Here is a 114812-nt window from a genome sequence, read left to right as displayed (position 1 = left end):
AAAGGAAGAATTGTAATGGATACAATTTGGCCGGATGTGTTGCCGAAAGCCAAGGGGCCAAAGTATACTCTGGTTGCCGACACAATACGAAAAGCAATTGAGAGCAAGGCGTTAGACATCGGAGCTAAGCTTCCGCCGGTGCGTGAACTGGCGTATCGATTGCAAATCACACCAGGGACGGTGGCACGGGCCTATACGATTTTGACGGATGAAGGCTTGCTAAAAGCTGAGGTCGGACGTGGTACATTCGTGGCTCCACCGAAATCGCCGATTCTGGATGATGTCTGGTCTCGTCAGCTGCATTTGGCCGAAGCACAGAGCGCCAATCACGTCAGCCTGTTCAGTCCAAGGCTGGCGGATATGGGGCAGGTGTCGTTGATACGGGAGTGTTTGCAGAAAGTTGCGCAGTCCGATCCGGCTTTGTTCATGAACTATCCAACCCGCGATGCCTATAAGCCCATGCGCCAGGCGGTGGTTGAGTGGCTGTCGGATTTGCCGTTGGGTCCGCTGACGGATGACGACATCGTTTTGACTCATGGCGGTCAGAACGGATTGTGTCTTGTGTTTCAAAGTATTCTTCAAGGTCCCAAACCGGTCGTTCTGGTCGAAGACCTGTCCTACGCGGGCTTTCGCCGCGCCGGTGAATTGATGCGGGCCGAAGTGGTCGGCATTCGGATGGACAAGTGGGGCATTGATCCCACGGCAATGGAGCATGTTTTGCGTCAAACACCCGCGCAGGCGATTTGCGTTTCGCCTGAGGTGCAGAACCCGACCGCGCTGCACACTCCGCTCGAACGGCGCAAAGAAGTGGTTGAAGTCGCGCGAAAATTCGATTTGCAGATCGTTGAAGATGATTGTTATCGAATGGGTGAGGCTAAAGAGCCCAGCTATCGTGCCTTGGCGCCCGAGCGGGGCTGGCATGTCTCGTCGATCTCAAAAGTGCTGACACCATCGCTGCGCGTCGGGTTTGCCATTGCGCCGAAAGAGCGAAGTGTGGATCTGAGGCGCTCGGCAGAGTACGGGTATTTTGGGCTGGCGCAGCCGTTGGCAGAGCTCACCCGATTGCTTTTGTCTGATCCCCGTACGCGGCAGATCGCCAAAGATGTGCGTTCTCGAATGGGAGAGTATGTGCGCGTCACGGTGAATGCGCTGGGTGGTTTTGACCTGACGTGGGCACCAGACGTACCGTTTGTCTGGCTGAACCTGCCATCTGGGTGGCGGGCAGCGGCCTTCAGCCGGGCGGCAGAGCGGGAAGGAATACAATTGCGTTCGGCGGACGAATTCGCGCTGCGCGATGGTCGAGCACCAAATGCGGTTCGCATTGCGATGAACGGGCATGTCTCGTTGCAACGGTTCGAGGATGCAATGCTTCGGCTGCGTGCGTTACTGGACAATCCACCCGAGCAAATCAGCGTTTAAATTGGGGTAAAATAATACCTATTTTTCAAGTCATTGGTTAAAAAGGATAAAATCTGATTTACTGTGCTTGACGTACGCGCAAGCACCCCATAGAACCCCTCCATCGAATTCGGGCCGCTCTGTCTTGGGGCGGTCTTTCACATCAAACAGGACTATCCTGCCATGAAAACCTTTTCTGCAACACCTGCAGACATCGACAAGAAATGGATCCTGATCGACGCCGAGGGCGTTGTTCTGGGCCGTCTTGCCTCGATCGTTGCTATGCGCCTGCGTGGCAAGCACAAAGCGTCGTTCACCCCGAACATGGACATGGGCGACAATGTCATCGTGATCAACGCTGACAAAATCCAGATGACCGGCAAGAAGCGCGAAGAAAACTTCTACTGGCACACTGGCCACCCGGGCGGCATCAAGTCGCGCACCAAACAGCAGATCCTCGAGGGCGCACACCCTGAGCGCGTTGTGACCCAGGCGGTCAAGCGCATGCTGCCGGGCAATCGCCTGTCGCGTCAGCAAATGACCAACCTGCGCGTTTATGCCGGTGCCGAGCACCCGCACGAAGCCCAGGCCCCCGAAGTTCTGGACGTCAAGTCCATGAACAAGAAAAACACCCGGAGCTAATGACCGATGGCTGATCAGATCAATACTCTCGAAGAGCTGAGCGCCGTCGCAGGCGTTGAAACCGTGGCCGAAGAAGTCATCGTGCGTGAACCCGTACGCGACGAGCTGGGCCGCTCCTACGCCACCGGTAAGCGTAAAGACGCTGTTGCCCGCGTTTGGATCAAGCCAGGTTCTGGTAAGGTCACCGTGAACGGCAAAGACCAGGACAAGTATTTTGCGCGTCCGGTTCTGCAGCTGATCCTGCGCCAGCCGTTCCAGGTTGCTGGTGTTGAAGGTGAATTCGACGTTGTCGCAACCGTAAAAGGCGGTGGCCTGACCGGTCAGGCCGGTGCGGTCAAGCACGGCATCTCGAAAGCGCTGCAACTGTACGATCCGAACCTGCGTGGCGCTCTGAAAGCCGCAGGCTTCCTGACCCGCGACAGCCGCGTTGTGGAACGTAAGAAATTCGGTAAGCGCAAAGCCCGCCGTTCGTTCCAGTTCTCGAAGCGTTAATCGCCGGGACGATCCAAAAACAAAGGGCTCGCGTCTGCGAGCCCTTTTTCGTTGCGTTTATGGTGTCTTATTCTTCGTAGACCAATTTCCACGCGCCGTCTTCAACGACGTTTACGAATACTGTGTCCGCGCCTTGATGATCATCCGGCCCATAGGTGATGTGGTTGCCGACCAGATCGTCCTGATAATCCAGCGACTCCATGGCTGCGATGAAACTGTCATGGGTCAGATCCGGACCTGCAGCCTCCAGCGCTTTGACCATCATCTCGGCGGCGGAATAGCCCAGCATTGCAAACCCAACCGGATCTTCACCCGTGGCGGCCTTGTACTCTTCAATGAACGCGGCGGGGGCGGGCTCATCGGCGCGGGCCCACAGGTCCTGCCACGAGGCGGCGGCATAGAAGCCGTCGGTCACGCCACCGGGAACCTGCGCGACAACAGTCAGGAAACTGGCCGAAGTGCCCAGGAATTTCATATCCGTCAGGCCCATCTTCTTGGCAGTACCCACCACAGTGATCGCCTGACGAACGCCCAGCGCCATCGTGACAATGTCACAGCCTTCTTCCTTGAGTTTGCTGAGCGAGCCCACGAAATCGGTCTCGTCTGGCTTATGCGTCGTCTCGGATCCAAATGCGATCCCGGCTTCTTCAGCCCCGGCCTTGCTGCCTTCCAGTATTTCCTCACCGAAATCGGTGGGCAGGTACATGCTGCAAACGGTTTGCGATCCGAATTCTCCGGCAAGGTATTTCACGCCAATGCGGGCTTGATCATAGTAGGTCGAGAATGATGTGAACTTGTTGCGCATCGGCTCTTGCAACATCTGCCGCGCGGCTGTCAGGGGGGCAACGTTGGGAATTCCCTTTGGATCCAGCAGTTTGAAGCCTGCCATGTTCATCGGCGTGCCCAGTGATTGCAGCATCGCAAACACTTTGTCCCGGTTCAGCAGTTTGTTGTAGCCCTGCATGGCCCGTGGCATCTGATAGCCATTGTCTTCGACCACATATCGAATTTGTCGCCCATGCACGCCACCGGCTGCATTGACGCGGTCAAACACGACATTTGCGCCTTTGGTGGCCGGAACGCCTACGGCTGCGAAGATACCACTCAGATCGTTGACCGATCCGATCACAATTTCATCGTCGGTTACGCCTTGGGTTTGCGCCAAACCTATGGTCGCCGAGGCGGTCAAGGCCGTGGCGACAGCCAATAGTTTGAATGACTTTCTCATTTCTCTCCTCCCGAAATTCCTTTGTCTAACTGTACATGTCTTCAATCAGATGTCCGTGTTTCTTTTCCACCAAACCCCGTTTCAGCTTCATCGTAGCGGTCAGTTCATCGTCTTCAGCCGTCAAAAGCACGTCGATCAGACGGAAATCCTTGATCTGTTCGACCCGTGCAAATTGGGTATTTACAGCTGCAACTTCGGCGCCGATCAGATCGCGGATCTCGGGCGCGGCACAGAGTGAGGCGAAATTCGAAAACGGAATTTTGCGGTCCTGTGCATATTTCTCGACATTCTCCTGATCGATCATGATCAGGGCCGTCAGGTATTTTCGCCGGTCACCAATCAGGATCGCGTCAGAAATATAGTGGCTGAACTTTAACTGGCTTTCGATTTCGGCCGGGGTGATGTTCTTACCACCTGCGGTGATGATGATGTCTTTCAGGCGGCCGGTGATGGTGACAAAGCCATCCTTGTCGATATGCCCCATATCCCCCGTGCGCAGCCAACCATCGGCAGTGAACGTCTCGGCCGTCTTGGCATTGTTGCGCCAATACCCCTGAAAGACGTTCATGCCTTTCAGCTGGATTTCACCATCTTCTGAGATACGGATGTCGCAGCCTTCTACGACTTGACCGATGGTGCCGATCCGGTTGCTTTCAACGGTGTTGAGCGTGGCCAACCCGGCGGTTTCAGTCATCCCAAAACCTTCGACCAAAGGTACTCCGATGGCCCAGTACCATTTCAGCAAGTCAGTCGAAATCGGTGCAGCTCCGGTGCCGCCGCGACGCAGTTTGTCCATGCCCAGCATACGGCGCAGGTTTTTCAGAACCAGTTGATCCCATATCCAGAATTGCACCGCGATACCGATCGGAACGTGTTTGCCTGTCGCCCTGTATTCGGCGCGGCGCGCGCCAGCTTTCAATGCCATCCCAAAGGCCGCCCGGCCCAACGGTGTGCCCTCCTGCGTCAGGATCTGCACATGCGCATAAATCTTTTCCCACACGCGCGGCACAGCCGTGAAGGTCGAGGGTGAGACCTCTTGCAGGTTCGCAAATACGGTTTCCGGGCTTTCCGCGAAATTCACAGTGCATCGGGCCGCAAGCGGGAAATAGACCGACACGTCCCGTTCCAGAATATGACACAGCGGCAGGAAGCAAAGCTGCTCATCACTGGCCAGAACCGGCAAGGCCCGCGCGCCGAATTCGATTGCGGCAAGGATATTCTCGTGGCTCAGCATCGCGCCCTTAGGCTGTCCCGTGGTGCCAGAGGTATAGACAAGCAGCGCTGTATCCTGCGGTTTCGCCAGCGCGATTTCGGCCTCAAACCGCCGGGGATCGGCTGCGTCTGCCTCTTGGCCAAGAGCGTAAAGGTCTTCGATCATCATGCAGCGCGGGTGTTTGAGGTCGTGCAGACCTTCGTGTTCCAGAATGATAACCTTGATCAGGTCCGGAACTTCGGATTCGATTTCCAGAAACTTGTCCAGATGCTCTTCGTCTTCGACAATCAGGAATTTGCTGCCACTGTCATTGATCAGGTATTGCAACTGACTGGCTGAATCGGTGGTGTAAACGCCCGAGGCTATGCCCCCGACGCCCTGAATACCCATGTCGAACCACGCCCATTCCTTGCGGTCTTCGGAGAGGATCGAGACCACATCGCCACGCTCCAGCCCCAGTTTCCGTAGCGCCAAACCAATCCATTTGGCGTGTTGCCAGTAATCTGCCCAGGAATAGGATCTCCAGATGCCTAGATCTTTTTCCCGATGCGCGGTGCGTTCGCCCAGCTCAGCGCAGCGGTGTTGAAACAGCTCACTGATGGTGATGCAGCCGTCCACCCGCAGCGGCCTTTGCCCTGTTGTTGCGTTAAAGCGCACGCCGTTGATTGTGGTCTGCGGGGGCAGGGGGCTGGCATCCATCCGTCTTACCTCCACGTCTTTTTCCGTTTCCAGCGCCGGTTTTCCCGCGCGCCGTCTTCGCGCACACCTAGATAGAAGTTCTGGATGTCCTCGGACTTCAACAGAGCCTCGGCGCTACCGTCCATGACGATGCGTCCAACCTCCATCACATAGCCATGATGGGCCAGATCCAGTGCCGCATGGGCGTTCTGTTCGACCAGCATCATGGTCATCTGCTGTTCTTGGTTGAGGCGTTTGAGGATCTCGAAAATCTCTTGCACCAGCATCGGCGACAGGCCCAGTGATGGCTCATCCAGCAACATGATGCGAGGACGGGCCATCAGCCCACGCCCGATGGCCAACATTTGCTGCTGACCGCCTGACAGGGTGCCAGCCTCTTGCCCGCGGCGGTCTTTGAGAACCGGGAAGTAACTGAAGACCAGCTCTCGATCCTGTTCGATCTGGCCTTTGTCCTTGCGGGAATAGGCACCAAGGCTGAGGTTTTCATCAACAGTCAGAAGGGGAAAGACCTCGCGCCCTTCGGGAATATGCACGATCCCGCGTTGCACGACCTTATGTGGTTCTGCCCCCTGAATGTCTTCACCATCAAAGGTAATTTGTCCCTTTTCCGGGTCCATCACACCCGAGACGGTTTTCATCAGCGTCGTCTTTCCCGCGCCATTGGCCCCGAGGATCGACACGATCTGCCCCTCGTGCACATCCAATGACACCCCGCGAATGGCCATGATGGGGCCATAAAAGCTTTCGACATTGCGTATTCTCAGGATCGGCTCAGTCATGAAGCTTTCCCCAGATACGCTTCGATAACGGCCGGGTGAGCCTGCACTTGTGCCGGAGAGCCCAGCGCCAGTTCAGCGCCGTCGGCCATGGCCAAAACCCGATCTGACACGCCCGAGACCAGGCCCATGTCATGTTCAACCATCAAAACCGTGATGCCCATCTGACGCCGGATGTCATCGATCCACCACCGCATGTCACTGGTTTCTTCAACCGACAGGCCCGAGGCGGGTTCGTCCAACAGCAGCAGTTTGGGATCAGTTGCCAAAGCGCGCGCGACCTCAACCACTTTTCGCACGCCGTAGGGCAGCCCTGCGATCATCTTGTCGCGATAGGCCTGAAGATCGAGGAAATCGATGATCTCTTCAACCTTCTCGCGGTTTTCGATTTCCTGCCGTCGGGCAGACGGAAGGAACAACAGTTCAGACAGCAGATTTGTTTGTCGATGCCGATGCCGCCCAACCAGAAGGTTTTGCAAAACGGTTGCATGCTCGAACAGTTCGATGTTCTGAAACGTCCGCGCCACGCCAAAAGCAGCAACGCCCGAGGGTTTGACACGCAGCAGATCATGGCCGTCGAATCGGATCGACCCGGCATAGGGCTCGTAGAACCGCGAGATCAGGTTGAATACGGTCGATTTGCCAGCACCATTGGGGCCGACGATGGCAAAAACCTCGCCCTCCAGCACTTCGAACGACAGGTTATCGACCGCAGTAAGGCCACCGAACTTCAGGGTAACGTTTTCAAACTCCAGTAGGCTCATCTTAGACGCTCCGTCTTCAGATAAGATTTTTGCCGTTTGAACATGTCCTTGCGGTAGAAGGGGAACAGCTCGAACCAGGTGCGGATCTTCAGCCAGCGGCCATAAAGCCCCATGGGTTCGAACAGGATGAAGGCGATCAGGATCATACCAAAAATGCCGAATTCAAGGCCCGGAATGGCGACGGTGTTGCCGCCGAACAAAGCTCCGGCATATTCTTTGGAGATTGACAGGAACTGAGGCAGGAACCCGATCACGATCGCGCCCAGAAATGCTCCGTGGATTGACCCGAGACCGCCGATCACGATCATCATCAGCAATTGGATTGAGATCAGAACACTGAATGTTTCATTGTTGAAGGCTCCGGCAAATAGCCCCATCAGTGCTCCGGCCCAGCCCGTCACGGCGCAGGACAAGGCGAATGAGATCATTTTGGTGCGCGCAATGTCGATGCCCATTGCCTGTGCCGACACCTCTGAGTCGCGAACTGCAATAAAGCTGCGCCCTAAAGGCGCGCGCAGCAGGTTGATATAGCCCAACGTCACAAGGACAGCAACGGTCAGAACCAACCAGAAGAACAGATCCGGCGTACCCCAGCGGTCTACCAAATGGCCAAAGATCTCGACCCCGCCGATATATTTCCCCGCGACGCCCCCGGTGATGGGTTCGGAGAGGACTATGATGTCATCCATCAGGATCGAAAGGGCCATGGTGAAGATGGCCAGATAGATACCGTGCAGCCGCAGGGCAGGGATGGCGACTGTCACACCCGCGACGCCCGTTAGAATTCCGGCCAGCGGGAAGGCGATTAGAAAGGGAACCCCTGCTTCGATCAGTGCAACGTTGGCATAGCAGCCAAAAGCCAGAAAAGCGGCATGTCCCAGACTGACTTGCCCGGTATGTCCGGTCAGGATCATCAGGCCCAGCCCAGCAATGGCCCAGATCAGAACGTTTGTCAGTTCGCCCAGATAGAATGCGTCCAGCCACCATGGGGCCGCTGCAACGACGGCCAGAAGGATCAGATAAAGACACAGTTGATACCGGTCTTTCCAAGGCCGGATGTCCTGCATGTAGTTGGTTTTGAACACAATCCGCATGAGTCAAACCTTTTTGACCCGAACCTGACTGAACAGCCCGTTGGGCCGGAAAATCAGCACGGCCAGCAGTAAAGCATAGGGGGCAACCTGGCTGTAACCCGCGGCAATATAGCGGCTGGCAAAGGGTTCAATCACACCGACGATCAGCCCTCCGGCCAATGCGCCCGGTAGACTGCCAAAGCCGCCAATGACCGCTGCTGCAAAGGCCTTGATGCCCAGCAAGCCTGTGGTTGGATCCACCGCGCCCTTGGCGGCAAACAGGATACCGGCGATCCCGGCAACGACCCCGGCCAGTGCCCAGATAAAGCCCTGAACGCGTTTGACCGGAATGCCCATGTAGTAGGCTGCCAATTGGTTTTGCGACGCGCCCTGCATCGCAAGGCCCAGTTTTGTGCGGCTGAAGAAGACATAGAGCGCCCCGGTCAGAAGGATCGTGACAACAATTACCGCCACATCCTCCATCCCCAGTACCAGACCGCCAAAACGGACCTCTTTACCGGCCAGCGGGTTTTGCAGCGTTTGCGGTTCATGCCCCCAGATCAACCCCGCAACAAAGCGGATCACGAACCCCAAAGCAATGGTCAGGATGACGACGGCGGTCTGGCTTTCACCGAACAATCGACGGATGATCAGTCGATCCAACAGATAGCCTAAGGCACCCATAATCCCCAGTGAGATCGGCAGGGCCATCCAGAAGGGCAGGCCCATATACTCGGTATTTGTCAGACCGATGGTCACAAAGGCCCCCAGCATCATGAAATCACCCTGCGCGAAATTCACCGCTTCGGTCGCCTTGTAGATCAGAACAAAGCCAAGTGCGATCAGGCCATAGACGCAGCCATTCGCCAGTCCGCTGATCAGCAGCTGTGCGTTATCCAAACTGTCCTCCCTCTAACGAGCAACAGGTGCCGTCAGCCTCACGCAAGTCTTCGGGGTGCGTGGGGTTCTTTTACTATGGCGTGATTATCACCTTTCCGTCACTCTTTTTCAGCGCATTGGCTAAATTTGGCACCAGATCTTTGAGTGTAAGGTGTTCAGAAACATCTGTTTTCCAGCGCCCGTCTGCAAAACGCGCCTGAACCTCGGCCACCACCCGCATCTGATCCGCTGGTGGCGTCGACATCATCCATTGCGTCAGCCAAAACCCTTCGATCCGCTTGCCCATAAAGATCAATTGGCCGGTTTGAGTGAGCGTCGGCGCTTCGGTCGAAAGCTTGCCATAGGTGATCCAGCGTGCACGGTTTGGCATGGTACAGAACAACTGCTCCGAAAGCTGGTCAGTCACGGCGTCAAGAAACACGCGTGGCTTCATGGACGTGCTCAGTCCGGCAAATTGCTCAACAACATCTGAATCCGTTGTCACCAGGACTTCGGCAGCGCCGAGGCTCTTCAACGTTTCAACAGTCTCAGCGCGCCGCACGAGCGCTATGGGTTTCAGCCCGAGATCGCGGCCAAGGCTGCACATAAGCTTACCCAGCTGGCTGGTTGCAGCAGACACAACAAACGCATCGCCTTCGGCCTTGGCCATGTCCACCATCGCCATCGCGGTCAGCGGATTGACGATTTGCGCGGCCCCGTCGTCGTCTGAAATATCCGGCCTCAGGGGGATACACATCTGCATCTGCGTAACGACATATTCAGCCCACGCCCCGGACCCGGCAGCGACAAAGGCCACGCGCTGATCTTGCAGGGCTTCGGCACCTTTGCCGGTGGCCACAACATCACCGCACCCTTCGAAACCGGCTGGGGATCCCTTTACTCGGGGTTGGCCATACTCACCCTTGATGAAATGCAGGTCGGATGGATTGACGGATGCGGTGCGCAGTTTGATCAGAACTTGTCCCGAACCGGGCTGTGGTACAGGCATTTCTGCTGGCTCAAGCCATTCGGCTGCATCCGCGATCACCGGTCCGCTGGATGTGCCGGAATATCCGTCATGCTTCAAAATGGTGGCAAACATGGTGTGCGGCAAATCTGTCATGTGGTCATCCTTGACTAAACTGGAGTGACACGCGCCGTATCGAAACAAATGTTCAAGAAGGCATGGCGCGGGTAGGGCGTCAGAATGAGCCAATCAAAAGCCGCTTTGGGCGTCAATTCAATGCCGAAGTAACGTGGGGGCATCCAAGATGCCCCCAATGGGTGGGACTTACCATAAGGGCGGCCCCAAGTATTTTACTGTTGGGTCAGCAGGTTGGTTAGTTCCTGGATTTTCTGAGCGATGGTTTCAGGTGATGCTTTGATGTCATTCACGATCTTGATCGCTTGTTCCTTCAGGTCCGCTGCCAATGTGCTTTCTTCCAGCGATGTCATGATGCCGTCATAGTCGAAATTGGCAGGGTTCAACTTGCCTTCCGCGATCCAGGAGTTCAGCAGCTCTTGCCCTTGTCCAGTCAGAGCAGCGACCTGATCGCTTGCTTGTTGCGCGGCTTCTGATGCCTGATCGGCAACAGAAGATGCCGCCTCGGATGCCTGTTCAGTCAAGGATGAAGCCGCTTCCGAGGCTTGCTCTGTGGCGGCGTCAACCGCATCGGAGGCGGCGTCTTGTGCCGCAGTGGCAGCATCGGCCAATGCGTCACTGGCGTCTTCGGCTGCTGACTGCAAACGTTCAGCCGGAGTTGGTTCCGGTTGGTTTAGGTAATAATATCCGCCAACGCCGATTGCGGCGAGGACAATGATCAAAATTAGAGTACGCGACATGTGAATCTCCTTTGGAATTTGTGTCGCTGGGATGATCCAAAACTAACGCAATGACAAAGGGGAAATCTTGTGAAGTCTCGGCAAAACAGAGGTTTGAGCCGGGCTGTGCTGATCGGGCGTATCGAACCCGGCAAGATCACGCTGCTTTCGGGACATACCCTTCAGGACTGCGCTGCGATCCGCCATTGATGTCGCGCGACAGGGCAAGTATTCGCTGCGCCCGGTTAATATAGCCAATTTGGATAATGGCGGAGAGACAGGGATTCGAACCCTGGGTGGGCTTGCACCCACAACGGTTTTCGAGACCGCCCCGTTCGACCACTCCGGCACCTCTCCGCGGGGGTCTGTGAGGGGGGGATTTAGTGAGGAACGGGCGGGGGTGCAAGCAGAAAATTCCAGAATTTGACAAAGCCGGGTTTTTCCATTGCCAGCGGACGGAAAACGCCTACTCTGAATACTATGACACAGCCTGCACACCGCTTTGCTTTTCTGTTTTTGGCGCCGCTATTGGCGTTTTTTATGGCTGCTGCTCCTTTGTTTGCGGCCAACCGGGAACGGATCGAAGCGTTTCTTACCACAACCGGATTTGATGTCGCGCTGGAAAGCATCGCGCTGAGTTCTCGGTCCGCACCGCAAATGCTGGGCATCGACCCGGACGGGTTCGGCTCGGACTGGGCGCGCCTGACGGATGAGGTATTTGACGTCGAAGCTATGCATCAAACGGCGGTTTCCATTCTTGAGGAAACGCTGAGCGAAGAAGCTTTAGCGCACGCAGTTGAGTTCTACGCGTCCGACCTGGGGCAGCGTTTGGTCGAAGTTGAAAATGCGTCTCATATGAACGCGGATAACGAAGCCAAGCAATTTGAAGGCCAGCAGATCATCTCGGATCTGATCAAAGAAGGGTCACAAAGGGTCGAAAGTTTCAAGCGAATGAGTGCGGCCATCGATTCGACCGATACAGCGCTTCGGGCTTGGCAGGAGATACAGTTTCGCTTCCTGCTGGCCGCCAGCGCATCCGGCGTCATCGAATTGCAAATGGATGCAGAAGATTTGCGAGAGCTTTTGAAAAGAAACGAGCCCGCTCTGCGTCAATCGCTTCAATTGTCCAGCCTTGCAGGCGCGGCTTACACGTACAAGGATTTCTCGGACGAGGACGTGAACGCCTATGTCGATGCGTTGGAACAGCCTTTGATGCAGGAAGTTTATGAACTTCTGAACGTTATACAATTCGAAATCATGGCCCGACGGTTCGAGGTTCTTGCCTCGCGGATGGCAGAATTGCATCCCGCACAGGATATTTGATGCAGCGGTTCGCTCAGGTTCTGGTCCTTGTACTTTTGGCGTCGCCCGCGTTGGCGAACGAAAAGATAGACCGGTTGGCTCAGGCCATGCACCTGCCCGACGTGATGGAGATACTGATTCAAGAAGGGCAAGAACACCGGAAAAACCTGGATGAAACCATGCTGAGCAACACTGGTGGGGCGCTCTTTGAAGCTCAGGTCAACGACATCTATGATCCCATGTGGATGCAAGATCACCTGACTGAAGCGTTCGAGACAGGTATGTCGGATGCGCAGCTTGATCAGGCCATTGTGTTTTTTGAGAGTGATCTGGGTCAAACGATCGTAACACTTGAAAACTCGGCCCGTCAGGCGATGTCGGATCCGACAATCGAAGATATGGCGCGCGACGCGTTTGAAGAAACCGCACGCACAACAACGCGATTTGCTTTGGTTGAGGAATATATCGAAGCGAACAATCTGGTTGAGAAGAACGTTCAGGGGTCCTTGACGTCAGATTATAACTTCTTTCGCGGCCTGGATGTGGATTCACGAGCAGACACTCAGGACTTACTGGCAGAGCTTTTGTCGCAGAAGGACAGCAGGACCGCGGACACCGAAGCGTGGCTTTATGCCTTTCTGCTGCTGGCATATCGCCCGTTGGACGAGGCGCAAATGCGAGAGAATATAGCTTTTTCCAGAACGGAGACCGGACAAGCGCTGAACGACGCGTTGTTTGATGGGTTTGATCGTATGTTCAACGATATTTCCTATCAGTTGGGACAAGCGGTTGCCCGTGCTCTCAGGGCGTCTGACCTTTGAGGCTGGTTTGGTGTTGACTTTCTTCTGCAATCTATGGATAAGCGCGCATCCCGGCCGGTCATCCGCGCCGGGTCTCGTTATTATTTGACCCTTAAGATACATCGAAAGGGTCTGTCACACAGCCCGAAAAGGGCGCGCTGTTCGAGGTGGCTTAAGCCAGAAACGCCCGAAAGGGGACCACAGAACGCGGGTATGAAAAGGAAAGACGCATGTTTGCGGTCCTCAAGACTGGCGGCAAGCAGTACAAGGTTCAGGCGGGCGATATCCTCCGCGTTGAAAAACTGGCTGCCGACGCAGGTGAAAAAGTTCAATTCAACGATGTTCTGATGCTGGGCGGTGACGCGCCGGTTGTTGGTGCACCTTTCGTTGAAGGCGCAGGCGTACAGGCCGAAGTGATCGAACAGATCAAAGGTGACAAGGTCATCAAATTCGTCAAGCGCCGTCGTAAGCACAGCTCGAAGCGTACCGTTGGCCACCGTCAGAAGCTGACACTGGTCAAGATCACCGACATCCTGTCGTCGGGCGCTGACAAGTCGGGCATCAAAGCTGCAACCGGATCAGCTCCGGCTGGCGAAGCAGCACCTGCTGCAAAGCCTGCCAAGAAAGCAGAAGCCAAAGCAGAGGCACCCGCCGCTGCTGCTGCCGCTGACGATCTGACCAAGCTGAACGGTGTCGGTCCTGCCGCTGCCAAAAAGCTGGTTGAAGCCGGTATCGAGAGCTTTGCCGCTCTGGCCGCCTTGTCGGACGAGCAGATTGCTGCTATCGACACCATCAAAGTGAAACCCGAATGGGTTGAGCAAGCCAAAGAGCTGGCTCAGGGCTAAGGAGAGAGAGAATGGCACATAAAAAAGCTGGCGGTTCCTCCCGTAACGGTCGCGACTCAGCTGGTCGCCGCCTTGGCGTGAAACTGTACGGTGGCCAGGCAGCCATCGCAGGCAACATCATCGTACGTCAGCGCGGCACCAAGTTCTGGCCGGGCGAAGGCGTAGGCATGGGCAAAGATCACACCATCTTTGCAACCACCGATGGCGCCGTGAAGTTCCACAAGGGACTCAAAAACCGCACCTTCATTTCGGTCCTGCCAGTGGCGGAGGCCGCAGAGTAAGCCGAGACCCAGAAGGTTAATAAAAAATTCATGGGGGACCGGCAGAAAATGCCGGTCCCTTTTTCGTTTTAACACAGTCGTGATCCAAAGAGCCGATGACCGTCGCAACCACCAGCTTCCTGATCTTTGCCGCCTCGCAGGTTGGCACGCCGGGACCGGCCAATATGGTCCTGCTGGGAACAGGTGCGCGCTATGGCTTCCGGGCGGCTCTGCCGTTTGTTGCGGGTGTTGTTCTGGGCAAGCAGTTGATTGTCTGGCCGGTAGGCTTCGGCCTCATGCAAATTGCGGAACAAGCGCCATTTGTGTTTTCTGCGCTGAAATACGCCTCTGCTGGTTATGTGTGCTGGTTGGCTTGGAAGATCGCCAATCTTCGATTGTCGCGTGATGGGGCAGGTGGTTCGGTACCAGGTTTCTGGGCCGGACTAATCGTGCATCCGCTGAACCCCAAAGCCTGGGCCATGATCATTGCCGGGTTTACCGGTTTCGTCGCGGCTGGCACGTCCAGTTTGGACGCAACGTTCACGATCGCTCTTTGTTTGTTCATCTGCCAGGTTGTTTTGCACCCGATCTGGACCTTCGCAGGCGATAGAATTGCTCATGCGGTTGAAGGTCGCCCTGCGGAAAAATATCTAATGTGGACGTTGGCCGGGCTTACGGTTGCGTCCGTCCTTTTTGTGTTGTTCGGAGGAGGAACACACCAATGAAGCTTGAAGCAATAATAAATCAGCCGGTCATAGAAACCGAGCGGTTCGATCTGCGCCCGCTGCGCCGTTCGGACATGGGACTGATCGAGCACTATGCGGGGGATGAGCGCGTGGCACGCATGACCACAAGCATCGCGCATCCGCTGGCGCCCGGCTCGACCGAGGCTTTTGTCACCCGTTCGATGGCAGAAGACCGGGACGAAGATGTCTGGGTGATGGATGCAATCAAGGACGGCGGCCCGGAACTGATCGGCCTGATCACACTGAAACGACTGGATCGGAATCAGTCCGAGGTCGGATATTGGGTTGCGCCGATTTATTGGAACACGGGCATTGCATCTTTGGCCGTTGAAGCATTGGTCAATGCCAACCCTCTGCAGAACGCGACCATGTTTGCCAGTGTGTTTCAGGACAACCCCGCCTCGGCGCGGGTGCTTACCCATTGCGGGTTCCAGTATCTGGGTGACGCGGAAAGCTATTCGGTGGCGCGTGATGCGAATGTGCCCACTTGGACTTACAGTAAAAAACTCTGACTTGTGGCCGATGGGGCCTTTGCAGTAGGGGACAGACCATGAAATTTCTCGATCTTGCAAAGGTCTACATCCGGTCCGGGGCCGGCGGTAGCGGTTGCGTCAGCTTCCGGCGCGAAAAATACATTGAATACGGCGGTCCCGATGGTGGGGACGGCGGCAAAGGCGGGTCTGTCTGGGCCGAAGTTGTGGACGGGTTGAACACCCTGATCGACTTTCGCTATCAGCAGCATTTCTTTGCCAAGAACGGCCAGCCGGGCCGGGGCCAGCAGCGTACCGGTAAGGATGGAGACGATATCGTTCTGCGCGTGCCCGTTGGTACTGAAATTCTGGATGAAGACGAAGAAACCATCATCTGCGATCTGACTGAGGTAGGACAGCGCGTGCTGCTGGCCAAGGGCGGCAACGGCGGGTTTGGAAACCTGCACTTCAAGTCCGCTACCAATCAGGCACCGCGCCGGGCCAATCCGGGGCAGGCGGGGATCGACCGTACCATCTGGCTGCGGCTTAAGCTGATTGCGGACGTGGGATTGCTGGGTATGCCCAATGCGGGCAAGTCTACTTTTCTGGCAGCCACATCAAACGCTCGCCCTAAGATTGCGGATTATCCCTTCACCACGCTGCACCCTAATCTGGGCGTCGTGGGAGTCGACAACGTTGAATTCGTAGTTGCCGATATTCCCGGCCTGATCGAAGGCGCGCATGAAGGGCGCGGCATCGGGGACCGGTTCCTTGGCCACGTTGAACGCTGTGCCGTGCTGTTGCATCTGGTTGATGGCACCTCTGAGTCTGTTGCCGAAGATTACCGGACAATTATTCACGAGCTTGAAGCCTATGGCGGTGAACTTGCTGAAAAACCTCGGATCACCGTTCTGAACAAGATCGACGCTCTGGATGACGAAGAGCGGGAATTGACCAAAGCTGAACTGGAGGAAGCCGTGGGCGGCTCCGTCATGACCATGTCAGGCGTGGCCCATCTGGGTGTGACCGAGGTTCTGCGCGCGTTGCGGGCGCAGATCGACGACAATCGCGTGCGCCATAAACCCGCTGAGGAGGCGCAGCCTTGGCAGCCCTGACCTCTGCCCGCCGTCTGGTGGTGAAAATCGGATCCGCTTTGCTGGTGGATCGCGACACCGGTTTGCTTCGGTCGGACTGGTTGACCTCGTTGGCACAGGACGTGGCCTGGCTTAAGGGGCAGGGGACAGATGTCATTTTGGTCTCTTCCGGGTCAATCGCGTTGGGCCGCGGTGTATTGCGGTTGCCGATGGCTGCTTTGCCTTTGGAGAGATCACAAGCCGCCGCCGCAGTGGGACAGATCCGTCTGGCACGGGCCTATGAAGAAGCTTTGACTCCGCATCAGATAACGACGGCACAGGTGCTGGTGACGCTTGAAGACAGCGAGGACCGCCGCCGATATTTGAATTCACGGGCCACGCTGGAAACTTTGTTGGGTCTTGGGGTTGTCCCGATTGTGAACGAAAACGACACGGTTGCCACGGATGAAATCCGATATGGTGACAATGATCGTCTGGCCGCGCAGATTGCTGTAACGGTCGGGGCCGATCAACTGATCCTGCTGTCCGATGTGGATGGGTTCTATTCCGGTAATCCGAACGAGGACGCCGCAGCCACCCGGTTCGAGACCATTGATCGGATCACACCCGAGATTGAGGCCATGGCGGGTGATGCGGGTTCGGGCCTGTCCAAAGGTGGGATGAAGACAAAACTTCTGGCTGCCAAGATGGCCACGGCTGGTGGCTGCGCGATGGCAATTACCGAAGGTTCGGTGTTGAACCCGCTGAAATCGCTGGAAAACGGCGCGAATTCAACGTGGTTTACGGCCACGCTGGACCCGCACGCCGCCCGCAAACGTTGGATCTCTGCGATGAAACCACGCGGAGAGATCACCGTGGATGATGGGGCCGCCAATGCTCTGGCCAATGGCAAAAGCTTGCTACCTGCGGGTATAGTCGAGGTGACTGGCGATTTCGGGCGCGGCGATCCTGTCGCCGTTCTTGACGCCAAAGCACGGCGACTGGCTCAGGGCATCAGCCGATACACCGCGCAAGAAGCGGACGCGATCAAGGGGCGCAAGTCTTCTGAAATTGAGGCAACGCTGGGCTACCCTGGCCGCGCAGCCTTGATCCACCGGGATGATCTGGCCCTGTAAACACTGTAAAAGACGACCTGAAAGGCACGCGATATGAAAGACTTCGACAGCATTCCCGCTCTGATGGCCGATCTTGGGAAACGCGCCAAAGAGGCCTCGCGTGATCTGGCGTTTGCAAGCGCCGAGCGTAAACACGCTGCATTGATTGCCGCTGCGGATGCGGTTTGGGCCAATCGTGAACAGATCATCGAAGCGAACCAAAAAGACCTGGAGTTTGGCCGTGGCAAGGGCCTGAGCCCGGCGATGATGGATCGGCTGATGCTGGATGAGACCCGCATTCAGGGCATGGTCGACGGGCTGCGCACCGTGGCTGATCAGGCGGACCCGGTGGGTGAGGTTCTGGCTGAATGGGAGCGCCCCACTGGATTGATGATTCAGCGGGTCCGTACGCCTTTGGGCGTCATTGGCGTGATCTATGAAAGCCGGCCCAACGTGACCGCTGATGCCGGTGCGCTGTGTCTGAAGTCCGGCAATGCTGTCATCTTGCGCGGTGGGTCCGAGAGTTTTCATTCTTCAGCTGCAATTCATGAATGCCTGGTCGAAGGTTTGAAAGCGGCCAACCTGCCCGAGGATGCAATTCAATTGGTACCCACACGAGATCGCGCAGCAGTGCAGGAATTGCTGACCCTGACCGATTATGTCGACGTCATCGTTCCGCGCGGTGGCAAGGGGCTGGTAGGGCTGGTGCAGCGCGAGGCCCGTGTGCCGGTCTTCGCTCACCTCGAAGGCATTGTTCATATTTACATCGACAAAGCTGCTGATCCGCAAAAGACGCTGGATGTCGTGCTGAACGCAAAGACCCGCCGCACAGGCATCTGCGGAGCCGCCGAATGTTTGCTGATCCATCAAGACGTTGTTGAAACACTGGGGCGCAGTGTGATCGAGGCCCTGCTGGCCGCAGGTGTCGAGGTTCACGCCGAAGGTGCTTTGGCAGTCGAAGGTGCACAGGCCGCAACGTCAGAGGATTGGGGAAAGGAATTCCTTGATAGTGTGATTGCTGCGAAACCCGTTGAGGATATTGACGCAGCGATTGCCCATATCCGGAAATTCGGGTCCAACCACACCGATTGCATCATGACCGAAGACGATGCGGCAGCAGCCCGATTCTTTGAACGTCTCGACAGTGCTATCCTGATGCACAATGCCTCCACCCAGTTTGCAGATGGCGGTGAGTTCGGTATGGGCGCGGAAATCGGGATCGCCACAGGCAAGATGCACGCGCGCGGCCCGGTGGGTGCGGCGCAACTGACCAGTTTCAAGTATCTGGTTCGTGGGGACGGAACGACCCGGGCTTAGAACCTGAGCGAAACGCGCGTTGCGGTGGTTTCTGCCGCGACGCGACGCCCCATCGTCTTGGCTGTTTCCGGCAACAAGGCAAACTGTACCTGCGCGGGTGTCAGTTTGTTAGGGAAACGTTCTGTGACCACGTGTTTCCACAAGTCGCTGTCCACATTCAGCTTGTCGGCGGAACCGGTCACAATCCAGTTCGCGCCTTGACTTGTGACGTCGACGGTGCCCCCCAGAGGCATAGCGCTTTCGCAGCACATCAATGCCAAAAAGGCCAATTTGACCTGATTGCGCGGAACAGGCTCGGTCAGGTTCCAGTTGACCCGCACACGCCCGGCACGTTCGACGTCATTCAGAAGTTCGGTGATTTCGGCCCGCCCGAGCGGTTGGTCGCTGGCGGAACCAAAGGCTACGCGGAAAAAGCGAATACGCGCGCCCGCACTGCCAACACTGCCCGAGATCAGCTCCATCTCGGGGCCTTGAACAGCGCCAACCATATCCAACAGCTCAAGCCCGTTGGTGATGGCCCCGATCGGGCTGATCAGATCATGGCAGATCCGAGAGCCGATCAACTCGGCCAGGTTGACGTCCGAAGCGCCCATGCGTACCTCCTGCTGTAACTGCCGCCGGATTCAGGAGCCCCGCATGACAGACATGAATGCCATTCTTGCACCGGGCATGTTTGTCCGCCACCCGGATTTTCCCGAATGGGGCGTTGGACAGGTTCAATCCAACATCGCAGGCAAGATCACCGTGAACTTTCGCGAGCAGGGGAAAGTGGTAATCGACGGAACGCGCATCGCCCTGATGCCGGTCTTTGATCCGTGAAACTGGTTTAGGAAAGGTTAACAACTCTGACCAAACCGCCAGTTGTTGCCTTCGATTGGCCAACTGCGGTATCAGCTGCGAAAAGAAAAACGGACGCATCATTATGCCGGATACAGGCCCATCCTTTACCGTCAAGCTGGCCGAAACCGAGGCAGAGCTGCAGGCTGCGCAACGTCTGCGTTATGACGTCTTTGTGCGTGAACTCGGTGGTGGTGGCGATTTGGTGGATCACGAGGCGGGGTTAGAGAGAGACCGGTTTGACCCCTATTTCGATCACATGTTGGCCTATGACGACGGCACTGACGAAATCATTGGCGTCTACAGGATGTTACCGGGTGAACGTGCAGCAGAGGTGGGCCAATTCTATTCAGAAGATGAATATGATCTGACGGTTTTGAAAAACAGTGGCCGCAAGTTGCTGGAACTGGGCCGGTCCTGTGTGCATCCCGACTATCGTGGTGGCACCGCCATGTATCATCTTTGGAACGGGCTGGCGGCCTATGTCACGGAACGTGAGATCGAAGTGCTGTTCGGGGTCGCAAGCTTTCACGGCACGGATGTCACAACGCTGGCGCAACCTTTGTCCATGTTGCATCACAACCATCTGGCCCCGACCGAATTGCGGGTGCGCGCGCAGCCTGACGTTTTTCAATCCATGGATCTGGTCGCTAAGGACGCGTTGGACAGGCGGGCGGCCATGGTTCAGGTGCCTGCTTTGATCAAAGCTTACCTGAGACTTGGCGGTTTCGTGGGCGAGGGCGCCTTTATCGATAACAAATTCAACACCACCGATGTGTGCCTGATCCTCGACACTGCGCGTATGAACGACCGACAGCGCCGTATCTACAGCGGGGCCTGACATCTGTGAACGATCCGCTTTGGAACAGTGAGGATGAACCCGATCTGATCGACCTTGGAGTGATTGGTTGGCTGCTGGTAATCCTTCGAGGACTGCCTCTGGCCGTTCTGGTCTTTGGTGGCTTGATCGTGCTTTTGGCCGTACGAATGGTTGAGTATCCGTTGTGCGGGGTGCGCAGACCCGTCACGCCCTTCATCACGCAATTTGTGTGCCGTAACGCATTTCGCATTCTTGGCATGGGATTCCGAACCTCTGGCGTGTTGATGCAAGAGCAGGGGGCGGTGGTGGCCAATCATACCTCTTGGTTGGACATTTTTGCCCTGAACGCGCGAAAGAGGGTCTATTTTGTATCCAAGGCCGAAGTCGCGAAATGGCCCGGAATCGGATGGTTGGCCCGCGCCACCGGGACCGTCTTCATCCAGCGGGACCGAGCAAAAGCCAAAGAACAGACCAAACTGTTCGAGACCCGCCTGAAAGCGGGCCACAAGCTGCTGTTCTTTCCCGAAGGCACTTCGACAGACGGTTTGCGTGTTTTACCATTCAAAACAACGCTTTTCGCTGCGTTCTTCGCAGATGAGTTGCGCGACTTCATGTATATCCAACCGGTTTCGGTTGTTTTTCATACGCCCAAAGGGCAACCCAAACGGTTCTACGGCTGGTGGGGCGATATGGAGTTCGGCCCACATTTACTCAAGACACTTGGGGCGCGCAGGCAGGGTTCTGTTGAGTTGATTTATCACGCTCCGGCAAGGGTCAGTGATTTTGAAAACCGAAAGGCACTGGCGGCACATTGCGAAGAGGCGGTCAGGCACGCCCATGCTTTGGCTTTACTTGAAAAATAAGGGCGATTGGCCCTTGCACTGCATCAAAACCTGCCGTATACGCGCCATTCAAACCCGCAGGCGGGGTTTGGGCTTTTTGAGGGAGACATCCTCATCAAGACCGCCGGTTGGAGCATCCGCTTCTTTCACCCCCGCCCAGGCGTAAACCGGAAAAGGATAATAGCATGGCTCTTCCCGAGTTCTCCATGCGTCAGCTGCTGGAAGCTGGCGTTCACTTTGGTCACCAGACACAGCGTTGGAATCCCCGCATGGGCCCGTTCATCTACGGCTCGCGCAATGGCATCCACATCATGGACCTAACCCAGACCGTTCCGATGCTGGACCAGGCTCTACAGGCTGTTCGTGACACCGTTGCCAAAGGTGGCCGCGTTCTGTTTGTTGGCACCAAGCGTCAGGCCGCTGGCCCGATCGCTGAAGCGGCTGAAAAGTCGGCTCAGTACTACATGAACCACCGCTGGCTGGGCGGTACGCTGACCAACTGGAAAACCGTTTCCCAGTCGATCAACCGTCTGAACCAGATCGACGAAGCCATGGAATCGGGCGCCGAAGGCCTGACCAAGAAAGAGCGTCTGGGAATGGAACGTGACCAGGCCAAGCTGCAAGCTTCGCTAGGCGGTATCCGTGAGATGGGCGGCGTTCCTGACCTGCTGTTCGTCATCGACGTCAAAAAAGAAGCACTGGCCATCGCCGAAGCCAACAAGCTGGGTATCCCGGTTGTGGCTGTTGTCGACACCAACTGCTCGCCTGATGGTGTTGACTACATCATCCCCGGCAACGACGACGCAGCGCGCGCAATCTCGCTGTATTGCGACCTGGCCGCACGTGCCGCTCTGGACGGCATGACTGCTCAGATGGGTGCTGCAGGCGTTGACCTGGGTGCATTCGAAGAAGCACCGGTTGAAGAAGCCGTTGCAGAAGAAGCGCCTGCCGAAGCAGAAACACCTGCTGAAGCGTAAGCTGCCCGTCACGTAATTGACATATGGGGCAGGGTAGACCTGCCCCAATTCCGTTTGAATTGAGGAGAGCCAAAAGATGGCAATCACAGCAGCAATGGTTAAAGAACTGCGCGACTCGACCGGCGCAGGCATGATGGACGCAAAAAAAGCGCTGACCGAAACCGGCGGCAACATGGACGAAGCCGTTGACTGGCTGCGCACCAAGGGCCTGGCCAAAGCGGCCAAGAAATCGGGCCGTACCGCAGCAGAAGGTCTGGTTGCAGTTCACGTAAACGGTGGCAACGGTGTTGCTGTCGAAGTGAACTCGGAAACCGACTTCGTTGCGAAGAACGCTGAGTTCCAGGAAATGGTTGGCAAGATCACCTACGCTGCTGAAGGCGTCGACAATGTCGAAGCTCTGCTGGTTGCTGATCTGGGCGGAAAATCCGTTGCAGACACCATCACCGACAAGATCGCCACCATCGGCGAAAACATGTCGGTACGCCGTATGTCCAAACTGTCGGGCGACACTGTTGTGTCCTACGTCCACAATGCGGCCACCAACGGCATGGGCAAAATCGGCGTTCTGGTTGCACTGTCGGGCGGCGACGAAGCCATCGGCAAGCAGGTTGCGATGCACATCGCAGCTGTGAACCCTGCTGCTCTGTCTGAGGCCGACATGGATCCGGCTGTTGTCGAAAAAGAAAAGCAGGTTCAGATGGACATTGCCCGCGAATCCGGCAAGCCGGAGCAGGTGATCGAGAAGATGATCGAAGGCCGTATGAAGAAATTCGTCGCCGAATCGACCCTGCTGAACCAGTCGTTCGTTGTGAACCCTGACCTGACCGTTGAAGCAGCGGCCAAAGAAGCGGGCGCAACCATCACTGGCTTTATCCGTCTGGAAGTTGGCGAAGGCATCGTGGTCGAAAAAGAAGATTTCGCAGCCGAAGTTGCCAAGGCCGCTCAGGGCTAAGCACGATATCTGGAAAGACTCCGCTTGGGGCCTTATCCCTGCAAAACGAAAGGGTTACGCTGTGCGTAGCCCTTTTTTGTTCGCGCAAATTAAGACGCGCTGAACGTGTGCTTTTTTGTCGTCTGAGGATGATATGGAGGGCCCCGCTTGATGGGGATGGTCGGGGCCCCCCAAAATTCCGACACAGGTACGCGGACAAATAGGCGCCCCCTTGTCAGAGTGATCGGAGAGCTCTGAAATTGCAAAGATCCAATCGAATGTTCCCTGGCTAAAGCCACCACTCACGGAACACTCTCACTTTGCAACTTTTTCGCCGGATTTGAAAAGTAGTGATTTCCTTACCTAGGGTAAACTGACGCGGGATAGCGTCAAAATCTAGCGGTCAGGCTTCCATTATGAACATCTGGTTGTGTAGCGATGCCTTGAGAACGGCTTGTGCCGTGGTTTCGACCGACAATGCCTCGCGCGCGAGTCGGAGGTGCTTCTCCACCGTGGCAGAAGTCAGCCCCATGAGTAGCGCGATGTCTTGTGTGGTTTTGCCGTCGCCAACCCATTGCAAAGCTTCTCGCTGCCTTTTCGTCAAAGCACGGTTTGGCGGGTTGAAGGGCAAAGTGAGAATTTTTAGATGGGCGACGTTGTTCATCAAAAGAATGTCCTCGCCATGCTCTTGCCAGACGGCGTCGATCTCTTCCTGGCTCATCCCGTTTTGAGCAGAAAGTGAGATTGCACCTTTGGACCGCATGGAGACAGAGTTGAAACTGACTGTATAGCCAGCCACAACACCCATGGACTTGTTGAACTCGAACACTTTGCGTTCTTCGTTCGTCAAAGTTCCGCTGGCGTTCATGTCCTGAATCATTTTCCAACTGGCAGCGCCTTCATTGTCCAATGCCCATTTCAACATGGGAGCATGAAAATAAAGGCCGCCCTTCAGGAACCCGTCCACATAGGCGCGCTTGTGATTGGTCAGAATAACAAAATCTTCGGGGTCGCCCAAAGACGTCGCCGTTCTGTAGACCGTATATCCATAGATCAGGCGATCGAACCCGAATTTGCCCATTTGACGACAATGGGCATCCCACAGGTCTTCCATGGTCTTGGTATAGCTGACATACCGCAGGTATTCTTTGAGTGTCATGCCGCGCCACCTGCTTTCAAATGCGCAGCCAGTGCATCCAGAGCCAGAATGTAGCCTTGCGCACCGAAGCCAATGATCTGGCCCAGAGCAACCGGCGCGATATAGGATTTGTGCCGGAACGGTTCGCGAGCATGAATATTGGAAAGATGTACCTCAACCAGCGGCAGTTCGACCGAGGCAATCGCGTCCATCAATGCAATCGATGTGTGTGTAAAGGCACCGGCGTTCAGAACAAGGCCTGATTGCACGCCACGCGCCGCATGGATTGCGTCAAGCAACACACCTTCGTGGTTGGATTGCAGATGCGTGACATCCAGCCCAACAGACGCGCCATGCTGCACGCAACGTTCTTCGATCATATGCAAAGTTGTGCTGCCGTAGACCTCAGGCTGACGCGTGCCAAGCAAGTTGAGGTTTGGGCCGTTTAATACCAGTACTTTATGCATGTCTTCACAATCCCCATTAGTGGTTCATAGACATCTAACGGCCGGGTTGTCTACCTGGCTTCACACAACAAAGCTTCGCCTGCGGCTTTGGTGCAAGACTTGTACAAAAGCTGTATTTTCGGTTTAGCTCATTCCATCGTTATGACCAGTTTTCCAAGCACAGATCGCTGTGACATCTGCTCAAGCGCCTCAGAGGCGCGTGCCAGGGGAAACCGGGCACTGATACGGGGTTTTATTGCCCCGGATGCATGAAGGGCAAAGAGATCTGCAATGTTCCGAGCATGGCCCTTGGGGTCGCGGAAAACGGACGCACCCCAAAAGACGCCCACGATCTGGCATCCTTTCAGCAAAGGCAGATTTAGGGGGATTTTGGGAATGCCTGCCGGAAATCCAACCACAAGATAGCGCCCGTTCCACGCCATGCAGCGCAAGGATGGTTCGGCCAGAGCACCACCAACCGCGTCATAAACGACATCCACCCCATTGGGTCCGGCGATTTTCTTAACCTCGGCAGAAAAAGCCTTTTGTGCGTCTTTGTCCAAATCATGCGGATAGATGATGACCTCATCAGCTCCAATCTGGCGGCAAAACGCGGCCTTTTCAGACGATGAAACGCCCGCGATCACTTTGGCACCCATGGCTTTGCCAAGTTCAATGGCAGCAGATCCAACACCACCGGCTGCGCCTAACACCAATAGTGTTTCGCCGGTCTTTAGGTCAGCCCTGTCTTTAAGCGCGTGATAGGAGGTGCCATAGGTGAAAATAAAACAAGCGGCGTCTTCATATGGCATGCTCTTAGGTATTTTGATGGCAGTGTCCGCGCGGATCGTCGCGTGGGTCGCAAAGCCATTATGCCCCGTCAGGGCAAGAATGCGATCGCCGACCTCAAATCCAGGTACGTTTTCGCCCAATGCCAGCACTTCGCCTGCGATCTCACCACCGGGAGCAAAGGGTCGTGGCGGTTTAATCTGATACAGGTCCCGGATGATCAATGTATCGGGAAAGTTCACACCTGCAGCTTTAACAGCAACCAAAAGTTGGCCTTTTCCAGGTTGAGGGTCGGGCAGGGTGGTCAGCTCCAGTGTTTCGGGTCCGCCCGGTGCGACGCTGAGTAATGCTTGCATACGACCTCTGTTCTGCCTGTAACGTGTCTTTGGGAAGTTTTGGTGCCGCTTTAAAGTTTGTCAACGTGAACGACGGCCGCCTGCCGTAACGGTAACAGGTGGATCACGGCAAGCTCTGACAGGCATCAACGAGAGTGAGGAGCACCAGAATGACGCCAGACACCCTATTTTCGCTTGAGGGCAAAACCGCACTTGTCACAGGTGGCGCAACAGGCATCGGGCGTATGGCGGCCGAGGCGCTCGTGCGAGCAGGCGCGCGCGTTTTGATCGCCTCGCGCAAAGGGGACGCCTGCGCCGAGGTTGCGGCTGAGCTGAACGCGTTGGATGCGCCGGGACACGCCGAGGGCTTTGCAGGCGACATAGGTAGCGAGGCAGGTATAGCCAACCTTGTATCAGACATTCAGAAGCGAACAGAAACACTTGATATTCTTATGAATAACTCGGGTGTGTCGTGGGGCGCGCCGCTGGGGCAGTTTCCTTATGACGCCTGGGACAAGGTGATGTCTGTCAATGTGACGGGGATATTCGAACTGACCCAAAGGCTTTTACCCTTACTTATGAAATCGGGAACCGCCGACGATCCCGCCCGTGTTGTCAATGTTGGGTCTGTGATGGGTGAAGTGCCCATGGGGGACGGGGCCTATAGCTATTCGGCGTCTAAAGCTGCGGTTCTGCATCTGACAAAGATCATGGCCAAAGAGCTTTCTCCGTACCACATCACCGTCAACGCACTGGCACCGGGGCCGTTTGTATCCCGGATGACAGCGTTTGCCACAGCGGATGAGACCACCCGGGACAAAGTTGGCAAATCCGTCCCGCTGGGCCGGGTCGGACGTGACGAAGACATTGCAGGGTGCATGCTGTTTCTGTGCGGCCGGGGCGGCAGCTATGTGACCGGAGCCGTAATTCCGGTTTCCGGCGGGATCAATGTGGTGACGGCTGGTAATATTTTTGCAGAAGCCTTGTGATCGGAAGATAAGCCATGAGCAATGACACCAATCTCGATCTGGCTGCCGTGGATACGTATCTCAGCGCGCATCTTTCAGGATACAAAGGACCGTTGGAGGCAACCAAATTCACGGTTGGGCAGTCCAACCCGACATTTGAGCTTCGAACGCCCGAAGCCGCCTATGTGCTGCGGCGAAAACCTCCGGGTGTGCTGCTGAAATCTGCCCATGCCGTCGATCGCGAGTTCAGAGTGCAACGCGCGCTGTCAGGCAGTCAGGTTCCGGTGCCTGAAATGTTCCTGTTGTGCGAGGATGACACTGTAATCGGTTCAGCGTTTTACGTGATGGAACGTTTGCACGGCAGGGTCTTTCCCGAACCAACCCTGCAAGGCGAAAGCAATGAAACACGCACTGCTGTCTTGAAAGAAATGAACCGGGTGCTTGCCGGTTTGCATATGGTCGATATCGATGCTGTCGGCCTGTCCGATTTTGGACCTGCTGGTAACTACTACGAGAGGCAGATATCGCGTTGGACCAAGCAATATCGCGCGTCCGAAACGTCTGTGATTGAAGACATGGATGCTTTGGCAACCGAACTTGTACGCTCGGTTCCCGCGGATGATGGGCAGCGCACCTTGGTGCACGGGGATTATCGCATCGACAACCTGATGTTTGCGCCGGACGGCACGGATTGCATTGGAGTGTTGGATTGGGAATTGTCAACAATTGGCCATCCATATGCGGATCTGGCCGCCGTGATCATGCAATGGCAGCTGCCACCGGGAAAACAGGGGCGGGGTCTGGCGGGGATAGATCGCGCCAGCCTGGGTCTGCCTAGTGATCAGGATTTTGTCGCCCAATATTGCAAGCGACGGGGTTTGCCGGGCATTGACAACTTCGGGTTTTACCTGGCCTTCAACTTCTTTCGTATGGCCGGCATTTTGCAGGGCGTCTACAAGCGCGCTTTGGACGGAAATGCTTCGGATCCGGAGCGAGCCAAGGCCTATGGCGCCTATGTTCCATTGTTTGCGCGGCACGGGCTGGAGGCGCTGCGAAGCACATTCAATTGACTGTGTAAGCCTTGGAAATCAATCGCTTTGTGCTCTCTCTAACTCTACCCTTACGTTCGGCAGGCTGTTCTTGCCAAAAAACATCTCGGTCCCGACGAACACGGTAGGAACGCCAAAAACGCCGCGGCGAACATTGGCCTTGGTTTGATCTTTCAGGTCTTGTTTGACATCGGGGCCGGTCATGGCTTCGCGGATTTTGCGCACAGGCAAATCGTTCTCGTGCAGGATGTCGACAAGCACCGCCAGTTCGTCGACCTTTTGCCCATGCACCCAAATCGCATCAAAAATCGCGTTTATATAGTTGGTTTCCCAAGATTTACCTTTCGCAAAATGAGCTCCGCGCATTGCGAATTTGGTGTTCATGGGGAAATGCGGGCTCATGTGAAAACTCAACCCGCGTCGCCGCGCAAAGCGGTGAAGGTCATGGGTCAAATAGGCGGTTTTCTGACGGTTTTCCGAAAACGCTTGAAATGGGCTTTGATTGTGGGTCGCCTTGAAGACGATCGGCAGAAGTACAGGAACGTAATTTATCTCAACATCGTGCTGCGCGGCCAGATCCGGCAGCACTTTGTGGGCCAGAAAGGCATTTGGGCTGCAAAAGTCGTAAACGAAATCGATGCTTTGCGTCATGGTGATCCCTTCCATCCGTTTGGGGGCTCTGTTCGGATCATCACACTGCGAATCCGAGATAGCCGCAGTCTAACACTTCAATGCAGGGCAAGCTTGCGTCGTCTGAGGCGAAACCATGGGTAAATTAAATTTTCGCTGTTAACTCAGGCTTCAAACCGACACACTCAAAGAAGTTAATCGGATGAAAGAAGGTCTTATGCCTCTACAGCCAGTGATGTTTGATCAGTCGCGCCTGGATCGAATTCGGGTCTGGATGGACAGCTATGTCGAGCAAAGGAAGTACGCAGGATCCTCTTTTTTACTTCGTCAAAACGGGTCCGAAGCATTCTTTCATGCAAGTGGTCTCAGGTCCGTAGAAAGCGATCTGCCATTTGAGCGCGATACGCTGGTGCGCATCTATTCGATGACAAAGCCGATTACATCCGTTGCCTTGATGATGTTGGTGGAACGCGGTCTGTTTCATTTGGACGCCCCAGTGTCCGACTTCTTACCTGAATTCAAAGAGATGCGAGCGCTTGTTCCAGAAGCCAAATCCATAGATCACACAGAAGATGCGCCAACGCCAACTCTGCATCAGTTGCTGACGCACACCAGCGGTTTCAGCTATCCGTTCAACCCTGGAGTTCTGCCCGAAGCCATGGATGAGCAAGATCTCTTGTTCAAACCAAATCAAGGACTTCTGGCAGATCGCGTGCAAGATTTGGCTGGTCTTCCACTGGCATTTCAACCAGGCACCCGCTGGGAATACTCGGTCGGCACCGATGTTCTGGGCCGGGTGATCGAGGTTGTCTCTGGCCAGACGCTAGCGCAGTTCTTTGAACAGCATATCTTTGAACCGTTGGGCATGCGCGAGACCGCTTTTTCGGTGTTATCTGGGGCAGGGGACCGATTTGCCTCGCTCTACACACCCCTTGCTGGGGACGCCATGGCGCTGAACTCAGCCAATCAAGGCGATGACAGCCTGCGACTGGTCGATAGTTGTGCCGGATCACCGTTCTTCGAAACCACGACCTTTTCAGGTGGTGGCGGGCTGATCTCGACGCTTGATGACTACGCTAAGTTCGCGGATATGCTGCGTAATCGCGGTATTGGTAACGGCCAGCGCCTGCTTGGGCCAAAGACCATCGAGTTCATGATGCGCAATCATTTGCCGGGGGACATCGCCTCGATGGGGCCAAAAAGTTTTGCAGAGCAACCAATGGAAGGGATGGGTTTTGGACTTGCAGGGTCGGTTGTATTGAATCCCGGACGTGTCCGGGTGCCCGGTTCGATTGGGGATTTCAGTTGGGGCGGCATGGCTTCGACCTATTTCTGGATCGATTGGCAGAACGACCTGACGGCAGTTTTCTTCACCCAGTTGTCGCCATCCAGCTCATACCCATCCCGTGCTGAACTTAAGGCACTGGTTCATGCGGCCATGATTGAATGATCTTAACCGGGCTGGTACCCAAGGCGCGATTACCTAACTTTACAGGCTTAAAATGACCGAAGCGGAACGTGTCTTACTGGATCTTCTGGATATTGAACGCCTGGAAGTTGATTTGTTCCGAGGCACGGGTTCGGGTGGTGAAACGCCGACACGTATCTTTGGCGGGCAAGTCATTGCTCAGGCGTTGGCTGCTGCGTATCGGACAGTTGACGACCGCTTGTGCCATTCACTCCATGCCTATTTTATCCGGCCTGGCGATCCTGAAATACCTGTTATTTATCAGGTTGATAGGGCGCGAGATGGAGGCTCTTTCACAACGCGTCGCGTTGTTGCCATTCAGCACGGAAAACAAATTCTAAACATGTCTGCGTCCTTCCATGTTCAGGACGAAGGTTGGGACCATCAGCATCCAATGCCATCTGTGAATGCACCCAAAACCTACCCGTCCCGCTCCGAGCTGCGGCAATCCTATGTTGACCGTGTGCCCGAGCGCTTGCGCGGTGAGTTACTGCGTGAACGCCCGATCGAGGTGCGCGATGTGGATCCTATGGACCCGTTTACGCCAAAAGTTTCTGACGACCGGAACCAGACCTGGTTTCGGATGTCTGCAGCGGCTTCAGCCGATGCGAAAACGCAGCATCTTTTGCTGGCCTATGCCTCGGACATGAACCTCATGTCTTCAGGCTTGCGTCCCCATGGGCTGAGTTGGTTTAGCGGCGAATTCAATGGCGCGAGTCTTGACCACACGCTTTGGTTCCATGCACCTGTTCAGTTTCAGAATTGGCACCTCTATGTGATGGACTCACCTTGGACAGGGCAGGGACGCAGCTTTAATCGAGGCTCAATTTACTCTGAAGATGGTACTTTGGTGGCATCTGTCGCTCAGGAAGGGTTGATGCGCAAGGCTCATCCCAAACGCTAAGATTGGCTATTAAACTTTTGATGTAACTTAGACATTCCGGATAGCCAACTGTCATAATCCGCAGTTTTGAGCTGCATGTAATCCAGAACTTGTGGATGCGGCAGTACAAGAAACTGTTCGGCTTCTATGGCTTTGACACAGGCTTCGGCAACATCACCGGGTTCCAGCATTCCGTCGATGGACGCTACCGAGACTTCATGTCCTTCGGTCATCTTCGAACGGACAGCTTGCGGGCACAAAACCGAGACTTTTAAACCTTGTGATCCGTATGTCAACGCAAGCCATTCGGCAAATCCAACCGCCGCGTGTTTACTGACAGCGTACGGAGCTGCGCCTGGTTGGTTTAACAAACCGGCAGCAGAGGCGGTCGTCAGTATATATCCGCCGTCGCGAGAGATCATGCGGGGAACCAGATGCCGCGCTGTCCAAACATGTGACATCACGTTGATTTTCCAAATGCGGTCCCAATCTTCATCGGCAGTGTCGATTCCACCGAGCGTCAAAATTCCGGCATTTGCGCAGAACAAATCGATTGGGCCGACCGTATCTTCGGTAAAGTCGATCAACGCCTTGATTTGGTCTTCGCTGGAAACATCACAGGGAAACGCATGTCCATTTAACTGAGCTGCCAGAGATTGTGCACCGTCTTGGTTGATGTCCGAACACACAACATGCGCGCCTTCATGCGCAAACCGTTCGGCCAATCCACGACCAATGCCATGCGCGGCGCCTGTTACAACAACAGTTTTATCTATGAAGTTCATTTACGTTCCTGAACGCTTAAAGCCAGTACAGAAACAGTGTACGTGTGCGTAACGTTAGACAAGCTACTTCTGCAATATTACCATAATACCAATTACACGTTATAATGATGTTACCTGAAGAGTGACCAGTGAGTGTTTCAACCAACTGGTTTCTAACGGTAAAACACAGTGCACGTCGAAATCTCATACGACGTGCTTTGGACAAGTATAATCCGGAAAACTTCAGTTCTTCCCCGACTTTAGCCGAGTGCGTATCCAGCGCCGCGTACCGTGCGAACTGGATCTTCTCCACCGTGTTGCGTCAAGGCTTTGCGCAAACGTCCGATGTGAACATCAACCGTTCTTGTGTCGACATAGATGTCGCGCCCCCAGACACGGTCCAGAAGTTGCTCACGGCTCCAGACCCTGCCCGGCTTTTCCATGAAAGTGCTGAGCAGCCGAAACTCGGTTGGACCGAGTTTCAGAGGCTTGCTGTCGCGGCTCACTTTGTGCGTCTCAGAATCCAGAACGATATCGTCGAACTCCAGCCGAATGCCAACGGTAGCTGGACGAACCCGGCGAAGTTGTGTGCGAACGCGCGCCATCAGTTCGACAACAGAATAAGGCTTGACCACATAGTCATCCGCACCGGTTTCCAAACCACGCACCTTGTCGACTTCTTCAGTGCGCGCCGACAGCATGATGATCGGAATTGAACGCGTTTCGGGCCGGCTTTTAAGGCGGCGGCAGACTTCGATGCCGCTGAGGTTCGGCATCATCCAATCCAGAACGATGATATCGGGGCAATCTTCATCCACCAGCAACATGGCCTCGTCGCCGCTGGCGGCTTTCGAGACGCGAAACCCTTCTGCTTCGAGGTTGTAGGCCAGCACTTCGCGTTGGGCCAGTTCATCCTCAACCACCAGAACTGTCGGTTGATCTGCGGACATTTCGGTCGTCTCCTACACGGTTTGCGACGTGGTGTCGGCCTTGGGCCGTGCCTCGGTTGGGCGCTCTCCGGTGACCAGATAGACCACCTGCTCGGCAATCGAGGTGACGTGATCGCCCATGCGCTCGATGTTTTTGGCGATGAAATGCAGGTGCATACAGGAGGAGATATTGCGCGGATCCTCAGCCATGAAGGTCAGGAATTCGCGGAATAGACCGTTATACATCTGATCCACGTCTTCATCGCGATTGATGACATCAGTCGCCAGTTCTGCGTCACGTTGAATATAGGCGTCCAGCGCATCGCGCAGCATCCGTTCGACCTCGCGCGCCATACGACGCAGAGCTGCAGCGCTTCCGTTGATCTCGCCCGCATCGACCAGCACCGTGGTACGTTTGGCGATGTTCTTGGCATAATCACCGATCCGCTCAAGATTGCCCGAGACTTTCAGGACAGACAGAACCAACCGTAAGTCGCTGGCTGTGGGCGCACGCAGTGCGATCAGGCGTGCGGTTTCTTCGTCGATGATATCTTCCAGCGCATCGATGGCTTTGTCGCCCTGCCGCACTTCTTGCGCCAGTTCCACATCGCGGGTCTCTAGCGAGCGCGCGGCGCTCATGATGGCGGCTTCGACAAGGCCGCCCATCTTCATGATATGCGCTTGGATCGCCTCGAGGTCGCGATCGAATACGGATGCAATATGTTGTTCGCTCATTGTCAAATACCTGAACTCAGCCGATACGGCCGGTGATGTAGCTTTCCGTGCGCGGATCTACAGGGTTGGTAAAGATCTGTCCGGTTTCCCCGAACTCGACCAGATTTCCCAGATGGAAGAAGGCGGTTTTCTGGCTGACACGTGCGGCCTGCTGCATCGAGTGGGTCACGATCACCACTGAATAGCGCGAGCGCAGTTCGTCAATCAGTTCTTCAACTTGCGCAGTTGCAATTGGATCCAAAGCCGAGCAAGGCTCGTCCATCAGCAGAACTTCGGGTTCAGTCGCAACGGCGCGTGCGATGCATAGACGCTGTTGCTGACCGCCCGAAAGGCCGGTGCCAGGCGCATCAAGACGGTCCTTGACCTCATCCCAGATCGCGCCACGACGCAGGGATTTTTCAACGATTTCATCCAGTTCCGCCTTGTTCTTTGCAAGGCCGTGAATGCGCGGGCCATAAGCCACGTTGTCATAGATCGACTTGGGAAACGGGTTCGGCTTTTGGAACACCATGCCCACCTTGGCGCGCAGCTGAACCGGGTCAACCCGCTTGTCGTAGATGTCTTCGCCATCCAGCAGGATATCGCCTTCGACCCGGCAGATGTCGATGGTGTCGTTCATCCGGTTCAGACAGCGCAGAAACGTGGATTTGCCACAGCCCGACGGGCCGATAAAGGCGGTCACGGTCTTGTCTTCAATCGCAACATCCACGTCTTTGATGGCGTGAGTGTCGCCGTAATACACCTGAACCTTTTTGGCGTTGATCTTGATGTCTTTGGAGTCCACGGCTCTCTCCACTCGTGTCATGTCGTTCATTGTTGCCCCCTCTTACCAACGGCGTTCAAAGCGGCGGCGCAGGATGATTGCGATGATATTCATGGTCAGCAGGAACATCAAAAGGATGATAATGCCGCCCCAGGCTTTCTCGTAAAACCCAACATCGGCGCGCGCGGCCCAGGTGTAGATCTGCGCAGGCATGGCCGAGTTCGGCTCGGTAAAGCCAGCGACGAAGCCATCGGGATAACCGCGCGCCACAAAGCCCACCATGCCGATCAGAAGCAACGGAGCGGTCTCGCCCAGGGCTTGCGCCAGACCAATGATGGTACCTGTCAGAATGCCCGGTGCGGCCAGTGGTAGGACATGATGGAACACGGCCTGCATTTTCGAGGCCCCTACCCCCAACGCTGCGTCACGGATCGACGGCGGAACCGCCTTCAGCGAAGCGCGGGTCGAGATGATGATTGTCGGCAACGTCATCAGGGTCAGCACCAGACCACCGACCAAGGGCGCCGATTGCGGCAGATGCATAAACTGGATGAAGACGGCCAGACCCAGAATACCGAACACAATCGACGGAACGGCTGCGAGGTTAGAGATATTCACCTCAATCAGGTCCGTAAATCGGTTCTGCGGTGCGAATTCCTCAAGGTAAATCGAAGCCGCGACACCGATGGGCAATGACAGCGCCAAAACCACCAGCATCATGAAGAACGAACCAACAACCGAAGCGCCGATGCCCGCCCCTCCGGGGTTGTCCACGCCCGAGTCTGCACCTGTAATGAAGGGCCAGTTAAATGCCTGCTTGATGATACCTGCCTCTTTCAGGGCATCGACCAGATCCAGGTCGCTGAGCTGCAGGAAGCGGCTGTCTTGCAGGGTGTCACGCGAAACGCGACCCTTGAAGTACCCGTCAACCCGGCTTGAGGCTGCCAGATCGAACTGTACCGGTTCCCCCAGTTTGTCTGGGTTGTCCGCGTAAAAGGTGCGGATCGTGCCACCCACTTTACCCAAAAGACGCTCAATCGCGTCCTGATCGAAATCGACGGTTACACCGCTTTCGGTCAACTGATCGTTCAGCGCACCGATAAACAGGTCGGAATAGGCTTTGGTCTTGAACAGAGTGCCTTCCGCTTCGTCGCGTTGTGCCGGCGACAGAGTGAACTCGACGCTCACAACGGTACGCTGAAAGGCCGGGATGCCCTGCGATAGGATCGAAGCGAACAGAACGATCAGAAAGAAAAGCCCGGTCGCGATTGCAACGATACCATACGCGCGGAAACGCTTCTCTGCATTCGCACGCTTCTTTGTACGCGCGTCCGAGGCCATCAACGAAGTCGCGTGACGGCCTGCGTTCGGGGTGTCCATGCTTGCGTCGGTCATTCGTACTGCTCCCGATACTTACGCACGATGTAGAGGGCAAAAACGTTGAGCCCCAGCGTGAGGATGAAAAGGGTCATGCCAAGGGCAAAGGCGACAAGCGCCTCGGGCGAGGCAAAGTCTGCGTCACCGGTCAACTGGCTGACGATTTTTGCGGTGACGGTTGTCATCGCTTCAAAAGGATTGAGGCTGAGCCGGGCGGCGGCCCCTGCCCCCAAAACCACGATCATGGTTTCACCGATGGCGCGCGATGCCGCCAGCAGGATCGCACCCACGATACCGGGCAACGCGGCTGGCAGAACAACCTGGCGAATGGTCTCGGATTGAGTCGCACCCAAACCGTAAGATCCGTCGCGCATCGCCTGAGGTACCGCGTTGATGATGTCGTCAGACAGAGACGAAACAAATGGGATCAGCATGATGCCCATGACAATACCGGCGGTCATTACGGCTGTACCTGCCTTCATCCAGCCAAAACCGTTATCGCCGAACACGTCCAGCAAAAGCGGGCCGACAGTCAGCAGGGCAAACAGACCGTAAACGATGGTCGGGATTCCGGCCAGAACCTCAAGCAGAGGCTTGGCGACAGAGCGCACGCGGGATGAGGCGTATTCGCTGAGGTAAATCGCGGCAAACAGTCCGATGGGCACAGCCACCAGCAGAGCCACCAGCGAGATATAGAACGTGCCCCACAGCAGAGGGATGATCCCCAGATCCGATGCGCCGCCGCGGCCCGAAAAGCTGGGCGCCCAGGTTGTACCAAAGAAGAAGTCAGACGCGGGATAGAGTTTGAAGAACTCCCACGTGTTGAAGACCAGCGACAGAACAATTCCGATAGTCGTCAGAATTGCGATAGAAGCCGCAGCCAGAAGCAGAAAGCGGACCCCCTGCTCGACCACGTTGCGGGCACGGTAGTCGGAATGTGTCTGAAACCAGCTGATTGCGGCTCCAATCAGAGCCACCAGAATGACCGCACCCGTCATGATCGCGTAACCGGTGGAATTCATGGCGCGGTAGCTTTGTGCAGCCCGCAGAACCGGTTGAGTGATCTCGGACGTTACCACCTGCCCGGCATCTTTCAGGCGCTGCGTCACGTCGGTTACGTCCGCGCGCGCGTTGCTGGCCTGATCTTCCGAAAGCACGCCGGCGGCCACAGCGTTGTTCAGCCCGTCCGCCGTGCGGCGTACTTCAGCCATAACCAGGCTCAGTGACGAGCCTTCTTTGACGGAAGTCTCCGGGATCATTTCGGAAACCTGAGACGACACGTATAGCGGCTGGGCCAGCAGCCAAATGATCAGCAGACCAAAGGCGGGTACAATCGCTTTAAGGGCTACATTTGCGCCGTAGTAAGTTGGCAGCGAGTGCAGGTTCCTGCTGTCTCCGCCTGCGCTTTGCAAGGCGCGTGCGCGTCCTGACACATAACCGACTGCGGCGATCGCAAGCACGATCAGAAAGAGCCATAGTATCGGCATGACACCCCCGTAAGGTCTTGGCTGGGAATTTCGGAAAACACAGTTGGGGGCGGCATAAGCTGCCGCCCCCGGTCATTCAAGCCAAAGGCGGGATTAGCTGCCCGAACCCATGGTAACTTCGTTTGCGATGGCGTCCTGGGTCTTGGCCAGCTCAGGATCTGCAACCAGGCCATAGTTGGCCAGAGGGCCGGAACCGCCTGCGATTTCGTCAGCAGTAAAGAACTGTGCGTATTCTTTCAGGCCAGGGATCACGCCGATATGGGCTTTCTTGACGTAGAAGAACAGCGGACGCGACACAGGGTATTCACCCGAGGCGATGGTCTCGGTCGAAGGTGCGATACCACCCATGGTGGCCACTTTCAGCTTGTCGGTGTTGTTCTCATAGAACGCCAGACCAAACACGCCGATGCCGTTGGGGTTGGTGTCGATACGCGCCAGAGTTTCGGTGTAGTCGCCGTCGATATCGACCGACTTACCGTCGGTGCGGACGTCCAGGCATGCGTCTTCGGCGTCATCTTCGCTCATGCCGCCTGCAACCATGGCTTCCATGGCGCCAGTGGCTTCGCAGCCTTCCAGCAGAACTTTGTCTTCGAACACTTCACGAGTGCCGTGCTTGGTGCCCGGGATGAACATTGCGATTTCAACGTCCGGCAGATCGGCGTTGAATTCGGCCCAGCTGTTGAAGCTGTTGTCGACCAGCGCGCCGTCTTTCATGACTTTCGAACCGATGGCGTTGTAAATGTCGGCAGGCTCGAACGCGGTAAAGGCAGGGCCGGATTGCTGGCTTGCAAATACGATGCCGTCATAACCGATGCGGACTTCCATGATGTCGGTCACGCCGTTTTCGGCACAGGCTTTGATTTCTTTTTCGCGGATTTTACGCGATGCGTTTGCAACGTCGATGGTGTTTTCGCCAACACCCTCACAGAAACGCTTCAGACCGGCCGAAGAGCCGCCGGATTCTACAACCGGGGTCGGGAAGTCGGTGTTTTCACCGAACAGTTCAGCAACAATCGAAGCATAAGGCAGAACGGTCGACGAACCGGCAACCTGTACGTTGTCACGGGCAGCAGCAGTGGTTGCCGAGACGGCAGCAATCGCCAGCGCAGAAGCCGACAGTTTGACAAAGGACATTTCAGTCTCCCTGAAAAGGTATGTTTGATCACCCCCATGATGATCCTGCGCGAACCCATAGGCCGCATGCGTAAGCCTTTTGTGACAAGTGTGTAACGGTTTTATGACAACCAGCGTTTTGTAACGCTTTACTTGTCGTAAAGTGACCCGGCTTTGCAAAAGTAAGCTGCGCGAGGTTCGGCCCGACGAGGGGCTAAGTTGGCAAAATCACCGTGAAAACAGAGCCTTTACCAAGCTCGCTTTCAACACGCAGCCGGCCCCGGTGGCGATTGACAATATGCTTGACGATGGCAAGCCCAAGTCCGGTTCCGCCCAATTGTCGGGATCTGTGGCTGTCTGCGCGATAGAATCGCTCGGTCAATCGTGGAAGGTGAATCGGATCAATACCGGGGCCCCGGTCGATGACTTGTACGCGCACTGACGGGCCCCGCATTGCTGTGTCCCGGTCCATAGACAAAACACGAACCAAAACATTTCCGCCGCTGCCGCCATATTTTATGCCGTTCTCGATCAGGTTGGTGAAAACCTGACGCAGCTGGTCACTGTCGCCGGTCACTGAGACCGGACCGTCCTGAGCCTCAAGCGTCAGGTCTACGCCTGCATCCTCGGCAAGCGGACGAACAGAATTCAGAATGGATTGTAACAGCCCGGTAAGTTCCAGTTGCTCACTGGGTCGCACGCGTTCTTCACTTTCGACGCGGTTGAGCGACAACAAATCACCGACCAAACGGTTCATCCGGTTGGCTTCATCTGTCATGATCTGGAGAAACCTGTCGCGTGCGCCGGGATCATCACGCGCCGGTCCGCGCAGGGTTTCGATAAAGCCCATCAACGCCGTCAGTGGAGTGCGCAGCTCGTGACTGACATTGGCCACGAAATCCCGACGCATTTGACTGGCATGTTCCAGATGGGTGATGTCCTGAAACGTGGCCAGGATGGCACCGCCGGACACAGCACCAATCCCGTTCATATAGCGGCACTCAACTTCGAATGTCGTGTCCTGCGCGCCGTCATTGGACAGGTGACGCGTCTTTTTCGTGCTCTTGGACTGAAGACTTTGTTCGATGGCTTCCAATACCTGAGGTTGCCGCAGGATCGTGGCGAAATGCCGACCGACTATATTCAGGCCAAGCAGGGTCGTTGCATCGGTGTTTGCAGCTATTATCCGTTCTGTCTGATCCACCATCAGCGCAGGCATCGGAATAGCTCGGACAAATTCGTCTAACAGGTCGGTGGACATAACTTACATCTCAATTGGCTCGGACGCCTTACGAGACGGGTTTTAAAGTTTTGCGAAACTTGCTCATGTTTTCCTGATAATGCAGCGCGCTGAGGGTGATGCGTTGCGCCGCCGCGTCGTCCAATTGACGCACGACTTTGCCCGGCGCACCCATGACCAGCGAATTATCTGGAATTTCCTTACCCTCGGTGATCAGGGCCCCTGCCCCAATCAGGCAATTCCGCCCGATCTTGGCACCGTTCAGAACAATTGCGCCCATGCCGATCAAAGAGTTGTCGCCAATGGTGCACCCATGCAGCATTACCTTGTGCCCGATCGTGCAATTTGCACCGATGGTCAAAGGAAAGCCCGCATCGATATGCATGACGCAGTTTTCCTGAACATTACTGCCTGCGCCGACACGAATTTCTTCATGATCGGCGCGGATCGTGCAGCCAAACCAAACCGAGGCACCCTGCTCTAACACCACTTTGCCGATCAGGTTGGCATCAGGTGCGACCCATGTGTCCTCGTGAATCTCGGGCGTATGATCCCCCAGCGCGTAAATGGTCATGACAGGCCCTCGAATTCGTTTTGCAGTTTGCGCACATGCTGTTGCAGCTTTGGTTGCTGGATGCGGCGCATTCGCTCGGCGCTGACAATGGTCTTAAGCTTTTCTTCTGTCGCCTCAAGATCGTCATTGATCAGGACATAGTCGTAGTAGCCCCAGTGGCTGATCTCATCCCAGCTTTTGAGCATCCGCTTACCAATCACATCATCGCTGTCCTGACCGCGGGTCTCAAGACGGCGACGCAGTTCGGGGATCGACGGTGGCAGAATAAAGATCGACAGGGCATGTTTGCCGAGGTCAGAGTTTCTGATCTGCACCTCACCTTGCCAATCAACATCAAACAAAACGTCCTTGCCGGTGTTGATCGAATTGCGCACGGGTTCCGCCGGTGAACCATAGAAGTTTCCGAAAACATGGGCGTGCTCCAGCATCTGCCCTTCGGCAACCTGCTGCTTGAACTCGTCCTCTGACAGAAAGAAATACTCGCGCCCATGTTCTTCACCGGGGCGCGGTGCGCGGGTCGTGGCCGAGATCGAGAATTCCAGATCCGTATCCCAGGCCATCAACCGTTTGGCCAATGTGGATTTGCCCGCCCCGGACGGAGATGACAGGATGATTAAAAGGCCGCGGCGATCCGCCATGTCAGTTGTTCCCATACTCATTCTACGTTCTGCACTTGCTCGCGCATTTGATCTATTACCGCCTTAAGCTCAAGCCCAACCGCCGTCAGGTCCGAGCTTTGGGCCTTTGAACACAGTGTGTTGGCCTCACGGTTGAACTCCTGCATCAGAAAATCCAGTTTGCGGCCAACGGCGCCGTTCTGCCCCAACAGATCGCGCGCGGCTGTGACATGCGCCGCCAATCTGTCGATCTCTTCCGTGATATCGGCTTTGACGGCGATTATAGCGAGTTCTTGTGCTACGCGCTCGGGATCCGCACCCTGAGAATTGTCCAGAACCCGTGCCAGATTTTCCCGTAGGGCTTCTGCCATCTTGTCCTTGCGATTTTCCGCCAGCTCAGCTGCCTTCGCGGTCAAAGTGGCGACCTGATCCAGTTGCGTGTTCAGGACAGTAGTCAATGCGTCGCCTTCAGCCCGGCGCATGTCGAGGAAGGCGCTTACGAGCGTGTCAAATTCCGCAGCAAGATGCGCAACCAATGGGCCTGGATCATCTGAGTCCGAACCTGCATCCAGCATCCCCTTTAAGGCCAACAGGTCTGATGCCCGCGTTGGTGCCAAAGAAATTCCGCGCGACGACGCCATCTGCTCTGTCTGCTCAAGCGCGGTCAGCGCCGCGTTCATGGCGGTTTCATTCAGGACTAGGTCCGGGGCCGAGTCTTCGCGGCTCAGACGCATCGACAGAGTAACATTTCCGCGGCTGAGGGATTTGGACAGTTTTGCCCTCAATGCGGCTTCTAAACCTGTCAACCAATCCGGCACGCGCAGGCGCATATCAAGGCCCTTGCCGTTAACGCTGCGCAGTTCCCACGTCCAGCTATGTGGCCCGTGCTGCCCCTTTCCCGAGGCAAACCCGGTCATGGATCTGATCATTCCTGCCCTTTCTAGCGGTTCTGCAACCTCAAACATCTGCTGCACCTAATGCTATAGGCCGGTGCAGAGCAAGTATTTGCTGACGTGGCAATTGTTTGGTGCGGGTTAACCATTCGTCAAAGAATTGCTCCAAAATTGAATTAACCCGAGTCACACTGCCCAAAGCAATGGGTTGCAGGCCGCAGATGCTCCCGATGTGTTGCATTTTAGGAAAATGGCGGCCTTTTGGCGTAAGGGTAAGAAGATGAAAACCTTTTTCGGGATTGGTTCCGGGTCAGAATTTGGAAAGATCGTCGCAATGGATCGCTTTGACAATGGGCGCAGCCTTTCGCCGATCCGCCAGGCCGAGGCGTATTGGACCGCGTTGCTGGGCAGTGACAGCGTTCCCATGCGCTCTCAGATCGATCCGCGCGGTTTGGAAAACATCCTGGAATACACGTTTATACTAGAGCGTATCGCGCCCGGTCTTACCCGGTTTCGTCTGGCCGGAAGCCATTTAAACGCGCTTGCGGGGATGGAAGTGCGGGGCATGCCCTTGACCGCGTTCTTCCAGCCCGACGATCGCGCGGGGGTCAAAGATGTGCTTGAGCAGGTGTTTGCTGCGCCCGCTGCTGCAGAGTTGGGGCTGATCTCGGGCGGAATAATGGGTCGCGCACGGATGCAGGCTCGAATGATTTTGCTGCCGTTGAAAAGTGATCTTGGCGATGTCAGCCGCGTTTTGGGTGTGATGGTCGCTGACGGAACTATTGGTAAAACACCTCGACGGTTCTCAATCTCGGACACGCGGGTCAAGCCGGTTGCTGATATTCAGACCCCGAGCCCTGTAGCACCACAACCTGTTCAAGGGTTCGCGGAAGACGAAGGCGAATTCAAACGCCCTGCCAATCACTTGCGATTGGTGGTGTCACGCGACAACTAACGTTTCACAAAACGAAAAACAGCGGACCAATGGCCCGCTGCTTCAATTGATTTACGACCGTTTAGCTGGCGGCGCGTTTGCTGCCGTTGCGGCGTAGGTTTGTCAGCTCTTCGGCCACGAGGAAGGCCAGTTCCAGCGACTGGGACGCGTTCAGACGCGGATCGCAGGCGGTGTGGTAGCGATCCGACAGATCCTCTTCGGTTACCGCGCGCACGCCGCCGGTGCATTCGGTTACATCCAGACCGGTCATCTCGAAATGCACGCCACCGGGGATGGTGCCTTCGGCCTGATGCACGCCAAAGAAGTCACGCACCTCGCGCAGGACAGAATCGAACGGACGGGTCTTGTAACCCGTGGCCGATTTGATCGTGTTGCCGTGCATCGGGTCGCAGACCCAGGTAACACTGGCGCCTTCTTCCTTCACGGCTTTGACCAGACGCGGCAGGTGCTCACCTGCTTTACCCGCACCAAAGCGCGCGATCAGGGTCAGGCGACCCTCTTCGTTTTCGGGGTTCAGTTTGGACATCAGAACCTTGAGGTCTTCAGCCGTCGTCGTCGGGCCGCATTTCAGGCCGATTGGGTTCAGAACGCCACGGCAGAATTCCACATGAGCACCGTCCGGCTGACGCGTGCGGTCGCCGATCCAGATCATGTGTCCAGACCCTGCCAGCCAGTTGCCCGATGTCGAATCCAGACGTGTCAGCGCCTCTTCATACTCCAGCAGCAGTCCTTCGTGGCTGGTGTAGAATTCGACGGTCGAGAACTCATGCGTGGTGTCCGCAGTGATCCCAGCCGCACCCATGAAGTCGATGGTGTCCTGAATACGATCCGCGACCTCAGAGTACTTCTGCACATCCTGCTCATCCGTAAACCCAAGGGTCCATGAATGCACACGGCTCATATCCGCGAAACCGCCGGTCGAAAAGGCCCGCAGCAGGTTAAGCGTGGCCGCTGCCTGCGTATAGGCCTGAAGCATCTTAGCCGGATTCGGGATGCGCGCTTCGGGCGTGAAGGCCAGTTCGTTGATGATGTCACCACGATAGCTGGGCAGTTCCACACCATCCAACACCTCGGTTGGTGCACTGCGAGGCTTGGCAAACTGTCCCGCCATACGGCCGACTTTGACCACCGGCACTTTTGCGCCATAGGTCAGAACCATTGCCATCTGCAGCATCACCTTAAAGGTGTCACGGATCGCATCCGCGCTGAATTGTTCAAAGCTTTCAGCACAATCCCCGCCTTGCAGCAGGAAGGCCTCGCCGCGACCGGCGGCACCCAGGTGTTGTTTGAGACGCCGCGCCTCACCGGCAAAGACCAGCGGGGGATACTGTGAAAGCTGAGCCTCGACTTTGGCCAGAGCGGCCGCGTCGGTATAGTCTGGCATCTGAACCCGGGGCTTGTTGCGCCAGTTCGTTTTTTGCCATTCGGTCATAGCTTTGATCTCCGCTGAAGTGTTCAGGTGGCCTCTATACAAAAAGCTTTGAAGAGTGACCATATCCCATTTGCGCCTCTTGACGGCGCAAACAAGCTTTGATCATGGTGAGTTCTAAATCTGTCGCTGGATACGGCCGTATTCAGCGCCGAAGTAAGGACAACCCGCCATGCAAGTGCAACGCCAGGCAGTCACAGTGGAAGACGCTGAGGCCATCCCGCGCCATTATGTTTTTGTTCTTCTGGACAAGTTCTCGTTGCTGTCTTTTGCCTCGGCCCTTGATAGTTTGCGGATCGCAAACCGTATGGCGAACCAGGAATTGTATACTTGGACGCTGTCGGGCGAAGGCGGTGAAACCGTGACATGCTCAGCGGGAACCGAATTCAAGCTGGATACGGATCTTGAGGAGCTGCAACGCGATGATGTGGTTCTGATCTGCGGCGGCGTGGACGTTCAAACAGCGACCACCAAGCGCGTTCTGAACTGGCTTCGGCGCGAAGCGCGCCGAGGGCTGCGAATCGGTGGGCTGTGCACCGCAGCCTACACGTTGGCCAAAGCCGGTTTGCTCGACAACAAGAAGGCAACGATTCATTGGGAAAACTCGGACAGCTTTGTCGAAGAGTTTGACGAGGTAGAGCTGACGAAATCGGTGTTCCAGATCGACGGTAGCCGCATGACAACTGCGGGCGGAACATCCTCGATCGATTTGATGCTGAAACTGATTGCGGATGATTTTGGGGAAGATCTGGCAAATGCGGTGGCGGACCAGATGATCTATTCGTCGATCCGGACGGATCAGGACACGCAGCGCCTTTCGACACCGACCCGGATTGGTGTGCGCCATCCCAAACTCAGCCAGGTTATCCTGATGATGGAAAAGAATATCGAAGAACCGATTTCACCTTCGATTCTGGCCAAGGATGTAGGAATGTCGACCAGACAGCTGGAGCGTCTTTTCCGCCGTTACCTTAGCCGTTCGCCAAAGCGCTATTATATGGAGCTTCGACTGCACAAAGCACGGAACCTTTTGATGCAGACGGACATGAGTGTGATCAACGTAGCGCTTGCCTGCGGGTTTGCCTCGCCCAGTCATTTCTCAAAGTGCTACCGCGCGCACTACAACACCACCCCCTACCGTGAGCGTGGGGCGCAAAGCGGTCGGTTGTCAGTTTAACCCTGGGGTGCCATTCGGTACACGGCACCCTTCCCAACCGAAATGAACCAGATCGATCCATCCGGGGCCTCGACAATGTCGCGCACGCGCTCAGTCTCGGGGCCCTTGATTTGCTCGACTTCGCGCAGCGGGTTGCCTGCAAGTCGGGCGATATAATCAAACTTCAACGACCCAACGAAAATGTCGCCTTTCCACTGCGGCCAAAGTTTACCGGAATAGACCAGCAGACCAGAGGGTGCGATGGAAGGGTCCCAAAACAGTTTCGGCTGTTCCAATCCGGCCTTTGCGGTGCCCTCGCCAATCTTCTGACCAGAATAATGCGTGCCATAAGAAATGACGGGCCAGCCGTAGTTTCGACCCGCGCGCGGTTGGTTAACTTCATCCCCGCCACGTGCACCATGTTCTGAAATCCATAGCCGCCCCCGCGCATCCAGCGCGGCCCCCTGAGGGTTGCGATGCCCAAAAGACCAGATTTCGGGTTTGACGTTCGATTGCCCGACGAATGGGTTGTCAGCTGGGATAGACCCGTTCCGATTGATCCGAATGACCGAACCCATCGGAGATGACCTGTCTTGCGCGCTGTCAGGCTTTCCACGATCGCCGATCGTTACAAACAACGTTCCGTCCCGTGCCTCAACGACGCGGCTGCCAAAATGCCTGCCACCTGATCCGCCGGGCGTGGCCTCGTAGATCACGCGCACATTGGTCAGGCGTTTTCCGTTCTCGGATAAGCGCGCCACAGCGACCGCTGTTCCAGCCCCTCGGTTTTGAGGTTTTGAGAAGGTCAGAAAGACCTCGCGACTTTGCGCGAAATCGCGGGGGATCGTCACGTCGAGCAGTCCGCCCTGCCCTGTGGCAGCGACTTTGGGAACACCGCGCACCGTGTTGGCCTTACCGTTCCGGACGAACAGCAAATCACCGTCCCGCTCGGTTACCAGGAACGTCCCGTCCGGTAGGATGCCCACCGCCCAAGGTGTGTCCAGACCACCAACCATTTGGGTCACTTCAATGTTCCCGGCGGATGTCGGCAGGGTCTGTGCCGCGGCTGAAACAGCGCTGAGCGAGAGAAACAGAATCATAAAGACACGAAACATGCTGGTCCCTTTCGGTGACGGTCACGGAAGAATTTCTAGCAAAACAGTTAGTTTCCCGATCAGCAAAAACACGTTTGCGTTAGGACTTTTCTTTTTCCGGCAGCTTGCCTAGGGTCAGGGCCAGAACAAAGTTGTTCATAACAGGGAGTAACCGTATGAAAAAGCTGCTTACAGCAACTGCAGCAACTGCACTTCTGGCCGGCGCGGCCATGGCAGACGATGTGAAACTGGGTATTCTGATCGGCTTTACCGGCCCGATTGAATCTCTCGCACCAGCAATGGGGTCCGGTGCCGAGTTGGCAATTGCCGAAGTCAACGAGTCCGGCAAGTTCATGGATGGCGCCACCGTCTCCGGTATGCGTGCCGACACGGGTTGTATCGATAACGGCCTTTCCACCTCGAACGGTGAACGCATGATCGCGGACGGTGTTGCCGGTATCATTGGCGGCGATTGCTCGGGCGTGACCGGTGCGATTTTGCAGAACGTTGCGATTCCAAACGGCATGGTCATGATTTCGCCTTCGGCGACATCTCCGGGCCTGTCGACAATGGAGGACAATGGTCTGTTCTTCCGCACCGCCCCGTCGGATGCACGTGAAGGCCAAGTTATGGCTGACATCCTCAAGGATCGCGGCATCGAATCGATCGCCCTGACCTATACCAACAATGACTATGGTAAGGGTCTGGCGGATGCGATCCAGTCGTCGTTCGAGGCCGCAGGTGGCGAAGTGACCATCGTGGCCGCGCATGAAGACGGCAAGGCGGACTATTCCGCTGAAGTTGGCGCACTGGCGTCGGCAGGTGGCGACATTCTGGTTGTCGCAGGCTATCTGGACCAGGGTGGTCTTGGCATCATCCAATCGGCGCTGGACAGCGGTGCATATGACACATTCGGTCTGCCGGGCGGCATGATCGGTGACTCGCTGCCGGCCAATGTCGGCCCCGACCTGAACGGTTCTTTCGGTCAGATCGCGGGTGCGGGTGGCGAAGGTCCTGAAAAGTACTTTGCTCTGGCCGAAGCTGCCGGTTTTGACGGCTCTTCGCCGTACTCGCCGGAATCCTACGACGCTGCTGCGCTGTTCATGTTCGCCATGCAGGCTGCGGGATCGACCAATCCGGCCGATTACGCAGGTAAGGTCATGGAAGTAGCCAACGCACCGGGTGAAAAGATTTATCCGGGTGAGCTGGCCAAGGGGCTGGAGCTTTTGGCCAACGGTCAGGACATCGACTATGTCGGTGCGTCTGGTGTTGAGCTGATCGGCCCCGGTGAAAGCGCCGGTTCCTATCGCGAGATTGAAGTGACCGACGGCGAAAACAAGACCGTAAACTTCCGTTGATCAAACGTAAAATACCATAAAAACAAGCAGCCCGGGCCTTGTGTCCGGGCTGTTTCAATGACAAAAGGCTGCACCTCGCGACGCGAGGCAAAGGCAAGGGGATAACATGATCGTCGTCGAAGACGTGCACAAGCATTTCGGCGGATTTCACGCGGTGGACGGGGCATCGCTGGAAATCCAAAAAGGGTCGATCACCGGCCTGATCGGGCCGAACGGTGCAGGAAAAACCACTCTGTTCAATGTGATCGCGGGCGTTCTGCCACCTACCAGCGGCAAGGTCTTTATGGATGGTGAGGATATCACCGGCCTGCCCCCGCATGAGCTGTTTCACAAGGGATTGCTGCGCACCTTCCAGATCGCGCACGAGTTTTCCTCGATGAGCTGCCGTGAAAACCTGATGATGGTGCCCGGTGCGCAATCGGGTGAATCGCTGTGGAACACCTGGTTTGGCCGCAAGCGCATCGCGGATGAAGAACGCGCGCTGCGGGCCAAGGCCGATGAGGTGCTTGAGTTTCTGACCATCGAACACCTGGCCGACCACAAGGCGGGTCAGGTCTCGGGCGGGCAGAAAAAGCTGCTGGAACTTGGCCGCACCATGATGGTCGACGCCAAGATCGTGTTTCTCGACGAGGTCGGTGCCGGTGTGAACCGTACGCTGCTGATGACGATTGCCGACACCATCCTGCGCCTGAACAAGGAACGCGGCTACACCTTCGTGGTCATCGAGCACGACATGGATTTCATCGGCAAGATCTGTGACCCGGTTATCTGTATGGCCGAGGGCAAGGTTCTGGCCGAGGGCACTCTGGACGAGATCAAAGCGAATGAGCATGTGATCGAGGCTTATCTGGGCACCGGCCTGAAGAACAAAGACAAGCTGGAGGCAGGCGCGTGAGCGACAATCCTTACCACGACGACAAAGGGAACAAGGACGCGTCGATCACCAACACGCACGGTGTTGGCACGATGACGCCTGCGCATCCCAAAAGTGGTGAAGCACAATACGTTGGTGGCGGCGGCCCCTTTCTGATTGGCGACACGATGACCGGCGGCTATGGCAAGGGCCCGGACATCCTGCATGATTGCACCATTGCGGTCGACAAAGGAGAAATCGCGGTTATCGTTGGCCCCAACGGAGCGGGCAAGTCAACGGCGATGAAAGCCGTTTTCGGAATGCTGGACGTACGTGCCGGTTCGGTTCGGCTGGACGGCGAAGACATCACCAAGCTGTCACCGCAGGACCGCGTGATCAAAGGCATGGGCTTTGTGCCGCAGACCTCGAACATCTTCACGTCCATGACGGTGGAAGAGAACCTGGAAATGGGCGCCTTCATCCGACGTGACGATATCACCGAGACGATGGAGCAGGTCTATGACCTCTTCCCCATCCTGCGCGACAAGCGCAATCAGGCCGCCGGAGAGCTGTCAGGCGGTCAACGCCAACAGGTCGCCGTGGGCCGCGCGTTGATGACTCAGCCCAAGGTTCTGATGCTGGACGAACCCACTGCCGGTGTGTCTCCCATCGTGATGGATGAGCTGTTTGATCGGATTATCGAGGTTTCGCGTACTGGCTTGCCGATCCTGATGGTCGAACAGAACGCCCGTCAGGCACTGGAGATCGCGGACAAGGGATATGTGCTGGTTCAGGGGCGGAATGCCTATACCGGCACAGGCAAAGAACTGCTGGCCGATCCTGAGGTTCGTAAGAGTTTCTTGGGGGGGTGAGGATGAAAGTTTTGGCCCTCATGGCAGTTCTTTCTGCCAATACCGGTGCGGCCACCGCACAAGACGTCACGAGATGTAAGCTGGAATACACGTGTGTTAATGTAGATGCATGTCAGACAACCAAAACGGGTCTCGGAGTTGATTTCGACTTTGTAACCTTGCCAGACAACCAGCTTCGTTTTGACCTTGGAGATGACAGTTTGCCGTTGCTAAAGGTCCAGCAAGTGACCGATGACTTGATGACCGCACATGGCTGGGATTCTGATCGATCAGCATCTTACACCTTCAGCTTGTTCGCTGATGGGATTGTCGCGTACACGACCTACGTCTTTGTAGGCAAAGGTATAAGCCTGACCGGCCTTGGCCGCTGCGAGGTAAATAGCTAATGGACTTCCTTAACGCCCTTGTGGCGCTCTCCAACTTCGTCCTTGTTCCCGCAATCGCCTATGGCAGCCAGTTGGCGCTGGGGGCTTTGGGGGTGACGCTGATCTATGGCATCCTGCGGTTTTCGAACTTTGCCCATGGCGACACGATGGCCTTTGGCGCAATGATCGCTGTTCTGGTCACGTGGGGCTTACAAGCCGCCGGGGTCAGTTTTGGGCCGCTGCCAACTGCTCTGCTCGCCCTGCCCTTTGCCATTCTGGGCTGTATCGTTCTGGTGCTGATCACTGACCGGCTGGTTTACAGGTTCTACCGGGAACAAAAGGCCAAACCGGTGATCCTCGTGATCGTCTCGATGGGCGTGATGTTCATCATGAACGGCATCGTGCGCTTTATCATCGGGCCGGATGACCAGAGGTTCTCGGACGGTGCACGGTTCATTATCTCGGCGCGCGATTTCAAGGCACTGACCGGACTGCGCGAGGGATTGGCGATCAAAACTTCTCAGGGCATCACCGTGATCGTGGCCGTTGTCGCCGTGGCGTTGCTGTTCTGGTTCCTCAACAAGACCCGCACCGGCAAGTCCATGCGTGCCTATTCGGATAACGAGGATTTGGCGCTGCTGTCCGGCATCAACCCCGAGCGTGTGGTGATGATCACATGGATCATCGTGGCCGCATTGGCGACCACAGCGGGAGTGCTGTACGGTCTCGACAAGAGCTTTAAGCCCTTCGTCTATTTCCAACTTCTGCTGCCAATCTTTGCGTCGGCCATTGTGGGCGGGCTTGGCAACCCGCTGGGTGCCATCGCAGGCGGGTTCATCATCGCGTTTTCCGAGGTGACCATCACCTACGCTTGGAAAAAGGTGCTGACCTATCTGGCTCCGGAAAGTCTGGAACCCTCAGGCTTGGTCCAGTTCCTGTCCACCGATTACAAATTCGCCGTCAGCTTCGTGATCCTGCTGATCGTGCTTCTGTTTAAGCCCACGGGCCTGTTCAAGGGGAAAGCGGTATGACCGAGTCTGTCAAGAACACGCTGCTTTTTGCTGTTGTCGCCAGTTTGATCCTGCTGACAGGTTTCACCCAAAGCTGGAATACCGCCATTCTGATCCTGAACATGGGGTTGATCTCGGCCATCATGGCGATTGGGGTCAACCTGCAATGGGGCTTTGCGGGCCTGTTCAACGTAGGTGTGATGGGCTTTGTCGCGCTTGGCGGTCTGGCCGTGGTGCTGGTGTCAACACCGCCTACGCCGGGGGCCTGGAGTGCGGGCGGTTACGGGATTGTTTTGTCACTGCTGTTGGGGGCTGCGACCGTTGTTGCCGCTGTTCTGGTGGCGACCAAGATGCCGAAAGGTCGGGCTCAGACCCTGACCATCATCGCAGTTCTGGTTGTTGGGTTCTTCATTTACCGTGCTGTGTTTGACCCTAATGTTGCTGCAGTCGAAGCTATCGACCCAGCGATTGCAGGTAATATCGGCGGTCTGAACCTCCCGGTTCTGCTGGCCTGGCCCGCCGGTGGATTGCTTGCGGCGGGCGCTGCCTGGCTGATCGGTAAAACGGCTTTGGGTCTGCGGTCGGATTATCTGGCGATTGCCACGCTGGGTATTGCCGAGATCATCATTGCCGTAATGAAGAACGAAGACTGGCTGGCCCGGGGCGTTAAAAATGTCTACGGCATTCCGCGCCCGTCCCCTGTTGTCGGTTACGAAGTTGAACTGCAACAAGATCCGGCGTTTCTGGCGCGCGCGGAATGGTTCGGGCTTGATCCGGTCACAGCCTCTACCCTTTCGGTCAAACTTGGTTATTCGCTGCTGTTCCTGATCGTCCTGCTGGCGTTGCTGTGGATGGCCCAGATGGCATTGAAAAGCCCGTGGGGCCGCATGATGCGCGCGATCCGTGACAATGAGGTCGCGGCCGAGGCAATGGGCAAGGACGTGACCCGCCGCCACTTGCAAATCTTTGTTCTAGGGTCGGCCATTTGCGGGATCGCAGGGGCCATGATGACCACGCTGGACGGTCAGCTGACACCAAGCGCCTACCAGCCTCTGCGTTTTACCTTTCTGGTCTGGGTGATGGTGATCGTTGGCGGTTCGGGCAACAATTTCGGCTCTGTTCTTGGGGCATTTCTGATCTGGTTCCTGTGGGTTCAGGTGGAGCCAATCGGCCTGTGGCTGATGAACCTGATCACCGCAGGCATGCCGGATGGAAGTTGGCTAAAAGCGCACCTGATCGAAAGCTCTGCCCATATGCGCCTGTTCACTATGGGTCTTATCCTGTTGATTGTTCTCAGATTTAGCCCAAGGGGCCTGATACCTGAGAAATAGGATCAAACGATAACCAATTCGTGAAACCGCGCCTCCAAAGGGCGCGGTTTCTTGATTCCCTAACGGTTTCTGAATACACGAACCCACCGCAGTGTTTTTCTTTTGCGGTCTGTTGCTGGCACTCACACCCGCCCAAGCCGATCTGAAACGATCATTCAAACGTGTTGATAAGAGTAAAAAATGAAAGCACCACGCTTCGGAACTGTTTTCCTGCTTTCGGTTGTTGCCGTTACAACAGCCGCCTGTATTCCCAGACCAGAAGATCTTGAGACAGCACCTGTCAAGGTTCAGACCCCCGAGGGCGTTGTGACCTGTCAGTTGTACCGCCAGGACCGGGTAACATGGGATCGCGCCATCGATTTCCCTGCAACCAAAATGTCAGTCCCGCAGGCAGATGCCTATTGCCGCCAGGAAGGTCAGCGCCGGTTGAAATGATTACGTCGGCGCCCTTCATGGGCGCCGCGCCGCTATCTGTTTTTGAACAGACCGCCCAGAATACCGCGCACAATGCGACGCCCGGTTGTTCCCTTCAGCTCTTTGATCACAGCGTCTGTCATTGCAGTTGCGAACGTGTCTTTTCTGCGCTGCACACGTGAAGACGACCGCCCGACCCGACTGCCAGAATATCTGCGAGCCGCGGAAAACTCGCGTTCCATTGGCGATTGAGCTTCCAGCACATCATCCAATTCCGCTTGCTCTGCAGCTTTTGCGGCCGCCTCGGCACGCGCCTGCAGAATCTCAAAGGCAGATTTGCGATCTATACTTTTGTCATATTTTCCTGCCATCGGGGACGCCGCCAAAATCGCTTTGCGATCAGCGCTAGAAATCGGCCCCAGCTGAGATCCCGGAGGACGAATCAAGGTGCGTTCGACAATGCCGGGAACCCCTTTCTTTTGCAGCATCGAGGTCACGGCCTCACCAACGCCAACCTCTCGGATCGCAGCTTCGGTGTCGAAAGCCGGGTTCTCTCGGTACGTTTCGGCGGCCATACGCAGGTTCTTACGGTCACGCGCTGTAAAGGCCCGTAGTGCGTGTTGGACACGATTGCCCAGTTGGCCCAGAATGTCTTCGGGAATATCCGCCGGGTTTTGCGTGATGAAATAGACGCCAACGCCTTTTGAACGGATCAGTCGTGCCACCTGTTCAACCTTGTCCACCAAAACCTTTGGGGCGTCGTCGAACAGCAGGTGCGCTTCGTCGAAGAAAAAGACCAGCTTTGGTTTTTCGGGGTCGCCAACTTCGGGCAGTTCTTCAAACAACTCACTCAACAGCCAGAGCAGGAAGGTTGCATAGAGCCGGGGTGAGGCCATCAGTTTGTCCGATGCGAGGATGTTCATCATCCCCTGCCCGTTTTCGTCAACACGCATCAGATCAGCCAGATCCAATGCCGGTTCGCCAAACAATTTGGTGCCACCCTGATTTTCAAGCACCAACAATCGTCTTTGAATTGCGCCGATCGAAGAGGTCGACACGTTGCCATAGCGCAGGGACAGCTGCGCGCGATTTTCTCCGATCCAGACCAGCAATGCCTGAAGGTCTTTAAGATCCAGTAGCGGCATCCCTTCTTCATCAGCCACCCGGAAGGCGATGTTCAGAATGCCTTCCTGCGCTTCGCTCAGTTCCAGCAGGCGCGACAACAGAAGCGGTCCCATCTCTGTAACGGTTGTGCGCACCGGGTGGCCCTGTTCACCAAAAAGATCCCAGAACGTCACGGGGCAAGCAGCATAGTTGAACGTCGAAAACCCGATACGTTCAACGCGGTCCATTAAGGCCTGATGCAGTTTGTGCGACGCGCTGCCAGCCACGGCCAGACCGGACAGGTCGCCTTTTACGTCGGACAGAAACACCGGGACGCCCGCTTGTGAAAACCCTTCGGCAAGTATCTGCAGTGTCACGGTTTTACCCGTTCCTGTCGCACCCGCGATCAATCCGTGGCGATTTGCGAAGTTCAACGCCAATTCCTGCGGTGTGCCATACCCTTCACCACCGCCGCCCAAAAAAATAGTCTTGCCCATTAACACTGCCTTATAGCTCACCGATCCGTGACCAGCATACAAAGTTAACCTTTGACTGCGATAGTCCTTTTGCCTTGCGGTGGTTTTTTGATCTCGCAGGGCAGACTTCCTCCCTGTCGACTGGCCGTGCCTTCGGGCACGGCTTTTTTTGCCTGCGCCAACACATGTTCAAGTGCTGAGGGTTGGATTAAAATTTCAGGATAGCTGTTGACCCACCGGCACCGCTCTCGTAGGGTTTGCGCATAAATAAGTCGGCCAGTCCGACGGGGAGAACCTTTTGAGGAAGGGAGCTGATAAAACGGCTCCCTTTTTCTATGTGTGGAAGGGCCTTTTCTAAAGCGTCGGGCAAGAATCTGTTCACGTTCCTCCGGGCTGCTCTGTTAGTGCCTGACACCGGTTCGGAAGAATGCTAAACGAGGCCAAAAGCTCAATCATCAAATCGAGGCATTCATGATCAAGAAACTTCTCTCCGCGAATGTACTGGCAGCCGCCTTTGTAAGCAGCGCGGCATTTGCCCAGGAAACCACTGACGACACACAAGCGCAGACAGAGGTACCCCAGACCCAAGCTACACAGGAATTGGATCTGGGTGAAAGCGGCCCCCGCGTTGGCGACCAATACGTCAAAGAAGAAAGCGGTGACTGGAACATCACGTGCTTAAAGACCGAAGGAGACAATGATCCTTGCCTGCTGCGTCAAATTCTGTCTGGTGCCGAGGGACAACCGGTTGCGGAAATCTCAGTCAACAAACTGCCCGAAGGTGCTACAGCCGTTGCTGCCGCCAGCCTGATTGTACCGCTTGAGACATTGCTGCAGGCCCAAATTGCCATATCCATCGATGGTGCACCCAGCAAAAGGTACAACTATCATCACTGCAACCCCGTGGGCTGCGTGGCGCAGTTGGGCTTTACCCAAGGCGACATCGACGCAATGAAGGGGGGCAGCACGGCCACTATTTCTATGGTGTCCATCCTAGCCCCCAATCAGCTCTTGCAAATCGAAATGTCGCTGGCCGGTTTCACCAGTGGTTACGACAAGCTGGACGTCTTGCAAAACTAAGTGCACGCCACAAAAAGGCCGCCCGTTCCGTGGCGGCCTTTTCTATTTGAGCGTCGTTTTTTCTTAAACTCGCTTCAGCGCCAAGACAGCATTCAGCCCGCCAAAGGCAAACGCATTGCTCAGGGCCACGTCAACTTTCGCTTCACGGGCGACATTCGGCACCACATCCAGCGCACATTCCGGGTCCGGCTCTTCATATCCGATGGTTGGTGCAATCACCCCGTCCCGCAGGGCCATGATACAAGCCAGCAATTCCACAGCTCCGGTCCCACCGATCAGGTGGCCGTGCATGGATTTTGTGGACGATATCATCAGATCATCTGCATGCGGTCCAAATACATCTGCAACGGCTGCGCACTCGGTTTTGTCATTGGCTGCCGTGCCTGTGCCGTGGGCGTTGACATAACAGACATCGCTGGCGTTCAGCCTGGCATCAGACAGAGCGCCCGCCATGGCCCGCGCGGCCCCCTGTTTACTGGGCATCACAATGTCGGCCGCATCCGAAGACATCGCAAAGCCGACAACTTCACACAGAACTTCAGCCCCGCGTGCGCGCGCATGTTCGTATTCTTCGAACACAAATATGCCAGCCCCTTCGCCCTGAACCATTCCGTTGCGGTTGGCGCTGAACGGGCGGCACGCGTCTTTGGACATCACGCGCAAGCCTTCCCACGCTTTGATCCCGCCGAAACACAACATGGATTCTGACCCGCCTGTGATCATCGCCGGAGCCGCCCCGCTGCGCACCATCTGAAAGGCTTGTGCCATGGCGTGATTGGAAGAGGCACAAGCGGTCGAGACGGTAAAGCTGGGCCCTTTGAGGTTATGCTCCATCGACACGTGGCTCGCCGCGGCATTGTTCATCAGTTTGGGAACAACAAACGGGTGCACACGGTTCTTACCATCCTCGTAGACCGAACGATAATTGTCATCCCAGGTCGAAACACCGCCACCTGCGGTTCCAAGCACGACGCCTGATCTGGCCGCCAATTCACCGTGAAACTCGATGCCTGACTGTTCAATAGCCTCTTTGGCAGCCGTCAGGGTGAACTGAGTGAACCGGTCGTACAAGGACATCTGTTGACGGTTGAACCGCCCTTCCGCCTCGAACCCCCGGACCTGACCGCCGATCTTGATGGCCAGACGATCGACATCGCGAAATTCCAGTTCCGAGATGCCACAACGACCTTCGCGCATGGCCTCCAAAGTGTCAGGTACCGAATGGCCCAGAGAGTTGATCGTACCTGCGCCGGTAATAACAACACGTTTCATGAGGCAGGTCAGACCTTTTCCGACACAAGCTGTTCGATCCCGGCAATGATGGCGGCCACATTGGAGATATCGAAATCATTGGCTTCAGGCTCGTTGGCATTGAACGGAACCGAAATGTCGAACTCTTCTTCGATTGCAAAGATGCTTTCTACCAGACCCAGGCTGTCGATACCCAAGTCCTCAAGCGTGCTTTCGGGCGTCACATCCGATGGCTCCAGCACGGCCTGCTCTGCAATGATTGCGATGACGCGGTCGCTGATGCTCATGTCGGTCCCCTGACTTTCGTTCTGAGGATGATTTAATCACTCGGCGACTGTTTGAAAACAGCCTTTTTAAGTGCCTCAACGTCGCGGGCCATGCGCGGTAAACGGCGTTGGGCTTTGTAGATGTCCGTATGAGTATCCATTTTGATGCCCGGATAACCCATTATGACGCGGCCTGCCGGTACGTTAGACAGAATTTTTGTGCCTCCACCGGCAATCACACCGTCACCAATAAAGATGTTATCAACGACGCCAGTCTGACCACCCAGAACAACGTTATTGCCAATCTCGACAGACCCCGAAACACCGGTCTGACCACACAAAAGGCAATCGCGCCCCACACGCGTATTGTGCCCCACATGTACCAAATTATCCAGTTTCGAGCCGTCTCCGATCCGGGTATTGCGGATCGTGCCGTTGTCGACAGTGCAGTTTGATCCGACCTCGACGTCATCACCGATCTCAACCGCGCCCAAAGAGTGGATGCGAAGCCAGCTTTGTGCTTTGGCCTCGCCTTGATCACCCATGGTCTTGCGGGCGTTCTCAGCGCCAGAGACTTCGGGGGTGACAAAGCTAAAGCCATCGCCTCCGATCCGGGCACCAGGTTGCGCGACAAAGCGGTCTCCGATTTGCGCGCGGGCACCGATACTGACCATCTCGCGCAGCAACGCACGCTCTCCCAGTGTGGCATCGATGCCGATCGTGCAATGCGCGCCAATCACAGATCCCGCCCCGATCCGGGCGCGGGCACCGACAACTGTAAGAGGCCCGATAGAGACATCTGCAGCAATCTCTGCCGTCGGATCAATCACAGCCGACGGGTGAATTCCCGGCTCTACCCCTTGTCCACGATCCAGCATGGCAGTGATGCCCGCCATGGCCATACGGGGACGTTTGACAAAGATCGCCGCACGTAGCCCCATACCCTGCCAATCCGCGCCCTCCCACAAAACCGCAGCGCGGGCCTCTCCACCTGAAAGCGCGTCAGCGTAATTCGGAGACATCGCCATCGCCAGATCTGTCGGACCAGCATCACTGGGTTCAGCAGCCCGCACAATCGTCAGGCCTGTATCGCCCCGGCAATCTGCGCTCAGAGCGTCGGCGATTTGTTGAACGGTAAACTGCATGACGGGTTTCCTTTTGGCAGGATTTGCCCCGTGCTTACCCCTGAACGTCCGGCAGGGCTACCCCTGCCTTTTGAAGTGCGTCCCAAATCTTGGCATCGCGGTTATAGACGTCGCGGCGATACTGCACCTCGCCCTTCGGCCCGATATAGGCGGTGCGATAGATCAGATGCACTGGCACATGCTGGTCCAGTTCAACTTTGGTTTCCTTGCCGGTCTTGAGAACACGGTGAAAGAACTCCTTGGGGTCTTCCTCTTGTTTTGCCAGCAGCGCATAGGCGAATTCGAAAGGTTGCGCCAAGCGTATACACCCGTGCGAGAACGCCCGCACCTCACGTGCGAACAGACTTTTCTGTGGTGTATCATGCAGATAGATGTTGTACTTGTTGGGGAACATGAACTTCACCAAACCCAGCGCGTTGCTTTTGCTGGGGGGCTGGCGCATTGCAAACGGGAAGTTTCGCGCCGTGAACTGAGTGAAATCCACAGCCCCACGATTAACCTGCCGCCCGCTGCGGTCAGTGATTTGAATATGCCCCACGGCGTTAGGATTGGACTGCAGTTTAGGCAGGTATTCCTTGGTGATGATCGAGCGTGGCACATACCAGCTGGGGTTGATCACCATATGCTCCATCACATCCGAAAACTCGGGGCTGCGGCGATCATGTGTGTTCTTGCCAATCACCGCGCGGGTTTCAAACGTAACCTGCCCGTCATCGACGATCTTGGCCGAGAAATCAGCCTGGTTCACCAGAATATGACGCGCACCACGCTCTCGCGGCAGCCAGCGTTCTCTTTCCAGCGCGACATAGACTGCCTTTAGGCGGTCCGAGGCCGGACGGTTCAACTCGGTAATTGTGCCTTGGCCAGCGACACCGTCAGGTTCCAGCCCATGCGCCGTTTGAAAAGCCTGAACGCCAGCCAGCAGCGCATCGTCAAAAGACGGGCTGGCCGACGGTCTCATGTACCCCATTGCCACAAGACGATTGCGCAGTTTGACGACATTCGGCCCGGTGTCACCATACTCTAGTTTCGCGACCGGTACCGTCGCCCCCCAACCACCTTGATCCACCAAAGCTTGCAACAGCAGCTTTTGTTTCATCAGCGCGCGGTACTGTGGGGTTTGCGGCGACAGTTGTTCCAGATATTGCGCGCCTTGCTCCGCCAACCCTGACAAATGCTCGGCTGCGCTTCGGTGCTCCACTCCCCGAACCAGTCCGTCGTCTACACGCCCAGGTTCAAGTGTGCCGGAATACAGCGCATCAGCGTATTCTACATACACCCGGCTGAGTTCGGCCTCGACCGCGCCAAGGTCACGAACAGACCGGGCCTGTTCCATCTGATCAATCAATGCCGAGACGGCAGCATCTGCATGGGGCAAACCGTGAAGATGTGCGTTGGACAATGCTTCAATCAACGCGGTCCTGCGTTGCATATGCTCAGGGGTTTCACCTACCCAAATTGGAGCGAACCCGTTCGTCCGGTAAAACTCGGCAATTGTCGATGCCTGCGGCGTGTGTTCCGCAATCGCCATTTGAAACGCTGTATTCGGTTCGGGCGCAGACGCTGTGTTCGCAAAACCAGCGGTTGCTGCAAAACAAGCGGTGACAAGGATACTGGTACTGGTGCGGAAAACAGAAAGCATTACGGGGCCTTGAATATTCAATAGATTGAACTTGGGACATGTGCGTCAGGCAACTATGGATTTGCCATCGATTACTTGTCTATTCACAAATCCCTTACCAAATCGCTTCTGATGATGTCTGATGCGTGTTTGCATCGGCCGGTTGGCAAAAACCTCACAGCTGCACAAATTCTAAGTGGCACTGTGTCATTTGCGCAAAAAACTGCCGAAATTTCCCCCTTGAAAAGGTGAATCCGAAACACTTCTTGGCCCCTGATTCCGATTGTGTCATAAAAACCGCATCTGGGATGGGAAAAAATTAATACCGCGCGCGTAACATCGTGCGCAGGCAGGAACAGTACGGGACGAACCAAAAATGACCAAGAGCAGTTCCTCGGGCTTGACCCGGCGTGCCCTATTGGGTGCATTTGCAGCTACCGCAGTCGCGGCAGCCCCCACATATTCCAATGCAGCAGGCTTTTTGCGCGGTGGCGGCGATATTCGTCGCATTCGTATGTATTCCGGTCGCACGGGCGAACGGTTGGATATGATCTATTGGGTCGATGGTAAGTATATCAAAGACGCTGTCAAAGAAGTGAACCATTTTATGCGCGATTGGCGCACAGATCAGGTTAAATCCATCGATTTGCGCACGATTGATATCATGGCGGCATCACACAACCTTCTGGATGTGAATGAACCGTATATGTTGCTGTCCGGTTATCGTTCTCCTCAGACCAACGCGATGTTGCGTTCCCGGTCGCGTCGCGTTGCGCGCAAATCCCTCCATATGGAAGGTCAGGCTGCTGACCTGCGTCTGGCGTCTCGCTCAGTCTCGCAGATGGCCAAAGCCGCGATGTCGTGCCGTGCAGGTGGCGTAGGCCAATATTATGGATCGAATTTCGTTCACATGGATTGCGGAGTTGTCCGTTCTTGGCGCGGTTAAAACGCAAACCAAAACGGGTCTCGCATATCTGAAACGCTTGTAGCAGGAATACTGGTTTTACCTGCTATATCCCTGCATCTCCTCCTCCACCGCCTGCGTCACCACCTCCGGAGTCGCTAGTTGATGGAGCTTCGGCAGTCGAGCTGCCAGTCTCACGCGTCTTTTCCTTGTCGACATCCGATTCAACATTAGACGCAGACACATTGTTGCTCTCTGCTTCATCTTCGCTGTCTGAATCGTCGTCGGTCAGCTTGCCAAGAATGAATGCAAGCACCACACCGGCAATAACCCAGCCAATAACGCTGGGGAGTGAATAACCCGAAATAACAGTACAGCCCAAAACCGCAACTATTACGACCACAACGATAAACATTTTTTTTGAAGAGATGACTTGCACGTTCTTTCCTCCATCAAAGGTGACGCGAACCAACCCCATCGGGAAAGTGTATCGCAAAACGTGCTGATAGAGAAATTTACGCTTTAATGAGAGTGTCTGAGGTCGTTCTTAAAACTTGGCGAAACCGAAAACTGGTCCGATCCAAAACGGTTGAGTAAATGTAGGAAAATGGCGCACCTGAGAGGATTCGAACCTCTGGCCTCTGCCTTCGGAGGGCAGCGCTCTATCCAGCTGAGCTACAGGTGCCTTGGTCGTTAGCTAACCTTGATCCGGTTCGGGTGCAACTGGAAATCGTGCTTGTCGCACCCAGTTTCAGATCAAAGTCAGGCGAATAGATCATGTGCCAATTCAAGGGCATCGATCAGTATGTCGACCTCTTCCGTGGTGTTATAAAGACCAAAGCTGGCGCGGCATGTTGCGGTCACGCCCAGGTGGTCCATCAGCGGCCCGGCACAGTGATGCCCGGCACGAACGGCCACGCCTTTTTTGTCCAAGATGGTAGACACATCATGCGCATGGCCTGCCCCGTCCAGCGTAAAGCTGAAAATGGCTGCCTTGTCTGGCCGAGTGCCCTGAACCTGCAACCAGTTGAGACCGTTCAAGCGCTGCATGGCATAGTCGCGCAGGCTTGATTCATGGGCCGCGATGTTCGCCATCCCCAGATCCATCATATAATCCAGTGCCACACCCAGACCGATCGTCTGAACGATACCGGGTGTACCGGCCTCGAACTTCATTGGCGGGTCGTTGTAGATGACCTGTTCCTTGCTGACCTCTTTGATCATGTCACCGCCGCCGATAAAGGGGCGCATTTCGGCCATACGTTCGGATTTGATGTAAATCGCGCCTGACCCGGAGGGGCCATACAGCTTGTGACCTGTGATCGCGTAGAAATCACATCCGATTTCTTCAACGTTCACCGGCATATGGACCGCGCCCTGGCTGCCGTCCACCAGAACCGGAACACCTTTGGAATGGGCACCTTCGGTGATGGCTTTGACATCTACGACCGTGCCCAGCACATTTGAACACTGGGTTACGGCAACCAGCTTGGTCTTTGGGCCAATCGCATCAATCACGGCCTGAGGGTCCAGCCAACCGTCAGAGTCCACATCCACCCATTTAAGAACAACGCCCTGCCGTTCGCGCAGAAAATGCCAGGGTACGATATTGGCGTGATGCTCCATGACGCTCAGAACGATCTCGTCCCCGGCTTCGAGTCGCGGCATTGCCCAGCCATAAGCAACAAGGTTGATCCCTTCGGTCGTGCCCGAGTTCAGGACGATCTCGTCCTCATTCGAAGCACCAAGAAAGCGGGCAATGGTGCCGCGCACGGATTCGTACTTCTCGGTTGCAAGATTGGACAGGTAATGCAAGCCGCGATGGACGTTCGAGTATTCCTCGGCATAAGCGCGCGTCACAGCGTCAATAACGACCTGCGGTTTTTGAGCCGAGGCGCCATTGTCCAGATAGGTCAAAGGCTTGCCATTGACCTGACGCGACAGGATCGGAAAGTCAAAGCGGATTTTCTGTACATCGTACATAGGCGTATTTCCTAGACGGGTCCGGTTGGATTGAACATCAGAACAATGGGAAGGGCGACAATAGCGGCCAAAAGAATTACGGCAAATGCCTTACCGAGCGAGCCGAATTGATGCGCCTCGTTCAGAAAATGCAGCGTTATGTAAAGGCTCCACCCCAAGGTCGCCAGCAGCAAGAGAAGCGTCAGAGCAGGCAAAGCCACGCTGGCAAAAACCATGGCCAGCAACGCGCCGCTTTGCAAAAAACTCAGCCAGATCATCAGGATCAACAAGCCGGAAAGCGTTGCACTGCCGCCAAGAACCCGTCCGACCAAAAGAAAGGCGACAACGCTCAGAAGCATCGCACCAGCGGATCGGATTAGAATGAACGGGATGCTTTCGGCCTCGGCGTTCACTGGGGCTTCGGGCGCCATAAAGATCAGGTCCGTGCTGAGTTGGATCAGGCAGTTAAAAACCACCACCAGAAAAAAGCTCAGCCAGACCGCTTCCCGCCCCAGATTCAATGCCAATATCTGACGGGCTGCTTCGGCAGGTTTCTTGAGCGTCAGAACCACCAGTGGGCCTATTTGTGGAATAGTCATTCAGCCGACCTTTGCACTTGTCTGAGACCGGATAACCAGAACCACACAAAAACAGCAACCCAGAGGATGCCCACAATTGACAAAGCAGGTCCGGGTCCGATGAACCCAGCCACCAGACCATTCAGCAAAACCAGCGGTGCAGACGAAAGCAGTGCCCAGAACAAGGCCAGCCTTGCCCCATAGGCCGAGCCCTTGCCGCCAACCAATCGCGCGGCCCAGTGCGAGACCAAAGCCAGAGTGTAGAAGAACAACGGCAAGATGAACACGGTGCCCAGCAGCGCACCGCCCAGAAGCATGTTCAGCTCAACACCTTCCAGATGCGCCTGGCGTGCGAGGCCGGGCATCTGCGCAATAAACGCGACGATGCAAAAGCCCATGACAAACACCAGTGCGCGGTCTTCACGTGGCCCCAAATCCAGAAGCCGGCGCACAACACGCCCCGGCCCCCGGTAAGTTGCCAAAATGTCTGACGAAAGAGCCATCAGCTGCGGCGGGCGAGCCACCCCTCCAGACGGCTGACAATCGCTTCTGCCAATGCGCTGTCTTCGACTTCGTCCACCGCTTCGGCCAGGAATGCAAGTGTCAGCATATTGGTCGCGTCCTTGGTCGGAACCCCGCGCGAGCGCAGATAGAACAGTGCGGTTTCGTCAATCGCGCCCGAAGTCGAGCCATGCGAACACGCCACATCGTCGGCGTAAATCTCAAGCTCGGGCTTGGCAAGGAACTGGCTGTCGTCATCCAGAAGCAGCGATTGGCTGATCTGGTAGCCGTCAGTTTTCTGGGCCCCTTCCTTTACAAGGATTTTGCCTTGAAACACACCAGTTGCTCCGTTGCGCAGAACCTTCTTGAACACCTGACGGCTTTCGCAATTCACTGCGTCATGGGTGATGAAGACCGTGTCGTCGTGATGAAAATCGCCATCTCCAACGCAGGCACCCGCCACATGGGCCACCGCGTCATCACCTGTCAGTTCAACGATTTGTTCGTTGCGGGTCAGGACGCCGTTTACGGTCAGCGTGAATGACTTATAGACCGATTCCGTTCCAAGACGGGTGAACATATGGGTCGCGGCGCGACGTTCATGGTCCCTGCCCTGCGCACGGACGTGGTGCAACGTACCGTTGTCCGCAATGTCGATCTCCATGCACTTGTTAAAGCGCGAAGCTGCTGGACCGGTTTCCAGGATGGTGGCCTCGGCCCCGCTTTCCACACGAACAACGTGATGCAGGATCGCGTCTGACGTCGACGACGCATGGCGATAGATCAGGTTGATCGGTTTAGTCGGCTTGCCTGTCACATGGATTGCAACACCATCCGACGCAAAAGCTGTGTTCAGCGCAGCCAACGGACGCTGAACCGGAGACTGGCCGCGGGCTTCCAAAACGCCATACAGATCTTTGGCCCAATGGATGTCTTTGCAGCAAATGTCCTCGAGGCGATCGATGCTTACGCCTTCCATCGACAGATCGTCCGACTCTTCGGCGCTGAACACACCATCCACGAAGACGATGTTGAGCCGATCAAATTCACTGAACACCAGAGGCTCATCATCGGCAAACACTGCAGCGGGGATCGCGTCGGGCGCGACAAGTGTGTCGGGCTGAGTGTATTTCCAGTATTCATCGCGCCGCCCCGGAAGACCGATTTCCAGAACACGTGCCAAAGCGTCTTCACGCGCGGCACGGGTGCAGCCAGCGTCGGGCATCGTCAGCGCAGATAGCCGCGCCTCGGTTGCGGATTGTTTGACTTCGGGCAAGGCCATCAGTTCACCTCGGCAAGAATGTCGGCATAACCGTTGTTTTCAACCTCAAGCGCCAGATCCGGGCCACCGGTTTTGACGATGCGGCCATCGGCCATGATGTGCACGACATCCGGTTTGATGTGATCCAGCAAGCGCTGGTAGTGCGTGATCACCAGGAAACCACGGCCTTCATCGCGCAAGGCGTTCACACCTTCGGCCACCAGTTTCATCGCATCCACGTCAAGGCCCGAGTCGGTCTCGTCCATGATGCACATCTTGGGTTCCAGCATAGCCATCTGCAGGATCTCGTTGCGCTTTTTCTCACCGCCGGAGAAGCCCACATTGACCGGGCGCTTCAGCATATCAGCGTCGATCTTCAGGGTTTTCGCCTTTGCGCGTACTTCTTTCAGGAAGTCGGCTGCCGACAGTTCTTCTTCTCCGCGTGCCTTGCGTTGCGCATTCACAGCGGTCCGCAGGAAAGTCATGTTGCCAACGCCGGGGATCTCAACGGGATACTGGAACGCCAGGAATACACCTGCTGCGGCACGCTCTTCCGGTTCCATTTCCAACAGGTCTTCGCCGTCCAGGGTGGCCGAACCTTCGGTGACTTCATAACCATCTCGACCAGACAAAACATAGCTGAGCGTCGATTTCCCAGACCCGTTAGGGCCCATAATTGCATGTACCTTGCCAGCTTCAACCGTCAGGTCCACACCTTTGAGAATTTGCTTGTCTTCTTCTTCAAGCTGCACGTGCAGGTTCTTGATTTCCAGCATTTTTTCCTCGGCTCTTATCTCTATTCGCGCGTCATCTTGCGCGGGTGTCATTTCGATTTAAACGTTTCGGTTTTTTCGGCCGGAACGATCAGGAAGTTTTCGTTGTCGCGGTCTTGGCCAAAGCTCCGAAGAGTTTCGTAGTTTTGCTCGGCCATCCATTTCTGAAAGAACGTGCGGTTTTTGTGATCAACCTCGACAAAGATGATGGGGCGCGTCGCAGCCACCGTGCGGGACAACCCTGCCAACACGTCCAGCTCCATACCTTCAACGTCGATTTTGATCAGATCCGGTGACATACCTTCCAGCAACGTATCACCGGCCTCTACCCGCAGATTTCCAGATCCCGGTGTCAATTGCGTGCCGCCTAGATTGCCCGCCTCAGGCTTAAGTTCAAAGCCAGAAGCAGCCTCGCGCCCTGCTCCAACACCCAGTTTCGAGCTGTCAACAACGTCTTCCAGGCTGTTAAGCTTGACGTTGCGCTTCAAGATGGCGATAGCGTCTGGGTTAACTTCGATTACGCGGACGATCTTGGTTGCGCAAACGCGCCCCCAATACACTGCATGGTTACCGATATTTGCTCCAATATCAGCGATTTGCGCGTTTTTCGGCAGATAGCGCGATATGTCTTGGAGCAGGCCAAGCTCATACACGTCACCCCAAAAATGGCGTCCTTGGATCACGTCACGTGGATTGGACACTTCAAACAGCAGAAATTGACCGCCGGCATCGCAATACCGCACGAAAGGGCCGCATAGGCTGACAAATACTTTGGCAACCGTGCGGTCAACGAACCGTTTGATCTTGGAACGCGGGCGCATAGTTAGCCGACGCTCCCCTCAAGCGAGATTGCCACCAGTTGCTGCGCTTCCATGGCAAATTCCATCGGCAGCGCTTGCAGTACGTCCTTGCAGAACCCGTTGACGACCAGCGCCACGGCCTCTTCCTCGTCCATTCCGCGCTGACGGCAGTAGAACAGTTGATCGTCATCCACTTTAGATGTCGTCGCCTCATGCTCAACACGGGATGAGTTGTTCTTGACCTCGATATACGGAACCGTATGTGCGCCGCATTTGTCTCCAATCAACAGAGAGTCACACTGCGTATAGTTCCGGCTATCTTTGGCTTTCGGATGCATCGAAACCAGACCACGATAAGTGTTCTGCGCCTTACCTGCGCTGATACCCTTGGACACGATGCGCGATTTGGTGTTCTTGCCTAGATGTACCATCTTGGTGCCGGTGTCGGCCTGCTGATAGTTGTTGGCAATCGCGATCGAATAGAACTCGCCCTGACTTTCGTTGCCGCGCAGGATGCAGGACGGGTACTTCCAGGTTACGGCCGAGCCGGTTTCAACCTGCGTCCACATCACTTTGGATCGATCACCCCGGCAATCGGCGCGTTTGGTCACAAAGTTATAGATGCCGCCTTTGCCGTTCTCATCCCCAGGGAACCAGTTCTGAACGGTCGAATATTTTACCTCGGCATCTTCTTCGACGATGATCTCGACAACAGCCGCGTGCAGCTGGGCCGTATCACGCTGAGGCGCGGTGCAGCCTTCCAGATAAGAGACGTACGAGCCCTTGTCGGCGATGATCAACGTGCGTTCGAACTGGCCGGTGTTTTCGGCGTTGATGCGGAAGTAAGTGCTCAGTTCCATCGGGCAACGAACGCCCGGCGGGATGTACACAAACGACCCGTCCGAGAAGACGGCTGAGTTCAGCGTCGCATAAAAGTTGTCCGAAACAGGAACAACAGTGCCAAGGTACTTCTTGACCAGTTCAGGATGCTCTTTGATCGCTTCTGAAATCGAACAGAAGATCACGCCAGCCTTCTTCAACTCGGCCTGAAAAGTTGTACCTACGGAAACCGAGTCGAACACCGCGTCCACAGCAACCTTGCGGCCTTCGGCTGGTGCATCTTCAGCGCCCTCTACTCCAGCCAGGATCATCTGTTCTTTCAGTGGGATACCCAGCTTCTCGTAGGTAGCCAGCAGCTTGGGATCGACCTCATCCAGAGATTTGGGCTTTTCCTCCATGGATTTCGGACGCGCATAGTAATACTGGTCCTGGAAATCGATTTCAGGGTAGTTGACCATCGCCCATTTGGGCTCTTCCATCTTGGTCCAGCGTTCAAATGCTGCCAGACGCCATTCGGTCATCCATTCCGGCTCATCATTCTTATCCGAGATCAGGCGGACGATATCCGGGTTCACGCCTTTTGGCGCGTACTCCATCTCAATGTCCGTGTCCCAGCCGTACTTATAGGTGCCGACCTCGCGTACCGCGTCCACGGTTTCCTGATCGACACCCTCTTTCACCTGGGTCTGGTCCAAAGCGGCCATAACTTACCCTCCGTCAGATCACGCGGCCCGCGCGCGATGCTTTTTCTCTTTCTCAAGCCACGTTTCGGCGAAACGCAGCACATCTTCTTTCGTTGTCCGAGGGCCCAGCGAAACGCGGATTGCGCTGCTGGCTGTCACCTCGTCGTATCCCATTGCGGTGAGCACCGCGCTGGCACGAACCTTGCCGCTTGAACAGGCAGAGCCCGCACTGACCGCAAAACCCGACAGATCCATCTGCATGACCTGGGTCTCACCTTTCCAGCCGGGGGCGGCAAAACACAGGGTGTTGGGCAGGCGTTGCTGCCCTTTCCCGACAAAAATAGGTGATTTTACAGCAGCCTCAAGAGCGTTTTCTAGAATATTTCTAAATTCTTCAACCTGCTCCCAAACACCACTGGCCAGGTCCCGTGCCGCCGCTTCAGCTGCGGCACCGAAACCCGCGATTCCAATGACATTTTCCGTTCCAGATCGACGACCCATTTCCTGACCACCGCCCTTGATCTGAGCTGGCAGATCAGTTCCGCGTTTCATAACAACCGCGCCAACACCCTTGGGGCCGCCCAGTTTATGCGCCGACACCAGGGCCATCTGGGCATACATCCAGTTGAACGCAATCGGAAGCTTCCCAAAGGCCTGTGTGGCATCTGTCACGGCCAATCCGGGCGGCAAGGACTGAACGATTCCGGTCTCGGAATTTGCCAGTTGAAGGGTCGAGGCTTCGGGTTCTGTTACCAATACCTCGCCAGCTTCAGAAACGCAGAGGTCTTCTTTGATCCAAGCCCTTACGGCATCATGTTCGACTGCGGCACCATGCAGGTGACGCCCAGCCAAAGTAAGAGATGCGCCTTCGGTGGAGCCAGAGGTGAAAACGATGTCCGCGCCATCCGCACCAAAGGCGGCTGCAACCTGTGCTCGTGCTCGTTCGACAAGTGCCTTTGCGGCACGGCCCTCAGCATGGACAGAAGACGGATTTCCGCAGACTTCCATCGCGGTAATCATCGCCTCTCGTGCCTCAGGGCGCAGAGGTGTTGTTGCGTTATGATCCAGATAAACACGATTCATGGATGCATCTTTTTGCCAACAAATTTCATATGCCTGTGTCGCTTCTTTGGATTACTCGTCCACCACCGAGAACAAGCTCGGCACTGCGGGGCATGGGGCCAGGTCGTTCTTGATCACGTCAGACAGGCGCGTCTGATGCAAAAACACATAGACATGCGCACTTAGACTTTCCCAAAGGCGGTTGGTCAGCGATTGCGCGCGGCTGCCGGAAGACGCACCCGAAGCTCCGGCCCCTTTTTGAAGGGCATCAACTGTCTCATCCACGGCGGCCAGAATTTCGACCACGCGAATTTCAGACGCAGGGCGCGCAAGGCGATATCCGCCACCCGGTCCGCGTACCGACGAAACCAGCTCGGCTCGGCGCAGCTTTACAAAAAGCTGCTCCAGATACGGCAGCGACACATCTTGGCGTTCTGAGATTTCTCCAAGGGTCACAAGTCGGTCGCTTGGTTGCAGCGCAATATCCGCCAAGGCAACCATCGCATATCGCCCTTTGGTCGACAGCTTCATTTTTAGCCCCTCTTTGCAGGAATTGCGCGAAATCATTGACGCCGACGTTGCCAGTGCGTATCTCCGACTGACAGCGCTGACGCGCAGTGAAATGTAATTAGAACCGTTCTAAGGTGTCCGACGATTATCGTCAAGTATATCCGGGCACCCGCGCGAAAAAGACAGGACCAAAGCACACATGCCCGAGGTGATTTTTCCCGGACCCGAAGGCCGCCTGGAAGGCCGCTACCACCCGCAAAAGGAAAAAGACGCACCGATCGCAATCGTGCTTCACCCGCATCCTCAATTTGGCGGGACCATGAACAACAAGGTGGTCTATAACCTGCACTATGCCTTCTATAACATGGGCTTTACCGTGTTGCGCTTTAACTTCCGCGGCGTTGGCCGCAGTCAGGGCGAGTATGATCAGGGCGTAGGTGAGCTGAGCGATGCGGCATCGGCACTGGATTATCTGCAATCGATGAACAACAACTCGAAACACTGCTGGGTCGCGGGGTTTTCATTTGGGGCATGGATCGGAATGCAGTTGCTGATGCGCCGGCCTGAAATCACCGGGTTCATCAGCGTGTCGCCACCGGCCAATATGTACGACTTTTCGTTCCTGGCGCCCTGCCCCTCATCCGGTCTGATCATCAACGGATCCGCCGACCGCGTGGCCCCTCCGGCAGACACCACGTCACTGGTGAATAAGCTGCATGAGCAAAAGGGCATCACGATCACTCATAACGAGGTTGAAGGCGCAGATCACTTCTTCCAGGATCGTCACATGGACACGTTGATTACCGATGTCAGCGACTATGTGAAGCGCCGCCTGACCGAGAACACCCGCTGATGTCCGACACCATCACAACTCTTGCGGCTAAACTGGCCGAAGATACGATGAAGGTTATGGACGAAACCGGGGAAGACCGTTTCTTTGTCGAAGTCGGCGAAGTGCTGGGGGCGGCGTCGCAGTCTTTGGAAGAGGCATTTCTAACTGAAATCCGCGTGCGCCTGGCCGAGCGTAAGGCCAGACAGTTTGTCATCAGACGCTTGGCTGCCCACCGCTCCAAACAAAAAGCGATAGAAAAACAATGAGTGAACGTTTGTCGACCCAGATTGCGTTTCTGAAACGGGCCGACATGCTGAAAACGGTCGAGCGTGCAAACGTCCTGCTCGACCAGTCCCGACCCGAAAACTCTGCCGAACACAGCTGGCATCTGGCATTGTGGGCCATGGTGATGGCCCCTCTGGCCGGGCCAGATGTGTCGATTGATCGGGTTATCCGAATGTTGCTGTTGCATGATTTGGTTGAGATCGTCGTAGGCGACCATCCAATCCATTTGGAAACCGACTGGGATGAGCTGGCGGACGCAGAACAAAATGCAGCGTCACAGCTGTTTGGTCTACTACCGGAAGATCAGGCGCATTTCTTTTTGTCCTTGTGGCAAGAGTTTGAAGCAGACAAGACACCAGATGCGCGGTTTGCAAAAGTTCTGGATCGCTGCCAGCCGCTGTTTCAGGTGCTGTGCGCGTCTGATCCCAGGCCAGACCATGTGGTTATTGCCCGCGCTAATCTGGACGGTGGCCGTGCGGCCTATCTTTCACGGGTCTTTCCACTGGCCTACCGTCACGCAAATGACCTCCTGACAGGGTCAGAGCCTCAGGACAATGCCTTTACAAGGCGGCTCGACTTTTTGACCGAAGCAGATCAGCTGAAATCGGTGATACGCGCGTCGCGCCTTATGGCTTCGGATCGGTTAGAAAACTCGGCAGAGCATTCCTGGCATATCATGCTTTACGCCTGGGTTTTGTCAGAACACGCACATTCCGAGATTCATGTGGATCGTGTGCTTCAGATGCTTCTTCTGCACGATATCGTCGAAATCGACGCCGGAGATCACCCTATTCACGGTCAGGTCAACCACGCCGAGCAGGAGGCAAAGGAACAAGCGGCAGCTCAAAGGTTGTTTGGTCTTTTGCCAGATGCGCAGCAGGTATTTTTCGCGGACTTGTGGCGGGAGTTTGAAGCTTGCGAGAGTGCAGACGCTCGATTTGCAAAATCAGTCGACCGGTTTCAGACACCGATTGCCAACCTAGAAAACGGTGGCGGTTCATGGATCGAATACAACGTAACTTTTGCCCAACTCGAAGCACGTGTGGGACCGGCGATCAGAAATGGGGCACCTGATCTTTGGAAATGGCTGCACCCCATGCTCGTCGGATTTTTCGATAACCGCGAAACTACGCTACTGGACGCGTGACAGAAAAAAAGGAGCCCAAAGGCTCCTTTTTCCCTTTCAAGTTCCGAGTGGCTTTAAAACACACGACTACCATCGAACTGTTGAACCACAATGGCTGCCTCATTTTCGACGGACCCCCCGTCAGCAAGCCACCCAACTGCCACTATCAGACCAGAAACCAAAATGACCGACTTTGCGAATGTCGTCATCGAACAATACTCTTTAACAAATCATAAAATATGAGCCAAACCTTACACTTATTCTAACCTGAGAATAGTCAGGTATACCTGACCTAACGGAAATTTTAGTTTGAGACTTGTCTTGCTTGTCGCGCGTGTTCCGTGTTCAAGGCGCACAAACCCTATAGCTCTGCGAGAGACCATAATGCCTCAAGCCTATCTGTTTCTGTTACTCGCCGTGATGGCGGAAACCATCGGCACAACCGCATTGCAGGCCAGCCAGCAATTCACCCGGTTTTGGCCGTCCGTTCTTGTTGTTTTGGGGTACGGGGTCGCCTTCTATCTTCTGGCGCTGACCCTCAAAACCATGCCTGTGGGCATCGTTTATGCAATTTGGTCTGGGCTGGGAATCTTTCTGATCGCGATCATCGGGTTCTTGGTGTTTGGTCAAAAGCTGGACTGGCCTGCGGTGCTTGGGCTGAGCATGATTCTGGCTGGAATTCTGATCATTCACCTGTTTTCGAAGACTGCAGGCCACTGATCCACGGTTAGGGCTGGTATATTTTGCCGCGCCGCGTTATGCGCGCGGCAACTTCCCGTTCAAAGGCTGACCTCTCATGGACCTGCGCAATATCGCAATCATCGCTCACGTGGACCACGGTAAAACGACCCTGGTGGATGAGCTGCTCAAACAATCCGGTGCGTTCCGGGAAAACCAGGCTGTGGCGGAACGTGCCATGGACAGCAATGATCTGGAACGTGAACGCGGCATTACCATTCTGGCCAAAGCCACCTCGGTCGAATGGAAAGATACCCGCATTAATATCGTCGACACCCCCGGCCACGCCGATTTCGGTGGCGAGGTTGAGCGGATCCTCAGCATGGTTGACGGCGTTGTCTTGTTGGTCGACGCTGCCGAAGGTCCTATGCCGCAGACCAAGTTTGTAACCTCCAAGGCGTTGGCACTTGGCTTGCGTCCAATTGTGGTTCTGAACAAGGTCGACAAACCCGATGCCGAACCTGATCGTGCGCTGGACGAATGTTTCGATCTGTTCGCCAACCTTGGGGCGGATGATGATCAACTGGATTTCCCAGCTATGTACGCCTCAGGCCGTTCTGGTTGGGCGGACATGGAACTGGACGGCCCTCGCAAGGACCTAAGCGCCCTGTTCGACCTGATCGTCGATCACGTCCCTGCCCCCAAGCAGACCGACCACAAGGAAGAGCCCTTCCGCATGTTGGCCACCACGCTCGGCAGTGATCCGTTTATCGGTCGAATTCTGACGGGTCGCGTGGAAAGCGGTACTTTGAAAGCAGGCGATAGCCTGAAAGCGCTCAGCCGTGATGGCACGCTGATCGAGAACTTCCGCGCCTCGAAAATCCTGGCGTTCCGTGGCCTGGCGCAACAACCCATCGATGTCGCCGAAGCCGGGGACATTGTGACCATTGCAGGTATGAGCAAGGCCACTGTGGCAGATTCCCTAGTCTCGCCACAGGTTGAAGAGGCCCTGCCCGCGCAGCCCATCGACCCGCCAACCATCACCGTGACCTTTGGCATTAACGATTCTCCCCTGGCGGGTCGCGACGGCAAAAAGGTTCAATCCCGCGTCATCCGAGATCGCCTGATGAAAGAAGCCGAGTCGAACGTTGCGATCCGCATCACCGACACCCCTGGCGGCGAAGCCTTCGAAGTCGCTGGCCGTGGCGAATTGCAGATGGGCGTTCTGATCGAGAACATGCGCCGCGAGGGTTTCGAGCTCAGCATCTCCCGACCGCAGGTTCTGTTTCGCGAGGAAGACGGTCAACGGTTGGAGCCTGTGGAAGAAGTCACCATCGACGTGGATGACGAATATTCTGGCGCAGTGATCGAGAAGATCACCGGCGCGCGTAAAGGCGAGTTGGTCGAGATGCGCCCGGCCGGCGCTGGCAAGACCCGCATCATCGCCCACGTCCCTTCGCGCGGCCTGATCGGCTATCATGGTGAGTTCTTGACCGATACACGCGGCACTGGCGTTCTGAACCGCGTGTTCCACGACTGGGCGCCCCACAAAGGCCAGATCCCCGGCCGTCGCGCGGGCGTACTGATCTCGATGGAGAACGGACAAGCCGTTGCTTATGCGCTGTGGAACCTGGAAGAGCGCGGCCGCATGTTTGTCGGTCCGCAGACCGATGTCTATCAGGGCATGGTGATCGGAGAGCATTCGCGCGACAACGATCTGGAGGTCAATCCGCTGAAAGGCAAGAAACTGACCAACGTGCGTGCAAGTGGTTCAGACGATGCGGTCCGTCTTACACCCCACGTTCAGTTCTCGTTGGAAGAGGCCATTGCCTATATCGACGACGACGAACTTGTCGAAGTGACACCCAACGCAGTTCGTCTGCGCAAGCGTTATCTGGACCCGCATGAGCGCAAGCGGATGGCCAAATCGGCGTGACAACCTGAACTTGTGGCTGACTCAAAGGGAAACAATGGCATAACTGTGGCATTTTTGCTTCCACTTGATCAAAAAACGATTTTCGAAAGGCCGGGCATAACGCCCGGCTTTTTCTTGAAAAGATAGGATTTTCTTCCTGAGGTTGCATTAATTTTTACCCTTTCGCCCTGACCACATCTTGCGATTAAGTCGATCTAAAGGTGTAAATGTGCCCGAAGTGTGACGTCGTTCACTCACACAAAAGTTTAAATAGTGCATAGAGATGCACGTGTAAGGTACCGAGTTCCGAGGAGTTAATGATGGTTTTTCGTTCCCTTAAGTTACCAGTCTTTTTTGCCGTAACGGCAGTTTTCGTTTTGCCTGTGACCGATGCGTTTGCAAGCGGAACGTGTACCGTGAAAACAGCCCGTCAATCCGCTGGGTCGCCGTCAGTCTTGTGCGAATGTGATGCTGTGACCACTGGAATGTTGCGGTATATTCAGCGCCGTGCAGACTTTGATGAGATTGTGGCCCGTCTGGGCGCCGAATGCTCTCCGCTTGCGGATCTGCTGACAGACCTTCCAACGGCATCAGTTGGATCGTCGGACACACGAGCGGGCGATGGACCGGCAAATGAAGGCACCGGAACCGACGGCTTTGGCGGGTTTGGTGACACACCCGACAGTGATGGCCCACAAGGTGATCCCGGTCCGCAGGGTAATCCTGGTCCACAAGGTGATCCAGGCCCACAAAGTGATCCCGGTCCGCAAAACGATCCCGACCCACAAGGTGACCCTGATCCACAAGGTGACCCTGACCCACACGGAGATCCGGATCCGCAGGACGATCCCGAACCACACGATCCGGATTATGATTATCCGGGTGACGGAATTGGTCTTCGGTAAATCAGACGAAATAAAGTACTTTCAAAGGTCGCCGCAACACTCGGCGACCTTTCTTAAGTGAAGTTATTGTTTAACGGATTTCGATCATTTGAAACCAATTTAACTATAGACGCTGTTGCCAAAGGCCGACCAGCTTCCATGTCGGTTCCTGTAAAATTAGCTCTAACTCTTACCGTAGACACCAACCCATCTTTGCGGTTGGTTAGGATCCTGCATGCGGAGAAAAAGATACCGCGTTGCTTTCCAAGGTTTGATGCGATTGGTCAAATTGTCCAAAACTAAATCACCGTTGGCCGAACGGTATATAAGGACCGCATGAGGGGTTCGGCGTGTATCCAGAACGGTGGCAATCAGCAATTTGTTCGGATCCACCCCCGCATTTATCAAATCCCGCTTCTTGAGCAGTGCAAAGTCTTCGCAATCGCCACCTCTGGTCGTTGGCAATGCCCACAACTCTCTTGTTTTGTACTGAGACTGATCAGTAACTTCTCGGGTCGAGGCGTTCACACGTCGGTTCACCTGCTTCACAATCTGCATTTCCGACTGACTGGAAAGTGCCGCCGATCGTTTTGCTGTGCACGCCCACCGATACTGGCTGCAAAGATTTCTTGCCCCGCTTGGTGGAGGCGAGGACGCGACGGCGGGAATAAAGCGACCTTCAGATGCTTGGGCATCTGTTGTCCCAAAAGGCGATGCAAGGAACATGGCGCTTAGACCAACAGCACATACAGCAGAGGTCAAAGCCTTTGCAAGCCGGTGGTTGGTTGATTTGATCACTGATGTCATGCCCATTCCCCGAGACAGTATCGTTACAACGACTGCCGATACCCAAGGACCATATTCCACTTTTTGAAACTATCCTTTAACGATCCTCAGTCGCAATCATTGAGAACGTGCAAATGAAAAAGGGCGAAATTTCGTTCCTTAATTTGACAATTTCGAGCAGGAATTGCCAAAGGACCGCCACAATCTTGCGGATCCATCAACGGAAAATTGTGAAGAGTTGTCCGTAAGCATTTGTAATCATAACAAAATAAAAACAGCCCGCAAAAACGGGCTGTTTTCCAGATACGCGCGTCATGTGTAAGCTGAAAATCGCTGAAATCAGCCAAACGGTCTACGGGCACACACCTATTCGGTGATTTCGACCACAACCAACTCTCTTTCGCTGGCATTGCGGGCGTGATTCAGCGCCTGCTGATACTCATCGGAATTGTAGCATTCGACTGCTGATTCTAACGATGGGAACCGGGCAACCACATTGCGCGGACGCTCTTTGCCTTCCAACTGAACGTATCGCGCGGCCCGAGCGATAAACTCACCACCATGTTTGGCAATGGCTGGCCCGGCTAGCTCGGCGTATTTCCCATAAGCCTCGGCATCCGTGACCGTGACATGTGCAATCCAGAGTGCAGCCATCTTATCCTCCCAATACCTGCTCTGCGGCTTTGATCGCGGCATCTGCGTTCGAAGCATCTTTGCCGCCGCCCTGGGCCATATCGGGTCGACCACCGCCGCCCTTGCCACCCAGCTCAATAACCGCTGCCTTGACCAGATCCACCGCCGAAACGGTTCCGGTCAGGTCATCGGTCACACCGGCTGCAACCGCAGCCTTTCCACCGGTATCTGCGATAAGCAGTACGGCACCGGTTCCAAGACGGGCTTTATGTTCGTCGATCAGCGCCGGAAGGTCTTTACCCGACACACCGCTCAGGGCTTGTGCCAGGAATTTGACGCCGTTGACGTCCCGCGCTTCGGTTCCACCACCCTGCCCGGCGCCGCCCGCCATTGCCAAATCGCGACGCAGCTGAGCGACTTCGTTTTGCAACGATTTGCGCTCATCCAGAAGGCTCTTTACCCGCGCGACAACGTCGTCCGGTTGCGCCTTCAGTTCCAGTGCAACCTGCGCAAGCCGGTGATCCTGGGCCGAAAGGTAACGGTTCGCCTCATCCCCGGTCAGCGCTTCGATCCGGCGCACACCGGCGCTGCTGGCGCTGTCACCTAGTACCACAAAAGTGCCGATATCCCCTGTCTGGCGCACATGAGTACCACCGCACAGTTCTATCGACCATGTTTCTCCATCCTGTCCCTTGCCGGTCGGGGCTTTGCCCATCGAGACAACACGTACTTCGTCGCCGTACTTCTCTCCAAACAAAGCCTGAGCCCCAAGCTCACGCGCGTCGTCAGGCGTCATGATCCGGGTTTCAACGGTCGAGTTCTGGCGAATGAAGCTGTTCACCTCGCGCTCGACCTTTTGAATTTCCTCAAGGCTCAGCGCTTTGGAATGGCTGAAATCAAATCGCAGACGATCCGCCGCATTCAGCGAGCCACGCTGCGCCACATGATCCCCCAACGCTTCCCGAAGCGCTTCGTGCAGCAGGTGCGTGGCCGAATGGTTGGCACGAATGGCAGTACGGCGGGCGTGATCCACCTCAAGCTCGACCGCGTCGCCTTTGGACAGCTTGCCGTTTTCGACCGTTACCTTATGTGCATAGACTTTGCCGTCGGCGAATTTCCGGGTGTCCTCCACCCGGCTAAGGTCATCGCGGTCTTCGACTCGGCGCAGTTCACCCGTATCGCCAATCTGACCACCGGCCTCGCCATAAAACGGGGTCTGGTTCACGACAACCCAACCGCTGCCGCCTGCTTCAATAGTGTCGACCAAAGCGCCATCTACGACCAGCGCGGCAACTTGCGCTTCGGCCTTCTCTGTCTCATACCCAAGGAAATCCGTCGCACCGGCTGAGTCCAGCACGTCAAACCACACCGCCTGATCCGCAGCTTCGCCAGACCCGGCCCAAGCGGCCCGCGCCTTGGCTTTCTGCTCTGCCATTGCGGAATCAAACCCGTCGGTATCGACGGCACGACCCTTCTCGCGCAGCGCATCCTGCGTCAGGTCCAATGGGAAACCATAGGTGTCATAGAGTTTGAAGGCCGCTGCCCCTGGTAACGGCGCGCCTTCGGCCAGCCCTGCAACCTCGTCATCCAACAGCTTCAAACCGCGATCCAGTGTTTGCTTGAACTTGGTTTCCTCAAGCAACAGCGTCTCTTCGATCAAGGGCTGGGCCTGGGTCAGTTCCGAGTAATGCCCTCCCATGAGCTGCACCAACGATGGCACGAGGCGGTGCATAACCGGGTCTTTCGCCCCCAACAGGTGCGCATGGCGCATGGCGCGGCGCATGATCCGGCGCAGAACGTAACCACGCCCATCATTGCTGGGCATGACCCCATCGGCAATCAGGAACGAGGTGGAACGCAGGTGGTCAGCAATCACGCGGTGATGCACATTCTGGTCACCATAGGGATCCACACCGGTTGCATCGGCAGACGCCTCGATCAGGGTTTTAAACAGATCAGTGTCATAGTTGTCATGGCTGCCTTGCAGCAACGCGCCGATCCGTTCCAGTCCCATACCAGTGTCGATGGACTGCATGTCCAGTTCGATCATCGAACCATCTTCGAATTGCTCGTTTTGCATGAAGACGACGTTCCAGATTTCGATGAAACGGTCGCCATCTTCTTCGGCCGATCCCGGAGGACCACCCCAGATGTGATCGCCATGGTCATAGAAGATCTCGGTGCATGGTCCGCAGGGTCCGGTCGGGCCCATCTGCCAGAAATTATCATTGGTCGCGATCCGGATGATGCGATCTTCGGGCACGCCAACCTTTTTCCAGATCTCAAACGCCTCGTCATCGGTGTGATAGACCGTGGTCAACAGGCGGTTCTTGTCGATGCCGAATTCCTTGGTGATCAGGTTCCAGGCGAACGGGATAGCGTCATGCTTAAAGTAATCCCCGAATGAAAAGTTGCCCAACATCTCGAAAAACGTGTGGTGACGCGCGGTATAGCCCACATTGTCGAGATCGTTATGTTTGCCACCGGCCCGTACACATTTCTGCGCCGTCGTGGCGCGTGTATAGTCGCGGTTTTCAAGACCGGTGAACAGGTTCTTGAACTGGACCATGCCCGAGTTCACGAACATCAGCGTTGGGTCGTTACGCGGCACCAGCGGGCTGGATGCCACAACCTCATGCCCCTGTTTTTCAAAGTAGTTCAGAAAGGTCGATCGGATGTCGTTCAGGGTTGGCATAGGGCTCTCTCGGCGCACATAAATCTTGGTCCCCGCAGGTTTATCCCTCTGTCAGAAAAGTGTCCACAGCAGAGGTGCGCCAGAATGCAGCAAGGCGGTCCGATGGACCGCCTTGTTTTGTTCTTACCTACGTTCGTTTGGAAATACCCGGACTTCCGGTTTTCCAATCAGCGATCGTCACGCTTCGAGGATATCATCATCCTCGACAGCACCCGGTGGCATATCGAAATCCAGCCCATGTGCAGCGCGGATCTTGTCTTCAATGTCCAAGGCGATCCGGCTGTTGTCACGCAAATATTGCTTGGCGTTCTCACGCCCCTGCCCGATCCGTTCGTCGCCATAGCTGAACCAAGACCCCGATTTCTCGACCACGCCAGCTTTGACACCCAGATCCAGCAACTCACCCATTTTCGAGATACCTTCGCCGTACATGATGTCGAATTCCACCTGTTTGAAAGGAGGAGCAACTTTGTTCTTAACGACCTTGACGCGTGTCTGGTTGCCGACAACCTCGTCCCGGTCCTTGATCGCGCCGATGCGGCGGATATCCAGACGCACAGAGCTGTAGAACTTCAACGCGTTACCACCGGTGGTGGTTTCCGGGCTGCCGAACATCACACCGATTTTCATACGAATCTGGTTGATGAAGATCACCATACAGTTCGAACGGCTGATCGACCCCGTTAACTTACGCATCGCCTGGCTCATCAAACGGGCCTGAACGCCAACATTGCTGTCGCCCATATCGCCTTCAAGCTCGGATTTCGGTGTCAGCGCTGCCACCGAGTCGACAACGACCATGTTGACCGCACCCGACCGCACCAGCGTATCGGTGATTTCCAGGGCCTGTTCACCGGTGTCCGGCTGTGAAATCAGCAGCTCATCAAGGTCAACACCCAGTTTGCGGGCATATTGCGGGTCCAATGCGTGTTCCGCATCCACAAAGGCGCAAACACCGCCACGTTTTTGCTGCTCTGCGATGCAATGCAGTGTCAGCGTCGTTTTACCCGAACTTTCCGGGCCGTAGATTTCTACAATCCGCCCCATCGGCAGGCCGCCGATTCCCAGCGCGATGTCCAAACCCAGCGAGCCGGTTGAGCTTGCTTCGATATCCTGCGTGGCACCTTCGCCCAGCTTCATGATCGAGCCTTTACCGAATTGCCGTTCGATCTGGGCCAGTGCGCTGTCGAGCGCCTTTTGTTTGTCTGCGTTTTTCTTGTCGCTCATTGTCAGAAGATCCGCCATTGTCCTGTCGCCTTACCTTTTGTCACACCCTTGATCGGGCGGCAATCGCTGCTTTGTTCGCCTCTTGTTCCTTATGGGACCAAAAAGAGAACATTTCAACTAAAACTTACAGAACTCACTCTTCTGCAATTGTGTTAAAGAGTCGTTTACGACAATCTGTGCAAGCAATCAGGACAAGGCGAAACGCGGTACATGCTTGTTTTCTTTGAAGAACGTCTGGCTTTTCTTGCCGTTCCCAAGACTGGAAGCACGGCTTATCATATGGCCTTGCGTGATCGAGCTGATCTTGTGGTCACTCATCCACCAGAACTGAAACACGCGCCGGTGCGCCGGTTTGACCGTTTTTTTCAAAACATGTTTTTGAAAATGTACGACACGGAAATGGAAATCATGGCTGTTGTACGTGAACCCATCGACTGGCTGGGCAGTTGGTATCGGTTTCGCAGTCGCGAAGACCTGATTGGTCACCCTCATTCCACCCGCGACATAAGTTTTGACAAGTTTGTGCAAGCCTACATGCAAAACCAACGCCCTGAGTTTGCCGATGTTGGAAGCCAAAGTCAGTTTTTCCGCACCCGAAGCAATGGGCGTGGAGCGACACATGTCTTCAAATATGAAAACCAGACTGGGATTTTGGACTTTTTGCAAACGCGGCTGAACATTGACATCAATGTGCCACGCGAAAACGTGTCACCTGCAGGAGATCTAAGCCTTTCGCCGAGCACTGAACGACAATTCCGCAATACGCATGCAGCGGAGTTTGCCATTCATGACGCGGCGCTTTGATCAGTTCATTTGCTGAAAAACAGCCTCGGTCAACTGATTGAGAGAGAAAGGTTTGGGCAAAAACGTAAAGTTTGAAATGCCCGGCCCGGACTCGCCGAATGCGCCCTCGGTATACCCTGAAACAAACACAACGCGCGCGTCCGGGCGCGTTTCCCGCGCTTTGCGGACCCAGGTAGGCCCGTCCATGCCCGGCATGACCACATCCGTCACAAAGACATCCACGTTCAATGACGCGTCTTCGAGAAGTTTCAGCGCCTCTTCTGCCGAATCCGCTTCGAGAACGGTATACCCCTTCAATCGCAGCGCGCGGGTGGCAAAGGCGCGAACCGGTGCCTCGTCTTCGACCAGCAGCACCACCCCTTCGCCTTGCCGTGCACTTTGCGCGTCAGGTTTTGCCGGGGTTGTGATCTCGGTTTTTCATCAGTCGCGCACACTGGCAGAATGACCGTGAACTCCGTACCGCGCCCGACAACACTGTCGACGAAGATGAACCCGCCTGTTTGTTTCACAATGCCATAGACGGTCGAAAGACCAAGTCCAGTACCCTCACCTGTTCGTTTTGTTGTATAAAACGGCTCAAACACTTTTTGCAGCTTGTCGGCTGGAATACCTGTCCCGCTGTCCACCACCTTGACCGTGACATATTCGCCAGGTTGAACTGTCGCCCGATCTCGGCTGAGCGGTCGGGACAGCCGCATTATTTCGGTTTCGATACGAATCTCTCCGCCTTCAGGCATGGCGTCACGGGCGTTGACGACAAGGTTCATCAGAACCTGTTCCAGTTGTCGTTTGTCGGCCCGCACCGGTTTGAGAATCGGGTCATGGCTTAGCGTCAATTGCACCTTTTCACCCACCAAACGGTTTAGCAGGTGAATAAGGTCCGAAATCGTGTCACGCAGATCCAACACTTCGGGTCTGAGCGTTTGTTTTCGGGAGAACGCCAGAAGCTGACTGACCAGGGCCGCGGCACGGTTGGCGTTTTGGTTGATCTGAACAAGATCCCCAAAATCCGGATCGTTCTGGTCGTGCCGCAACAACAACAAATCGCAGTGACCGGAAATCGCTGTTAGCAGATTGTTGAAATCATGCGCAACGCCTCCGGCCAATTGCCCAACGGCTTGCATTTTCTGACCCTGAACGAATTGCGCCTCTAGCGTTTTCAACTCGGTCGCGTCGTTCAGGACTGCTATCAGACCCACCTTCCCGTCGATGACAACTTTGCTCAATGTGACTTGAACAAAGACTTCTTTGTCGTCCCGGCTAAGCTGCAGAAACTCTGACTTAGGTACATCCGCTTCCGAGGCGACCCCTGCAAGCCAATCCCGAAGTGGAAGCCGCAGCCCTCGCATGATGTCGTCTATACAGGTTCCCTTAAGGCTGTCTTTCCCCAACAACTTTATCGCCAGCCTGTTCGTGTCGAGGATTGTGCCGTCTGACGAAAGGGTCAAGATTGGAATCGGAAGATCCTCGAAAGACGCACCGGCACCTTGTGTTGTGGACGTGCCGACAGGGATCAGGCCCAAATGATGCTTCGACCCCGTGGTCGACAAATTAGCGACGGCGGCTGAGACCAGACCGTCACGGGCGTTCACCAAATTTGTGGCCCCAATTACCGGTGCACCGTCAAGAAAGACGTCCTGAACACGTTTCACGTCAGAACCAAGCATCTTTTCGGCAGCGGAATTGGCATGCTGGATTTCGCCTTTATGCCCAACGGAAAGAACCGGGATGGCCAAGTCACGGCTGTTTACCCCCTCGCCCTCTTCAAAGCGCCAACAAAACAACTCGGTGTCCAGCCGAGACACGGTGAGGGATAACATGTTCGCGCTGTTGGGAAACTCATCATAGGCACGGCCATGCGATTGTGCCTGAGATTGCAACCGAAGCAAAACGGCCTGAGGGTTCGAAAAGGTCGATCGCAAGCATAAACTCAGGGACTTACCAGTTTCGGCCCCAAACCGTTTTTGTGCGTGTATGTTCGCGACCAGAATATCGCCAAACCGGTCGGCCACCAGCAAGGGGGCAACCTCCAGTTCCGCAAATGCCCTCATCAGGGCTGCACTGCGCTGTGCGGATCGGATGGCCAATCGCCCCTTTATCGTGACGCAAAGCACCGCAAATAAAAGGGAAACACCGGCCACTGTAAGGCCAGAACTCCACTCCGGCGGCAACAGACCTGTGATTGGCGCTAAGGCGATCAAAAGAGCCAAGCTCAGAAGCGATCCTACGCGCGTCGCTGAAGGCAGTTGGGTGTAAGAGAGGTCGCGTACAGAAAATGCAGTGTCAGACATAAACGGCTCAAACGCAAAAAGGTGTCGGAAGTAACATCCAAAATGGTTAATGCCCGCTTAACTAAAGAATGCGGGAAATTATCTACCTTAGGTTGTTATTTGCCCGAGCCTTATCTCGTCAAGTGTGCCGTGAAAAACCCGTCTGACCCGTGTGCGACTTGCCATGATTTGCGGAATGTCTCGGCCCATTCCGGGTTTCGCGCCAAAAAGGAATCAACGATTGCGTCGTTTTCGTCAGCCAGAACCGAGCAGGTGGCATAGGCGAAAATACCGGCCTTTCGAACTAACACGCTCGTATTCTGTAAAATTCCGGATTGGATTTGCGTGAGATCTTGCAAGCGCTCTTCGGTCAAAGCCCACTTTCCCGCAGGTGCGCGCCGCCACGACCCGCTACCAGAACACGGAGCATCCGCAAGTACGATGTCAAAAGGCTCTTGTTCATCTAGTTCCTTTGACGTCAGAATTTTCACGTGGGCCCCGGCGCGTTTTGCGCGCGCAGGAAGATCCCGCATCCGGGCTGCATTCACGTCATGGGCAAAGACTTGGACACCATTAAACGCAGCCAAGGCCAGCGATTTGCCACCGCCCCCTGCGCAGTAGTCAAGGACACGCATGCCCGGCTGAAGCTCTAGCGCCGCAACAACCGCCTGACTGGCAGCGTCTTGTAGTTCGACCAACCCGTCCTGATAGGCGCGGCCCTGCGCAATCTTGCGCGCGCCTTCGGTCACTTCCAAAGCTGTCGTGCAAAACGCGTGCGGCTGCGCTGTAACGCCATCGGCCTGCAGCACGGCTATCGCAGACGCTGCATCAGCCTTGAGCAAGTTCACCCTTAAATGCACCGGAGCCCGTAATCGCAGCGCCTCGGCCACGACCGGAGTCTCAGATCCCAACGAAGCCGAAAACCGGGGCCAAAGCCATTCGGGAATATCAAGTCGTTCGGCGTCTGACCGAAAGGCCCGTGCGATCTCTGACGGCTGCACGGGATCAGGCGCATGTCTGTCGCCTGTGAATATGGCTGCTGTGTCCCCACCCTGAGCCCGCGTTGCGCCAATCATCAAACCGCGCCCGGTGTGGCCACCGCCAAGCGCTGCAAAGGATCGCTGGCAGCGCAGTGCATCAAACACATGATCCCGTACCGCTGCGCGATCTTTTGATCCTGCAAAGCGGCTGCGACGTGCCCATCCGGTCAACGCCTTTTCAACGGGCGCTCCGGTCAAAATCTCGTCCAAGATTTCAATCGCGGCCTGAACACGAGCTGCCGGGGTCATGTCGACCTCCCTAAGGTGTGGGTGAACGCAAAACGGCGCCCGTGTCTGGGCGCCGCATGCAACAGGTCAGCAGATCACATCACCCGGTAATTGGGGCTTTCGCGGGTGATCTGAACGTCATGCACGTGGCTTTCCTTCAGACCGGCACCGGTGATTTTAACAAAGCTGCAATTTTTACGCATCTCTTCAACGGTTGCGCAGCCAGTATAGCCCATTGCTGCACGCAGGCCGCCTACAAGCTGGTGGATCACAGCGCTGGCGGAGCCTTTGTAAGGCACCTGCCCTTCGATACCTTCAGGCACCAGCTTGTCATTGGCTGCGTCCTTCTGGAAATACCGGTCCGCCGATCCACGCGCCATGGCACCCAGGCTTCCCATCCCGCGATAGGATTTGAACGAGCGACCCTGATATAGAATGACTTCGCCCGGGCTTTCATCGGTGCCTGCGATCATCGAACCTACCATGGCGCAAGAGGCACCTGCAGCAATCGCCTTGGCAAAATCGCCCGAGAATTTGATGCCTCCGTCAGCGATGACGGGCACGTCACCTGCGGCTGCCGAACAATCACTGATCGCGGTCAGCTGCGGTACGCCAACGCCCGCCACCATGCGCGTGGTGCAGATCGACCCCGGACCGATACCAACCTTGATGGCGTCAGCCCCCGCATCAATCAATGCTTTGGTCGCTTCACCTGTGGCAACGTTTCCTGCGATGATCTGAACTTCATTGGATAGCGTCTTAACGCGCTTTACCGCGTCCAACACGCCTTGCGAATGGCCATGAGCAGTGTCGACCACAATGATGTCCACACCCGAATCCACCAGTTGTTCCGAGCGTTCAAAGCCCGCGTCACCGACCGATGTGGCGGCAGCTACGCGCAGACGGCCCAGCCGATCTTTACAAGCTGTTGGGTTCAAGACGGCTTGTTCAGTGTCTTTCAAAGTTAAAAGCCCGGTCAGCTTCCCCTGGGTGTCTACCACAAGCAGCTTTTCGATGCGTCGGGCCCGCATCAGGCTTTTGGCTTCTTCCAGATCTGCGGGTTCTTGCAGCATGGCCAGATTGTCAGCCGTCATCATCGCCTTGATCGGAGTGTCGTCCGAAGTGGCAAAACGCATATCCCGGTTGGTCACGATGCCCACAACGCGACCTTCCGCATCCACGACAGGAAAACCGGTGAAGTTGTAGCGTTCTACAAGGGCCTGTGCATCTGACAGCGTCTGATCCGCGCGCAACGTGACAGGGTTATAAACGATACCCGATTCAAACCGCTTGACCCGGCGCACTTCGCGGGCTTGTTCTTCGACCGAAAGGTTCTTGTGAATGACCCCGATGCCACCGGCTTGGGCCATTGCAATCGCCATGCGCGCCTCGGTCACGGTGTCCATGGCCGAGCTCAGCAGCGGTATGTTCATGGTGATTTCACGCGTCACACGTGTGGTGGTATCTGCTGTCGCCGGAAGCACTGAAGATGCGCCCGGAACCAGAAGAACGTCGTCAAAGGTGAGTGCCTCACGAATCTGCATCTGAAAACCCCATGCAAAAGCCCGTTTGACGGCGACCCTATCGCATGGATTGAACCAAAGGGAAAGCCCCCCAAAGCAACTCAAGGCAATGGCGGTGCAGAAAACGCCGCAAGCTGAGCAAATCGTGCCGCTGATAGCCCTTTCCCTTTGCGCTCAACATCATATCTTGCGCCCAATACGCGCGAATATGAAAAGGTATGTCTCTGATGACCACCGACCCACTTGTCGTCTTTACGCCCTCTGGTAAACGCGGACACTTCCCCGTCGGAACTCCGATTCTAACTGCGGCCCGTCAGTTGGGCGTGGATCTGGATTCGGTTTGTGGCGGGCGTGGGATCTGCTCCAAATGCCAGATCACACCCAGCTATGGCGAATTTCCCAAGCATGGTGTCACCGTATCCGAAAACGCGCTGAGCGAATGGAACGCGGTTGAACAGCGCTATGACGACAAGCGAGGCTTGAAACCGGGCCGTCGTCTGGGATGTCAGGCGTCCGTGCAAGGTGATGTCGTGATCGATGTCCCACCCGAAAGCCAGGTGCACCGTCAGGTCGTGCGCAAGGCGGCCGCGGCCCGTGCCATCACCATGGACCCGGCGACTCGCCTGTACTTCGTGGTCGTCGAAGAACCCGACATGCACTCACCCACGGGCGATCTTGAGCGTCTGGAACGTGCCCTGCGCGAGCAGTGGAAGATCGAAGCTGTCACAGCCGATCTGTCGCTTTTGTCCAAGCTGCAGCCGGTGCTGCGCAAGGGCAAGTGGGAGGCCACGGTGGCCGTTCATAAGGGCCACAACGACAGCGTTGCCCGAATTGTCGAAATCTGGCCGGGCCTGCATGAAGGCGGGCTTTATGGCTTGGCGATCGACCTCGGCTCGACCACCATCGCAGCCCACCTGACCGATCTGGAAACAGGTGAGGTCAAGGCGTCCTCGGGTCTGATGAACCCGCAGATCCGGTTTGGCGAAGACCTGATGAGCCGCGTTTCATATTCGATGATGAACCCCGGCGGCGATCAGGAAATGACCAAGGCCGTGCGCGAGGCGATCAACGATCTGACCACCTCAATTGCCGAAGAGGCCGAGATCGACGCCGCACTGATCGTGGAAACCGTATTTGTTTGTAACCCGGTCATGCACCACTTGCTATTGGGTCTGGATCCGGTTGAGCTGGGGCAAGCACCTTTTGCGCTGGCCACATCGGAGAGCATGTCCCTGCCCGCGCGCGAGATGGATCTGACGACCATGAATCCACGCGCGCAGATCTATATCCTGCCGTGTATCGCAGGCCACGTAGGCGCGGACTGCGCCGCCGTGGCGCTGTCGGAGGAACCGGGCAAATCCGAAGATCTGGTCTTGATAGTGGACGTAGGCACCAACGCGGAAATCCTGTTGGGCAACACCAGCCGCGTTCTCGCCTGTTCTTCGCCCACTGGCCCTGCCTTCGAAGGCGCTCAGATCAGTTCTGGCCAGCGCGCGGCCCCCGGCGCGATCGAGCGGATTGAGATCGACCCTGTTACCAAAGAACCCCGGTTCCGCGTGATCGGGTCCGAGAAGTGGTCGGATGAAGAAGGGTTTGACCTTGATATCGCAACCACTGGCATCACCGGCATCTGTGGTTCCGGCATCATCGAGGCGGTTGCTGAAATGCGTATCGCCGGCTTGCTGGATGAAAGCGGATTGATTGGTTCGGCCGAGCAGACTGGCACAGCACGCTGTGTCCCCGAAGGACGAACCCATGCCTATCTGATCCACGACGCCAGCGCCGAAGGTGGCCCGCGCATCACCGTCACCCAAGGCGATATCCGCGCAATCCAGCTGGCGAAATCGGCGCTTTATGCCGGTGCACGCCTGCTGATGGATGAAATGGATGTCGAACGCGTGGACCGTGTGGTTTTGGCCGGCGCGTTTGGGGCGCATATCTCAACCAAACACGCAATGGTACTAGGCATGATACCGGATGCGCCGCTTGAGAAAGTCTCCAGCGCGGGTAACGCCGCTGGTACAGGCGCACGTATTGCACTGTGCAATATCTCAGCACGGACCGAGATTGAACGCGTTGTACGCGAGATCACGAAAATTGAAACCGCTATCGAACCAAAGTTCCAGGATCACTTCGTCGCGGCCAACGCGATTCCACACAAAACTGATCCATTCCCGGAACTGGCGCAGGTTGTCACGTTGCCCCACCCAAGCTTCAACACCGGCGGTGCCGACACCGAAGCCGGTGGCGGTCGCCGCCGTCGGCGTCGCGGATAATCATACATTGGAACGACCGGCACTTGGTTGCCGGTCGTTCCTTGCAGAAATTCCAAGTTCAATGGCCGTCAATGCCAGGAATCAAGTCAGACCGCGGTGCACATGCACGGCGCACGGCGCGTGACGAACAACGCGCGAAGCTGTCGATCCTAGGAAATAGTCGCTCAACCCCGGTTGGTGAGAACCAATGACGATACAATCGATGCTCCTGCTTGTGGCATAATCAATGATCGTCCGGGCAGTGTGGCCTTTGACGATTTCGGGTGTCACACCTTCAAGGCCCTCAACCTTTTCCAACAGTTTCAGTCGCGCACGGTCAAACCCTTCTGCGACAACGGATTTATCCAGATAGGCACTTACAGATCCCTGTGGCATTTCGTAAACATGCAATGCGATTATGTCGGCCCCGTTTTCCGACAATGCGCGAGCAACTTCCAGCGTGTGCTGCGATATGCCGTGATCCAATGCCATAGGGACAAGAACTTTTTTATACATCGAGGCCTCCAAATCTGGCGGGACTATGCCCAGGGTCTCAGGATAATCTTAGGGGCTGCCACAGCACCAGAGCGGATATCGCGAAATGCCTGCGCCCCTTCAGCCAAGGCGCGTTCCTCAGCCCAGTCCAACGCGCCCAGCCGTCCGTCAAAGATCGCTTCTGCCGTTTCGCGGAAATCCCGAGCGGTATACGTGTATGTGCCGATAAAGGTTATTTCCTGCAACGTCATGCGGCGCACGTCCAGACCGCCGGTGTCTTCGCCAAGACCTACATGCGCGATCACACCGCCGGGGTCCGCGACGGCTGATGCGACGGATCGTGTTGCCGCAAAACCCACAGCGTCGATAACGAGCGGGAAGTTTCCAATCGCAGCGTCCGCAATTTTTAAGTTCTCAACCTGCTGCAGAAAAGTCCGGCGTAAGGCGTTGGGTTCTGCAATTGTGACATCTTCGACCTCCATCGCACGCAAGGCCAATGCGGCGGCAAGCCCGATCGCGCCGCCGCCAATGACCAGAGCGCGACGGGGCATCGCCGGGTGCAACGCTTCCAGCGCCAACCGCGCTGCATGCCAACTGACAGCCAGTGGTTCGGCCAACGCGGCCTTCGCAAACGAGATATGATCCGGTACGACAACCAGATTTCTGTCCGGCATCGAGACAAACTGCGCAAAGGCCCCTTCGCGTGGTGGCATTGAAATGATCTGACGATCCGGGCACAGATTTTCACGACCTGCCACGCAGGCTGGACATTGACCGCAGCTCACCAGCGGATTGATCGTTACACGATCTCCTGCGCGAAGACCTTCGACAATCACCCCGGCGGCTTCATGCCCAAGGATCAAAGGAGCCGGTCGCCGCGCATCATGGCCAAGATACGCGTGCATGTCTGATCCACAGATGCCTACGGCTTCAATTCGGATCAGATGTTCAGATGCAGCGGGCACTGCATTCGGCACATCGCCGAACTCCATCTGTTCTACACCTTTGTAAACCAGTGCTTTCATTTGGCCGTGAACCCTCCATCCACCATCAAAACCTGTCCGGTCACATAGTCCGAGGCGCGTGAACACAGGAAAAGAATCGGTCCGTCGATATCCTGCATCCGACCATTGCGCCCAATGCAGGTTTGCGCCGCATTTCGCTTGGCACGATCTGGGTCATCGAACACGGCCTGCGTCAGCTCCGTGGGAAAGAACCCTGGTCCGATGGCATTTGCTGTAATGCCAAAGGGCGACCATGCCTCGGCCATCGCGCGGGTCAATTGCCCGATCCCCGCCTTCGTTGCGCCATAGGCGATACCACCGGGAAACGCACGCGTTGTTTGCAGCGAAGCAAAATTGACAATGCGCCCCCACCCCTTGTCTTTCATCGCAGGCACCATGGCCTGACTTAGAAAAAACGGTGCGCTGAGGTTCACCGCCAGCGTGGCGTCCCACCCTTCTGGTGTCACATCATCGGCGGCCTCACGCGTGTTTAGCCCAGCCGCATGAACCAGAATGTCGGGCGCGCCAAACTTGGCGCCGACGGCTTCCGCCACGCGATCAATTCCGTCACGATCAGCGACATCGGCTTCCACTGAAGCGGACCGAGATCCAATCTCGGCTTGCATCTGCGCCAACGCATCTTGGCGCCGCGCCACGCCAACAACCTGCGCACCTGCTGCTGCGAGCGCGCGCGCCACTTGCCGCCCCAGACCCGAGCTTGCACCGGTGACACAAGCCACCCTACCCGTCAGGTCAAACAAAGCACGCGGATCATCCATCTGCGGTCAGATCAAACTGCTCATCCGGGAAATACTTGGCCAGACGCACGTCTGCGGCACGCGCGTGCCCTTCCATCCCTTCCAGCCGCGAAATCCGCGCAGTTGCAACGGCAATGGGCTTGGATCCCTCCCGCGTTGCCCGCTGCCAGGTCACGATCTTCATGTATTTGTGGACGCTCAGACCGCCGGTATAACTGGCCGCGCCAGAGGTCGGCAGAACGTGATTGGTTCCGGTGGCTTTGTCGCCATAGGATACAGTGGTTTCCTCTCCCAGAAACAACGAACCATAGCAGGTCAACCGGTCCAGCCACCAATCCAGATCCTCGGCCTGCACGGTCAGGTGTTCGGGGGCGTATTCATCGGAACACGCAGCCATGTCTTCGCGATTATCGCAGACGATGACCTCGGCATAGTCCCTCCACGCGGCTGCAGCGTTTTCCTTGTTCAATTCGGGTAAATCGTCGATCAACTGCGGCACCAGCTCCATAACTTTCTGAGCCAAGGCACGATCATCCGTCACCAGCCAAACCGGAGAGTTATACCCGTGTTCGGCCTGACTGACCAAGTCGGTGGCAACCACATGTGCATCTGCGCTGCTATCGGCCAGGATCAGGGAGTCAGTTGGTCCCGCAATCATGTCGATGCCAACCTTGCCGTAGAGAATGCGCTTGGCCTCGGCCACGAACTGGTTGCCCGGCCCAACAAGGATGTTTGCACGCGGCAAACCAAACAGGCCGTAGGTCATCGCCGCGACGCCCTGCACACCGCCCATCGCCAGAATACTGTCAGCCCCGCAGATATGGGCCGCATAGACAATCGCAGGCGCAACCCCTTCGCCCGGACGAGGCGGCGAGCACGCTGTGATGTGGCGGCATCCGGCAACCTTGGCTGTGGTCACAGTCATGATCGCACTGGCGATATGGCTGTAGCGTCCGCCGGGCACATAGCACCCTGCCGCGTCGACGGGGATGGCCTTTTGCCCTGCGACAACACCGGGCACAATCTCGGTCTGAACGTCCGACACGGTGGCCTTTTGCGTTTCGGCAAAGCGACGCACATTGTCATGGGCAAAGCGGATATCAGCCTTCAACTTCTCGGGCACCAGCGCTATGGCGGCATCGATCTCGTCCTGAGTCATCAGGACATTGCCCTCGAACTTGTCGAACTTGGCAGCGTATTCCAGAGCCTTGGCGTCACCTCCTGCCTCGATATCAGACAGGATTGTCTTGACCGTATCATGCACCTCGGTCGCATGAGACTGCGCCGTAAGGGTCGCCTTTTTCAGATAGTCACGGGGCATGTTCAAAAGGTCCTATTGGTAGATTTCAGGAAGCAAGGTGGTCGAGACAGCTGGTACGTAGGCGATCAGCAACACCACGATCAGCATGGTCAATACAAAGGGCACAGCTCGGGCGGCAATCTTCAGAATCGACTCGCCGGTAATGCCAGATACAACGAACAGGTTCAGACCCAGCGGTGGTGTGATGAAACCAACACCCAGCGCAGTGATCATCATTATGCAGAACTGGATCTCGTTCATGCCAATGTTGTCGGCCAGCGGTTTCAGGATCGGTGCAAGGATCACGATGTTCGGTGTCGTTTCCATGACGCAACCCGCAGCGATCAAGATGCCGATCATCAACAGGATCAGCAGATAAGGATCATCCGTCAGCGACGTGACCGAGGTCACAAAGCCCTGAGGCACACCCATGATCGCCAGCGCTTCGGCCAGCGGCGCAGAAAAAGCGATGATGGGAAGGATGACACCGTTTACCTTGGCAGAGCTGACCAGCATCGACGGGAAGTCCGCCAGCGTCAGTGTGCGTAGGATGAAGCCCATGATGATGGTGACGACAACAGCGGTCGCACCGGCCTCGGTCGGCGTCAAGCGACCCGAGAAGATGCCGTAGAAGATGATGCCCGGCACGATGAAGGCGTACCAGCCGGATTTGAGCGCCTTGCCCAAGTTGGACAGCCACTCACCCATGGTCATCATGCCACCGCCTTCGTAGGCATAAAGGCGATTCATGATGATGTTGGTGATCAGGATCGATACCAGAATGGCCAGTCCGGGGATCAGAGCGGCCAGAAACAGCGTCGAAGCTGAAATACCCAGCACAAGCCCGATGATGATATAGGCAATCGACGGCGGGATCAGAATGCCGGTACAGGCCCCGGCGGCTACCAGCGCACAGGCATAGGGGCGCGGATACCCGCTTTCAACCAGACGGTTGATGGTCATCCGACCCACAGCAGCAGCGCCCGCCGCGTCCGAGCCCGAGATCGCCGCAAACATGCCACAGACAAGCACGGTGGCCGACCCAAAGCCGCCTTTGGCAAAGCAGGTCAGCGCTTCGGCCACGTCCAGAAACTTGCGCGATAACCCTGTGCGAACCAGAACGTCCCCGGTCAGAATGAACAGGGGCACAGCGGTCAACGCAAAGGCATCGATACCGGTGAAAAGGCTTTCGCCCACCAAGCTTAGCGGCAAGTCGCCGGACATGATCAGCATGACGATAGCTGCCGACCCAATGGCGGCCCAAACGGGCACAGCCATGGCGATCAAGGCAACGAACAGGATCACGGGGACATAGAAATCCCAGCCGAGTTCAACAGTTTGATTGAGGGAATTCCAAAGCATTCAATTTCTCCTCAGTCAAACAGCTTGTCGCCTTCGAAGACGGGAGTGCCGTCTCGCAGACATTTCAGATCACGCATCAGGGATTGGATCAGCCGCCAGATCATCAGCGCAAATCCAGTGGGTACAGCCATCAGGAACCAGACTTTCGAAACCCGCAGGCCATCTGTTACCGAGCCGAATTTGGCCGAGACATGAACCGCCTCGTAAGACCAATAGAGCGCGATAACGGCCACGACGAACATCACCAGATCGCCGAAGATATAAAGCAACGCCTTAGGGCGCGGCCCAAGGTAATGCATGATGACGTCAATTCGGATATGCGCACGTTCCTTGACCGCAGCGGCCGCCCCGATCCAGGCGAGGTAGATGAAGGAATAGCGCACGATCTCTTCGCCCCAGATCGAAGAGTAAGCGAAGATCTCACGCCGCAGCACCTCGATCGCCATGGTGATCACCAGCATCACGTAGAACACCAGCAACAGCCAACGCTCTGCGTTTCGGTCAATGTTTTGAAGAACGGTCATCTGATCCTCTGGCGATAGGACAGCCAGACCCGCGCCTGCCGTGGCGGGCCGATTACAGCCTGACTGTAGAAAACAATCGTGGACGCCTGGATGGCGTCCACGCATAACGCCTTAGGCGTCGTGAACGTAGTATTTGCCCTGCGTTCCGGCAGCTTCGACCAGCTTTTCGAAGTTTTCCATCGACCCGGCCAGTTCGGTCTTGAACGGATCCCAGTCGGCGTTCTGATAACCGCCCGCATCCTGCCATTCGGCCAGTTGGTCTTCGCTGAGCGAGTGGAATTGGACGCCTGCCTTGTTCAGCTCGGCCATGGCATACGCGCGTGCCGACGGAACCTTGGACAGGTTCTGGTGCGCGGTCATTTCAGACCCCCACATGATGCCTTCCTGAACGTCAGCGGGCATCGAGTTGAACCACTCGAGGTTACAGGAATAAACCTGACTGTCCGGAACCGCTTGTGTGAAGGTCACGTGGCTCAGTATGTCCTTGAAGCCGAAGACAAACAGCGCGCCAACCGAAGGATCAAGCGCATCTGCGACACCTTGTTTGATGGCCGAAGGTGTCTCACCCCAGGCAACAGGGGTCGGGTTGGCGCCAACCATACGGTAATATTGCTGGAGCATCTTCGAGCCGGGAACACGGAACTTGATTCCACTCATGTCGCCCGGCGTGATGACTGCATTGCCACCCTGACGAACCGCAACGACACGGGGATCAATGTTCACATAGAACAGCGCCTTGAAGCCCGCAGCTTCGACCTTGGGATGAACCTCATTCTTCCACGTATCCGAATGGACAAGGTTGGTGAAACGCTGGTTCGAACCGCACAGATACGGCATGTTGATCAGATCAACGGTCGACGCAAATGGCGCGAAGTTCGACAGCGAATGCTGCGCCACCTGAATGGTGCCGCCCTGCACTTTCTGCACAAGGGATCCACCGGCACCCAGCTGCCCACCCGGAGCGAGTTTGACATAGACTTTACCATTGGTGGCATTCTGGATGTTTTCTTTAAGATCCAGCTGCATGATCGGATAGCTGCGCGATGCCCCCAAAACATACGCCGTCGCGATGGTCATCACATGATCGGCCGCCTTTTCCCGCTCGCTTTCTTCTTTGGCGGTCTGCGCTGCGGCTTCAGACGACCACAACACCCCGCCTGCTCCGGCGACCAAAGCGGCCGTGAACGCACCACTTGCGCTCAGCTTTAGGAAATTGCGACGTTCGGCTGACGCCAGTTCGGTCTTGTCGTTGTTCATGAATTGCCCTCCCAAGCAAAAGTTCAGCTGCCGTCTGTTGCGTCGCGGTCAGCCTCCTTTTTCAGAATTGCGACAACGAACAAGATCGACGCCGCGAACAGAACCAACATCTCTCCTACGTCCCCAAGAAACGCACTGTTCGCATAGGCACCCAAGGCGACGTTGGCGAAATAGATCGCAAAAACGACGGCTGATGCAGCAACAAACATTTCAGGGCTCCCTACAGAATCGGCTCTCCAATCCATTTGTAAGCGCTTACATGATAAATGCAAGCGCTTACATCTCCACTTTCAAAGTCCTTAAAAAACGCATAACTTAGGGCAAACGGAATTATGAGTTTGAAAATGTCAAAACATAGATCCGCTCCGACGTTGGATGACGTCGCCAAGGCTGCGGGTGTTTCAACTGCCACGGTATCGCGGTGCCTGAACAATCCGCAGCAGGTCGTCGAGGCGACGCGGAGGCGTGTTTTATCTGCGGTCGACGCTTTGGGATATACCCCGAACTTTGCTGCGCGTGTGATGGCGGCGAAACGATCTTTTACGATCGGAGCAATCATTCCAACGATGGAAAACGCCATTTTTGCGCGGGGTTTGCAAGCTTTTCAGGAGGAAATTCACAAACGCGGATACACGCTGCTGGTATCCAGCTCTGCCTACAAACCCGAAGTCGAACAAGAACAGATCCGAACCCTTGTGGCCCGTGGCGCGGATGCGCTTTTGCTGATTGGCCATGATCGCGATGAACGAATTTATGACTATCTGGAACGTCAAAGGGTGCCAGCTTTGGTTGCCTGGTCGTTCAGTCCGAACAACCGCACGCCATCAGTTGGATTCGACAACCGGCAAGCCATGAAAATCCTGGCTCAGCAGGTCATTGGACTGGGTCACACACGTCTTGCAACGATTTCGGGCTTTAGCAAGGGAAACGATCGCGCTCGGCTGAGAATTGAAGGTATCCAGGATGCGATGACTGAAAACGGTCTGGCGTCCGATGATCTGATCGTTGAGGAAACTACTTATGAAATCGAAAACGGGGCCGAGGCATTCAGGGACCTCATGTATCACGCGCGCGCGCCTACAGCAGTTCTTTGTGGCAACGACGTTCTGGCCGTAGGGGCCATGCGACAAGCCCAAGAGATGGGGCTGCGTGTACCTGACGATGTCTCGATCACTGGGTTTGACGACATCGAACTGGCCCGTATCGTTTCCCCCGCCCTTACGACAGTTCACGTCCCCCATCGCGAGATGGGTCAAAAAGCAGCGCTGGAGTTGATTCACATGATCGAAACAAACGCGCCCGGTCGTTCTGTGGAACTGTCTACAAGACTGATATGCCGCGCGTCCTTACAGGCAGCGACAGGATAAGCGAGGCGAACATTTTTCCGGAGGTTTGGAGCGGGTAGCGCGCACCATGTTGCTGTTGCAACATGTTGCAAATCGAACGTACCCCCTTGTCCATGTTGCATTTTGCGAATTTGACTTGTAGCAACTTGTGTCAACATGTTGCAAATCAACTCACCGCAAGTGTGGGGCAGAATGTGGGGCAGATATGGCAAGAGGCAACAACCGGCTTTCCGCAACTCAAGTAAAGAACGCGCCGCCCGGCAGCGTTGTGCAGGACGGCGGCGGCCTATCCCTAAAGCGCTCTCAGAGCGGCGGGCGGTGGACATTCCGTTTTCAGATCAACGGTAAGCGGCGAGATATGGGCTTGGGCTCTTACCCTGACATGTCCCTGTCTGATGCGCGCAAAGAACGGTCGAAGTGGGCCGCTTTCGCGGAACGCGGCGAAGATCCGATTGCAGAGCGTGAGCGCCAGCGCCTTGAGGAAGAGAACGGCCAGAACGACCCGACGTTTGAGGAAATGGCGCAACTGGTGTTCGATGGGCGCAAGGAGCGCCTGCGCGGCGACGGCAAGCGCGGCATGTGGTTTTCCCCGCTCAAGAACCACGTAATCCCAAAGATCGGCAATCGCAGAATCAGCACCCTGCACCAGCGCGATATTCACGATGCCTTGAAGCCGATCTGGCGCACCAAACACGAGACTGCCGACAAGGCGATGTACCGCACTCGCATGGTTCTGCGGCAGGCAAAGTTGATGGGCTATGAGGCGGAACCGTTCATCTGTGACGCGGCCCGTCACATGCTGGGTTACGTGGAGCGCGTTCAAAAGCCCCTGCCCGCAACGCCTTGGCAAGAGATCCCTGATCTGTATGCGCGGCTGGATCAACACCACCCCTCTTACCTGGCTCTGCGTTTCACGATCCTGACGGCGGCGCGCGGGATGCCAGTGCGAGGGGCTCGATTCGATGAGATTGACGGCGACGTGTGGACGGTGCCGAAAGAGAGGATGAAAGGCGAACGAGGCAAAGTGCAGGATTTCCGCATCCCTCTATCGACCGAGGCCATGAACGTGGTTGAGATTTGCCGCGAATTGCGCCGCAATGACTTCCTGTTTCCAAGCCCGAGGACGAACAAAGGCGTCAGCGACGTTGCCATGGCGAAGGTACTGAACCACCTGAATGAAATGGGTCGCATACACGGTTTCCGGTCGTCGTTCAGGATGTGGATTCAGGACAATGAAACGGCAAGTTTCGAAACCGCGGAAACGGCCTTAGCCCATGCCATCGGCAATAAGGTGGAGCGGTCCTATGCGCGCTCAGATCTGCTGGATAAGCGACGCGTCCTCATGCAGAAATGGGCCGATTTCGTAACCCAGACCGAAAGCAAGATATTGCAGCTTCGCGGTTAAATAGGCAGCGGCTCGGTTCGTTTACGACACAATTTTTGTGTACTCTGGGGGCAAGACCTGAAAACAAGCATATTTTCAACTGCATCTTCAAACCAAATAGCGGACGTTCGTCAAAATTTGGGCTGTGACCGAGTTGCGGACAAAGCCGCCGTCAATTTTTCGAGTTCTGCCGGAACTTTCCGGGCGGTATTCCTGTCCATCGCTTGAAAGTGCGTGAGAAACTGGCTGGCTCAGGAAATCCGACCAGACTACCCACTTGTGGCAGTTCCAGATCGCTGTTTAGCAACAGCGCCTGCGCGCGTATCTTTCGTCGTTCATCTATCCGCCTATGAAGGGACGTTCCCTCTTTTGAGAGCGCACGTCTCAGCTTGCTGGGGCTGAGTGAAGTCAGCTTACAAAACCTTTCGAGTGAAACGTCTTGCTGATCAAGGTAAAGGTCGATCAGACGGTCCAGTTGTGAAAGAAAAGCGTCGGCGCGTTCTGCATCGGGCAGCTTCTGGCCTTTAACGGATCGAAGTCCAAGCAGCAACCAAGCAGCGGGAAACTCAAACTTGGCGCCCATGCGGTTCCCGCGTTTTACCGTCATTTGGTTCCGATATGTGTTCGGGACTGTTTTGGGATCGCATATTGTGATTTTGAACTCTTTTGGTTGCCATTCGTCTTTGCAGCACGCGCGGCACAGGCTCATCATAAAACCTGCGTAGTATCCCTCTGCTTGCCTTGGGAGTGACGTTGGCTCGAATGTGCGGAGCGAGTTCAACTCTGCGGTCGTCCCATTTGTTTTCAGTTCATAGGTTGCCATGCTGGAGAGACGCGCAACATCTACGACCAAAGATGTGAGCAGCTCGCCGAGCGTAGCGCCATCAAAATTGAGGACACGCATGTTCGGCAGGGTATCGACAGCCGCGAAGGCGCCAATCTCAAAACCAAAATGTGGATTACCGATTGCTTTGGCCAAGTCATCGAGCAGATCGTACCAAAGCTGCCCGATCATGAACGCTTCACCTCTGCGGATGTCGTCATAACTCAATCCAGTTTTGGCAAGGAAAGGCTCTACTGAAATACCTTGCTCCAGTGCTTTGCTCAGGAACGGCTGAGCCATGACGCAGGACACAACCGGCAGAACTGATTTTGTGGTTTTGATTTTAGACATGGCTCACAATCCGGTTAACAATTCTGCTCATATTTTTTTAAAGATGCGCAGTACCGTTAATGACAAACTGTTTGATTTAAAAGAGACTGAGGGATGATGAAGCTCCGCTAAAGCCCACGCGACGGGTGTGCGGTCAGGCCACATAGCTCGTTTCTGGGAGGAAATCATGAGGGCAACTTTTGCCACTTTTGCTCTTTGCGTTTGTTTTTTTGCCACCTTTGCCGGAGCGCAAGAAGAGGACTTTCCGATCCTCTTTACCAATGTCCATGTTTTTGATGGAGTGAATGAACAGCGCATTGAGAATGCAAACGTCCTCGTCGTGGACAACCTAATCGTAGAGGTCTCGAGCGAACCGCTGGCGGTTGCGAATGCTCAAATCATAGATGGCGGTGGGCGTACGCTTATGCCGGGGCTAATCGATAGTCACGTACATATCAACATGTACAAGGATGGCACACTTCCGGATCTTGCAAACACCACGTGGGAGGAAATCGGCGCCCGTGCTGCTGCCTTTGGTCAGGAAATGCTGGCAATGGGGTTTACGACGATTCGTGACATGTGCGGCGCTCATGACGGTCTCAAACGAGTGATTGATCAAGGATTGCTACCGGGGCCGCGTATCTACCTTGCCGGTGGCTGTATCGGTCAGACCAGTGGTCACGGCGACTGGGGCTTGGCGGGCCAGCGGAAAGGTGAGAGCAACCTTGAAATGCTTGAGCTCACTAGAACCGTAGATGGACGCGCTGAAGTTCTGGAGGCAGGTCGTCGCAATTTTGCACTGGGCGCGCACTTCTTGAAAATTATGGTTAGCGGCGGTGTGACGTCAATCAAAGACCCGCTCTTTCTTTCGGGTTTCACTGATGATGAGATCCGTGCGGCGGTTGAGACGGCCGAAGACTGGAACAGCTATGTCGCGATGCATGTCTTTGTGGACTACGATCTTGACCGCGCGCTGGACCTTGGCGTCATGGTTGTTGACCATGGGTTGACCATCAAAGAGCCGACGATGCAGAAGATGGTTGAGAAAGGTGCTTTCTTTTCGCCAAACCTCACGGCGCTCGCGTCCGAAGCATTGGCGCACCCGATGCACCAGGATCCGTCATTTCCGCCAACCGCAAAATTTATGTCGCTGCGAGAAGACAGCAAGCAGCTCACTGATCTGATAAAGAAGTACCGGCCCAAGATGGTGTTCAACTCGGACTATGTCCTGCTGACCGGTGTTCCTTACCGGCAGTCCATGGACTTTACCAAGTTCCATGTTGCACGTGAGTTCGGAAACCTTTGGGCGCTGCAGATGATGACCTCAATCGGTGGTGAGCTTGCCGAGTTCACTGGCCTGTCCAACCCTTATTCCGAGGGCAAGTTGGGCGTCATCGAGGAAGGCGCCTATGCTGATATTCTGATCGTCGACGGCAATCCGCTAGAAGATATCATGGTAATCGGCGCCAATGAAAAGTGGTTCGACGCCGAACCACGCGGACAGGACGTGCCATCGATCCGGATGATCATGAAAGATGGCGTGATCTACAAAAACACACTCGATTGAGTGTCGCGCGGGGTGAATTTACCTCGACACCCCGCGCACAAAATCTCTCTGCGGAAACGGAGCAAACAGTGATCCGGAAGCAAATAGTGTCTTGTTGCGTGCTGGGGATTGGCGTCTCAGCTGCATTCTCAGAGGAAGTCAAAAGCCGCTACTATCTGGGCATCGGAGAGCCAAATCCAGACGCATGGCAGATCATGGTCGACAACCCCACCGGCCGCGAAAAGGACATAGGGGTCGCAGTTGCCGCATTAGGCAGCGAGATGATCGGCTATTTCTGGGGCCTCGCCGATGGCAAGAAATATGTCACCCTGCGCCTGCCGGACGATCCGGGGATTGTGAAAGCCGTATATGTTTCGCGTCTGAGCCAGGGCGTTCTGAAAGACTACAGGTTCATCGAACTGGTGACGAGCGCCGACATTGCCAACGCGTTTGAGCCTGTGCCGGATTTTGCCACTCCGGTTGAATGAAAAAGATAAGGGCGTAGCCGCATGAACGAGAAATTCAGATCGTGGAACTTAGGACGTGTTTTTAGGCGGATTACCACCCCTTTGTTACTGTCTCTTTTCGCGGGTGCATCGGCGTCTGAACCGCTTGAAATCACATGGCCCGATCTTATCGACCAGGCGGCCCAAACTTATGAAGACCCGTTTCGCGACTTACCGTTTGATCAACTGCAAGCGCTCCGCACTTTCGTAAGATTGCAAATGGATCTCACGTCGAGTGCCGTATCCGCTGACGAGAGGTCTGATTTGGAGGCGCGCCTGACAAAAGTAGAGGCTGAACTGGCATCTGCCGATATTGATGCAAAGTGGTTGATATCCCAGCGCTGGATCGTTGCTGATCGAAGAGAAACTGCAAGCCGCGCCGGAAATACAGATTTAGATGCCGTGAATATCAAACTTGGCGGATTTGCCATCCCGGCGCCACCTGAAGAGGACGGAACGCGTACCGCCTACTTGGTGCCAGAACGCGGCATGTGCAGCCATACGCCACCCCCTCCGGCAAACCAGTTGATCCGGTTGACGCTCGGTGATGACTGGTCGCCCTCCATGATGCACGAACCGGTTGTGGTCAGCGGACATCTGACAATAGACCCAACAGAACGGCAATTGCTTGTCGTCGACGGACTTCAGGTACTGAACGCCACCTTCTCATTGGATGTCGATGACGTGCAGACCTTTGTCGATCAGCGACCAGCTGCAACGCAATCTAACACATTGGCCAAGGCGCTAGCAAAAAAGAGGCGCGATCAGGTAAGTTCCGGTGAAGCCAATAACTGAGACTGTTCAAAGAGTATCTCACGCCTGCATTCTCACAGTGCGGACGTCTTGTCCCGTCCCGGCGGAGGCAGAAGAGCAGAACTGCGCGAGGCGCTGGCGCCAACAAAAGTCAATATTGTTCTGGCAAAGTGATCTTTGGACACTTTTCTGCCGGCGTTTGAAACGCCTTGTTCTCGCAGGTCTAGCAATTCTTCAGACGGCTTATCCAGCGTTTTCCGAGGACGCCAACAAGCTGGAGGCCGCAGCGCAGGCTTCACTGGGTGGCCCCGGATCTGCCATAGCCCAGCAAGAAATCGACCGTTTGCGCCGGTTGGAGGATTCGCGTTGGCCGGGGTTGGATCGGGCTATCGATCCGGCTGAAACTGCGCTGGGTCGCCTGAAGGAAAACACTGGCCTAACCCTCAGTTTCGATTTTCAAGCCTTGTATCAGCGGACCTCTCATAGTCTTACCGGGCAGGACGAAGCGGCCTCGGGGCAGGTCAGGATGATCGGAACGTGGGAATTGGCGAACCGAGGCGGCGAAAACTCCGGCAGTCTTGTTTTCATCCTGGAGAATCGGCACAGGCTGGGGCAGCCCATTGCGCCCTCGGCCCTACCGGCACAGATCGGGTATCAGGGTGTCACCGGGGTGACCTTTGGCGACACAAACACAACCTTGTCAGTCGCTTACTGGCAGCAGGCTTTGGCCGGGGGCCGCGCTGGTCTTGCGGTGGGTAGGATTGATCCGGGGGACTATTCGGACATCCTTGGTTACGTGAACCCACGAACAACCTTTTCAAACTACTCGATCCTATTCAGCCCGGTCCTTCCAATCCCTGATCCCGGCTTTGGTATTGCCGGAGGCGGATATATGACCGACCAGATCTATCTGTTTGGAATGGTTTCGGACGCAAACGGCTCGCTCACGGATATCGAGTGGTTTCCTGGGGGAGCGGAGTTCTACAAATATGCTGAGATCGGCTGGACGCCCGAACGCTCCAAACGTTTCCTGACCAACGTGCATCTGGGCGTGTTCCACGCCGATGAGCGTACACAGGCTGGGGTGCCGAAGACCTACGGAGCTACACTCTCGGCCAACCATACTTTTGACAATCAGCTGATGATCTTTGGACGAGTGGGATGGTCAAACGGGGGTGGTTCGCTGGCTAAGCGAGCCGTCAATGCAGGCCTTTTGTGGCGACCTGGCACGTATGACGACCTCTTCGGCCTGGCCACCACGGTTGCCGAACTGACGACACCGGGCCTGTCAAACCAAACAACCATCGAAGCTTTCTACCGACTTGACTTGGCCGATAATCTGGCGGTGACGGCTGATGTGCAATATCTCAAGAACCCTGGATCAAATACGGACGACCCGCTGGTTTTCGGGCTGCGACTGAGGGTTAATTTGTAACACTATTTAGCTGAAATAGCCGTCCCGACCCATTTTGATCGGAACTGCCGGAGGTGGCAGGTGAGTGGGCCACCCCCAACCAACCGAGATGAGAATAGTTTCAGACACCCAACGTCTCCAAATTGATCAGCCATCATCCAGGACCCGCCACGGTTACCTAGATTCAAAGGTATGCTAAGGAGTGTGAACTACCGAATGCTCTTGTAGTATCCCGACCGCGAGGAAATAGCCGCTTTGGGCTCAAAGCAGTCTTTCGTCGCGTAATGCATCAATGACCGCTGTGCGGACTTAGCTGCCGTTGGCAATCTAGTCATTAGCAAAAGACAGGGAAACTGAGGCAAGGTGACATAGTACACCTTGCCTTAAGCTGAGTTATTCGGGGATTGTCGCGCCGGGAACAGCCTCATACGCATTGGACGCCACGACTTGGGCCTCCCCAGCCGCGGTACCTGGCAAGATCTCGAACAATGGGTCAAAGTCTACCATGGTTGAGGCAAGCTGTGAGAGAACGTTGGCATCGCCTTCAATCTTAGCAGTGCCATCTGCAATCTGCTGCTCCAGCTCTACCGCACCCATCATTGTCATTTCGAGGTCTGAGCGATTGATCACAAGCGTCAGGTCTGGATCGTTCGCTTGATACCCCTCGATATTGGTCAAGGTGGCATTTTCCAGTTCGATGATGAACTTCTCCCCATTGTCCGGTGTTACCAAGTTGATGGTGAACCGCATGCCTTCGGCTTTGCGGCTGTCCATCTTGATGCCGAGGTAGTTCAGGAACAGCTCTGTGGACATTGCGCGGATTACGTCGGGGCTTGTCGAGCTAAGCACCGGCGCATCTGAGATGCCGGAGCGCAGTTCATAAGCACCTGACAAGAAGCTGTTCCGCAATCCGGGATTTTCTTGTTGGTAGCCAAGCTGTTCATAGCAATCTGCCAAGAGATCACGGGCTAGCTGATTATCATTTTCAGCCAGGAAAAGCCTGTTCAGGATTTCGACAGCCATCTTGTACTCACCCGCACCAAAAAGTTCCTGCCCTTTGGCCATGATCTTGTCCGATCCGCCCATCATATCGACATAGAGCGGCGCTGAGTCTTCCGGAGACGGCGGGATAAGTGTCGCGGGATTGGCATCCCAAAACCCGAGGTACCGCTGGATTACCCCTCGGCTGTTGTGCTCGGGCGAGCCGTGATAGCCGCGGCAATGCCATTCGTTCTGCAAGCTCTTGGGCATCTCGTATACGTTTTGGATCTGGTTGATCGTTACGCCCTGATTGGCAAAGTGCAGCACCTGATTATTGAAATGCGCGTACATGTCGCGCTGCGCCCGCATGATCTCTTGAATGCGGTCGTTGCCCCATCGAGGCCAATGGTGCGATTGGAACATCACCTCTGCTTCTTCGCCAAATAGGTGCAACGCACGCGAGATGTACTTAGACCAGCGCAGCGGATCACGCACCGGCGCGCCGCGTAGGGTGTAAATGTTGTGCAATGTGCCGGTAATATTCTCGGCCATCCAGAGGGCCTTCATATCAGGAATGTACGTATTCATATTGGAAGGCGCTTCTGTGCCCGGTGTGTTTTGGAAGACCATTCGCACGCCATCGACGTCGATGTATTCGATGTCTTCTTCGATGATCTTTGTCGGTGCGATCAGCCCAAGAGCGCCCAGCGAAACGCGATGACCTAGACCCTGACCGGCAAAGCCAAACGGGTTAATAGGAAGCTGTTGTCCATACTGGTAGGACAAGCGGCGGTTCATCGCGTTACCAGCGTAGACGTTTTCAGAAATTGTGAACTGCATGAAGTCGCGGGGCGCGATAATTTCTACCTTGCCCGCGCGTACGTCGGCTTCGTCAACTATCCCGCGGACGCCACCCCAGTGATCTCCATGTGAATGCGAATAGATAACGGCTGTGACTGGAAGGCCATCACCGACATGTTCTTGAAAAAGGTTCCACGCTGCGCGAGCAGGCTCAGTCGTGAGAAGCGGATCGATGACAATCCATCCGTTATCCCCACGTACGAAGGAAACATCGGATAAATCCAATCCGCGCACCTGATATATGCCTGGTACCACCTCATAGAGGCCATAGTTCTGATTGAGCCGTGAGACACGTTGCAAAGAAGGGTGAATGCTCGGCCAGTCCTTGTCCTCGTCGAAAAAGCGGAAGCTCGCCATGTCCCAAGCAATATTGCCCGCATCCGCCATTATTTCGTCTTCGGGCATTGCCGCGATAAAACCACGAGCCTGCTCGTCGAAATCGCGGGTATCTGAGAATGGCAGCGCATCCCGCGCTTCGGCTAGGATTTTCAAAGTGTGCTCGGACGGTGCTTTGCCTTTTGGATGAAAGTGCCCCTCGGCAGGTGCGACGCTCTGAGCTTGCGCGGAACCTTCCTCTGAAAGGAACGTTGGCGCTACTGCAAATGCTGCGCCCACAGCGGGAACTGATTTCATGAAGTCACGTCGGGTCGTCATAAGCAATCTCCTCCCAATTGCTTTAGAATTGGAGAAAACTGCGGCAAATGAAGTTTCGGCGCTTTGATCTATGACAATCAAATTTGAATTTTGGAATGTCAGGTTTGGGCTCTAAGCCGTCATAAGACGGTTTCTATCGGATGACAGGTTCTCATGCTGAGCGGTCATTACTCGGTAGATTCCTTCAACTGCGCTGTCGTGATTCAAGGGCGACAGGAGGATTATCCATATCGCATCTGTTCTCGCCCGATCACGAGGGTCTTAACCGCATCAATATCATTTTCCCGAAACCAAGCGGCGTTGCTGGGCTCCACAACCTCAAGGTTCTCAGCGGTACCATCCATTTCACCAGCAACGGCCTGCGATGCAGGGCGCACTAGCCAATTAGTTACTTTCGTTGCTGGGATTGACAGGCACTGCGTTGCCTGCGCCCATCATGCGCTGAACGAGGCGGTCGAGCGGGCTGACCTCTTCTGCATCGACCTTGCCTGCGAACATGCCGTAGTGCTTGGCGATGTTCTCAAGGGCCTTGGTGCGGTCCTGCATCTTGATTTCGACACCCTGCTTGGTTTCCTTCACGCCATCGAACAGGAGGCGCGCAGCGGGGCTGAGCTTGCGGGTATCGGCCATGCGGGTGATTTCCATCCCCATGCCAGAACACTCGGGACAGGCTGGGTTTGGTGGATCTGTGAGGCGATACCCGTAGCCGCCTGCATCGTCAGGGATGCGAGGATCCACGATCTGACCAGCCATTGCCGCGTCGCGCTCTTTGTCGTCATGGAACTTCGAGAAGATCACTTCGGCCTTGCGCTCCAAGAACTCCCGTTCTGTTTTCCACTGGTACTGATGGTCGATGCCGTAGCAGTAGCGGCAGGGCGCGATGATGTGCTGTGTTAGCTCGTTGGGGTCTGCGAGGGCGATTTGCGTCCAGAGGTTCACAATGCCCTCTGCATCCAGCATGGCCTTGCTCTCGACCTGTTTGCGGCCCTCTGCGATAGCGCGGGCAACCTTAGCATTACTTAGCAATTTGGATGCGGTGACTTCCGCTGACCCTTCTGCATATCCGGCGCTGATTGCAGCCTTTTTCCCGTTCGGATCAGCAAGGTAGGCAAGCACAAAGGCCCGCTGACGCGGGTTCAGGTCGAATTGATCGAGCCAGGTTGTGTCTGCCAAGGCTGGATTGTCGGTTGTGCTGCTCATTCCGGGGGCGGTGCCTCTTGCGCCTCAAGATCGACCGCAGGATAGGCGCAAACTCTGCGTTAAGCAACAAAATGTAAACGCAAAAACCCTATCATCATCATCAATGTATTTGTTTACTTGTTACTTTAGTGGCTCCTGCTTGGCTCCTGTTGTGGCTCTTACTTGGCTCCGCATGTAAATATTATTTATTTTAAACAGGTAGTTATTTGGCTCTTACTTGGCTCCCGCGCTGGCTCCGACCCTCACATCATGAAAATTGTAAACGTGTTCACTTTGTTGTTGCATAGTGCAACATGTATACTTTACAAATGAGGCCAAGGAGTACACGCATGGAAAAGGTCATTGATCGAGAAAATGTCGAGCCCTGAGATTGCGATCCACCTATGCAGCAAAGAGTGGAAATGGCACTCATCAAACGGATCATCCCCAAAAATGTTCATCGAGCCTGCAGCTCTCAACCGGTACTACGCAACCACCCACAATGCCCAATTGGCAGGCTCAAAGGCAAATCCGGTTCACTGCACACCAAACCCGATAGAAACCGCTAATACGGGCTCCACAATGACCCCAAAGATCGATCATGAAAATACGCATTAAAGAAATCCGGCAAGCCAAAGGGCTTACTCAGGACGAACTTGCAGTGAAGGTTGATTTATCTCGATCTTATTTGGCGCAATTGGAAAAGGGGAAACGTCCACTCACCACCAAGAAGCAGGCCATTATTGCCGCAGCCCTTGATGTGGAGCCAACTGAGCTTGTAGATTTCAGCGCACCCGACAAAGACGAAGAGGTGCTTCTTCTCGAGGCGTTCCGTGCCCTTTCCCCCGAACAGCGAAAAGCTTGGCTCGAATGGGCGAAAGTAGCTAAGGGATCCGCCCTGGATAAATAGTAAACGTTCTACACACCATGCCAATCGGATCAACCGATCTTGTGCACAGAAAAAAACGGCAAATCGTATAGTCACCGGGGCACGGGCTGCAAGATGGTGAAGGTCGAAGATCTGGAAAAGCTGATCGAAGGAAAGGCCGCATAATCGGCAGGTATTAAAACTCAGATGTGGGGCAGAATGTGGGGCAGCTTCGGTTGCCCCATTTTTTTATTGTTACTTTATTTGAGCTTAGCTGTATTTTATGGAGCGGGTAGCGGGAATCGAACCCGCGCGTTCAGCTTGGGAAGCTGACAGGCTACCATTACATCATACCCGCCGCGTCCTGTGGAATATCACCAGTGCGGACAGAGGTTCAACCCGGCACGGGACAGATCAGGCGTAAATTATCACTCTGTCCGGGCGCGCAGGCTGTCGATCAACGATTGGTCAACGTCCAGCGCTTCTCCGGCGGCTTCCAAAGTTCGTTTGTCCAAGTGCTGCGGGTTCATGTCAACGCCATCAGAAAACGCATCAACAATGGCTTGCATCGCCTTGATACGCGCATGTTTCTTGTTGTTCGCAGGAATGACGTGCCAGGGGGCCAACTCGGTTGAGGTACGCGCCAGCATTTCGTCAACAGCGACCTCGGCAACATCCCATTTCTCACGATTTCGGAAGTCTTCATAGGTCAGCTTCCAGCGCTTCAAAGGGTTTGTCAGCCTTTCGGTAAACCGGCGCATCTGTTCATCCTGCGAGATATGAAAGAACAGTTTGACGATCCGCGTGCCGTCATCAACAAGCATCCTCTCGAAATCGTTGATTTCCTGATAGGCAGCGCGCCAGCGTTCTTCCGGCGTCAGTTTTTCAATCCGTTCGACCAGAACCCGACCGTACCAGCTGCGGTCAAAAGCCGAGATCGCACCCGCAGGCGGTAATCGTTCCCAAAACCGCAAAAGATAGTGCCGGTTGAGGTAGTAGTTTCGCGGGGCTCCGATGGGCCAAACCTTGAAACTGCGCGGGTCCAGCGCTTGGCTGATCCGGCGAATAGTTCCCCCTTTTCCTGCAGCATCCCATCCTTCAAAGACCAAAACACCCTTGAGGCCATGAAACAGATACGCTTGTTGAATTCTGGCAAGCTTGGCTTGTAAATCGATCAGCTGATCAAAATAATCCTTCTTATTGAGACGCTTAGTCAGGTCTGCATCCGAAAGTTTCGGGGGATGATGTTTGCTCATGGTGCCACCTGATCTTTGTGCGAATGATCCAGCTATTGTGAAACCTTCTGCGCAATCGACATTGATCAGAGTCAAAAAGGCCGGGCACTGGGCCCGGCCTTTGGTGTCAAATTAGATCCGTTCAGGCGCGACGGCGGCGGCCACCACCGCGACGGCCACCGGCCGCACCTGCAGCACCGGCTTCGTCAGGCGCTTTGTTGAACCGGATCCACTCGCCGCCATGCGGGTCGTTATTGGTCAGCAGGTTGGCGGCGCGAATGGCCTCCATCTCTTTACCAGCGCGCGGCTTGGTCGAACCCAAACCGAACATCTGTACAAAAGCTTCGTCATCCATGCCTTCAGGCAGAATGATGCCAGCTGCGGCTACGGCTTCTTTCTTCTCGGCGATCTTTTTCTGTGTCACCGGCAACGCGACCGGGTTCATGATGGCCGAGGTCATACCAGCGCCCATTGCCATCGGCAGGAAAGCGTTGTTGATGCCGTGACGGTTCGGCAGACCAAACGAGATGTTCGAGGCACCGCAGGTGGTGTTCACGCCCAGCTCTTCGCGCAAACGACGGACCAGAGCAAACACTTGTTGACCGGCCGTCGCCATCGCACCAATCGGCATGACCAGCGGGTCTACGACGATGTCATGTGCTGGGATGCCGAAGTCAGCAGCACGCTCAACGATTTTCTTGGCAACGTCAAAGCGGACATCGGGATCTTCTGAGATACCGGTGTCATCGTTCGAGATCGCCACAACCGGTACGTTGTACTTTTTGACCAGCGGCAGAACCAGTTCCAGCCGCTCTTCTTCGCCAGTGACCGAGTTCAGCAGCGGGCGGCCTTCTGCGGCCTCAAGGCCGGCTTCCAGAGCGCCCGGAACCGACGAGTCGATGCACAACGGAACTTCAACCAGACCCTGCACCAGCTCGACGATCTTGCGCATCAGCGGCGGCTCGGTCTCGTTTGGGTTGGGGTTCGAGTTGTAGACAACGCCTGCGTTGATATCGAGAACGGTTGCACCAGCCATCACCTGCGCCAGCGCGTCTTTCTCAACGGTCGAGAAATCGCCCGCTTCCAGCTCGGCCGCCAGTTTCTTGCGGCCGGTTGGGTTGATCCGCTCACCGATCACACAGAACGGTTCGTCAAAGCCCAGAACGGCGGTTTTTGTTTTTGATTCTACGACTGTACGGGTCATGTCCGTTCCTTAGGAGTTTACAGGCTTTGCCGAAGCGCCGCCGTTATTAATCGCCCAGTTGGCGTTGGTCTTGATTCCACCCAGCGGGAAGAAGTGCACGTTGGTGATATTGAAATCCGGGTTGGCTGCTTTGTGCTCGGCCAATTCGGTGATCACGTCGGTCGGCTCATACGGCAGCAGCAGCTTGGACACGTCCATGGCGCGTTTCTGCAGAACTTTCAGCGACGGGCCAACGCCACACGCAATGGCAAACTTGATCAGCGTTTGCAGCTTGGCCGGACCCGCGATGCCGATATGGATCGGCAGATCGATACCAGCTTCTTTCAGGCTGTCAGCCCATGCGATGATCGGTTTGGCGTCAAAGGCAAACTGTGTCGCCAAAGCCATTTCCGCATCGGTGGTTTCCGAGAACTTTTGCTTCCAACGCAGCGCGTCGTCCACATTCTTGGTCGAACCGTCGGGGTCGATATCCTTGTTGCCTTCCGGGTGACCGGCAACGTGCAATCGCTTAAAGCCCGCCTTGTCGAACAGACCAGTCTCCAACAATTGCATCGAGCTGTCGAAATCACCATGCGGGTTGGCAACGCCACCGGCCAGCAGCAACGCCTGATCAACGCCGGCTTCGCCCTGATACATCGAAATCCAGTTTTCCAGCGTCGCCGCGTCTTTGATGATCCGCGCCGGGAAATGCGGCATCACCGGATAGCCTTCGGCCGCGATGCGCTTGGCGGTCTTGACCATGTCCTCAATCGGGGTGCCCTCGATATGAGCGATATAGACGCGCGTGCCTTCGGGCAGCAGCGCGCGGAAATCGTCGACCTTTTCAGCGGTACGCGGCATCACCTCGATCGAATAGCCTTGCAAAAAGGCTTCGACGGTTGGGTTCACAGGGCCGGTTTCGACCGCATCACGTTTTTTGAAGTTCAGCAAAGCCATTTCGGCCTCCCTTAAAATCTGGGCTTACGCCCAACCGTCATTGGCGATCAGCGCTTTGATGCGGTCCTGATCGTATTCTGTTTCCAGACGCACCGCCTCGGTCTCGGCAATCTCGGCGGGATCGCCATCTACTGCAAAGGGTGCGGCTTTGCGCCATTCGGCCAGGTAGGCATCACTGTCCTTGGCGTTCACCTTCATGGCAGCCCGGTCGATGGCTTGCTCGAACCGTTCTTCCAACTGCCGCTTTGCGCCACGACGGCCTTTGCCGACGATGACCTGAGCGGGAATGTCGCGCCAATACACGATTGTGACGTCAGGCATTGCTGTGATTCCTCCTAACCCGATGGGCCGGTTCTAAACTTCAAACTTAGCTTTGGTCGGTCGGTTTTCGACACACGACGCTTTTCCAGCGACCTTTTTGCCAAAGCTAGCCAAGGGCGCTTTTACACAAACAAACCACAGACGCGCATATCATAATTCTCAACGTCACTATGAAAGCGCTGCATAAAACGCAAAAACCCCAGACGGAGTTATCCGTCCAGGGCGGTATTTCAAAGGTCAGTCGGTTTAGCCGACCAGACCACCATCTTCGCGTGCCACCGCGATGATCGCCGAACGCGGTACTGCATCACCGCCTTCGGGCCAGTGGCTGTTGCCGTCCTCGCCTGGGTGCTGGATGCCCACGAACATGGTGCGGCGATCCGGTGACCAGCTGAGGCCGGTGATCTCACACTCATTCGGGCCGACAAGGAAACGGCGGATTTCACCGGTGACCGGGTCACCTGCCAGCATCTGGTTGTTGCCCTGCCCTTCGAAGTCGCCTTCGTTGCCATAGTTGCCATCGGTTTGGATCCACAGCAGGCCATTGCTGTCGAATTTCAGACCGTCGGGCGAGTTGAACATGTTGTCGGCATTAACGTTGTCAGACCCACCGTAGGCATCCTGATGCACGCTGGGGTTGCCCGCCAGCACATACAGATCCCAAGCAAAGCCCGAAGCGGTATGATCACCACCTTCAGGACGCCAGCGCACGATCTGGCCGTAGTTGTTGGCCTCACGCGGGTTCGGACCGTTGACCGAGGTGTCATCACCACCGGCATTCGGTTTGACGCCTCGGTTCTTGTTGTTGGTCAGACAGCAGTAAACCTCGGCCACGTTCGGGTTAGCAGCAACCCACTCCGGGCGGTCCATGGTGGTCGCGCCTACGGCAGAACCGGCCTGACGGGTGTGGATGCTGATTTCAGCTTGCGAAGCCAAACCAGTTGTCTCAGGCGTCAGATCCAGCCATTCGCCCGTGCCGTCGTCATTGAACTTGGCAACAGACAAGGTGCCGTTTTCCAGCAAGGCGTTGGTGTCAACGCCAGCGGCGTAAACGCCATCCGAAACAAAGCGATACAGGAACTCGCCACGTTCATCGTCGCCCATGTACACAACAACACGACCGTCATTGTTCACCACCGACTCGGCGTTTTCGTGCTTGAAACGGCCAAGGGCGGTCAGCTTGCGCGGGGTCGAGGTTGGATCGGTCGGGTCGATCTCGACCACATAGCCGGCGCGGTTTGGTTCGTTGGGGTTTTTCGACACGTCGAACCGATCATCGATCTTGGCCCAGCCATAGCCCCAATCTTTCGACGAGACGCCATAGCGTTTGAGCTCCGCACTGACCTCATGGTTTTCGTCTTCTGCCGAGAAGTAGCCATTAAAGTTTTCTTCACAGGCCAGGTAGGTGCCCCAAGGGGTCATACCGTTGCCGCAGTTGTTCCAGGTCCCTTTCGAGGTTGTGCCTGTCGGGTCCGCGGCGGTTTTCATCAAATCATGAGCAGCCGCAGGGCCGGTGATCGTCATATCGGTCTGCGGTGTGATACGACGGTTGTACGGGCTGTCCTTGACGATGCCCCATGTGCCGTCCGTGTTGGCAATCTCGACCACAGTCACGCCATGCGCCATCATACCCTTGGCAACATCGTCGTCCGAGGCCGCCTTGGCATCGGGGTTGTTGCCCCAAAGAATGTCACGGTTGGTATATTCGTTGTTTACGACCAGCAGCACGTGGCCATCATGGAAGAACACGTCCTGACCGTCGGTGTTGTCGCCAAATGCACGCTCTTGGCTGGCAGCAGTGCCACGGGTCGCGTTATCGAACTCGGGCGCGTCAGACCACAGCGGGTCGCCCCAACGCACCATGACCTCGGCTTTGTAGCCCGGAGGTACAATCACGTCGTCTGCAGTGGACACAGGGATCGCCTCGAACGAGAACCGGTCAGCTGCCGCACGTGCGCCCGAAGGAATCAGTGCGCCACCAACGGCTGTAAAGCTTCCCATCGCAAGAACACCGCCCAGGAATCCGCGACGTGACAAGGCGCGCTCGACCACTCGGTCAAATTCACATTCTTCAGGACGTGGGTTTACGACCTCATCATATTCATCGAAGGAAAGGGTGCGTTCGTCTTTCATGGCAATCTCCGTATCTGGCTGAAAGCTGGTAGAGAATCCCGTATCGGGGATCCCGCGTGGGGATCGCATTCCAGTATGAACGCTGTGTGACACTCACGTTAATTTCAAAATTGAAATCACTTGCGCGTCGGCGATCCCCCGCCTAGGGTCAAATTAACTCGAAAATCGGAGGGCGTGACGAATGGCGCCCAAGCGTCCCAAAGGTGCGAGCGCGTTCCCGAAGGCGGTTGAAAGCCCCGCGCCGGCAAGACCCGATCCAGATGCGCTCTATGCGGCGCTGGATCTGGGGACAAATAGTTGCCGCATGTTGATTGCCCAACCCAAGGGGAGCGGGTTCCATGTGGTCGACAGCTTCTCCAAATCCGTGCAACTGGGCTCGGGTTTGGAACGCACCGGACGGCTGTCGCGGGCGTCCATGTCGCGTACCGTGCAAGCACTTCGGATCTGTCAGCAAAAGCTGAAGCGCAACAAGGTCAAACGCATGCGTTTGATTGCAACAGAAGCCTGCCGTCGCGCCAAGAATTCGCGTGAGTTCATCCGGCAGGTGAAGCGCGAGACCGGGCTTACTTTGGAAATTATCCAGCCCGAGGAAGAAGCGCGTCTGGCGGTGATCTCCTGCGCGCCGCTGGTTTCGACGAAAACCGAACAACTGCTGGTCGTCGACATCGGTGGCGGTTCGACCGAACTGGTATGGATCGACATCTCGTCCGTTCCGCGCCGTGATCGCCCGGCTGCAATCATGCGCTTGCACAACGGGTTTCACACTGCCGACAGCCCTTTTCCTGCGGCAAAAGTCGTGGATTGGATCAGTGTTCCCCTTGGCGTGGCCACGTTGCGCGACCAATTCCATGACGTGGAAGATGATGCCGCCCGCTTCGCCCTTATGAGCTGGTATTTTGAAGAAAATCTGGCCGATTTTGCACCCTACAAAGACGAACAAACCCGCGAAGGGTTTCAGATCGTTGGAACGAGCGGCACGGTGACAACCGTCGCGGCCTCGCATCTGGGGCTCAAGCGCTATGACCGGACCAAAGTGGACGGTCTGCGCATGACCAGCGATCAGATTGACAAAGTCATACGCGGGTATTTAGAACTCGGCCCTCACGGGCGACGCCGGGATCCTCGGATTGGGGACGACAGGCAGGCCCTGATCATGTCCGGCTCGGCCATTTTGCAGGCATTGCTACGCTGTTGGCCCACTGATCGCCTTTCCGTGGCGGATCGTGGGCTGCGCGAGGGTCTGCTTTATGCACAGATGAGCGCGGACGGAGTATTGGAAGACGGA

The 114812-nt window shown here is 55.8% G+C and carries 111 protein-coding genes, 3 tRNA genes and 1 pseudogene (1 of these 115 only partly in view); 48 read left to right on the top strand and 67 right to left on the bottom strand.

Annotation, left to right across the window (positions count from 1 at the left end):
• Positions 1-15: 15 nt before the first annotated feature.
• From GS636_RS01915 to rpsI, 3 genes are all read left to right on the top strand, one after another.
• Positions 16-1419, top strand: a complete 1404-nt coding sequence (locus tag GS636_RS01915; protein WP_171668258.1) for a PLP-dependent aminotransferase family protein — start codon at positions 16-18, stop codon at positions 1417-1419.
• A 162-nt stretch (positions 1420-1581) separates the two neighbouring features.
• On the top strand, positions 1582-2040 hold the full coding sequence (gene rplM / locus GS636_RS01910) for a 50S ribosomal protein L13 (protein ID WP_170324880.1): 459 nt from the start codon (positions 1582-1584) through the stop codon (positions 2038-2040).
• 6 nt (positions 2041-2046) lie between these two features.
• Positions 2047-2532, top strand: a complete 486-nt coding sequence (gene rpsI, locus GS636_RS01905; protein ID WP_171090107.1) for a 30S ribosomal protein S9 — start codon at positions 2047-2049, stop codon at positions 2530-2532.
• A gap of 67 nt (positions 2533-2599) precedes the next feature.
• Here the strand turns inward: rpsI and GS636_RS01900 are convergent, their stop codons facing one another.
• From GS636_RS01900 to GS636_RS01860, 9 genes are all read right to left on the bottom strand, one after another.
• On the bottom strand, positions 2600-3760 hold the full coding sequence (locus tag GS636_RS01900; RefSeq protein ID WP_171668257.1) for an ABC transporter substrate-binding protein: 1161 nt from the start codon (positions 3758-3760) through the stop codon (positions 2600-2602).
• Between the two features lie 25 nt (positions 3761-3785).
• Positions 3786-5672 (bottom strand): long-chain fatty acid--CoA ligase, encoded by a 1887-nt coding sequence (locus GS636_RS01895; protein WP_171668256.1) that lies wholly within the window; start codon positions 5670-5672, stop codon positions 3786-3788.
• 5 nt (positions 5673-5677) lie between these two features.
• The gene (locus GS636_RS01890) at positions 5678-6451 is read right to left on the bottom strand and encodes an ABC transporter ATP-binding protein (RefSeq protein ID WP_171668255.1); all 774 of its coding nucleotides are present in this window, start codon (positions 6449-6451) and stop codon (positions 5678-5680) included.
• Positions 6448-7212, bottom strand: coding sequence for an ABC transporter ATP-binding protein (locus GS636_RS01885; RefSeq protein WP_171668254.1), 765 nt, complete (start codon positions 7210-7212; stop codon positions 6448-6450). Before GS636_RS01885 ends, GS636_RS01890 begins: the two co-directional genes overlap by 4 nt.
• Positions 7209-8306, bottom strand: a complete 1098-nt coding sequence (locus GS636_RS01880) for a branched-chain amino acid ABC transporter permease (protein ID WP_171668253.1) — start codon at positions 8304-8306, stop codon at positions 7209-7211. The genes GS636_RS01885 and GS636_RS01880 overlap by 4 nt, the downstream gene beginning before the upstream one ends.
• 3 nt (positions 8307-8309) lie before the next feature.
• A complete protein-coding gene (locus tag GS636_RS01875) occupies positions 8310-9185 on the bottom strand; it encodes a branched-chain amino acid ABC transporter permease (protein WP_171090095.1) in 876 nt (291 codons plus the stop codon).
• Positions 9186-9258: 73 nt separating this feature from the next.
• On the bottom strand, positions 9259-10287 hold the full coding sequence (locus tag GS636_RS01870) for an alcohol dehydrogenase catalytic domain-containing protein (RefSeq protein WP_171668252.1): 1029 nt from the start codon (positions 10285-10287) through the stop codon (positions 9259-9261).
• A 194-nt stretch (positions 10288-10481) separates the two neighbouring features.
• A complete protein-coding gene (locus tag GS636_RS01865; protein ID WP_171090091.1) occupies positions 10482-11006 on the bottom strand; it encodes a hypothetical protein in 525 nt (174 codons plus the stop codon).
• Positions 11007-11252: 246 nt separating this feature from the next.
• Positions 11253-11342, bottom strand: a tRNA-Ser gene (locus GS636_RS01860).
• Between the two features lie 183 nt (positions 11343-11525).
• Here GS636_RS01860 and GS636_RS01855 point away from each other — a divergent pair.
• The 9 genes from GS636_RS01855 (at position 11526) to GS636_RS01815 (ending at position 18913) form a co-directional block, all read left to right on the top strand.
• The gene (locus tag GS636_RS01855) at positions 11526-12308 is read left to right on the top strand and encodes a DUF2059 domain-containing protein (protein WP_253762614.1); all 783 of its coding nucleotides are present in this window, start codon (positions 11526-11528) and stop codon (positions 12306-12308) included.
• Positions 12308-13108: a DUF2059 domain-containing protein gene (locus tag GS636_RS01850; protein ID WP_171668250.1), complete on the top strand. Its 801-nt coding sequence runs from the start codon at positions 12308-12310 to the stop codon at positions 13106-13108. The genes GS636_RS01855 and GS636_RS01850 overlap by 1 nt, the downstream gene beginning before the upstream one ends.
• Before the next feature lie 209 nt (positions 13109-13317).
• The gene (locus GS636_RS01845) at positions 13318-13932 is read left to right on the top strand and encodes a 50S ribosomal protein L21 (RefSeq protein WP_171183244.1); all 615 of its coding nucleotides are present in this window, start codon (positions 13318-13320) and stop codon (positions 13930-13932) included.
• A gap of 11 nt (positions 13933-13943) precedes the next feature.
• The gene (gene rpmA, locus GS636_RS01840; RefSeq protein WP_039535512.1) at positions 13944-14213 is read left to right on the top strand and encodes a 50S ribosomal protein L27; all 270 of its coding nucleotides are present in this window, start codon (positions 13944-13946) and stop codon (positions 14211-14213) included.
• 95 nt (positions 14214-14308) lie between these two features.
• Positions 14309-14917 (top strand): LysE family translocator, encoded by a 609-nt coding sequence (locus GS636_RS01835; protein ID WP_171668249.1) that lies wholly within the window; start codon positions 14309-14311, stop codon positions 14915-14917.
• The gene (locus tag GS636_RS01830) at positions 14914-15450 is read left to right on the top strand and encodes a GNAT family N-acetyltransferase (RefSeq protein ID WP_171090081.1); all 537 of its coding nucleotides are present in this window, start codon (positions 14914-14916) and stop codon (positions 15448-15450) included. The genes GS636_RS01835 and GS636_RS01830 overlap by 4 nt, the downstream gene beginning before the upstream one ends.
• Before the next feature lie 38 nt (positions 15451-15488).
• Positions 15489-16523, top strand: coding sequence for a GTPase ObgE (obgE, locus tag GS636_RS01825; protein ID WP_171668248.1), 1035 nt, complete (start codon positions 15489-15491; stop codon positions 16521-16523).
• Positions 16511-17617, top strand: a complete 1107-nt coding sequence (gene proB, locus GS636_RS01820; protein WP_171668247.1) for a glutamate 5-kinase — start codon at positions 16511-16513, stop codon at positions 17615-17617. Before obgE ends, proB begins: the two co-directional genes overlap by 13 nt.
• Positions 17618-17650: 33 nt before the next feature.
• Positions 17651-18913: a glutamate-5-semialdehyde dehydrogenase gene (locus GS636_RS01815; RefSeq protein WP_171668246.1), complete on the top strand. Its 1263-nt coding sequence runs from the start codon at positions 17651-17653 to the stop codon at positions 18911-18913.
• Here the strand turns inward: GS636_RS01815 and GS636_RS01810 are convergent.
• Positions 18910-19506: a histidine phosphotransferase family protein gene (locus tag GS636_RS01810; RefSeq protein ID WP_171668245.1), complete on the bottom strand. Its 597-nt coding sequence runs from the start codon at positions 19504-19506 to the stop codon at positions 18910-18912. The genes GS636_RS01815 and GS636_RS01810 overlap by 4 nt on opposite strands.
• A gap of 43 nt (positions 19507-19549) precedes the next feature.
• On the opposite strand from GS636_RS01810, the gene GS636_RS01805 reads away from it, so the two are divergent.
• The 5 genes from GS636_RS01805 to tsf all read left to right on the top strand — a co-directional run bounded on the left by GS636_RS01805 (position 19550) and on the right by tsf (position 23341).
• Positions 19550-19732, top strand: a complete 183-nt coding sequence (locus GS636_RS01805) for a DUF3553 domain-containing protein (RefSeq protein WP_050602459.1) — start codon at positions 19550-19552, stop codon at positions 19730-19732.
• A 103-nt stretch (positions 19733-19835) separates the two neighbouring features.
• Positions 19836-20591 (top strand): GNAT family N-acetyltransferase, encoded by a 756-nt coding sequence (locus GS636_RS01800; protein ID WP_171668244.1) that lies wholly within the window; start codon positions 19836-19838, stop codon positions 20589-20591.
• Between the two features lie 5 nt (positions 20592-20596).
• Positions 20597-21433: a 1-acyl-sn-glycerol-3-phosphate acyltransferase gene (locus tag GS636_RS01795; protein WP_171668243.1), complete on the top strand. Its 837-nt coding sequence runs from the start codon at positions 20597-20599 to the stop codon at positions 21431-21433.
• Between the two features lie 164 nt (positions 21434-21597).
• Entirely contained in the window at positions 21598-22389 is a 792-nt protein-coding gene (rpsB, locus tag GS636_RS01790; RefSeq protein WP_171090068.1) for a 30S ribosomal protein S2, read from the top strand.
• A gap of 76 nt (positions 22390-22465) precedes the next feature.
• Complete coding sequence (gene tsf, locus GS636_RS01785; RefSeq protein ID WP_171668242.1) at positions 22466-23341, top strand: translation elongation factor Ts; 876 nt, start codon at positions 22466-22468, stop codon at positions 23339-23341.
• A 382-nt stretch (positions 23342-23723) separates the two neighbouring features.
• Here tsf and GS636_RS01780 read toward each other — a convergent pair whose 3' ends face one another.
• The 3 genes from GS636_RS01780 to GS636_RS01770 all read right to left on the bottom strand — a co-directional run bounded on the left by GS636_RS01780 (position 23724) and on the right by GS636_RS01770 (position 26049).
• On the bottom strand, positions 23724-24479 hold the full coding sequence (locus tag GS636_RS01780; RefSeq protein WP_171668241.1) for an autoinducer binding domain-containing protein: 756 nt from the start codon (positions 24477-24479) through the stop codon (positions 23724-23726).
• Complete coding sequence (gene aroQ, locus GS636_RS01775; RefSeq protein WP_171668240.1) at positions 24476-24925, bottom strand: type II 3-dehydroquinate dehydratase; 450 nt, start codon at positions 24923-24925, stop codon at positions 24476-24478. The genes GS636_RS01780 and aroQ overlap by 4 nt, the downstream gene beginning before the upstream one ends.
• A 128-nt stretch (positions 24926-25053) precedes the next feature.
• A complete protein-coding gene (locus tag GS636_RS01770) occupies positions 25054-26049 on the bottom strand; it encodes an NADPH:quinone oxidoreductase family protein (protein ID WP_171668239.1) in 996 nt (331 codons plus the stop codon).
• 149 nt (positions 26050-26198) lie between these two features.
• Here GS636_RS01770 and GS636_RS01765 point away from each other — a divergent pair, with 149 nt between their 5' ends.
• Positions 26199-27017 (top strand): SDR family oxidoreductase, encoded by an 819-nt coding sequence (locus tag GS636_RS01765; RefSeq protein ID WP_171183222.1) that lies wholly within the window; start codon positions 26199-26201, stop codon positions 27015-27017.
• Between the two features lie 14 nt (positions 27018-27031).
• Complete coding sequence (locus GS636_RS01760; RefSeq protein ID WP_171668238.1) at positions 27032-28066, top strand: phosphotransferase; 1035 nt, start codon at positions 27032-27034, stop codon at positions 28064-28066.
• Between the two features lie 18 nt (positions 28067-28084).
• On the opposite strand, the gene GS636_RS01755 is transcribed toward GS636_RS01760, so the two are convergent.
• Positions 28085-28696 carry a 2-hydroxychromene-2-carboxylate isomerase gene (locus tag GS636_RS01755; RefSeq protein WP_171668237.1) on the bottom strand — a complete coding sequence of 204 codons (612 nt, stop codon included), beginning with the start codon at positions 28694-28696 and terminating at the stop codon, positions 28085-28087.
• A 196-nt stretch (positions 28697-28892) separates the two neighbouring features.
• On the opposite strand from GS636_RS01755, the gene GS636_RS01750 reads away from it, so the two are divergent.
• Together GS636_RS01750 and GS636_RS01745 are read left to right on the top strand one after the other, a co-directional pair.
• On the top strand, positions 28893-30125 hold the full coding sequence (locus GS636_RS01750; protein ID WP_171668236.1) for a serine hydrolase: 1233 nt from the start codon (positions 28893-28895) through the stop codon (positions 30123-30125).
• Positions 30126-30177: 52 nt separating this feature from the next.
• Positions 30178-31047: an acyl-CoA thioesterase II gene (locus GS636_RS01745; RefSeq protein ID WP_171668235.1), complete on the top strand. Its 870-nt coding sequence runs from the start codon at positions 30178-30180 to the stop codon at positions 31045-31047.
• On the opposite strand, the gene GS636_RS01740 is transcribed toward GS636_RS01745, so the two are convergent.
• The 11 genes from GS636_RS01740 to GS636_RS01690 all read right to left on the bottom strand — a co-directional run bounded on the left by GS636_RS01740 (position 31044) and on the right by GS636_RS01690 (position 41554).
• Entirely contained in the window at positions 31044-31811 is a 768-nt protein-coding gene (locus tag GS636_RS01740; protein ID WP_171668234.1) for an SDR family oxidoreductase, read from the bottom strand. The genes GS636_RS01745 and GS636_RS01740 overlap by 4 nt on opposite strands.
• A gap of 239 nt (positions 31812-32050) precedes the next feature.
• Positions 32051-32740 carry a phosphate regulon transcriptional regulator PhoB gene (phoB, locus tag GS636_RS01735; RefSeq protein ID WP_171090046.1) on the bottom strand — a complete coding sequence of 230 codons (690 nt, stop codon included), beginning with the start codon at positions 32738-32740 and terminating at the stop codon, positions 32051-32053.
• A 12-nt stretch (positions 32741-32752) separates the two neighbouring features.
• The gene (gene phoU / locus GS636_RS01730; protein ID WP_171668233.1) at positions 32753-33454 is read right to left on the bottom strand and encodes a phosphate signaling complex protein PhoU; all 702 of its coding nucleotides are present in this window, start codon (positions 33452-33454) and stop codon (positions 32753-32755) included.
• 16 nt (positions 33455-33470) lie between these two features.
• The gene (gene pstB, locus GS636_RS01725) at positions 33471-34268 is read right to left on the bottom strand and encodes a phosphate ABC transporter ATP-binding protein PstB (protein WP_171090042.1); all 798 of its coding nucleotides are present in this window, start codon (positions 34266-34268) and stop codon (positions 33471-33473) included.
• A 12-nt stretch (positions 34269-34280) separates the two neighbouring features.
• The gene (gene pstA, locus GS636_RS01720; protein ID WP_171668232.1) at positions 34281-35612 is read right to left on the bottom strand and encodes a phosphate ABC transporter permease PstA; all 1332 of its coding nucleotides are present in this window, start codon (positions 35610-35612) and stop codon (positions 34281-34283) included.
• Positions 35609-37081, bottom strand: coding sequence for a phosphate ABC transporter permease subunit PstC (pstC, locus tag GS636_RS01715; RefSeq protein WP_171668231.1), 1473 nt, complete (start codon positions 37079-37081; stop codon positions 35609-35611). Before pstC ends, pstA begins: the two co-directional genes overlap by 4 nt.
• A 93-nt stretch (positions 37082-37174) precedes the next feature.
• A complete protein-coding gene (locus GS636_RS01710) occupies positions 37175-38215 on the bottom strand; it encodes a substrate-binding domain-containing protein (protein ID WP_171090036.1) in 1041 nt (346 codons plus the stop codon).
• Positions 38216-38408: 193 nt separating this feature from the next.
• Positions 38409-39455 (bottom strand): ATP-binding protein, encoded by a 1047-nt coding sequence (locus tag GS636_RS01705; RefSeq protein ID WP_171668230.1) that lies wholly within the window; start codon positions 39453-39455, stop codon positions 38409-38411.
• Between the two features lie 28 nt (positions 39456-39483).
• Positions 39484-40008 (bottom strand): gamma carbonic anhydrase family protein, encoded by a 525-nt coding sequence (locus tag GS636_RS01700; protein ID WP_171668229.1) that lies wholly within the window; start codon positions 40006-40008, stop codon positions 39484-39486.
• Positions 40005-40646 carry a guanylate kinase gene (gene gmk, locus GS636_RS01695; protein WP_171090030.1) on the bottom strand — a complete coding sequence of 214 codons (642 nt, stop codon included), beginning with the start codon at positions 40644-40646 and terminating at the stop codon, positions 40005-40007. Before gmk ends, GS636_RS01700 begins: the two co-directional genes overlap by 4 nt.
• 17 nt (positions 40647-40663) lie before the next feature.
• Complete coding sequence (locus GS636_RS01690; RefSeq protein WP_171668228.1) at positions 40664-41554, bottom strand: YicC/YloC family endoribonuclease; 891 nt, start codon at positions 41552-41554, stop codon at positions 40664-40666.
• A gap of 244 nt (positions 41555-41798) precedes the next feature.
• On the opposite strand from GS636_RS01690, the gene GS636_RS01685 reads away from it, so the two are divergent.
• Positions 41799-42473 (top strand): PAS domain-containing protein, encoded by a 675-nt coding sequence (locus GS636_RS01685; RefSeq protein WP_171668227.1) that lies wholly within the window; start codon positions 41799-41801, stop codon positions 42471-42473.
• A 61-nt stretch (positions 42474-42534) separates the two neighbouring features.
• Here GS636_RS01685 and GS636_RS01680 read toward each other — a convergent pair whose 3' ends face one another.
• Positions 42535-43905 carry a class II 3-deoxy-7-phosphoheptulonate synthase gene (locus tag GS636_RS01680; protein WP_171668226.1) on the bottom strand — a complete coding sequence of 457 codons (1371 nt, stop codon included), beginning with the start codon at positions 43903-43905 and terminating at the stop codon, positions 42535-42537.
• 169 nt (positions 43906-44074) lie between these two features.
• Here GS636_RS01680 and GS636_RS01675 point away from each other — a divergent pair, with 169 nt between their 5' ends.
• Complete coding sequence (locus tag GS636_RS01675; RefSeq protein WP_171105248.1) at positions 44075-45079, top strand: GlxA family transcriptional regulator; 1005 nt, start codon at positions 44075-44077, stop codon at positions 45077-45079.
• Here GS636_RS01675 and GS636_RS01670 read toward each other — a convergent pair.
• Positions 45076-46173, bottom strand: a complete 1098-nt coding sequence (locus tag GS636_RS01670) for a PQQ-dependent sugar dehydrogenase (protein ID WP_171668225.1) — start codon at positions 46171-46173, stop codon at positions 45076-45078. The genes GS636_RS01675 and GS636_RS01670 overlap by 4 nt on opposite strands.
• A gap of 155 nt (positions 46174-46328) precedes the next feature.
• Here GS636_RS01670 and GS636_RS01665 point away from each other — a divergent pair, with 155 nt between their 5' ends.
• From GS636_RS01665 to GS636_RS01635, 7 genes are all read left to right on the top strand, one after another.
• Entirely contained in the window at positions 46329-47510 is a 1182-nt protein-coding gene (locus GS636_RS01665; RefSeq protein WP_171090017.1) for an ABC transporter substrate-binding protein, read from the top strand.
• 106 nt (positions 47511-47616) lie between these two features.
• Positions 47617-48405 carry an ABC transporter ATP-binding protein gene (locus GS636_RS01660; RefSeq protein WP_171174031.1) on the top strand — a complete coding sequence of 263 codons (789 nt, stop codon included), beginning with the start codon at positions 47617-47619 and terminating at the stop codon, positions 48403-48405.
• On the top strand, positions 48402-49235 hold the full coding sequence (locus GS636_RS01655; RefSeq protein WP_171090013.1) for an ABC transporter ATP-binding protein: 834 nt from the start codon (positions 48402-48404) through the stop codon (positions 49233-49235). The genes GS636_RS01660 and GS636_RS01655 overlap by 4 nt, the downstream gene beginning before the upstream one ends.
• Positions 49236-49237: 2 nt before the next feature.
• Positions 49238-49621, top strand: coding sequence for a hypothetical protein (locus GS636_RS01650; protein WP_171668224.1), 384 nt, complete (start codon positions 49238-49240; stop codon positions 49619-49621).
• Entirely contained in the window at positions 49621-50631 is a 1011-nt protein-coding gene (locus GS636_RS01645) for a branched-chain amino acid ABC transporter permease (RefSeq protein WP_171668223.1), read from the top strand. The genes GS636_RS01650 and GS636_RS01645 overlap by 1 nt, the downstream gene beginning before the upstream one ends.
• Positions 50628-51941, top strand: coding sequence for a branched-chain amino acid ABC transporter permease (locus tag GS636_RS01640; protein ID WP_171668222.1), 1314 nt, complete (start codon positions 50628-50630; stop codon positions 51939-51941). The genes GS636_RS01645 and GS636_RS01640 overlap by 4 nt, the downstream gene beginning before the upstream one ends.
• Before the next feature lie 180 nt (positions 51942-52121).
• Entirely contained in the window at positions 52122-52376 is a 255-nt protein-coding gene (locus tag GS636_RS01635; protein WP_171183191.1) for a hypothetical protein, read from the top strand.
• A 32-nt stretch (positions 52377-52408) separates the two neighbouring features.
• Here the strand turns inward: GS636_RS01635 and GS636_RS01630 are convergent, their stop codons facing one another.
• A complete protein-coding gene (locus GS636_RS01630; protein ID WP_171668221.1) occupies positions 52409-53956 on the bottom strand; it encodes a helicase HerA-like domain-containing protein in 1548 nt (515 codons plus the stop codon).
• A gap of 450 nt (positions 53957-54406) precedes the next feature.
• Here GS636_RS01630 and GS636_RS01625 point away from each other — a divergent pair, with 450 nt between their 5' ends.
• Positions 54407-55015 (top strand): invasion associated locus B family protein, encoded by a 609-nt coding sequence (locus tag GS636_RS01625; RefSeq protein WP_171090001.1) that lies wholly within the window; start codon positions 54407-54409, stop codon positions 55013-55015.
• Positions 55016-55078: 63 nt separating this feature from the next.
• Here GS636_RS01625 and GS636_RS01620 read toward each other — a convergent pair whose 3' ends face one another.
• From GS636_RS01620 to GS636_RS01605, 4 genes are read right to left on the bottom strand one after another with little or no spacing between them, the layout of a single operon-like run.
• Positions 55079-56287 (bottom strand): beta-ketoacyl synthase, encoded by a 1209-nt coding sequence (locus GS636_RS01620; RefSeq protein WP_171668220.1) that lies wholly within the window; start codon positions 56285-56287, stop codon positions 55079-55081.
• Between the two features lie 8 nt (positions 56288-56295).
• Entirely contained in the window at positions 56296-56553 is a 258-nt protein-coding gene (locus GS636_RS01615; protein ID WP_171089997.1) for an acyl carrier protein, read from the bottom strand.
• A gap of 32 nt (positions 56554-56585) precedes the next feature.
• Positions 56586-57677 carry a UDP-3-O-(3-hydroxymyristoyl)glucosamine N-acyltransferase gene (gene lpxD, locus GS636_RS01610; protein WP_171668219.1) on the bottom strand — a complete coding sequence of 364 codons (1092 nt, stop codon included), beginning with the start codon at positions 57675-57677 and terminating at the stop codon, positions 56586-56588.
• 34 nt (positions 57678-57711) lie between these two features.
• Positions 57712-59319, bottom strand: a complete 1608-nt coding sequence (locus GS636_RS01605) for a murein L,D-transpeptidase (RefSeq protein WP_171668218.1) — start codon at positions 59317-59319, stop codon at positions 57712-57714.
• A 355-nt stretch (positions 59320-59674) separates the two neighbouring features.
• Here GS636_RS01605 and GS636_RS01600 point away from each other — a divergent pair, with 355 nt between their 5' ends.
• Positions 59675-60244: a DUF882 domain-containing protein gene (locus GS636_RS01600; RefSeq protein WP_171089991.1), complete on the top strand. Its 570-nt coding sequence runs from the start codon at positions 59675-59677 to the stop codon at positions 60242-60244.
• A gap of 64 nt (positions 60245-60308) precedes the next feature.
• Here the strand turns inward: GS636_RS01600 and GS636_RS01595 are convergent, their stop codons facing one another.
• From GS636_RS01595 to GS636_RS01545, 11 genes are all read right to left on the bottom strand, one after another.
• Positions 60309-60641, bottom strand: a complete 333-nt coding sequence (locus GS636_RS01595) for a hypothetical protein (protein ID WP_171668217.1) — start codon at positions 60639-60641, stop codon at positions 60309-60311.
• A 169-nt stretch (positions 60642-60810) separates the two neighbouring features.
• Positions 60811-60887, bottom strand: a tRNA-Arg gene (locus GS636_RS01590).
• 77 nt (positions 60888-60964) lie between these two features.
• The gene (locus GS636_RS01585; RefSeq protein WP_171668216.1) at positions 60965-62185 is read right to left on the bottom strand and encodes a cysteine desulfurase; all 1221 of its coding nucleotides are present in this window, start codon (positions 62183-62185) and stop codon (positions 60965-60967) included.
• Between the two features lie 11 nt (positions 62186-62196).
• Positions 62197-62763 carry a YIP1 family protein gene (locus tag GS636_RS01580; RefSeq protein ID WP_171668215.1) on the bottom strand — a complete coding sequence of 189 codons (567 nt, stop codon included), beginning with the start codon at positions 62761-62763 and terminating at the stop codon, positions 62197-62199.
• The gene (locus GS636_RS01575) at positions 62760-63245 is read right to left on the bottom strand and encodes a YIP1 family protein (RefSeq protein WP_171089983.1); all 486 of its coding nucleotides are present in this window, start codon (positions 63243-63245) and stop codon (positions 62760-62762) included. The genes GS636_RS01580 and GS636_RS01575 overlap by 4 nt, the downstream gene beginning before the upstream one ends.
• Entirely contained in the window at positions 63245-64525 is a 1281-nt protein-coding gene (locus GS636_RS01570) for a SufD family Fe-S cluster assembly protein (protein WP_171668214.1), read from the bottom strand. Before GS636_RS01570 ends, GS636_RS01575 begins: the two co-directional genes overlap by 1 nt.
• Entirely contained in the window at positions 64525-65280 is a 756-nt protein-coding gene (gene sufC / locus GS636_RS01565) for a Fe-S cluster assembly ATPase SufC (RefSeq protein WP_171089980.1), read from the bottom strand. Before sufC ends, GS636_RS01570 begins: the two co-directional genes overlap by 1 nt.
• Positions 65281-65327: 47 nt before the next feature.
• Positions 65328-66098, bottom strand: coding sequence for an FkbM family methyltransferase (locus GS636_RS01560; protein WP_171668213.1), 771 nt, complete (start codon positions 66096-66098; stop codon positions 65328-65330).
• Between the two features lie 2 nt (positions 66099-66100).
• Positions 66101-67621, bottom strand: coding sequence for a Fe-S cluster assembly protein SufB (gene sufB / locus GS636_RS01555; RefSeq protein ID WP_171089979.1), 1521 nt, complete (start codon positions 67619-67621; stop codon positions 66101-66103).
• Positions 67622-67639: 18 nt separating this feature from the next.
• Positions 67640-68683: a cysteine desulfurase family protein gene (locus GS636_RS01550; protein ID WP_171668212.1), complete on the bottom strand. Its 1044-nt coding sequence runs from the start codon at positions 68681-68683 to the stop codon at positions 67640-67642.
• Between the two features lie 51 nt (positions 68684-68734).
• A complete protein-coding gene (locus GS636_RS01545; RefSeq protein ID WP_171089975.1) occupies positions 68735-69193 on the bottom strand; it encodes an Rrf2 family transcriptional regulator in 459 nt (152 codons plus the stop codon).
• 178 nt (positions 69194-69371) lie between these two features.
• Between GS636_RS01545 and GS636_RS01540 the strand changes: the two genes are divergently transcribed.
• The 6 genes from GS636_RS01540 (at position 69372) to GS636_RS01515 (ending at position 74913) form a co-directional block, all read left to right on the top strand.
• Positions 69372-70025: an alpha/beta hydrolase gene (locus GS636_RS01540; protein WP_170324952.1), complete on the top strand. Its 654-nt coding sequence runs from the start codon at positions 69372-69374 to the stop codon at positions 70023-70025.
• Positions 70025-70270, top strand: a complete 246-nt coding sequence (locus GS636_RS01535; protein ID WP_171089973.1) for a hypothetical protein — start codon at positions 70025-70027, stop codon at positions 70268-70270. The genes GS636_RS01540 and GS636_RS01535 overlap by 1 nt, the downstream gene beginning before the upstream one ends.
• A complete protein-coding gene (locus GS636_RS01530) occupies positions 70267-71436 on the top strand; it encodes an HD domain-containing protein (RefSeq protein WP_171668211.1) in 1170 nt (389 codons plus the stop codon). The genes GS636_RS01535 and GS636_RS01530 overlap by 4 nt, the downstream gene beginning before the upstream one ends.
• 363 nt (positions 71437-71799) lie before the next feature.
• Positions 71800-72135 (top strand): multidrug efflux SMR transporter, encoded by a 336-nt coding sequence (locus tag GS636_RS01525; protein ID WP_171668210.1) that lies wholly within the window; start codon positions 71800-71802, stop codon positions 72133-72135.
• A gap of 76 nt (positions 72136-72211) precedes the next feature.
• On the top strand, positions 72212-74029 hold the full coding sequence (typA, locus tag GS636_RS01520) for a translational GTPase TypA (RefSeq protein WP_171668209.1): 1818 nt from the start codon (positions 72212-72214) through the stop codon (positions 74027-74029).
• 464 nt (positions 74030-74493) lie between these two features.
• Complete coding sequence (locus tag GS636_RS01515; RefSeq protein ID WP_171668208.1) at positions 74494-74913, top strand: hypothetical protein; 420 nt, start codon at positions 74494-74496, stop codon at positions 74911-74913.
• Positions 74914-75075: 162 nt separating this feature from the next.
• On the opposite strand, the gene GS636_RS01510 is transcribed toward GS636_RS01515, so the two are convergent.
• The 4 genes from GS636_RS01510 to recA all read right to left on the bottom strand — a co-directional run bounded on the left by GS636_RS01510 (position 75076) and on the right by recA (position 80251).
• Positions 75076-75699 (bottom strand): transglutaminase-like cysteine peptidase, encoded by a 624-nt coding sequence (locus GS636_RS01510; RefSeq protein WP_253762613.1) that lies wholly within the window; start codon positions 75697-75699, stop codon positions 75076-75078.
• A 345-nt stretch (positions 75700-76044) separates the two neighbouring features.
• A complete protein-coding gene (locus GS636_RS01505; protein WP_171089965.1) occupies positions 76045-76332 on the bottom strand; it encodes a DUF1330 domain-containing protein in 288 nt (95 codons plus the stop codon).
• Position 76333: 1 nt separating this feature from the next.
• Positions 76334-79006 (bottom strand): alanine--tRNA ligase, encoded by a 2673-nt coding sequence (alaS, locus tag GS636_RS01500; RefSeq protein WP_171668207.1) that lies wholly within the window; start codon positions 79004-79006, stop codon positions 76334-76336.
• Positions 79007-79183: 177 nt separating this feature from the next.
• On the bottom strand, positions 79184-80251 hold the full coding sequence (gene recA, locus GS636_RS01495; RefSeq protein ID WP_171183159.1) for a recombinase RecA: 1068 nt from the start codon (positions 80249-80251) through the stop codon (positions 79184-79186).
• A gap of 192 nt (positions 80252-80443) precedes the next feature.
• Between recA and GS636_RS01490 the strand changes: the two genes are divergently transcribed.
• Positions 80444-81037, top strand: a complete 594-nt coding sequence (locus tag GS636_RS01490; RefSeq protein ID WP_171668206.1) for a sulfotransferase family 2 domain-containing protein — start codon at positions 80444-80446, stop codon at positions 81035-81037.
• Here the strand turns inward: GS636_RS01490 and GS636_RS01485 are convergent.
• The 3 genes and pseudogenes from GS636_RS01485 to guaB all read right to left on the bottom strand — a co-directional run bounded on the left by GS636_RS01485 (position 81038) and on the right by guaB (position 86119).
• Positions 81038-83328: pseudogene (locus GS636_RS01485) on the bottom strand (ATP-binding protein). It abuts the gene before it with no gap.
• Positions 83329-83438: 110 nt separating this feature from the next.
• Positions 83439-84596: an RsmB/NOP family class I SAM-dependent RNA methyltransferase gene (locus tag GS636_RS01480; RefSeq protein WP_171668205.1), complete on the bottom strand. Its 1158-nt coding sequence runs from the start codon at positions 84594-84596 to the stop codon at positions 83439-83441.
• Between the two features lie 74 nt (positions 84597-84670).
• Positions 84671-86119: an IMP dehydrogenase gene (guaB, locus tag GS636_RS01475; RefSeq protein WP_171668204.1), complete on the bottom strand. Its 1449-nt coding sequence runs from the start codon at positions 86117-86119 to the stop codon at positions 84671-84673.
• Between the two features lie 206 nt (positions 86120-86325).
• On the opposite strand from guaB, the gene GS636_RS01470 reads away from it, so the two are divergent.
• On the top strand, positions 86326-88374 hold the full coding sequence (locus GS636_RS01470; protein ID WP_171668312.1) for an ASKHA domain-containing protein: 2049 nt from the start codon (positions 86326-86328) through the stop codon (positions 88372-88374).
• A gap of 81 nt (positions 88375-88455) precedes the next feature.
• Here the strand turns inward: GS636_RS01470 and GS636_RS01465 are convergent, their stop codons facing one another.
• The 8 genes from GS636_RS01465 to GS636_RS01430 form a co-directional block, all read right to left on the bottom strand.
• Positions 88456-88869 (bottom strand): universal stress protein, encoded by a 414-nt coding sequence (locus GS636_RS01465; RefSeq protein ID WP_171646931.1) that lies wholly within the window; start codon positions 88867-88869, stop codon positions 88456-88458.
• Between the two features lie 23 nt (positions 88870-88892).
• Complete coding sequence (locus GS636_RS01460; RefSeq protein ID WP_171668203.1) at positions 88893-89873, bottom strand: zinc-binding dehydrogenase; 981 nt, start codon at positions 89871-89873, stop codon at positions 88893-88895.
• Positions 89870-90631, bottom strand: a complete 762-nt coding sequence (locus GS636_RS01455) for an SDR family NAD(P)-dependent oxidoreductase (RefSeq protein WP_171668202.1) — start codon at positions 90629-90631, stop codon at positions 89870-89872. The genes GS636_RS01460 and GS636_RS01455 overlap by 4 nt, the downstream gene beginning before the upstream one ends.
• Positions 90624-91931, bottom strand: a complete 1308-nt coding sequence (gene hisD / locus GS636_RS01450; RefSeq protein WP_171668201.1) for a histidinol dehydrogenase — start codon at positions 91929-91931, stop codon at positions 90624-90626. Before hisD ends, GS636_RS01455 begins: the two co-directional genes overlap by 8 nt.
• 12 nt (positions 91932-91943) lie before the next feature.
• Complete coding sequence (locus tag GS636_RS01445; RefSeq protein ID WP_171089942.1) at positions 91944-93272, bottom strand: TRAP transporter large permease; 1329 nt, start codon at positions 93270-93272, stop codon at positions 91944-91946.
• A gap of 11 nt (positions 93273-93283) precedes the next feature.
• Positions 93284-93796 (bottom strand): TRAP transporter small permease, encoded by a 513-nt coding sequence (locus GS636_RS01440; protein WP_171089940.1) that lies wholly within the window; start codon positions 93794-93796, stop codon positions 93284-93286.
• 111 nt (positions 93797-93907) lie between these two features.
• The gene (locus tag GS636_RS01435; RefSeq protein ID WP_171668200.1) at positions 93908-95053 is read right to left on the bottom strand and encodes a TRAP transporter substrate-binding protein; all 1146 of its coding nucleotides are present in this window, start codon (positions 95051-95053) and stop codon (positions 93908-93910) included.
• Positions 95054-95076: 23 nt separating this feature from the next.
• On the bottom strand, positions 95077-95262 hold the full coding sequence (locus tag GS636_RS01430) for a hypothetical protein (protein WP_050602530.1): 186 nt from the start codon (positions 95260-95262) through the stop codon (positions 95077-95079).
• Between the two features lie 135 nt (positions 95263-95397).
• Here GS636_RS01430 and GS636_RS01425 point away from each other — a divergent pair, with 135 nt between their 5' ends.
• Both GS636_RS01425 and GS636_RS01420 read left to right on the top strand, forming a co-directional pair.
• A complete protein-coding gene (locus tag GS636_RS01425; protein WP_171668199.1) occupies positions 95398-96420 on the top strand; it encodes a LacI family DNA-binding transcriptional regulator in 1023 nt (340 codons plus the stop codon).
• 184 nt (positions 96421-96604) lie between these two features.
• On the top strand, positions 96605-97804 hold the full coding sequence (locus tag GS636_RS01420) for an integrase arm-type DNA-binding domain-containing protein (RefSeq protein ID WP_171668198.1): 1200 nt from the start codon (positions 96605-96607) through the stop codon (positions 97802-97804).
• Positions 97805-97955: 151 nt separating this feature from the next.
• Here GS636_RS01420 and GS636_RS01415 read toward each other — a convergent pair whose 3' ends face one another.
• On the bottom strand, positions 97956-98957 hold the full coding sequence (locus tag GS636_RS01415; protein ID WP_171668197.1) for an AraC family transcriptional regulator: 1002 nt from the start codon (positions 98955-98957) through the stop codon (positions 97956-97958).
• 166 nt (positions 98958-99123) lie between these two features.
• Between GS636_RS01415 and GS636_RS01410 the strand changes: the two genes are divergently transcribed.
• From GS636_RS01410 to GS636_RS01395, 4 genes are all read left to right on the top strand, one after another.
• On the top strand, positions 99124-100503 hold the full coding sequence (locus GS636_RS01410; protein WP_171668196.1) for an amidohydrolase family protein: 1380 nt from the start codon (positions 99124-99126) through the stop codon (positions 100501-100503).
• Between the two features lie 68 nt (positions 100504-100571).
• Positions 100572-100970, top strand: a complete 399-nt coding sequence (locus GS636_RS01405) for a hypothetical protein (protein ID WP_171668195.1) — start codon at positions 100572-100574, stop codon at positions 100968-100970.
• Between the two features lie 21 nt (positions 100971-100991).
• Positions 100992-101783, top strand: a complete 792-nt coding sequence (locus GS636_RS01400) for a DUF3299 domain-containing protein (protein WP_171668194.1) — start codon at positions 100992-100994, stop codon at positions 101781-101783.
• Positions 101784-101940: 157 nt separating this feature from the next.
• Entirely contained in the window at positions 101941-103176 is a 1236-nt protein-coding gene (locus GS636_RS01395; RefSeq protein ID WP_171668193.1) for a carbohydrate porin, read from the top strand.
• A 372-nt stretch (positions 103177-103548) separates the two neighbouring features.
• Here the strand turns inward: GS636_RS01395 and GS636_RS01390 are convergent, their stop codons facing one another.
• On the bottom strand, positions 103549-105612 hold the full coding sequence (locus GS636_RS01390; RefSeq protein ID WP_371808680.1) for an alkyl/aryl-sulfatase: 2064 nt from the start codon (positions 105610-105612) through the stop codon (positions 103549-103551).
• Between the two features lie 423 nt (positions 105613-106035).
• Positions 106036-106851: a terminase small subunit gene (locus GS636_RS01385; protein ID WP_171668192.1), complete on the bottom strand. Its 816-nt coding sequence runs from the start codon at positions 106849-106851 to the stop codon at positions 106036-106038.
• 580 nt (positions 106852-107431) lie between these two features.
• On the opposite strand from GS636_RS01385, the gene GS636_RS01380 reads away from it, so the two are divergent.
• A complete protein-coding gene (locus tag GS636_RS01380) occupies positions 107432-107740 on the top strand; it encodes a helix-turn-helix domain-containing protein (protein WP_171668191.1) in 309 nt (102 codons plus the stop codon).
• 242 nt (positions 107741-107982) lie between these two features.
• On the opposite strand, the gene GS636_RS01375 is transcribed toward GS636_RS01380, so the two are convergent.
• The 6 genes from GS636_RS01375 to GS636_RS01350 form a co-directional block, all read right to left on the bottom strand.
• Positions 107983-108056: transfer RNA gene (locus GS636_RS01375), tRNA-Gly, on the bottom strand.
• Between the two features lie 70 nt (positions 108057-108126).
• On the bottom strand, positions 108127-108954 hold the full coding sequence (locus GS636_RS01370) for a polyphosphate kinase 2 family protein (RefSeq protein WP_171668190.1): 828 nt from the start codon (positions 108952-108954) through the stop codon (positions 108127-108129).
• A gap of 121 nt (positions 108955-109075) precedes the next feature.
• Positions 109076-110137: a methyltetrahydrofolate cobalamin methyltransferase gene (locus tag GS636_RS01365; protein WP_171089932.1), complete on the bottom strand. Its 1062-nt coding sequence runs from the start codon at positions 110135-110137 to the stop codon at positions 109076-109078.
• Between the two features lie 9 nt (positions 110138-110146).
• Positions 110147-111073: a methylenetetrahydrofolate reductase gene (locus GS636_RS01360; protein ID WP_171646930.1), complete on the bottom strand. Its 927-nt coding sequence runs from the start codon at positions 111071-111073 to the stop codon at positions 110147-110149.
• A 24-nt stretch (positions 111074-111097) separates the two neighbouring features.
• Positions 111098-111394 (bottom strand): virulence factor, encoded by a 297-nt coding sequence (locus GS636_RS01355; RefSeq protein ID WP_171089927.1) that lies wholly within the window; start codon positions 111392-111394, stop codon positions 111098-111100.
• Between the two features lie 246 nt (positions 111395-111640).
• Positions 111641-113527, bottom strand: coding sequence for a PhoX family phosphatase (locus GS636_RS01350; protein WP_171668189.1), 1887 nt, complete (start codon positions 113525-113527; stop codon positions 111641-111643).
• 181 nt (positions 113528-113708) lie between these two features.
• Between GS636_RS01350 and GS636_RS01345 the strand changes: the two genes are divergently transcribed.
• Positions 113709-114812 carry the 5' portion of a Ppx/GppA phosphatase family protein gene (locus tag GS636_RS01345; RefSeq protein WP_171668188.1) on the top strand. The gene runs 9 nt beyond the window's last position, so only the first 1104 of its 1113 coding nucleotides appear in the window; its start codon is at positions 113709-113711; its stop codon lies beyond the right edge, outside the window.

The organism is Ruegeria sp. HKCCD4884, assembly GCF_013110855.1.
Lineage (GTDB): Bacteria > Pseudomonadota > Alphaproteobacteria > Rhodobacterales > Rhodobacteraceae > Ruegeria.
The sequence above is the reverse complement of the archived record's forward strand: the minus strand, read 5'-3'. Positions and strand labels throughout refer to the sequence as shown.

Coding starts and splice junctions, on each gene's coding strand:
- GS636_RS01915 (WP_171668258.1), top strand. CDS start 16: ATGGATACAATTTGGCCGGATGTGTTGCCGAAAGCCAAGGGGCCAAAG.
- rplM (WP_170324880.1), top strand. CDS start 1,582: ATGAAAACCTTTTCTGCAACACCTGCAGACATCGACAAGAAATGGATC.
- rpsI (WP_171090107.1), top strand. CDS start 2,047: ATGGCTGATCAGATCAATACTCTCGAAGAGCTGAGCGCCGTCGCAGGC.
- GS636_RS01900 (WP_171668257.1), bottom strand. CDS start 3,760: ATGAGAAAGTCATTCAAACTATTGGCTGTCGCCACGGCCTTGACCGCC.
- GS636_RS01895 (WP_171668256.1), bottom strand. CDS start 5,672: ATGGATGCCAGCCCCCTGCCCCCGCAGACCACAATCAACGGCGTGCGC.
- GS636_RS01890 (WP_171668255.1), bottom strand. CDS start 6,451: ATGACTGAGCCGATCCTGAGAATACGCAATGTCGAAAGCTTTTATGGC.
- GS636_RS01885 (WP_171668254.1), bottom strand. CDS start 7,212: ATGAGCCTACTGGAGTTTGAAAACGTTACCCTGAAGTTCGGTGGCCTT.
- GS636_RS01880 (WP_171668253.1), bottom strand. CDS start 8,306: ATGCGGATTGTGTTCAAAACCAACTACATGCAGGACATCCGGCCTTGG.
- GS636_RS01870 (WP_171668252.1), bottom strand. CDS start 10,287: ATGACAGATTTGCCGCACACCATGTTTGCCACCATTTTGAAGCATGAC.
- GS636_RS01865 (WP_171090091.1), bottom strand. CDS start 11,006: ATGTCGCGTACTCTAATTTTGATCATTGTCCTCGCCGCAATCGGCGTT.
- GS636_RS01855 (WP_253762614.1), top strand. CDS start 11,526: ATGGCTGCTGCTCCTTTGTTTGCGGCCAACCGGGAACGGATCGAAGCG.
- GS636_RS01850 (WP_171668250.1), top strand. CDS start 12,308: ATGCAGCGGTTCGCTCAGGTTCTGGTCCTTGTACTTTTGGCGTCGCCC.
- GS636_RS01845 (WP_171183244.1), top strand. CDS start 13,318: ATGTTTGCGGTCCTCAAGACTGGCGGCAAGCAGTACAAGGTTCAGGCG.
- rpmA (WP_039535512.1), top strand. CDS start 13,944: ATGGCACATAAAAAAGCTGGCGGTTCCTCCCGTAACGGTCGCGACTCA.
- GS636_RS01835 (WP_171668249.1), top strand. CDS start 14,309: ATGACCGTCGCAACCACCAGCTTCCTGATCTTTGCCGCCTCGCAGGTT.
- GS636_RS01830 (WP_171090081.1), top strand. CDS start 14,914: ATGAAGCTTGAAGCAATAATAAATCAGCCGGTCATAGAAACCGAGCGG.
- obgE (WP_171668248.1), top strand. CDS start 15,489: ATGAAATTTCTCGATCTTGCAAAGGTCTACATCCGGTCCGGGGCCGGC.
- GS636_RS01815 (WP_171668246.1), top strand. CDS start 17,651: ATGAAAGACTTCGACAGCATTCCCGCTCTGATGGCCGATCTTGGGAAA.
- GS636_RS01810 (WP_171668245.1), bottom strand. CDS start 19,506: ATGGGCGCTTCGGACGTCAACCTGGCCGAGTTGATCGGCTCTCGGATC.
- GS636_RS01805 (WP_050602459.1), top strand. CDS start 19,550: ATGACAGACATGAATGCCATTCTTGCACCGGGCATGTTTGTCCGCCAC.
- GS636_RS01800 (WP_171668244.1), top strand. CDS start 19,836: ATGCCGGATACAGGCCCATCCTTTACCGTCAAGCTGGCCGAAACCGAG.
- rpsB (WP_171090068.1), top strand. CDS start 21,598: ATGGCTCTTCCCGAGTTCTCCATGCGTCAGCTGCTGGAAGCTGGCGTT.
- tsf (WP_171668242.1), top strand. CDS start 22,466: ATGGCAATCACAGCAGCAATGGTTAAAGAACTGCGCGACTCGACCGGC.
- GS636_RS01780 (WP_171668241.1), bottom strand. CDS start 24,479: ATGACACTCAAAGAATACCTGCGGTATGTCAGCTATACCAAGACCATG.
- aroQ (WP_171668240.1), bottom strand. CDS start 24,925: ATGCATAAAGTACTGGTATTAAACGGCCCAAACCTCAACTTGCTTGGC.
- GS636_RS01770 (WP_171668239.1), bottom strand. CDS start 26,049: ATGCAAGCATTACTCAGCGTCGCACCGGGCGGACCCGAAACACTGGAG.
- GS636_RS01765 (WP_171183222.1), top strand. CDS start 26,199: ATGACGCCAGACACCCTATTTTCGCTTGAGGGCAAAACCGCACTTGTC.
- GS636_RS01760 (WP_171668238.1), top strand. CDS start 27,032: ATGAGCAATGACACCAATCTCGATCTGGCTGCCGTGGATACGTATCTC.
- GS636_RS01755 (WP_171668237.1), bottom strand. CDS start 28,696: ATGACGCAAAGCATCGATTTCGTTTACGACTTTTGCAGCCCAAATGCC.
- GS636_RS01750 (WP_171668236.1), top strand. CDS start 28,893: ATGCCTCTACAGCCAGTGATGTTTGATCAGTCGCGCCTGGATCGAATT.
- GS636_RS01745 (WP_171668235.1), top strand. CDS start 30,178: ATGACCGAAGCGGAACGTGTCTTACTGGATCTTCTGGATATTGAACGC.
- GS636_RS01740 (WP_171668234.1), bottom strand. CDS start 31,811: ATGAACTTCATAGATAAAACTGTTGTTGTAACAGGCGCCGCGCATGGC.
- phoB (WP_171090046.1), bottom strand. CDS start 32,740: ATGTCCGCAGATCAACCGACAGTTCTGGTGGTTGAGGATGAACTGGCC.
- phoU (WP_171668233.1), bottom strand. CDS start 33,454: ATGAGCGAACAACATATTGCATCCGTATTCGATCGCGACCTCGAGGCG.
- pstB (WP_171090042.1), bottom strand. CDS start 34,268: ATGAACGACATGACACGAGTGGAGAGAGCCGTGGACTCCAAAGACATC.
- pstA (WP_171668232.1), bottom strand. CDS start 35,612: ATGACCGACGCAAGCATGGACACCCCGAACGCAGGCCGTCACGCGACT.
- pstC (WP_171668231.1), bottom strand. CDS start 37,081: ATGCCGATACTATGGCTCTTTCTGATCGTGCTTGCGATCGCCGCAGTC.
- GS636_RS01710 (WP_171090036.1), bottom strand. CDS start 38,215: ATGTCCTTTGTCAAACTGTCGGCTTCTGCGCTGGCGATTGCTGCCGTC.
- GS636_RS01705 (WP_171668230.1), bottom strand. CDS start 39,455: ATGTCCACCGACCTGTTAGACGAATTTGTCCGAGCTATTCCGATGCCT.
- GS636_RS01700 (WP_171668229.1), bottom strand. CDS start 40,008: ATGACCATTTACGCGCTGGGGGATCATACGCCCGAGATTCACGAGGAC.
- gmk (WP_171090030.1), bottom strand. CDS start 40,646: ATGGCGGATCGCCGCGGCCTTTTAATCATCCTGTCATCTCCGTCCGGG.
- GS636_RS01690 (WP_171668228.1), bottom strand. CDS start 41,554: ATGATCAGATCCATGACCGGGTTTGCCTCGGGAAAGGGGCAGCACGGG.
- GS636_RS01685 (WP_171668227.1), top strand. CDS start 41,799: ATGAAAACCTTTTTCGGGATTGGTTCCGGGTCAGAATTTGGAAAGATC.
- GS636_RS01680 (WP_171668226.1), bottom strand. CDS start 43,905: ATGACCGAATGGCAAAAAACGAACTGGCGCAACAAGCCCCGGGTTCAG.
- GS636_RS01675 (WP_171105248.1), top strand. CDS start 44,075: ATGCAAGTGCAACGCCAGGCAGTCACAGTGGAAGACGCTGAGGCCATC.
- GS636_RS01670 (WP_171668225.1), bottom strand. CDS start 46,173: ATGTTTCGTGTCTTTATGATTCTGTTTCTCTCGCTCAGCGCTGTTTCA.
- GS636_RS01665 (WP_171090017.1), top strand. CDS start 46,329: ATGAAAAAGCTGCTTACAGCAACTGCAGCAACTGCACTTCTGGCCGGC.
- GS636_RS01660 (WP_171174031.1), top strand. CDS start 47,617: ATGATCGTCGTCGAAGACGTGCACAAGCATTTCGGCGGATTTCACGCG.
- GS636_RS01650 (WP_171668224.1), top strand. CDS start 49,238: ATGAAAGTTTTGGCCCTCATGGCAGTTCTTTCTGCCAATACCGGTGCG.
- GS636_RS01645 (WP_171668223.1), top strand. CDS start 49,621: ATGGACTTCCTTAACGCCCTTGTGGCGCTCTCCAACTTCGTCCTTGTT.
- GS636_RS01640 (WP_171668222.1), top strand. CDS start 50,628: ATGACCGAGTCTGTCAAGAACACGCTGCTTTTTGCTGTTGTCGCCAGT.
- GS636_RS01635 (WP_171183191.1), top strand. CDS start 52,122: ATGAAAGCACCACGCTTCGGAACTGTTTTCCTGCTTTCGGTTGTTGCC.
- GS636_RS01630 (WP_171668221.1), bottom strand. CDS start 53,956: ATGGGCAAGACTATTTTTTTGGGCGGCGGTGGTGAAGGGTATGGCACA.
- GS636_RS01625 (WP_171090001.1), top strand. CDS start 54,407: ATGATCAAGAAACTTCTCTCCGCGAATGTACTGGCAGCCGCCTTTGTA.
- GS636_RS01620 (WP_171668220.1), bottom strand. CDS start 56,287: ATGAAACGTGTTGTTATTACCGGCGCAGGTACGATCAACTCTCTGGGC.
- GS636_RS01615 (WP_171089997.1), bottom strand. CDS start 56,553: ATGAGCATCAGCGACCGCGTCATCGCAATCATTGCAGAGCAGGCCGTG.
- lpxD (WP_171668219.1), bottom strand. CDS start 57,677: ATGCAGTTTACCGTTCAACAAATCGCCGACGCTCTGAGCGCAGATTGC.
- GS636_RS01605 (WP_171668218.1), bottom strand. CDS start 59,319: ATGCTTTCTGTTTTCCGCACCAGTACCAGTATCCTTGTCACCGCTTGT.
- GS636_RS01600 (WP_171089991.1), top strand. CDS start 59,675: ATGACCAAGAGCAGTTCCTCGGGCTTGACCCGGCGTGCCCTATTGGGT.
- GS636_RS01585 (WP_171668216.1), bottom strand. CDS start 62,185: ATGTACGATGTACAGAAAATCCGCTTTGACTTTCCGATCCTGTCGCGT.
- GS636_RS01580 (WP_171668215.1), bottom strand. CDS start 62,763: ATGACTATTCCACAAATAGGCCCACTGGTGGTTCTGACGCTCAAGAAA.
- GS636_RS01575 (WP_171089983.1), bottom strand. CDS start 63,245: ATGGCTCTTTCGTCAGACATTTTGGCAACTTACCGGGGGCCGGGGCGT.
- GS636_RS01570 (WP_171668214.1), bottom strand. CDS start 64,525: ATGGCCTTGCCCGAAGTCAAACAATCCGCAACCGAGGCGCGGCTATCT.
- sufC (WP_171089980.1), bottom strand. CDS start 65,280: ATGCTGGAAATCAAGAACCTGCACGTGCAGCTTGAAGAAGAAGACAAG.
- GS636_RS01560 (WP_171668213.1), bottom strand. CDS start 66,098: ATGCGCCCGCGTTCCAAGATCAAACGGTTCGTTGACCGCACGGTTGCC.
- sufB (WP_171089979.1), bottom strand. CDS start 67,621: ATGGCCGCTTTGGACCAGACCCAGGTGAAAGAGGGTGTCGATCAGGAA.
- GS636_RS01550 (WP_171668212.1), bottom strand. CDS start 68,683: ATGAATCGTGTTTATCTGGATCATAACGCAACAACACCTCTGCGCCCT.
- GS636_RS01545 (WP_171089975.1), bottom strand. CDS start 69,193: ATGAAGCTGTCGACCAAAGGGCGATATGCGATGGTTGCCTTGGCGGAT.
- GS636_RS01540 (WP_170324952.1), top strand. CDS start 69,372: ATGCCCGAGGTGATTTTTCCCGGACCCGAAGGCCGCCTGGAAGGCCGC.
- GS636_RS01535 (WP_171089973.1), top strand. CDS start 70,025: ATGTCCGACACCATCACAACTCTTGCGGCTAAACTGGCCGAAGATACG.
- GS636_RS01530 (WP_171668211.1), top strand. CDS start 70,267: ATGAGTGAACGTTTGTCGACCCAGATTGCGTTTCTGAAACGGGCCGAC.
- GS636_RS01525 (WP_171668210.1), top strand. CDS start 71,800: ATGCCTCAAGCCTATCTGTTTCTGTTACTCGCCGTGATGGCGGAAACC.
- typA (WP_171668209.1), top strand. CDS start 72,212: ATGGACCTGCGCAATATCGCAATCATCGCTCACGTGGACCACGGTAAA.
- GS636_RS01515 (WP_171668208.1), top strand. CDS start 74,494: ATGTTGCGGTATATTCAGCGCCGTGCAGACTTTGATGAGATTGTGGCC.
- GS636_RS01510 (WP_253762613.1), bottom strand. CDS start 75,699: ATGACATCAGTGATCAAATCAACCAACCACCGGCTTGCAAAGGCTTTG.
- GS636_RS01505 (WP_171089965.1), bottom strand. CDS start 76,332: ATGGCTGCACTCTGGATTGCACATGTCACGGTCACGGATGCCGAGGCT.
- alaS (WP_171668207.1), bottom strand. CDS start 79,006: ATGCCAACCCTGAACGACATCCGATCGACCTTTCTGAACTACTTTGAA.
- recA (WP_171183159.1), bottom strand. CDS start 80,251: ATGGCGGATCTTCTGACAATGAGCGACAAGAAAAACGCAGACAAACAA.
- GS636_RS01490 (WP_171668206.1), top strand. CDS start 80,444: ATGCTTGTTTTCTTTGAAGAACGTCTGGCTTTTCTTGCCGTTCCCAAG.
- GS636_RS01480 (WP_171668205.1), bottom strand. CDS start 84,596: ATGACCCCGGCAGCTCGTGTTCAGGCCGCGATTGAAATCTTGGACGAG.
- guaB (WP_171668204.1), bottom strand. CDS start 86,119: ATGCAGATTCGTGAGGCACTCACCTTTGACGACGTTCTTCTGGTTCCG.
- GS636_RS01470 (WP_171668312.1), top strand. CDS start 86,326: ATGACCACCGACCCACTTGTCGTCTTTACGCCCTCTGGTAAACGCGGA.
- GS636_RS01465 (WP_171646931.1), bottom strand. CDS start 88,869: ATGTATAAAAAAGTTCTTGTCCCTATGGCATTGGATCACGGCATATCG.
- GS636_RS01460 (WP_171668203.1), bottom strand. CDS start 89,873: ATGAAAGCACTGGTTTACAAAGGTGTAGAACAGATGGAGTTCGGCGAT.
- GS636_RS01455 (WP_171668202.1), bottom strand. CDS start 90,631: ATGGATGATCCGCGTGCTTTGTTTGACCTGACGGGTAGGGTGGCTTGT.
- hisD (WP_171668201.1), bottom strand. CDS start 91,931: ATGCCCCGTGACTATCTGAAAAAGGCGACCCTTACGGCGCAGTCTCAT.
- GS636_RS01445 (WP_171089942.1), bottom strand. CDS start 93,272: ATGCTTTGGAATTCCCTCAATCAAACTGTTGAACTCGGCTGGGATTTC.
- GS636_RS01440 (WP_171089940.1), bottom strand. CDS start 93,796: ATGACCGTTCTTCAAAACATTGACCGAAACGCAGAGCGTTGGCTGTTG.
- GS636_RS01435 (WP_171668200.1), bottom strand. CDS start 95,053: ATGAACAACGACAAGACCGAACTGGCGTCAGCCGAACGTCGCAATTTC.
- GS636_RS01430 (WP_050602530.1), bottom strand. CDS start 95,262: ATGTTTGTTGCTGCATCAGCCGTCGTTTTTGCGATCTATTTCGCCAAC.
- GS636_RS01425 (WP_171668199.1), top strand. CDS start 95,398: ATGTCAAAACATAGATCCGCTCCGACGTTGGATGACGTCGCCAAGGCT.
- GS636_RS01420 (WP_171668198.1), top strand. CDS start 96,605: ATGGCAAGAGGCAACAACCGGCTTTCCGCAACTCAAGTAAAGAACGCG.
- GS636_RS01415 (WP_171668197.1), bottom strand. CDS start 98,957: ATGTCTAAAATCAAAACCACAAAATCAGTTCTGCCGGTTGTGTCCTGC.
- GS636_RS01410 (WP_171668196.1), top strand. CDS start 99,124: ATGAGGGCAACTTTTGCCACTTTTGCTCTTTGCGTTTGTTTTTTTGCC.
- GS636_RS01400 (WP_171668194.1), top strand. CDS start 100,992: ATGAACGAGAAATTCAGATCGTGGAACTTAGGACGTGTTTTTAGGCGG.
- GS636_RS01385 (WP_171668192.1), bottom strand. CDS start 106,851: ATGAGCAGCACAACCGACAATCCAGCCTTGGCAGACACAACCTGGCTC.
- GS636_RS01380 (WP_171668191.1), top strand. CDS start 107,432: ATGAAAATACGCATTAAAGAAATCCGGCAAGCCAAAGGGCTTACTCAG.
- GS636_RS01370 (WP_171668190.1), bottom strand. CDS start 108,954: ATGAGCAAACATCATCCCCCGAAACTTTCGGATGCAGACCTGACTAAG.
- GS636_RS01365 (WP_171089932.1), bottom strand. CDS start 110,137: ATGACCCGTACAGTCGTAGAATCAAAAACAAAAACCGCCGTTCTGGGC.
- GS636_RS01360 (WP_171646930.1), bottom strand. CDS start 111,073: ATGGCTTTGCTGAACTTCAAAAAACGTGATGCGGTCGAAACCGGCCCT.
- GS636_RS01355 (WP_171089927.1), bottom strand. CDS start 111,394: ATGCCTGACGTCACAATCGTGTATTGGCGCGACATTCCCGCTCAGGTC.
- GS636_RS01350 (WP_171668189.1), bottom strand. CDS start 113,527: ATGAAAGACGAACGCACCCTTTCCTTCGATGAATATGATGAGGTCGTA.